80 protein-coding genes (1 of these 80 running past the window's edge) are annotated in these 115,343 nt (G+C 73.8%); 38 read left to right on the top strand and 42 right to left on the bottom strand.

What is annotated here, in order from left to right; translation table 11 throughout:
* Positions 1–1,143 carry the 5' portion of a class I adenylate-forming enzyme family protein gene (locus V6U77_RS06305; RefSeq protein WP_334605242.1) on the bottom strand. 582 nt of this gene lie to the left of the window's left edge, so the window shows 1,143 of its 1,725 coding nt (coding positions 1–1,143); its start codon is at positions 1,141–1,143; the stop codon falls past the left edge of the window.
* Between the two features lie 543 nt (positions 1,144–1,686).
* Between V6U77_RS06305 and V6U77_RS06300 the strand changes: the two genes are divergently transcribed.
* On the top strand, positions 1,687–2,103 hold the full coding sequence (locus tag V6U77_RS06300) for an STAS domain-containing protein (protein WP_334605241.1): 417 nt from the start codon (positions 1,687–1,689) through the stop codon (positions 2,101–2,103).
* A gap of 91 nt (positions 2,104–2,194) precedes the next feature.
* Positions 2,195–3,835 carry a M20/M25/M40 family metallo-hydrolase gene (locus V6U77_RS06295; protein ID WP_334605240.1) on the top strand — a complete coding sequence of 547 codons (1,641 nt, stop codon included), beginning with the start codon at positions 2,195–2,197 and terminating at the stop codon, positions 3,833–3,835.
* Here V6U77_RS06295 and V6U77_RS06290 read toward each other — a convergent pair.
* The gene (locus V6U77_RS06290) at positions 3,741–4,196 is read right to left on the bottom strand and encodes a DUF4383 domain-containing protein (RefSeq protein WP_334605239.1); all 456 of its coding nucleotides are present in this window, start codon (positions 4,194–4,196) and stop codon (positions 3,741–3,743) included. The two genes, V6U77_RS06295 and V6U77_RS06290, sit on opposite strands and share 95 nt — an antisense overlap.
* A gap of 70 nt (positions 4,197–4,266) precedes the next feature.
* A complete protein-coding gene (gene hflX, locus V6U77_RS06285; protein WP_334605238.1) occupies positions 4,267–5,415 on the bottom strand; it encodes a GTPase HflX in 1,149 nt (382 codons plus the stop codon).
* Between the two features lie 720 nt (positions 5,416–6,135).
* On the opposite strand from hflX, the gene V6U77_RS06280 reads away from it, so the two are divergent.
* The 3 genes from V6U77_RS06280 to V6U77_RS06270 all read left to right on the top strand — a co-directional run bounded on the left by V6U77_RS06280 (position 6,136) and on the right by V6U77_RS06270 (position 10,947).
* Positions 6,136–7,929: a thiamine pyrophosphate-requiring protein gene (locus V6U77_RS06280; protein ID WP_334605237.1), complete on the top strand. Its 1,794-nt coding sequence runs from the start codon at positions 6,136–6,138 to the stop codon at positions 7,927–7,929.
* 120 nt (positions 7,930–8,049) lie between these two features.
* Positions 8,050–10,485, top strand: coding sequence for a molybdopterin oxidoreductase family protein (locus V6U77_RS06275; RefSeq protein WP_334605236.1), 2,436 nt, complete (start codon positions 8,050–8,052; stop codon positions 10,483–10,485).
* 3 nt (positions 10,486–10,488) lie between these two features.
* Positions 10,489–10,947, top strand: a complete 459-nt coding sequence (locus tag V6U77_RS06270) for a hypothetical protein (protein ID WP_334605235.1) — start codon at positions 10,489–10,491, stop codon at positions 10,945–10,947.
* A gap of 57 nt (positions 10,948–11,004) precedes the next feature.
* On the opposite strand, the gene V6U77_RS06265 is transcribed toward V6U77_RS06270, so the two are convergent.
* Entirely contained in the window at positions 11,005–12,105 is a 1,101-nt protein-coding gene (locus V6U77_RS06265; protein WP_334605234.1) for an L-dopachrome tautomerase-related protein, read from the bottom strand.
* Positions 12,106–12,562: 457 nt separating this feature from the next.
* Between V6U77_RS06265 and V6U77_RS06260 the strand changes: the two genes are divergently transcribed.
* On the top strand, positions 12,563–13,267 hold the full coding sequence (locus tag V6U77_RS06260; RefSeq protein WP_334605233.1) for a GAF and ANTAR domain-containing protein: 705 nt from the start codon (positions 12,563–12,565) through the stop codon (positions 13,265–13,267).
* A gap of 66 nt (positions 13,268–13,333) precedes the next feature.
* Here V6U77_RS06260 and V6U77_RS06255 read toward each other — a convergent pair whose 3' ends face one another.
* Positions 13,334–14,044: an OBAP family protein gene (locus V6U77_RS06255; protein ID WP_334605232.1), complete on the bottom strand. Its 711-nt coding sequence runs from the start codon at positions 14,042–14,044 to the stop codon at positions 13,334–13,336.
* 185 nt (positions 14,045–14,229) lie between these two features.
* Between V6U77_RS06255 and V6U77_RS06250 the strand changes: the two genes are divergently transcribed.
* On the top strand, positions 14,230–15,528 hold the full coding sequence (locus V6U77_RS06250; protein WP_334605231.1) for an NAD(P)/FAD-dependent oxidoreductase: 1,299 nt from the start codon (positions 14,230–14,232) through the stop codon (positions 15,526–15,528).
* Positions 15,529–15,540: 12 nt separating this feature from the next.
* On the opposite strand, the gene otnK is transcribed toward V6U77_RS06250, so the two are convergent.
* Together otnK and V6U77_RS06240 are read right to left on the bottom strand one after the other, a co-directional pair.
* Positions 15,541–16,842: a 3-oxo-tetronate kinase gene (gene otnK / locus V6U77_RS06245; RefSeq protein WP_334605230.1), complete on the bottom strand. Its 1,302-nt coding sequence runs from the start codon at positions 16,840–16,842 to the stop codon at positions 15,541–15,543.
* Entirely contained in the window at positions 16,839–17,666 is an 828-nt protein-coding gene (locus tag V6U77_RS06240) for a DeoR/GlpR family DNA-binding transcription regulator (protein ID WP_334605229.1), read from the bottom strand. Before V6U77_RS06240 ends, otnK begins: the two co-directional genes overlap by 4 nt.
* 88 nt (positions 17,667–17,754) lie before the next feature.
* On the opposite strand from V6U77_RS06240, the gene V6U77_RS06235 reads away from it, so the two are divergent.
* The 6 genes from V6U77_RS06235 to V6U77_RS06210 all read left to right on the top strand — a co-directional run bounded on the left by V6U77_RS06235 (position 17,755) and on the right by V6U77_RS06210 (position 25,750).
* A complete protein-coding gene (locus V6U77_RS06235; protein WP_334605228.1) occupies positions 17,755–19,308 on the top strand; it encodes an FGGY-family carbohydrate kinase in 1,554 nt (517 codons plus the stop codon).
* Positions 19,305–20,207 carry a hypothetical protein gene (locus V6U77_RS06230; RefSeq protein ID WP_334605227.1) on the top strand — a complete coding sequence of 301 codons (903 nt, stop codon included), beginning with the start codon at positions 19,305–19,307 and terminating at the stop codon, positions 20,205–20,207. The genes V6U77_RS06235 and V6U77_RS06230 overlap by 4 nt, the downstream gene beginning before the upstream one ends.
* On the top strand, positions 20,192–20,881 hold the full coding sequence (locus V6U77_RS06225; protein WP_334605226.1) for an aspartate/glutamate racemase family protein: 690 nt from the start codon (positions 20,192–20,194) through the stop codon (positions 20,879–20,881). The genes V6U77_RS06230 and V6U77_RS06225 overlap by 16 nt, the downstream gene beginning before the upstream one ends.
* A gap of 28 nt (positions 20,882–20,909) precedes the next feature.
* Positions 20,910–22,304 carry a GH1 family beta-glucosidase gene (locus tag V6U77_RS06220; RefSeq protein ID WP_334605225.1) on the top strand — a complete coding sequence of 465 codons (1,395 nt, stop codon included), beginning with the start codon at positions 20,910–20,912 and terminating at the stop codon, positions 22,302–22,304.
* 69 nt (positions 22,305–22,373) lie between these two features.
* Positions 22,374–24,215 carry a hypothetical protein gene (locus V6U77_RS06215; protein WP_334605224.1) on the top strand — a complete coding sequence of 614 codons (1,842 nt, stop codon included), beginning with the start codon at positions 22,374–22,376 and terminating at the stop codon, positions 24,213–24,215.
* Positions 24,212–25,750 (top strand): FAD-dependent oxidoreductase, encoded by a 1,539-nt coding sequence (locus tag V6U77_RS06210; protein WP_334605223.1) that lies wholly within the window; start codon positions 24,212–24,214, stop codon positions 25,748–25,750. Before V6U77_RS06215 ends, V6U77_RS06210 begins: the two co-directional genes overlap by 4 nt.
* On the opposite strand, the gene V6U77_RS06205 is transcribed toward V6U77_RS06210, so the two are convergent.
* On the bottom strand, positions 25,706–27,799 hold the full coding sequence (locus V6U77_RS06205) for a protein O-GlcNAcase (protein ID WP_334605222.1): 2,094 nt from the start codon (positions 27,797–27,799) through the stop codon (positions 25,706–25,708). The genes V6U77_RS06210 and V6U77_RS06205 overlap by 45 nt on opposite strands.
* 103 nt (positions 27,800–27,902) lie before the next feature.
* Here V6U77_RS06205 and V6U77_RS06200 point away from each other — a divergent pair, with 103 nt between their 5' ends.
* The 5 genes from V6U77_RS06200 to V6U77_RS06180 all read left to right on the top strand — a co-directional run bounded on the left by V6U77_RS06200 (position 27,903) and on the right by V6U77_RS06180 (position 35,563).
* The gene (locus tag V6U77_RS06200) at positions 27,903–29,801 is read left to right on the top strand and encodes an MBL fold metallo-hydrolase (RefSeq protein WP_334605221.1); all 1,899 of its coding nucleotides are present in this window, start codon (positions 27,903–27,905) and stop codon (positions 29,799–29,801) included.
* Between the two features lie 22 nt (positions 29,802–29,823).
* The gene (locus V6U77_RS06195; protein WP_334605220.1) at positions 29,824–30,870 is read left to right on the top strand and encodes a LacI family DNA-binding transcriptional regulator; all 1,047 of its coding nucleotides are present in this window, start codon (positions 29,824–29,826) and stop codon (positions 30,868–30,870) included.
* Positions 30,871–31,114: 244 nt separating this feature from the next.
* On the top strand, positions 31,115–32,155 hold the full coding sequence (locus V6U77_RS06190) for an ROK family protein (RefSeq protein ID WP_334605219.1): 1,041 nt from the start codon (positions 31,115–31,117) through the stop codon (positions 32,153–32,155).
* Entirely contained in the window at positions 32,148–32,732 is a 585-nt protein-coding gene (locus V6U77_RS06185) for a D-sedoheptulose-7-phosphate isomerase (RefSeq protein ID WP_334605218.1), read from the top strand. The genes V6U77_RS06190 and V6U77_RS06185 overlap by 8 nt, the downstream gene beginning before the upstream one ends.
* Entirely contained in the window at positions 32,729–35,563 is a 2,835-nt protein-coding gene (locus tag V6U77_RS06180) for an alpha-mannosidase (RefSeq protein WP_334605217.1), read from the top strand. The genes V6U77_RS06185 and V6U77_RS06180 overlap by 4 nt, the downstream gene beginning before the upstream one ends.
* A 63-nt stretch (positions 35,564–35,626) precedes the next feature.
* Here the strand turns inward: V6U77_RS06180 and V6U77_RS06175 are convergent, their stop codons facing one another.
* Positions 35,627–37,591: a hypothetical protein gene (locus V6U77_RS06175; RefSeq protein ID WP_334605216.1), complete on the bottom strand. Its 1,965-nt coding sequence runs from the start codon at positions 37,589–37,591 to the stop codon at positions 35,627–35,629.
* Positions 37,592–37,780: 189 nt separating this feature from the next.
* On the opposite strand from V6U77_RS06175, the gene V6U77_RS06170 reads away from it, so the two are divergent.
* Positions 37,781–40,834, top strand: a complete 3,054-nt coding sequence (locus V6U77_RS06170; RefSeq protein ID WP_334605215.1) for an alpha-mannosidase — start codon at positions 37,781–37,783, stop codon at positions 40,832–40,834.
* A 71-nt stretch (positions 40,835–40,905) separates the two neighbouring features.
* Here V6U77_RS06170 and V6U77_RS06165 read toward each other — a convergent pair whose 3' ends face one another.
* A complete protein-coding gene (locus tag V6U77_RS06165; protein ID WP_334605214.1) occupies positions 40,906–43,404 on the bottom strand; it encodes a hypothetical protein in 2,499 nt (832 codons plus the stop codon).
* A gap of 226 nt (positions 43,405–43,630) precedes the next feature.
* On the opposite strand from V6U77_RS06165, the gene V6U77_RS06160 reads away from it, so the two are divergent.
* The 5 genes from V6U77_RS06160 to V6U77_RS06140 all read left to right on the top strand — a co-directional run bounded on the left by V6U77_RS06160 (position 43,631) and on the right by V6U77_RS06140 (position 52,205).
* On the top strand, positions 43,631–44,995 hold the full coding sequence (locus tag V6U77_RS06160) for an ABC transporter substrate-binding protein (RefSeq protein ID WP_334605213.1): 1,365 nt from the start codon (positions 43,631–43,633) through the stop codon (positions 44,993–44,995).
* Positions 44,996–45,123: 128 nt separating this feature from the next.
* Positions 45,124–46,089 carry a carbohydrate ABC transporter permease gene (locus tag V6U77_RS06155; RefSeq protein WP_334605212.1) on the top strand — a complete coding sequence of 322 codons (966 nt, stop codon included), beginning with the start codon at positions 45,124–45,126 and terminating at the stop codon, positions 46,087–46,089.
* Positions 46,086–47,033: a carbohydrate ABC transporter permease gene (locus V6U77_RS06150; RefSeq protein WP_334605211.1), complete on the top strand. Its 948-nt coding sequence runs from the start codon at positions 46,086–46,088 to the stop codon at positions 47,031–47,033. Before V6U77_RS06155 ends, V6U77_RS06150 begins: the two co-directional genes overlap by 4 nt.
* A 442-nt stretch (positions 47,034–47,475) precedes the next feature.
* Positions 47,476–50,073, top strand: coding sequence for a rifamycin-inactivating phosphotransferase (gene rph / locus V6U77_RS06145; RefSeq protein ID WP_334605210.1), 2,598 nt, complete (start codon positions 47,476–47,478; stop codon positions 50,071–50,073).
* 374 nt (positions 50,074–50,447) lie between these two features.
* A complete protein-coding gene (locus V6U77_RS06140) occupies positions 50,448–52,205 on the top strand; it encodes a vWA domain-containing protein (protein WP_334605209.1) in 1,758 nt (585 codons plus the stop codon).
* A gap of 67 nt (positions 52,206–52,272) precedes the next feature.
* Here the strand turns inward: V6U77_RS06140 and V6U77_RS06135 are convergent, their stop codons facing one another.
* The 8 genes from V6U77_RS06135 to V6U77_RS06100 form a co-directional block, all read right to left on the bottom strand.
* Positions 52,273–53,283, bottom strand: a complete 1,011-nt coding sequence (locus V6U77_RS06135) for a hypothetical protein (RefSeq protein ID WP_334605208.1) — start codon at positions 53,281–53,283, stop codon at positions 52,273–52,275.
* A 209-nt stretch (positions 53,284–53,492) separates the two neighbouring features.
* Positions 53,493–54,272, bottom strand: a complete 780-nt coding sequence (locus V6U77_RS06130) for an SDR family NAD(P)-dependent oxidoreductase (RefSeq protein ID WP_334605207.1) — start codon at positions 54,270–54,272, stop codon at positions 53,493–53,495.
* Between the two features lie 310 nt (positions 54,273–54,582).
* On the bottom strand, positions 54,583–56,490 hold the full coding sequence (locus tag V6U77_RS06125; RefSeq protein ID WP_334605206.1) for a hypothetical protein: 1,908 nt from the start codon (positions 56,488–56,490) through the stop codon (positions 54,583–54,585).
* The gene (locus tag V6U77_RS06120; RefSeq protein WP_334605205.1) at positions 56,487–60,194 is read right to left on the bottom strand and encodes a DUF5682 family protein; all 3,708 of its coding nucleotides are present in this window, start codon (positions 60,192–60,194) and stop codon (positions 56,487–56,489) included. The genes V6U77_RS06125 and V6U77_RS06120 overlap by 4 nt, the downstream gene beginning before the upstream one ends.
* Positions 60,191–61,381 carry an ATP-binding protein gene (locus V6U77_RS06115; protein WP_334605204.1) on the bottom strand — a complete coding sequence of 397 codons (1,191 nt, stop codon included), beginning with the start codon at positions 61,379–61,381 and terminating at the stop codon, positions 60,191–60,193. Before V6U77_RS06115 ends, V6U77_RS06120 begins: the two co-directional genes overlap by 4 nt.
* 107 nt (positions 61,382–61,488) lie before the next feature.
* Positions 61,489–66,546: a hypothetical protein gene (locus V6U77_RS06110; RefSeq protein WP_334605203.1), complete on the bottom strand. Its 5,058-nt coding sequence runs from the start codon at positions 66,544–66,546 to the stop codon at positions 61,489–61,491.
* Positions 66,543–67,400, bottom strand: a complete 858-nt coding sequence (locus V6U77_RS06105; RefSeq protein WP_334605202.1) for a DUF4132 domain-containing protein — start codon at positions 67,398–67,400, stop codon at positions 66,543–66,545. The genes V6U77_RS06110 and V6U77_RS06105 overlap by 4 nt, the downstream gene beginning before the upstream one ends.
* A 335-nt stretch (positions 67,401–67,735) precedes the next feature.
* On the bottom strand, positions 67,736–69,067 hold the full coding sequence (locus V6U77_RS06100) for a GNAT family N-acetyltransferase (RefSeq protein WP_334605201.1): 1,332 nt from the start codon (positions 69,065–69,067) through the stop codon (positions 67,736–67,738).
* Positions 69,068–69,246: 179 nt separating this feature from the next.
* On the opposite strand from V6U77_RS06100, the gene V6U77_RS06095 reads away from it, so the two are divergent.
* Both V6U77_RS06095 and V6U77_RS06090 read left to right on the top strand, forming a co-directional pair.
* Positions 69,247–69,438 carry a helix-turn-helix transcriptional regulator gene (locus tag V6U77_RS06095; RefSeq protein ID WP_334605200.1) on the top strand — a complete coding sequence of 64 codons (192 nt, stop codon included), beginning with the start codon at positions 69,247–69,249 and terminating at the stop codon, positions 69,436–69,438.
* Positions 69,428–69,856 carry a hypothetical protein gene (locus V6U77_RS06090; RefSeq protein WP_334605199.1) on the top strand — a complete coding sequence of 143 codons (429 nt, stop codon included), beginning with the start codon at positions 69,428–69,430 and terminating at the stop codon, positions 69,854–69,856. Before V6U77_RS06095 ends, V6U77_RS06090 begins: the two co-directional genes overlap by 11 nt.
* Positions 69,857–69,974: 118 nt before the next feature.
* Here V6U77_RS06090 and V6U77_RS06085 read toward each other — a convergent pair whose 3' ends face one another.
* Positions 69,975–70,130 (bottom strand): hypothetical protein, encoded by a 156-nt coding sequence (locus V6U77_RS06085; RefSeq protein ID WP_334605198.1) that lies wholly within the window; start codon positions 70,128–70,130, stop codon positions 69,975–69,977.
* A gap of 290 nt (positions 70,131–70,420) precedes the next feature.
* Between V6U77_RS06085 and V6U77_RS06080 the strand changes: the two genes are divergently transcribed.
* Complete coding sequence (locus V6U77_RS06080; protein WP_334605197.1) at positions 70,421–71,473, top strand: hypothetical protein; 1,053 nt, start codon at positions 70,421–70,423, stop codon at positions 71,471–71,473.
* 110 nt (positions 71,474–71,583) lie between these two features.
* Here V6U77_RS06080 and V6U77_RS06075 read toward each other — a convergent pair whose 3' ends face one another.
* The 3 genes from V6U77_RS06075 to V6U77_RS06065 are packed head-to-tail and all read right to left on the bottom strand — an operon-like array spanning position 71,584 to position 74,003.
* Entirely contained in the window at positions 71,584–72,048 is a 465-nt protein-coding gene (locus V6U77_RS06075) for a hypothetical protein (RefSeq protein ID WP_334605195.1), read from the bottom strand.
* Complete coding sequence (locus V6U77_RS06070; RefSeq protein WP_334605193.1) at positions 72,023–72,661, bottom strand: RNA polymerase sigma factor; 639 nt, start codon at positions 72,659–72,661, stop codon at positions 72,023–72,025. The genes V6U77_RS06075 and V6U77_RS06070 overlap by 26 nt, the downstream gene beginning before the upstream one ends.
* Positions 72,662–72,695: 34 nt before the next feature.
* Positions 72,696–74,003 carry a S8 family peptidase gene (locus V6U77_RS06065; RefSeq protein ID WP_334605192.1) on the bottom strand — a complete coding sequence of 436 codons (1,308 nt, stop codon included), beginning with the start codon at positions 74,001–74,003 and terminating at the stop codon, positions 72,696–72,698.
* A gap of 173 nt (positions 74,004–74,176) precedes the next feature.
* On the opposite strand from V6U77_RS06065, the gene V6U77_RS06060 reads away from it, so the two are divergent.
* Together V6U77_RS06060 and V6U77_RS06055 are read left to right on the top strand one after the other, a co-directional pair.
* On the top strand, positions 74,177–76,810 hold the full coding sequence (locus V6U77_RS06060; RefSeq protein ID WP_334605190.1) for a CHAT domain-containing protein: 2,634 nt from the start codon (positions 74,177–74,179) through the stop codon (positions 76,808–76,810).
* Positions 76,811–76,907: 97 nt separating this feature from the next.
* Positions 76,908–77,627, top strand: a complete 720-nt coding sequence (locus tag V6U77_RS06055) for a SanA/YdcF family protein (RefSeq protein ID WP_334605189.1) — start codon at positions 76,908–76,910, stop codon at positions 77,625–77,627.
* A gap of 133 nt (positions 77,628–77,760) precedes the next feature.
* Here V6U77_RS06055 and V6U77_RS06050 read toward each other — a convergent pair whose 3' ends face one another.
* The 3 genes from V6U77_RS06050 to V6U77_RS06040 all read right to left on the bottom strand — a co-directional run bounded on the left by V6U77_RS06050 (position 77,761) and on the right by V6U77_RS06040 (position 81,248).
* Entirely contained in the window at positions 77,761–79,146 is a 1,386-nt protein-coding gene (locus V6U77_RS06050) for an endo-1,4-beta-xylanase (RefSeq protein ID WP_334605188.1), read from the bottom strand.
* Between the two features lie 289 nt (positions 79,147–79,435).
* Positions 79,436–80,302: an ATP-grasp domain-containing protein gene (locus tag V6U77_RS06045; protein WP_334605187.1), complete on the bottom strand. Its 867-nt coding sequence runs from the start codon at positions 80,300–80,302 to the stop codon at positions 79,436–79,438.
* Between the two features lie 82 nt (positions 80,303–80,384).
* Entirely contained in the window at positions 80,385–81,248 is an 864-nt protein-coding gene (locus tag V6U77_RS06040; protein WP_334605186.1) for a hypothetical protein, read from the bottom strand.
* 349 nt (positions 81,249–81,597) lie between these two features.
* Here V6U77_RS06040 and V6U77_RS06035 point away from each other — a divergent pair, with 349 nt between their 5' ends.
* Positions 81,598–83,466 (top strand): adenylyl cyclase, encoded by a 1,869-nt coding sequence (locus V6U77_RS06035; protein ID WP_334605302.1) that lies wholly within the window; start codon positions 81,598–81,600, stop codon positions 83,464–83,466.
* A 57-nt stretch (positions 83,467–83,523) separates the two neighbouring features.
* Here V6U77_RS06035 and V6U77_RS06030 read toward each other — a convergent pair whose 3' ends face one another.
* The 4 genes from V6U77_RS06030 to V6U77_RS06015 all read right to left on the bottom strand — a co-directional run bounded on the left by V6U77_RS06030 (position 83,524) and on the right by V6U77_RS06015 (position 87,698).
* Positions 83,524–83,883 (bottom strand): hypothetical protein, encoded by a 360-nt coding sequence (locus V6U77_RS06030; protein WP_334605184.1) that lies wholly within the window; start codon positions 83,881–83,883, stop codon positions 83,524–83,526.
* Positions 83,884–84,099: 216 nt separating this feature from the next.
* Positions 84,100–85,236, bottom strand: a complete 1,137-nt coding sequence (locus V6U77_RS06025; protein WP_334605183.1) for a CaiB/BaiF CoA transferase family protein — start codon at positions 85,234–85,236, stop codon at positions 84,100–84,102.
* 219 nt (positions 85,237–85,455) lie between these two features.
* Positions 85,456–87,054 carry a glycoside hydrolase family 64 protein gene (locus V6U77_RS06020; protein ID WP_334605182.1) on the bottom strand — a complete coding sequence of 533 codons (1,599 nt, stop codon included), beginning with the start codon at positions 87,052–87,054 and terminating at the stop codon, positions 85,456–85,458.
* Positions 87,055–87,305: 251 nt separating this feature from the next.
* Positions 87,306–87,698 (bottom strand): hypothetical protein, encoded by a 393-nt coding sequence (locus tag V6U77_RS06015; RefSeq protein ID WP_334605181.1) that lies wholly within the window; start codon positions 87,696–87,698, stop codon positions 87,306–87,308.
* Positions 87,699–88,140: 442 nt separating this feature from the next.
* On the opposite strand from V6U77_RS06015, the gene V6U77_RS06010 reads away from it, so the two are divergent.
* Positions 88,141–88,620, top strand: coding sequence for a barstar family protein (locus V6U77_RS06010; RefSeq protein WP_334605179.1), 480 nt, complete (start codon positions 88,141–88,143; stop codon positions 88,618–88,620).
* A gap of 44 nt (positions 88,621–88,664) precedes the next feature.
* Here the strand turns inward: V6U77_RS06010 and V6U77_RS06005 are convergent, their stop codons facing one another.
* From V6U77_RS06005 to V6U77_RS05995, 3 genes are all read right to left on the bottom strand, one after another.
* Positions 88,665–89,234, bottom strand: coding sequence for a hypothetical protein (locus V6U77_RS06005; RefSeq protein ID WP_334605178.1), 570 nt, complete (start codon positions 89,232–89,234; stop codon positions 88,665–88,667).
* A 159-nt stretch (positions 89,235–89,393) separates the two neighbouring features.
* Complete coding sequence (locus tag V6U77_RS06000) at positions 89,394–89,855, bottom strand: DinB family protein (RefSeq protein ID WP_334605177.1); 462 nt, start codon at positions 89,853–89,855, stop codon at positions 89,394–89,396.
* Between the two features lie 223 nt (positions 89,856–90,078).
* Positions 90,079–90,684: a YdeI/OmpD-associated family protein gene (locus V6U77_RS05995; RefSeq protein WP_334605175.1), complete on the bottom strand. Its 606-nt coding sequence runs from the start codon at positions 90,682–90,684 to the stop codon at positions 90,079–90,081.
* Positions 90,685–90,956: 272 nt separating this feature from the next.
* On the opposite strand from V6U77_RS05995, the gene V6U77_RS05990 reads away from it, so the two are divergent.
* Positions 90,957–91,487 (top strand): GNAT family N-acetyltransferase, encoded by a 531-nt coding sequence (locus V6U77_RS05990; RefSeq protein ID WP_334605174.1) that lies wholly within the window; start codon positions 90,957–90,959, stop codon positions 91,485–91,487.
* Positions 91,488–91,538: 51 nt separating this feature from the next.
* Here V6U77_RS05990 and V6U77_RS05985 read toward each other — a convergent pair whose 3' ends face one another.
* Complete coding sequence (locus V6U77_RS05985) at positions 91,539–92,438, bottom strand: phosphotransferase family protein (protein ID WP_334605173.1); 900 nt, start codon at positions 92,436–92,438, stop codon at positions 91,539–91,541.
* A gap of 72 nt (positions 92,439–92,510) precedes the next feature.
* Positions 92,511–92,945, bottom strand: a complete 435-nt coding sequence (locus V6U77_RS05980; RefSeq protein ID WP_334605172.1) for a VOC family protein — start codon at positions 92,943–92,945, stop codon at positions 92,511–92,513.
* A gap of 243 nt (positions 92,946–93,188) precedes the next feature.
* Here V6U77_RS05980 and V6U77_RS05975 point away from each other — a divergent pair, with 243 nt between their 5' ends.
* A complete protein-coding gene (locus V6U77_RS05975; protein ID WP_334605171.1) occupies positions 93,189–94,139 on the top strand; it encodes a tetratricopeptide repeat protein in 951 nt (316 codons plus the stop codon).
* 31 nt (positions 94,140–94,170) lie between these two features.
* On the opposite strand, the gene V6U77_RS05970 is transcribed toward V6U77_RS05975, so the two are convergent.
* The gene (locus V6U77_RS05970; RefSeq protein ID WP_334605170.1) at positions 94,171–94,992 is read right to left on the bottom strand and encodes an SIR2 family NAD-dependent protein deacylase; all 822 of its coding nucleotides are present in this window, start codon (positions 94,990–94,992) and stop codon (positions 94,171–94,173) included.
* Positions 94,993–95,095: 103 nt separating this feature from the next.
* Complete coding sequence (locus tag V6U77_RS05965; RefSeq protein WP_334605168.1) at positions 95,096–95,752, bottom strand: M23 family metallopeptidase; 657 nt, start codon at positions 95,750–95,752, stop codon at positions 95,096–95,098.
* A gap of 169 nt (positions 95,753–95,921) precedes the next feature.
* Here V6U77_RS05965 and V6U77_RS05960 point away from each other — a divergent pair, with 169 nt between their 5' ends.
* Both V6U77_RS05960 and V6U77_RS05955 read left to right on the top strand, forming a co-directional pair.
* Positions 95,922–98,345, top strand: coding sequence for a low temperature requirement protein A (locus V6U77_RS05960; protein ID WP_334605167.1), 2,424 nt, complete (start codon positions 95,922–95,924; stop codon positions 98,343–98,345).
* Between the two features lie 94 nt (positions 98,346–98,439).
* On the top strand, positions 98,440–101,784 hold the full coding sequence (locus V6U77_RS05955) for a hypothetical protein (RefSeq protein WP_442934380.1): 3,345 nt from the start codon (positions 98,440–98,442) through the stop codon (positions 101,782–101,784).
* 72 nt (positions 101,785–101,856) lie between these two features.
* On the opposite strand, the gene V6U77_RS05950 is transcribed toward V6U77_RS05955, so the two are convergent.
* A complete protein-coding gene (locus V6U77_RS05950; protein WP_334605165.1) occupies positions 101,857–104,313 on the bottom strand; it encodes a right-handed parallel beta-helix repeat-containing protein in 2,457 nt (818 codons plus the stop codon).
* A gap of 277 nt (positions 104,314–104,590) precedes the next feature.
* Complete coding sequence (locus V6U77_RS05945; protein WP_334605164.1) at positions 104,591–105,655, bottom strand: golvesin C-terminal-like domain-containing protein; 1,065 nt, start codon at positions 105,653–105,655, stop codon at positions 104,591–104,593.
* Positions 105,656–105,965: 310 nt separating this feature from the next.
* On the opposite strand from V6U77_RS05945, the gene V6U77_RS05940 reads away from it, so the two are divergent.
* A complete protein-coding gene (locus tag V6U77_RS05940) occupies positions 105,966–106,496 on the top strand; it encodes a hypothetical protein (RefSeq protein WP_334605162.1) in 531 nt (176 codons plus the stop codon).
* A 126-nt stretch (positions 106,497–106,622) separates the two neighbouring features.
* Here V6U77_RS05940 and metH read toward each other — a convergent pair whose 3' ends face one another.
* Complete coding sequence (metH, locus tag V6U77_RS05935; protein ID WP_334605161.1) at positions 106,623–110,138, bottom strand: methionine synthase; 3,516 nt, start codon at positions 110,136–110,138, stop codon at positions 106,623–106,625.
* Between the two features lie 261 nt (positions 110,139–110,399).
* On the opposite strand from metH, the gene V6U77_RS05930 reads away from it, so the two are divergent.
* Together V6U77_RS05930 and V6U77_RS05925 are read left to right on the top strand one after the other, a co-directional pair.
* Positions 110,400–111,269: a PAC2 family protein gene (locus V6U77_RS05930; protein WP_101409578.1), complete on the top strand. Its 870-nt coding sequence runs from the start codon at positions 110,400–110,402 to the stop codon at positions 111,267–111,269.
* A gap of 177 nt (positions 111,270–111,446) precedes the next feature.
* Positions 111,447–112,238 carry a GntR family transcriptional regulator gene (locus V6U77_RS05925; protein WP_334605160.1) on the top strand — a complete coding sequence of 264 codons (792 nt, stop codon included), beginning with the start codon at positions 111,447–111,449 and terminating at the stop codon, positions 112,236–112,238.
* A gap of 153 nt (positions 112,239–112,391) precedes the next feature.
* On the opposite strand, the gene mshC is transcribed toward V6U77_RS05925, so the two are convergent.
* From mshC to V6U77_RS05910, 3 genes are all read right to left on the bottom strand, one after another.
* Positions 112,392–113,630 carry a cysteine--1-D-myo-inosityl 2-amino-2-deoxy-alpha-D-glucopyranoside ligase gene (gene mshC, locus V6U77_RS05920; RefSeq protein ID WP_334605159.1) on the bottom strand — a complete coding sequence of 413 codons (1,239 nt, stop codon included), beginning with the start codon at positions 113,628–113,630 and terminating at the stop codon, positions 112,392–112,394.
* 87 nt (positions 113,631–113,717) lie between these two features.
* On the bottom strand, positions 113,718–114,536 hold the full coding sequence (locus tag V6U77_RS05915) for an SCO1664 family protein (RefSeq protein ID WP_334605158.1): 819 nt from the start codon (positions 114,534–114,536) through the stop codon (positions 113,718–113,720).
* Positions 114,533–115,120: a DUF3090 domain-containing protein gene (locus V6U77_RS05910; protein WP_334605157.1), complete on the bottom strand. Its 588-nt coding sequence runs from the start codon at positions 115,118–115,120 to the stop codon at positions 114,533–114,535. The genes V6U77_RS05915 and V6U77_RS05910 overlap by 4 nt, the downstream gene beginning before the upstream one ends.
* Positions 115,121–115,343 lie beyond the last annotated feature (223 nt).

Below are 115,343 nucleotides of genomic sequence, written 5' to 3'. Positions count from 1 at the left end.
CACGACGAAGCGGAAGAACGGCCGGATGCACAGCGCGCCGTTCTCGCTCTGGCTCCACGACTGGACCCAGATCGGGAACCGACGCTTGGTGGCGGCCATGAAGGTGCGGATCGTGCGGGTGTGGATGGCGTCGAACGAGTTGACGTACTCCCGCACGTTGCTGAACAGGCCGGCGGGGTCGCGGGCCAGCGGCTCCCAGGCCAGGTAGATGTTCGGCAGCGCCTCCACCAGCGTCGGCTTGTGCTCGGCCAGCAGCTCCCGGACCCGCGGCGAGAGCGGGTCGGACAGGTAGATCACCCGCGGGCCGACCGCGGCCATCGCCAGCTGCATGGTGGTGAGCCGCTCGTGCGTGTAGGGGTCGCAGAACGCCACCGTGTCGCTGCGCCGCAGCCCGAACCTGGGCCACCGCTCGGTCTCCACGATCGCCATCGCGTAGATGGACTCGGCGGAGTGCATCACCAGCTTGGGAATGCCGGTCGTGCCGGAGGTGTGCGTGATGACCACCGGTTCCTTGAGCTCACGCATGTTCGGCTGGACCGGCGGCGCGTCCTTGAAGTCGTCCAGGCGCAGCACGTCCGGCCGGTCCGCGACCGCGTCGACGCTGATCGTCCGCACGGTCAGCTCCGCCACCACCTCCGGGGTGATGCCGCACTTGTCGAGGTGCTTCTGGTCGGTCAACAGGAACGGCCGTTCCAGCCGCTTGAGCATCGGGATCATCGCCTCCGGCCCGTAGGAGCCGGAGAACATGCACGGAATGGCGCCGATCCGGGCGATGGCGCAGCCGAGGACGACGATGTCCAGGTGGTTCTGCTTGAGGATCGCCACGCGGTCCCACGGGCGTACGCCCGCCTTGTGCAGCCAGGCCGCGGCGCGATCGACCAGTTCCGCCCACTGGGTGTAGGTGCGGACCTCGGCTCCGCCGGGGTCGATGTCCGGCGGGCGATCGACGATGACCAGCTCGTCCGGGGCGGTCTTCGCCGCCACGTGCCAGGTCTCGCCCATCTTGGAGTGCTTCGGCACGCGCGAGAAGGGGCTCAGTCGACGGCGCCACCGAGTGGGCGTGAACTCGGTGAGGAACCGCGGAATGGGCCGCTGCGGCTCGACGTCGTCGCCGGTGACCGTCGAATCGGCGGGTGAGGCCACGAGCGCGTCCTCCTGATCTTGTGGCTCGGGGAGGTCGGCTGACGACGAACGATCATCGGCCGTCCGATTGGCCGGTAACGATATCGACGTTGTCCGGTGCGGGCCAGGTCTGGGTGGCCGGACATCCGACCACGATCGCGCCCGGAGTCTGGACGGTCCGACCAGTGTGGATGGAGCGACGACCGGCCATAATGTCCCGCCGTCGACCGGGCGGCGACATTCCCCCGGGCATCAGGATCCACAGCGGGTGCCGGGCCGGGTGGGACGGCCACGACACCCCCGGTGCGTCGGCTGGTTCCGGGGCTCTGCGCCCCGTCGCCTCGCCCGGCGGAAACCGCGAAACCGGCAGGTGTGGGGCCGGCTGTCGGGGGTAGTGACACGGCACGGGTCAAGACATGCGCCCTCCAGTGCCTTCCGTGGCCGCGCTCGAGCGCCCCGGCGGGCCGCTCGACGGACAGCGGAGGCGTCATGTCAGGAAACGAAGCATCTCGTGCGTACGGCGGCCGCCGCGTCCGGGCGAACGATCGACTCCGTGAGCCGATCATGTCGATGGTCCTGACGAGCGACGGGCCGGCGAAGCTGATCACCATTTCGGGCGAGCTCGACATGAGCAACGCGCACCTGCTCGCGGAGCTGGTGGAGTGCTTCTGCCGCCCTCCGGTGCCGGTGATCACGGTGGACCTCTCCGCGGTGCGGTTCTTCAGCGCGCACGGCGTGAGCGCGCTGCTTCAGGCCCAGCACATCGCGGCCACCGCCGGAGCCGAGATCCTCCTGCGCGACCCCGCGCCGTGCGTCACCTACATCCTCGCCACGGCCGGAGCCCTGGCGGACTTCCCACTCGGCCGGGGCGAGGGACGCCCGCCCCGCCCGCGACCGAGGACCGTTGACCCTGGTGACGCCGTGGCGGCACCGCCCCTGACGGTGGGCGGTCTTCATGGCCTTCGCAGCACTCGCCCGTGACGACGCCGCGACGCGCGCTCCTTGCGCTGACGTCGGCCGGGCAGCGGCTGCGGCACCAGGTACCCGGAACAGAATCCCAGCGGAGGAACGCATGACGTCCGACATCCACGCCCATCTCGAGGCCCACCGCCGCGAGTTGGTCTCCGAACTCGTCGGCTGGGTGCGCATCCGGTCGGTCGCCGGACTCCCGGAACGCGAGGTGGAGGTCGTCCGGTCGGCGAACTGGCTGGCCGGCAGGCTGCGGGACCTCGGCTTCCCGGTGGTGCGGGTGTGGAACCGGGAAGGCGCACCCGCGGTGTACGCCGAGTGGTGCGCCGCCCCGGGCGCGCCCACCGTGCTCGTCTACAGCCACCACGACGTCCGGGCGGCCAAGGACGAGCAGTGGGAGCAGACCCCGCCGTTCGAGCCGGCGGAACGCGACGGGCGGGTCTACGGCCGCGGCACCTCCGACGCGAAGGGACAGGTCCTGGCGCACCTGTGGGGTCTGCGGGCGCACCTGGCCGCCACCGGACGCGACGCACCGGCGGTCAACGTGAAACTGCTCGTCGAGGGCGAGGAGGAGACCGGCTCGGCGCAGCTGTCCGCGCTGCTCGACGAGCACCGGCCCACCGCCGACGTGGTGCTGTTCTCCGACACGCTGCTGTGGCACCACGAGCACCCGGCGGTCTGCATGGGCCTGCGCGGCATGATCAGCGCCCAGATCGAGGTGTACGGGCCGCTGCGCGACGTGCACAGCGGCGCGGTCTCCGGCCCGGCCCCGAACCCGGTGGTCGAGCTGAGCAAGCTCCTCGCCGCCCTGCACGACGACAAGGGCCGCATCACCCTTCCCGGCTTCTACGACGACGTGGCGGAGCCGTCGGAGCGCTTCCGGGCCGAACTCGCCGCGCTGCCGTACCGCGACGAGGACTGGCTGACGCGCTCGGAGACCCGCAGCATCGGCGGCGAGGAGGGCTACACCGTCCTCGAACGGCTCTGGACCCGACCGGCCGCCGAAGTGCTCACCGTCGCCGCGGGCGACATCACCGGGGCCTCCCGCGCGGCGGTGCCCTCGGTCGCCACGGCCAGCCTGAGCATCCGCACGGTGCCGGACCAGCGCGTCGCCGACGTCGCAGAACAGCTACGCCGGTGGGTCGCCGACACCATCAGCGACCGCGTCGACTACCAGCTGACCGTCTCCGAGGAGACCGCGCAGGAGCCGTACCGCACCCCGCCGTCGCGGCGCTCGCCGAAGCGATGCGCGCGGGCTTCAGCCGGCCCGTCGGCCGGATGGCCAACGCCGGCGGCGGCCCCGCCGAACTGCTGGCCCGCGAACTCGACGCACCCGTGCTGTTCTTCGGCACCGGGCTGCCCGAGGACCGCTGGCACGACAGCGACGAGAGCGTCTGCGTGGACGTGCTGCTCGCCGGCGCCGCCACCCTGGCGAACTTCTGGTCCCGCCTCGCCGAGACGGACCTCACCGCACCCCCGGCACCGCCCACGGGCGGCCCGACGTCGTCCTGACCATCGGCCGGCCGGTCTCCCGGCGGTGCGACGCCCTCCGCCCGGCAGCGTCGCACCGCCACCCCCGCCGGCCCGCTCCGGCGGGGACACGAGGCGTACGTGCGGCTGCCGCACCCGACGGGCGCGGTGGACGCGAGTCAGCGACGCTCGGCGGGCCGACGGGTCAGGGCGATCCCGAGGGCGATCATGCCGAGGCCGAGGAAGAGATGCAGCCAGTTGTCGGCGTTGTTGAGCGGCACGAAGTTGGCCGCGCTCTCATGGTCGACGATCAGCCCGTAGAGCCAGAGCACGAGGTAGAGCGCACCACCGCCGACCAGGTAGGTCCGGGCGCCGGAGACGGTGCGGGCCAGGGCGAGCCCGGCCACGCCGAAGGCCAGGTGGACCAGGTTGTGCAGGATCGACACCTGGAACAGCCCCAGCAGCTTGGCCCCGGACTCGTGGCCGGCGAACTGCATGGTGTCGTAGTTGCTGGTGATGCCCGGGATGAAGCCGAGCACGCCGACCAGCAGGAAGACCACACCCACCGCCTGGGCTGCGGTGCGGACCGGGTGCCGGCCGGTGGTCGTACCGCGCGAGCGGGACCTGTTGACCATCGCTACCTCCATCGACGTCAGTACGACCGGCGTCCCCTGACACGTCGTTTCGAAACCCGGATCCGCCAGCTCAGTGCTGACGCAGCCGCCGCGCGATCTCGATACGGAGCCGATCCGTGCCGGCTCCGGTGCGCGCGGAGACCGGGACGGCGTCGGGGTGGACGCGACACAGCGCGTCGACCCATTCCGGGGGCGCAATGTCGATCTTGTTAAGGACCAGGAGTTCGGGAACGTCGCGCGCGCCGATCTCGTGCAGCACGCCGTGCACGGTGGTGATCTGGTCCAGCGCGTCGGGAGCGGAGGCGTCCACCACGTGCAGTGCGAGGTCGCTGCGGGTGACCTCCTCCAGCGTCGAGCGGAACGCGTCGACGAGTTGGTGCGGCAGGTGCCGCACGAAACCGACGGTGTCGGTGACGGTGTAGGTCAGTTCACCGGTGCTGATCCGGCGGACGGTCGGGTCGAGGGTGGCGAACAGGACGTCCTGGACCTGGGCGTCGGCGCCGGTCAGCCGGTTGAGCAGCGCCGACTTGCCGGCATTGGTGTAGCCGGTGATCGACACCGACGGCACCTGGTTGCGGGCCCGTCGACCGCGGGTGCGTTCACGGCGTCGGGCGAGTTCCGAGGCGTTGCGGCGAAGCCGGGTCGCCCGCTGCCGGAGGGTACGGCGCTGGGTCTCCAGCCGCATCTCACCGGGACCGCGGACGCCCATGCCCGCGCCTCCGGCCGTGCGGCCACCGCCGACACGCGACATCGTCCGGCCGGTGCCGCGCAGGCGGGGCAGCTGGTACGCGATCTGCGCCAGCTCCACCTGCACCCGCCCCTCGCTGGTCCTGGCGTGCTCGGCGAAGATGTCGAGGATCAACGCGGTGCGGTCGACCACCCGCACGCCCACCCGCTCCTCCAGGTTGCGCACCTGACCGGGCGTCAGGTCGCCGTCGGCGATCACCAGGTCGGCGTGTGCGCGTTCGGCCAGCGCGGCCAGTTCGTCGACCTTGCCGGAACCGACGTAGGTCGCCGGATCGGGGTGGGGTCGGCTCTGCACCACCTCGTCGGCGACGGTCAGGCCGTCGGTGGCGGCGAGCCGGCGCAGCTCGGTCAACGAGGTCTGCGAGCCCGGCCCGGTGTCGGCCGCGCCGTCGTCGCGTACCGCGACCAGCACCGCCGTCGGCCGCTCCCCCTGCGCACCTGGATTCTGGCCCAGCAACCACGATCCCGCCACGACCTCACCTCACCTGGTCTCCGCTGCGTGTCCACCTACCCCCGCTCGGACCGAGCATGCCCCGCGCTCTGCTTGAGTCGCTGGCATGGGTCGGCGACGGCACGGGGCAGCTGGCGGACCGGCGGCGCACGATCGGCGCGCACCCGCGCTCGGGGGCCGGCCCGCGCGTCGGGGTGGCCGCGCCGACAGGGCGCGACCTTCCCGGTCGGCCCGCGCCCGCCGAGGGCCGCGGCGGCTGGCGCGGCAGGCACGCCTTCCGCACCGCGCGGCAGGCACATTCCGCGCTCCCCCGGTGGCGGAGGTGCGGAAAGGTGAGGTGCGCGGACAGTCCGCGGCCCTCACCGCGAGCCGACCCCACCGCCGCCCTTCCACTCCGGACGGTCCGCGCGGCGGGTCCGACGGGCGTAGCGCCAACCGGTCGACCGCGTGGCCGGCGGGCACCCGCCTGGCTGCTCGGCGAGCGCGGGCGCACGCCTCCGCCGAGACCAGCAACAGCCGACCCGAGTGGGGGCTCCGGACCCGCCGGTCCACAGCCGGGACCCCGGGTTCCACCCACCGCCTTCTCCGCGCCTCTCCCGGGCTCGGGTGGCGGAGAGCCGCACCGCCCGCGGGGGCGGATTCCGCTACGGCTACCCGAAGCGGTGCTCTGGGTCCGGTTCGGCGTGTGGGTCCGGGGTATCGCCACATGCTGAGGGAGCTGGTCCAGGCGAGGAGGCGGCGATGGCGGACGCGACGGTGGCGGATCTGGTGGTGGCCCGGCTGGCGGACTGGGGTGTGCGGCGGGTCTTCGGCTATTCCGGGGACGGCATCGACGGGGTGATGGGCGCGCTGCGGCGCGCCGGCCGGCCCGACTTCGTGCAGGCCCGGCACGAGGAGACGGCGGCGTTCATGGCCTGCGGCCACGCGAAGTACACGGGCGGGTTGGGGGTGTGCCTGTCGACCCAGGGGCCGGGCGCCGTGCACCTGCTCAACGGCCTCTACGACGCCCGGCTGGACTCGCAGCCGGTGCTCGCGATCGTCGGACAGCAGGTGACGTCGGTGCTGGGCAGCGGTTACCAGCAGGAGATCGACCTGGTCCGCCTCTACGGCGACGTGTGCGCCCAGTTCGTGCAGACCGCGTACACGCCCGAGCAGCTGCCGATGCTCCTCGACCGCGCGATCCGCACCGCGCTGGCCACCCGCAGCCCGACCTGCGTGATCCTGCCGCACGACGTGCAGACCGCCCCCGCCCCCGACCTGGGGGCCCACGAACACGGGATCATGGTGACCAACCCCGGGTTGCCGGTGCCCGAGCTGCGCCCCCGCGCGGACGACCTACGCAGCGCCGCCGACCTGCTCGACGCCGGGCAGCGGGTGGCGATCCTCGTGGGCCAGGGCGCCCGCGCCGCCGCCGCCGAGGTGGTCGAGCTGGCCGAGGCGCTCGGCGCGGGGGTGACGGCGTCGCTGCTGGGCAAGCCGGTGCTGGACGAGTCGCTGCCGTTCCACACCGGCGTGATGGGACACCTGGGCAGCACCGCCAGCAGCGCGCTGATGGGCGAGTGCGACACGCTGCTCATCGTCGGCAGCAACGACCCCTGGTCGGAGTTCTACCCGGCGCCGGGGCAGGCGCGGGCGGTGCAGATCGACATCGACGGCCGGCGCCTCGGCATGCGTTATCCGGTGGAGGTGCCGCTGCTCGGCGACGCCGCCGAGACCATCCGGGCCCTGCTGCCGCTGCTCGCGCCCCGACGCGACCGCAGCTGGCGGCAGCGCGTCGAGGGCGAGGTGACCCGGTGGCGCGACATCGCCCGTCGGCGGGCCACCGCCGAGGCCGAGCCGCTCAACCCGCAGTACGTCGTGCACGCCCTCAGCGGCCGGCTGCCCGACGACGCGCAGGTGTCGGTGGACGTCGGCTCGGTGACCTACTGGTACGCGCGGCACCTGCGCCTGCCCGTCGGCGTCGACGCGCACCTGTCGAGCACGCTCGCGTCGATGGGTTCGGCGCTGCCGTACGGGCTGGCGGCGAAGCTCGCCGAGCCGCACCGGCCGGTGGTGGCCCTCGCCGGGGACGGGGCCATGCAGATGAGCGGGCTCGCCGAGCTGCTCACCGTCGCCCACCGGTGGCGCGACTGGGCGGACCCGCGGTTCGTGGTGCTGGTGCTGCACAACCGCGACCTCGCCGAGGTGAGCTGGGAGCAGCGGGAGACGGAGGGCGATCCCCGCTTCGTCGACTCCCAGCGCCTGCCGGACGCCCCGTACGCCCGCTGGGCCGAGCTGCTGGGCCTGCACGGCGTCCGGGTCACCACGCCGGACGAGGTCGACGCCGCCTGGGACCGGGCCCTGTCGGCGGACCGGCCGACGCTGATCGAGGCGATGGTGGACCCGGCGATCCCGCTGCTGCCGCCCGCGCAGCCGTACGAGAAGGTCGCCACCATGTACGAGGCGCTCGGCCGGGAGGACACCGACCTGGGCCGGCGGGCGCTGGCGCACCTGCGCCGCGAACGGGCCACCGAGGGCTTCGACGACCCGCAGTGAGTGCGGGACAGGTGTGACGACCGGTGACCGGGACAGGGCCCGCACGCCCGAGTCGTCGCCGCTGAACGCCGGCCGTGCCGCCGTGGGTGGGGCCCGGACAGTCAAGGGAGGGAGCACGTCGTGGTTGACCGGATCGCCGACCCGTGGGGTGAGCGGACCCCGTACGGGCCGGGGCAGCAGTGGCCGGTGCGGGTGGACCGGTTCCTCGACGGTGACCTGACCGAGGCCGACGTGGACCGGTGGGTGCAGTCGGCGTCGGTGCTGCACTCCAACGGCGACGCCATGGACATCGCGGTCGCCGACGGCCGCATCGTCGGGATGCGGGGCCGGGCGGTGGACCGGATCAACCGGGGCCGGCTCGACCCGAAGGACCTGTACGGGTGGCAGGCCAACCACAGCCCGGACCGGCTGACCCGGCCGCTGGTGCGCGAGGGCGGCAGGCTGGTCGAGACGGACTGGGACACCGCGATGGGCCGGATCGTGGCCCGCTCGAAGGATCTCCTCGACGGTCCGGGCGGGTGGGGGCACTTCGGCTTCTACACCAGCGGCCAACTGTTCCTGGAGGAGTACTACACGCTGGGTGTGATCGGCAAGGCCGGGCTCGGCACGCCGCACATGGACGGCAACACCCGGCTCTGCACGGCCACCGCCGCCGCCGCGATGAAGGCGAGCTTCGGCACCGACGGGCAGCCCGGCTCGTACACCGACGTGGACCACTGCGACGCGATCGCCCTGTGGGGGCACAACGTCGCCGAGACCCAGACGGTGCTGTGGATGCGGATGCTGGACCGGCGGCGCGGGCCGAACCCTCCGGCCATGCTCGCCGTGGACCCCCGCGCCACGCCGGTGGCGCGGGAGGCCGACCTGCACCTCGCCGTGCGCAACGGCACCAACATGGCCCTGATGAACGGCCTGCTCCGCGAGATCATCCGGCGCGGCTGGTACGACCGCGACTACGTCGACGCGCACACCCTCGGCTTCGAGGAGCTGTGCCGCATCGTCGACGGCTACCCGCCCCGCCGGGTCGCCGACATCTGCGACGTGCCGGCCGCCGACGTGGAGCGCGCCGCCGAGCTGCTCGGCACCTCGCGGCGGCTGCTGTCGACCGTGCTGCAGGGCTTCTACCAGTCCAACCAGGCCACCGCCGCCTCGTGCGGCGTCAACAACCTGCACCTCGTCCGGGGCATGCTCGGCCGACCCGGCGCCGGGATCTACCAGATGAACGGCCAGCCCACGGCGCAGAACACCCGGGAGACCGGCGCCGACGGTGACCTGCCGGGCCTGCGCAACTGGGAGAACACCGCGCACATCGCCGAACTGGCCCGGCTCTGGAACGTCGACGTCGACAGCATCCCGCACTGGGCGCCCCCGACGCACGCCATGCAGATCTTCCGCTACGCCGAGCAGGGCTCGATCAAACTGCTGTGGATCAGCGCCACCAACCCGGCGGTGTCCCTGCCCGACCTGTCGCGCGTCCGGCGCGTCCTGGCGAAACCGGAACTGTTCGTGGTGGTGCAGGACCTGTTCCTGACCGAGACCGCCGAGTTGGCCGACGTGGTGCTGCCCGGCGCCACCTGGGGCGAGAAGACCGGCACGTTCACCAGCGTCGACCGCACGGTGCACATCTCCGACAAGGCCGTCGACCCACCGGGCGAGGCTCGCCCGGACCTGGACATCTTCCTCGACTACGCCCGGCGGATGGACTTCCGCGACCGCGACGGGCAGCCGCTGATCCGGTGGACGGGGCCGGAGGAGGCGTTCGAGGCGTGGAAGGAGTGCTCGCGGGGGCGACCGTGCGACTACACCGGCATCACCTACGCCAAGCTGCGCGGCGGCTCCGGCGTCCAGTGGCCCTGCACCGAGGAGCAGCCCGACGGCACCGAGCGCCTCTACACCGACGCGGTGTTCCACACCGACCCCGACTACTGCGAGACGTACGGCCACGACCTCGCCACCGGCGCCGAGTTCACCGAATCCGAGTACCGCGCCAAGGAGCCGAACGGGCGGGCGTTCCTGCACGCCGTCGACTACCAGCCCTCCCCCGAGGTGCCCGACGACGAATACCCGATGCTGCTCACCACCGGTCGCACCGTCTACCAGTTCCACACCCGTACGAAGACCGGCCGCGCCCCGCAGCTCGACCGGGCCGCCCCGGACGTGTGGGTGGAACTCAACCCGGCCGACGCCGCCCGGCTCGGCATCGCCGAGGGCGACCTGGTCGGCGTCGCCTCGGCCCGCGGCGGCATCCAGGCCCCCGCGCGGCTGTGCGGCATCCGCCCCGGCGTGGTGTTCCTGCCGTTCCACTACGGCTACTTCGACCAGGCGCCGCACGAGCGCACGCCCCGCGCCGCCAACGAGCTGACCGTGACCGCCTGGGACCCGGTCTCCAAGCAGCCCCTGTTCAAGGTGACCGCCGTCGCGGTGACGAAGCTCGCCGACGGCCGGGGCGTACCCTCACCGGCGCCGACGATCGGCGGCAGCGAGCCGCCCCCGGACGCCGGCGTGCCGCCGACCGTCGGCGGACCGGCGGCGCAGGCCACCAGCGGGAAGGAGTGAACCGTGCACCTCGCCCACTACCTCGGCCTGCTGCACCGCGCCCAGATCAACCTGGCCGACGCGTTCCGGCAGGTGGCTGACGCGCACGCCGAGGAACCCGACGTCCAGCATCTGTGCCAGCAGCAGGCGCGCCGCTGCGACGCGCACGCCGAACAACTGGGCCCGTTCGCGGCCCGCTACTCCGAGGACGCGCCCGCCGAACCGGACCGGCTGCACTCGCAGCTGTTCTCCGGCACCCGCACCGGCGGCATCGGCCTGCTGCGCGACCTGCAGGATCTCTACCTCATGGCCGCCGAGTGCGACATCGCCTGGACCGTCGTCGGCCAGGGGGCCTACGGCGCGCGCGACGAGGAGCTGCTCGCCGTCGTGCGGCGCTGCGAGGGCGAGACGGCGATCCAGCTCAAGTGGCTGCGCACCCGGATGAAGGCCGCCGCCCCCCAGGCGCTCGTCGTCGCGGACTGACCGACGCCGCCGTGTCCGAGGGCGCCGCCGTCGATGTCGGGCGGCGCCCCGGTCGGCTCAGCGCAGCAGGACCGGGCCGGCGTCGACGCGGGTCCGGAACAGGACGTACGGCTTGCGCCGCAGGTCCTGCCCGCGCTGGTACTTCGCCTGGCGGTGCAGCTGGTTGGCCGTCACGTACAGGTGCCCGTCGACGGCCACGGACATGGTGTCCGGCCACAGCAGCCGCGGATCGTGGACCACGGTCTCGTACCCGCCGTCGGGGCGTCGGCGCAGCACCGCGTCGTGTTCGTAGGAGGTCAGGTAGATCCGGCCGGCGTCGTCGGTCTCCAGGCCGTCCGCGCCGCCGCCCTTGTCGCCCTCGTCGCGTACGGTCGCGGCCACCTCGTCGTCGGAGACCGTACGGTCGGCCAGCGCGTCGGTGGCGACGCTGTACCACCGACGCGACGCCAGGGGACAGTAGTACAGGCGGGAGCCGTCGGCGGCGATGGCGATGCCGTCGCAGCCCATGCTCACCGGCTTCGGGTCGCCGTCGGCGGGGCGCTCGAGGAACGGCCGCCCCTCGACCACCGGACGGAACGTCTCGACCGGCTCCGCCTTCGTCGAGGGATGCTCGTGCAGCCGCCGCCAGGACGCGCCGGTGGCCAGGTCCACGACGATGAGGCCGTTCGGGCCGGAGTCCGAGGAGTCGGTGACGTAGGCGATGCCCGCCTCGCCGCGGCGCAGGTCGAAGCGCACGTCGTTGAGGTACGTGCTGGGCAGCGCCACGTCGGCCGGGAAGGTGATCACCTGGGCGACGGTGTCGGTGTCCAGGTCGACCCGGACGAGTTTCGGCCCGCCGGGCCGGGTCGGCTGGAACATGGGACTGCCGGTGTCGAGCACCCAGAGCCGGTCGGCCGGGTCGACGACGATGCTCTGCACGGAGACGAACGCCTGGACGTCGTCGTCGGCCGACGGGCTGTTCCACCGCTGGTCGGGGAACGGCACCTCCGCGCCGTCGCGCAGCTCGACCACCGTCGCGGGCACCTCGTCGCCCCACTTGGGGAAGTTGACGAAGATCCGTCCCGTGTGCGACACGCTCACGCCGGTCGGCATCGGCCCGGTGAAGGTGTGCACGACCTCCAGCTCCCCGACCGGCTCGTCGCGCGCCGGGGACGTCATCGCGGCGCCCTGAGCGCGACGGCCGGGACCGTGTCGGGGTGGGTGACGGCGTTCGGGGCGGACGCGCCGGCCGCTGCGGCGACGAGGACTGCGCTGCTCGGTGTCATCCCGCCTGCTACCCGCCGCCACGCCGGTGACACCTGGCGGGTGCGGTGCGGCGGGTCGCGGCAGTGGCCCCGACCACGCACGGTCGCCGAATGCCGTTCTGGCCGGTTCGGCTGTCGGCACGGCAGGCAAGTGGGGGACGATCGCGGCGGCAGGAGGAAGTATCCTGGCGGGCCTGTAGCCCACACCCCAGTGACGGATGTGGCGAACCGGCGTCGAGGAAAGCGGCGTGGGTCCCGGCTCCGCCCGACGGTGGGTCGTGCAGCGGCCCGCCAGCGCGGGCTGCCACCCGCGTGCCCACGCCACCCCCGGATCTCGAACGACGGGCGCGCCGATCGTGAGGATCGTTGCGATGACCCACCCGCCCACCGACCCCGCTGACGCCTTCGCCGAACTCGGTCGCATCAAGCTCGGCGAGGTGGGCCTCGACGACGTCCTGCAACGCGTCGCCGAGCTCGCCAAACGCGTCCTGCCCGTCCCGGTGGAGGTGTCGGTCACGCTGGTGCGCGGCGCGACGGGCCGCACGGCGGCGTTCACCAGCGACCTGTCGCGCGGGATGGACGAGCGGCAGTACGCCGAGGGCGGTGGTCCGTGCCTGGACGCCGCCGCCAGCGGCGCCGTCCTGTCCGTGCCCGATCTCGCCGTGGAGGACCGCTGGCCGGACTGGGCCGCACACGGCCGCAAGGCCGGGGTCGGCAGCTCCGTCTCGGTCGGGCTGCCCATCCAGGAGGCCGTCGTCGGAGCGCTCAACGTCTACGCCCACGCCCCGCACGCCTTCGACGAGGACACGGTGGCGGTCCTGGAGACGTTCGCCGCGTACGCCGCGGTCGCCCTGGCCAACGCGCAGCTCTACGACAGCACCGCGACCCTGGCCCGGCAGATGCAGGAGGCCATGGCGAGCCGGGCCGTGATCGAGCAGGCCAAGGGCATCATCATGGCCGAGCGCCGCTGCACCCCGGCCGAGGCGTTCGCGGTCCTGGCGAAGACGTCGCAGGACGCCAACCGCAAGGTCCGCGACGTGGCCCAGGCCCTGGTCGACCGGGCGACGCGGCGATGACGGTGCCCGTTGTCGACCGGGTCGGCGCGACCGCAACGGGCTCACCGCCGGGCGGGCGTCGACCGGCTACCGTCCGGCGGTCCGGTCCACGACGCCCGGGACCGGTGTGCCGTCCGGGAACGCCTCGTCGAGCAGGGCCACGCCGTCCTGCGGGTGTGCGCGCTCGATGAGCCCGGAGCGGGCGTCACGCTTCTCGGCGCGGTCGACACCCATGGCCTGGTTGCGGTGCTGTTCCAGGGCGGGGTCGCACTGGCCGTCACGGTTGAACGACCACATCAGCATCGGCTCGCCCAGCGGCAGCGGATCCCCGGGGCCGGTGTCGAGACGCCCGGTGTGCCAGGTGTGCCAGGTCTTGCCGTAGCTGTTCATCAGCATCGTCATCAGCGCCCGCTCCGCCGGTTCCGGGAGCCCGGGGGCGATCAGCTCACCGCCCAGGATCTCGAAGTTGTGCGGATGCCAGTAGCGGCGCTCCGCCTCCGGCAGTGTCGCGTACAGCCGTTCGGAGACGATGTACTCGACGCCGATGAGGTTCGCCTCGGCGGTGTTGCCGTCGAACAGCACGCACTGCAGGAAGTCGTCGTTGACCTGGCGGCAGTAGTGGTGTGCCTCCATCTGCATCGACGGGTCGTCCTTCGCCGGATGGAAGCCGACCACGTACGCGTCGAAGCCCTTCAGCGGCGTCGCCTCCTGCAACGCCTTGGACCCGAGCGACAGCCCCTGGTGCCACAGGCTCGTCGACTCCCCCGGCGGCCGTACGGGGCTGGGGCGCTTTTCCATGTCCTCGCTCCTCGCTGCTGGTCGTCGGAGACCTCGCTCCGGTCGTCGCGGGTCGGCTGCGTCCCTCGTCTACCCCGCCTCGCGCGACGAAACCGTGACTGCCCGTTCCGGACGTTTCCGTCGGGATCACGGGGTTACTTCCTGGACGGGACGAGGAACGACAGCCAACCGATGAGGGGACCGACATGGCCCGACCCAGGATCGTCATCGTCGGCGCGGGATTCGCCGGCTTCCACGCGGCCCGCCGCCTGGCCCGGGTCGCGCGCGGCGCCGCGGACGTGGTGCTGGTCAACCCGACCGACTACTTCCTGTACCTGCCGCTGCTGCCGGAGGTCTCCGGCGGCGTACTGGACCCACGCCGGGTGACCGTGCCCCTGACCGACACGCTGCCCGGGGTGCAGGTGGTGCTCGGCGAGGTCGACGGCATCGACGTGGACGGCCGCAGCGTCTCCTACGTGGACCCGGAGGGGCGCTCCGGTCGGCTGTCGTACCACCGGCTGGTCCTCGCTGCCGGAAGCGTCAACAAGCTCCTGCCGATCCCCGGGGTCGCCGACCACGCCCACGGCTTCCGGGGCATCCCGGAGGCCGTGCACCTGCGGGAGCGGCTGATCCAGCAGATCGAGATGGCCGACGCCGCCGACGACCCGGCCGAGCGGGAGGCACGCTGCACCTTCGTCGTGGTCGGCGCCGGCTACACCGGCACCGAGGTCGCCGCCCAGGGCCAACTGTTCACCGACGAGATCGCTCGCCGCCACCCGAGACTGGACGGGATCCGCCCGCGCTGGCTGCTGCTGGACACCGCCGACCGGGTCCTGCCCGGCCTCGCCCAGCGGATGTCCCGGGTGGCCGAGCGGGTGCTGCGCCAGCGTGGGATCGAGGTGTGCCTGGGCACGTCTGTCGCCGAGGCCACCGCCGAGGGGGTCCGCCTCTCCGACGACCGGTTCGTGCCGTCGCGCACCCTGGTGTGGTGCGTCGGGGTGCGACCCGACCCGCTCGTCGAGGCCACCGGGCTGCCGACGGACAGGGGTCGGGTCACCGTCGACGAGTACCTGGCCGTGCCCGGTCACCCGGAGATCCTCGCCTGTGGCGACGCCGCCGCGGTGCCCGATCCGGCCCGCCCCGGCGAGATCACCCCGATGACCGCCCAGCACGCGGTCCGTCAGGGCCGGCTGGCCGCCGACAACGTCGCCGCGTCGTACGGGGTCGGTCGGCGCCGCCCGTACCGGCACCGTGACCTGGGCTTCGTGGTGGATCTCGGCGGCTGGCAGGCCACCGCGAACCCGCTGCACGTACCGCTGTCCGGGCCGCTGGCCCGCGTCGTGGCCCGCGGGTACCACCTGCTGTCGCTGCCGGCCAACCGCGCCCGCACCACCGCCGACTGGCTGTTCACCGCGGTCGGCTCCCGACCGAGCGTGCAGCTCGGCCTCGTGCCCGGCGCCGCCGTGCCGCTGGACACCGCCGCCCCGGAGTTGATCCGCCGCTGACCGGCCCGGGCCTCAGGGACAGTGCCGCCAGGCGGTGGTGAACAGGTCCGGGTCGCCGAAGTTCCCCGACTTGAGCAACAGGGCGAGCGCGGGGCCGCCCTCGGGAACCATCCACGGCAGGCCGGGGCCGGCCGCCGGTCCCACCCGCAGCGTGCCGAGGTCGAGCGCCCGGACCACCGCCCCCGACGTCTCGCCGCCGGCCACCAGCAGGCGGCGGACGCCGAGGGTGTCCACCGCGCGGCGGGCGATCCGCGCGGTCGCCGCCTCCAGCAGCGCGGCGGCTCGCCCCGGGCCGAGCCGGGCTTCGCTTGCCGCGACCTGTTCCGGATCGGCCGAGGAGGTGACCAGGACGGGCCCGGTCGTGTCCCGGTACGCCCGGGCCACGGCCGCGACCACGGCGTCGACCGCGCCCGGCGAAGTGGTGTCGAGGTCGACCGGGGACAGGGTGACCCGGGGTCCGGGGAACCCGTCCACCTGTTCGCGGGTCCGTGCGGAGCAGCTGCCGGAGAGGATCAGCTGCCGCCCCGGCGGCACCACGGGTACGGCCCGCGCGGCGACCGCGCCGCCGTCGCCCGGTGAGCGCCGCGCGGCGGTGCCGGACACCCGCGCCAGCGCGGCCCCCAGCCCGGCGGCGCCGCCCACCAGCGGCCTGCCCGGCATGGCCAGCAGCGCCTCGGCCAGCGTGTCCAGGTCGCCGTCGGTGAGGGCGTCGACGATGACGTGCCGGGCGCCGTCGCGGCGGGCCGCCTCGAGCGCGACGGTGACGGCGGCGGGGCCGGCGGTGACCGTGGCCCGGTCGACGAGCGCGACCCCACCCCCGGCCTGGCGGGAGAGCACCCGCACGAGGTCGGGGTCGCGCATCGGGGTGAGGGGGTGGTCCCGCAGCGGTGACTCGGACAGCAGTCGCCGGCCGACGAAGAGGTGTCCCTGGTAGACGGTGCGGCCCACGCGCGGCGTGGCCGGCGTGCCGACGGCGACCGGGTCGGCGCCCCCGAGCAGGTCGACGAGGGCGTCCGCCACCGGTCCGATGTTGCCCTCGTCGGTGGAGTCGAACGTCGAGCAGTACTTCTGGTAGAGCGTCGTGCAGCCGGCGCCGAGCAGCCACCGCGCCGCGGCGAGCGACTCCGCGAGGGCCAGCTCGCGCGGTGCGGTCCGGGACTTCAGTGCCACCACCACGCAGTCGCTGGCGGGCGGCGGCGCCGTGGGCTGGCCGACCACCACCACCGCCGACCCGCCCGCCTCGCTCACCGCGTCCGCGAGGTCGCAGGCCCCCGTGAGGTCGTCGGCCACCGCGCCGAGCCAGGGCCCGGTCACGGGGTCACCGCCTGGGCGACGCCCACCGCTGGCCGGGTCGCCGGGACGGCCGTCCCGTCGTCCAGCGGCGCGACCACCACCTCCCGGCAGGTCGTCCGCAGCAGCGCGAGCTGGTCGTCGTCGGCCCCCGCGTCGACGACGACCGTGTCGACGGCCGCCAGGTCCAGAAACCGCATCGGGGCGTGTGCGGCCAGCTTGCCGTGGTCGAGCAGCAGGACCACCCGGCGGGCGATGCGGGCCATCGCCCGCTTGATCTCGGCGTCCGCGGCGTTGGCGGAGTAGACCCCCGTCGACGCGGCCGCCGTCGCGGACAGCACGACCACGTCCACCGCCAGGTCCGCCAGGCCGCTGCGGGTGAGCGGCCCGGTGAAGGAGCGGGTGGCGCGGTGGTAGACACCGCCGAGGGAGATCAGCTCCAGGTCCTCGCGCCCGGTGCACGCCGTGATCACCGGCACCGAATGGGTGACGACGGTGAGGCCGCCGGGGAGTCGGGCGGCGAGGGCCGCGACCGTGGTGCCGGCGTCGAGGGCCACCACCGCGCCCGCCGGCACGAGCGGTACGGCGGCGCGGGCGACCGCCTCCTTCTCCGCCGTCGCGGCACCCCTGCGCTGCTCGAACGGCACGCCGGACGCGGGCGTGGGTGCGCTCGCGCCACCGGCGACCCGGTTCACCAGTCCCTGGGTGGCCAACTGCCGCAGGTCACGGCGGATGGTCATCTCCGACACGCCCAGCTCGGCGGCGGCATCGGTCGAGGAGACGTAGCCGGTCTCGCTCACCCGGCGCAGGAGTTCGCGGCGCCGCTCGGGGGCCTGCGTGTAGCGCACCGCTCCATCCAAGTGCGGCTCCGCCACTTTGTCAATTACCGAACATTTGGCCTTGACCCGTTCGTTCGAAACCGAACAGAATGGCCCGGTGAACGGCGCCACGCGTCCCCCCGACGCGGCCACGGCCGACGCCCGGAGGACTCCGCGCGGCGGGGCCTGCCTGAGCGTGGGCATCGACGTGGGGACCACCAACACCAAGGTGGCCCTGGTGGCGATCGACGGCCCCGCCGTGCGGGTACGCGCCGTCGCCAGCGCCCCCACGCCCCCGCCCGGCTGCCTGGGAGCCGTGCTGGTCGGCCTGCTCCGCCAGGTGCTGGACGGGTCGCCGGCGCCCGACGCCGTGGGCATCGCCTCGATGGCCGAGACCGGCGTGCCGCTCGACGCGACCGGAGCGCCACTCGGTCCCTGGCTGCGCTGGGACAGCCACCGGGCCGGGACCGAGGCGGACAAGTTGTCCCGCCGGCTCGGCTGGGCGCAGCTCGTGCGGGCCACGGGGGTGCGACCCAGCGCCAAGGTTCCGCTGGCCAACTGGGCGTGGCTGCGGGCCAACCGGCCGGACCAGTGGCGGGCGATGGCATCCTGGGCGGGCGCGGCGGACCTCGTCTGCCTGCTGCTCACCGGCCACCTGGCGACCGACCACACGCTGGCGGGGCGGACCATGGCGTACCGGCTGCCCCGCCCCGGCCAGCCGGCCCCGGAGGCCTTCGACACCGATCTGCTGGCCGAGGTGGGCCTGCGACCGCGACAGCTGCCGCCCGTCGTGGCGCCGGACAGGTTCGCCGCCACCGTCCGGGACCCGGCCTTCACCGGCGCCGGGCTGCGGGCCGGAACACCGGTGGTGGTGGCGGGCCACGACCACGCCGTCGGCGCGTACGCCTGCGGGGTGCGGGAGCCGGGCGACGTCGCGAACTCGCTCGGTACGGCCGAGGCGGTGCTCTCCGTCCTCGCCGGCGACCCCGACCCGGTGGCGGCGGCGCGGGCCGGCATGAGCACGGTCGTCCCCGTGGCCGGCCGGCACCGGGCGCTCCTCGCCGGCTCGTCGAGCGCCGGAGCCACCATCGCCTGGTGGCTGGCCCACGAGTCGGGCGGCATGACGACCGCCGACCTGGCCGCCCAGGTGCTCGGCCGCGGTGACCGGCCCACCGACGTGCTCGTCCTGCCCTACCTGGCCGGGCGGCAGTCCCCCGCACCCGACCCGCGGGCCCGGCTGCGGATCCTCGGGCGGCGCCCCACGCACACCCCGGCCGTGCTGGCCCGCGCGATGTTCGAAGGGCTGTGCCTGCAGACCCGGTGGATGCTGCACGAGCAGGCCCGGCTCGCCGGCGGGCCCGCCGATGCGGCGGTGACCCTGTTCGGCGGGGCCGGCGCGGCCAACCCCGCCTGGGTGCGCGTCAAGGCCCACGTCCTGCCCGCCGAGCTGCGCGTGGTGGCGGCGCCGGAGCCGGTGGCCGCGGGCGCGGCGATCGTCGCCGCCGTCCGGGCGCACCGGACCGGGCCGACCGCCCCCGCACTGGCCTGGGAGCCGGGGCCGGCGGTCGCGGGCGCGGGCCGCGACTACGACGAGCCGTTCGCCAGGTTCGTGACGGCCGCGACCCGTGCCGGGGTGGCCGACGACGATTCGCAAGGAGAAGAGGTCAGATGACGGATTCGGGACCGGCGCCCACGCTGGACGCCATCGCGCGGCCCACGGGTGGGTTCGCGATGGTGGCGATGGACCAGCGGGAGAGCCTGCGCACCATGTTCGCCGAGGCGGGGGCCGGCCGACCGGACCACGACGGGATGGTCGCCTTCAAGACCGCGGTGGCCCGCGCGCTCGGCCCGCTGGCCTCCGGGTTCCTCATCGACCGCACCACCGGCCTGGATCAGGTCCGCCGCGACGGGCTGCTGCCCGCCGGGTGCGGACTGATCCTCGCGGCCGACGCCCTCGATCAGGAGCCCGGCCAGCCGGTCGAGGACACCCGGCTCGACGAGGTGGTCGCCGCGCCGGAGTTCGACCTCAGTGGCGTACGGGCGATCAAGCTGTTGCTGCTCTGGCGCCGCGACGCGCACCGCGAGCACCGCGTCGAACTGGCCCGGCGGTTCATCGCCCTGGCCGCGGAGCGCGACGTGCTCTCGGTGCTGGAGCCGGTGGTCCGGGCCACCCCCGAGGAACTGTCCGCCGGCCGGTGGGACCAGGACGCGGCGATCCTCGAGGCGGCCCGGGAACTCTCCCCGCTGCGTCCCAGCCTCTACAAGGCGCAGGTGCCGCGGCAGGGCCGGGGCACGACCGGCGAACTCCGGCGGGCGTGCGAGGACCTCGGCTCCGCCGTCACCGGCCCCTGGGTGGTGCTGTCCCAGGGCGTGCACCGCGACGACTTCCTCGAAGCGGTACGGGCCGCGTGCCAGGGCGGCGCCAGCGGTTTCCTCGCCGGCCGGGCGCTGTGGAGCGACGTGGTCGGTCGCCCCGACGTGGACCGGGCACTGGCCGAGATCTCCGTGCCCCGCCTCGAACGGCTCGTCGAGGTGGTCGACCGGGAGGCGACGCCGTGGCGGAAGGCATGACCGGCACCGTCGGCCTGCTGCACACCGTGCCCGCGCTGGCCGCGACGTTCGACGACCTGCTGCGCGCCTCGGCCGCCGAGACCCGCCGGATCCACGTCGCCGACGCCTGGCTGCTCGACACCGCACGCCGCGACGGCGTCACCGCGGCCGTCCGGGACACCGTGCTCGCGCACCTGCGCCACCTGGAGTCGGTCGGGGTCGCCGCCGCCCTGGTCACCTGCTCCTCCATCGGCGAGGCGGCGGAGGAAGCGGCCGGACGGGTGGGGATTCCGGTCGTACGGGTGGACGCGGCGATGGCCGACGAGGCGATCGCGGTCGCCGCCGGGCCCGGGGCGCGGGGACGCATCCGCGTGCTCGCCACCCTCGCGTCCACGCTCGGGCCGACCGGGCGGCTCGTCGAGCGGGCGGCCCGCGGCGCCGGCCGACCCGTGGAGGTGACCGCGGAACTGGTGCCCGACGCCGCCGAGGCGCAGGACCGCGGCGACCGGGAGCGCGTGGACAGCCTCGTCGCGGCGGCCGTCGCCCGCGCCGCGGCCGGCGCGGACGTGGTCGTGCTGGCCCAGGCCTCCATGGCCCGCGCCGCGGCGCTCGCCGACGTCGGGGTACCGGTGCTCAGTTCGCCGCGCGGCGGCGTCGCCGCGCTGTTGGGTGTCCTGTCCGACCGGCCGGGCTGATCCGGCAACACCTTCGAGGACGTGACCGATGACGACGCACCGCTTCCCGCCCGGCTTCCTCTGGGGCGCGGCGACCTCGGCGTACCAGATCGAGGGCAGCCTCGACGCCGACGGGCGGGGGCCCTCGGTGTGGGACACCTTCGCCGCGCGGCCGGGCGCCGTCGAGGGCGGCGGCGACGGCTCGCGGGCCTGCGACTCGTACCGGCGGTGGGACCGCGACGTGGAGCTGGTCGCGGGGCTCGGCCTGGGCGCGTACCGGTTCTCGGTCTCCTGGTCGCGGATCCTGCCGGAGGGTCGCGGCCGGGTCGAGCCACGCGGCCTGGACCACTACGAGCGCTTCGTCGACGCGCTGCTCGCCCGCGACGTCACGCCGGTCCTCACGCTCAACCACTGGGACATGCCGCAGGCGCTGATGGCCGACGGCGGCTGGGTGGGCCGCTCCAGCGTGGACGCCTTCGCCGAGTTCGCGGCGGCGGTGGCCGACCGGCTCGGCGACCGGGTGCACTGGTGGATCACCCAGAACGAGCCGTGGATCATCGCGCTGCTGGGCTACCAGCTCGGCCTGCACGCTCCCGGCGTCCGGGACCTGCGCGCGTCGGTCGCGGCCGGTCACCACGTCCTGCTCGGACACGGCGCGGGCGCCGACGTCATCCACGCCCGCGCGCCACGGGCGCGGGTCGGCTGCGCGCTGAGCCTGTTCCCGTGCGACCCGGCCAGCGACGACCCGGCCGACCTCGCCGCCGCGGAGGGCTCGGACGGCTACGTGAACCGGTGGTACCTCGACCCCCTGCTCGGCGACGGCTACCCGGCCGACATGTGGGCGCACTACGAACGGGCCCTGGGCGGCGGCCTCGACGACATCATCCGGCCCGGCGACACCGAGCTGATCGGCGGGCGCAGCGACTTCCTCGGCGTCAACTACTACACCCGCCGGGTCATGGCCGCGGCGCGGCCCGGCCCCGGGCGCCCCTTCCCGTGGCGGGTGGTGGGTCCCTCCGGTGACGTGACCCGCACCGACGAGGGCTGGGAGGTGGCCCCGGACAGCCTGCGCGACCTGCTGATCCGGTTGCACCGCGACCACCCCGGCGTGCCCCTGATGATCACGGAGAACGGGGCCGTGTACGGCGACACCCCCACCCACGACGGGCTGGTGCACGACCAGCGGCGCATCGACTTCCTGCTCGGCCACCTGCGGGCGGTGCACCAGGCCATCGACGCGGGCGCGGAGGTGGTGGGCTACCTGCACTGGTCGCTGCTGGACAACTTCGAGTGGGCGCTCGGCTACCGCCCCCGCTTCGGCCTGGTGCACGTGGACTACCCCTCCGGCCGGCTGACCGTCAAGGACTCCGGCCGGGTGTACGCCCGCATCGCCGCCACCGGCCAGCTTCCCGACACCCGCCCCACCGTGCCGCCGTTCGGCTGACATCGAAGGAGAACTCCCATCAAGCTCACCTCTGGGCCCGGCACCCACACCGTCACGGCTGCCGGTTACGTGTTGCAGGTACGCGGCCCGCAGCGGCTCGCCGTCCTCGCCGACGCGGACGGCCGGATCTGGTCCCGGCTGAGCCTGCTGGCCTCGGTGGACCGGGCCGACCTGGCGGACGAGTCGTACGACTTCGGCGAGCCGGTGGTGACCGTCGGCCGGCGCGACGGCGAGGACGTCGTCGAGGTCGAACTGGCCTGCCGGAGCACCGCGTGGACGGCCAAGTCGGTCCGGCTGCGCTGCTACGCCGACCGGATCGAGACGTCGGTCGCCGTCACCGGCTCCGGCACCCTCGGCGACGTCCGGCTGCTGGGCGGCCGGGCGGTCCTGCCGAACGGAGCCTGCGGCACCTTCCGCTCCTCGACCGACTTCGCCTCGGTGTTCAACCCCACCCCCACCGAGCCGGTGCAGGTGGTCCGGCCGGCCTCCGCCGGCGCCGCCCTCGGGGTCGTCGGCGACGCCTCGGCCGGCCGGCTGCACGCCGTCTTCTCCCCGCCGCCGCTGCTGCTGGCGTTCGGACGGGAACCCGCCCGGCACGCCACGCACGTCCCCGACGGTGGCTGGCTCACCGCGGGAGTCCTGGGCCACGTCGCCGACCTGCGCTTCACCGAGCTGAGGTACGTCCCGCTGGACGGCGGCTTCCTGCTGGAGCTCGACTACGACGGGCACACCACCGTGGACGGGACGTTCGAGAGCCCCACCCTCGTGCTCCGGCCGGCGGCCGACCCGTGGCAGGGGCTGGCGGCGTACCGGGCGGACCTGGTGCAGCGCGGCTTCGCGCCCGCCGCCGCGGCCGCGCCCCGGGCCGGCTGGTGGACCGAGCCGATCTTCTGCGGCTGGGGCGCGCAGTGCGCCGCCGCCCCCATCCCGGGCCAGCCGATGTCGTACCCGTACCACCTGTCGGAGCTCGGGCCGGCCCTCGTGCCGGACGGCCTGCCGGTCGCCTTCGACCTGGCCCGTCAGGACCGCTACGACGGCTGGCTCGGCCGGCTCGCGGAGCACGGCGTCGTCCCGGGCACGGTGGTGATCGACGACCGCTGGCAGTCGGCGTACGGCACCGCCGAGCCGGACCCGGCCCGCTGGCCCGACCTGCGGTCCTGGATCGCCCAGCGGCACGCCGCCGGCCAGCGGGTGCTGCTCTGGTGGAAGGCGTGGGACCCGACCGGCCTGCCAGCGGCGGAGTGCGTGACCGACCCGGGCGGGGTGCCCGTCGCCGTCGACCCCGGCAGTCCCGCGTACCTCGACCGGCTGGCCCGGATCGTGACCGGGCTGCTCGGCCCGGACGGCCTGGACGCGGACGGCTTCAAGATCGACTTCACCCAACGCGCGCCGGCCGGCCGGGGGCTGCGGCGACCGGGAGCCCCGGCCGACGCCCCGTGGGGGATCGCGGCGCTGCACCGGATGCTGGAGACGCTGTACCGGGCGGCGAAGGCGGTCAAGCCGGACGCCCTCGTCGTCACCCACACGCCGCATCCCGGCTTCGGTGACGTCTGCGACATGGTCCGGCTCAACGACATCCTCGAACGCGATCCGGCCGGCGGGGTCGTCCCGGCCGTCGACCAGCTCGCCTTCCGGCACGCCGTGGTCGCGGCGACGATGCCCGGCCACCTCGTCGACACCGACCAGTGGCCGATCGCGGACCGGGCGGAGTGGCGCGCGTACGTCGAGGCGCAGCGCCGGCTGGGCGTGCCGGCGCTCTACTACGCCGAACGCATCGACCGCTCCGACGAGGAGCTGACCGGCGACGACCTCGCCCTGGTGGCCCGCACCTGGCGGGACTACCGCGCCGCACGGGACGCGGCCGGCAGTGAACCGGCGGTGACCGCGCCCCGTCCGGTGGAGGTCGGATGAGCACGACGGCCGAGGTGGTCGTGTACGCCGCCACCTCGGCCGGCGTCTGCGCGGCCGTGGCGGCCGCGGACGCGGGCGCCGACGTCCTGCTCCTCGAACCGGGCCGGCACGTCGGGGGGATGACCTCCGGCGGGCTCGGCTACACCGACGTCGGTGACGTGCGGGTGCTGGGCGGCCCGGCCGCCCGGTTCCGGCGGGACGTCGCGGAGCACTACGGGGTGCCGGTGGGCCGCTACGCGGGCCCCGAGCCGCGGGTCGCCGAGGCGATCTTCGGACGCTGGCTCGAGCACCCGAGGATCCGGCTGGTCACCGACACCGCGGTGCGCTCGGCGCGGCTGCGCGACGGCCGGATCGTCGAGGTGGGCACCGGCGACGGCCGGACGTTCACCGGCGGCGTCTTCGTCGACGCGAGCTACGAGGGCGATCTCCTCGCGCTCGCCGGGGTCCCGTACGCCGTGGGCCGGGAGGACCGCGCGTCGTACGGGGAGCGCTGGGCGGGACGCCAGGAACTGCTGCCCGGCCGGCACACCATGCCGCCGTTCGTCTCCCCCTTCCGAGACGATCCGGCCGGTCAGCGCGAGGGCCCCGTGCTGCCGCAGCTGCGTACCGGCCCGCTGGCCCCGGTCGGCACGGGCGACGGCGGCGTCATGGCGTACGGCTACCGGGTCTGCCTCACCACCGACGCCGACCGGATCCCGTTCTCCCGGCGCGACGGCTACGACGAGGCCCACTGGGAACTCGGCCGCCGCCTGTTCCACCACTGGCGGCGCCAGGGCTTCGAGCCGGCGGCCGGGGCCCTGCTCGGGCTGGAGCCCAACCTGCCGAACGGCAAGTGCGACGGCAACTCGCTCGGGCCCTTCTCGCTCAACGTCCTCGACGGCTCGGCCTGGGAGTATCCCGACGCCGACCCGGTGCGACGGGAGGAGCTGCGGCTGCGCCACCTGCACCACACCCAGGACCTGCTCTGGTTCCTGTCCCACGACCCGGACGTGCCGGCGGGCGTACGGCGGGAGCTGCGGCGCTGGGGTCTGCCGGCCGACGAGTTCCCCGACACCGGGCACCTGCCGCACCAGCTCTACGTCCGGGAGGCGCGCCGGATGCGCGGTGAGTACGTCCTCACCGAGCACGACCTGCTCGGCGCCCCGCCGCAGCACGACGTCGTCGCCCTGGGCTCGTACCACCTGGACGTCCGGGAGGTGCAGCGGACCTGGCGGTGGGTGCCCGAGCATCCCCGGCCGGTGGCCATGGTGTTCACCGAGGGCTACCTGTCGGTCCCGGTGCCGCCGTACCCGATCCCGTACCGGGCGCTCGTGCCCCGCTACGCCGACTGTCTGAACCTCCTCGTCCCGGTCTGCGTCTCGGCCTCGCACGTGGCGTTCTCGTCGATCCGGATGGAGGTGCAGTACCAGATGCTGGGGCACGCCGCCGGGTTGGCCGCCGCGCTGGCGCTGCGCGACGGCCGCCCCGTGCAGTCGGTGGACATCGGACTGCTACAGCGACACCTGCGGGACGCGGGGCAGGTCCTCGGGTTGTGACGTCCCGTCGTGCCGGGTGGCGGCCGGGCCTGTCGCGACCGCGCCCGGGCGCTGCCCGGCGGGCGTGGCACCGCCCGGGACCCCGCAGGCGTCCAGCGCGGCCACGACCAGCGCCCTGCCCTCGGTGGTCATCAGCCACGGCGCCAGGCCGTCCGCGCCCAGGAACACGCCGACCCGCGGCGCGGGCGCGAAGGTGCCGTCCGGCAGTCGGGCGCCGCGGGGGTAGCGGAACAGGGCCGGACGGTTCTCGTCCACGACCAGCGCCACGATCTGCGCGTCCGGCCCGACCTCGGCGACCGTCAGCTTGGCCGGTCCCCGGTAGACCCGGACCACGTCGTCGAGCCCGGCGGCGGCAGGGTCGGTCGGGTCCACGATCCGCACCCGGTCGCGGGCGAGCAGCACCTCGCTGTGCCGGGCCAGCCCGAGCGGGACGAGGCCGTGCCACGCCAGCAGCGGTACGCCGGCGCGGGCGACCGCCTCGATCGCCGGCGCGTCGGCGCCCCGGGTGACGACGACGAGCGACGCCGCCGCGAGCGCGTCGGGGCCCGGCGCGTGCTGTCGGCGCACCGCGTACCCCCGCTCGCCGAGCAGCGCGGCGAGCGCCTCGTCCCCTGCGGTGCGGCGCTCGCCGGTGACCAGCAGCACCATCGGCCGACCGTCGGCGCCAGCGGCCCGGCCGGCCGCGTCCCGCCCCGCCTGTCCGCCCGGCTCCGGTTCCTCCTGACCGATGCGGTCCAGCACCTCCCGCACGAACGGCGGGACGACCGAGCGCAGGACGTCGGCGTAGTGGCTCTCGGCGCGCGCCAGGGCCCGCCGGGTCTCCTCGACCGCGTCGGTGCTCGCGGTGTCCAGCAGGCGGACGGCCGCCAGTCCGGCCGCCGCCATGTCGGCGCCCGCCGCGAGCCACGGGCGCAGGGCCGCCACCAGCGGCTCCGGTTCGGCCGCCGCACCGCAGGCCCGGGCCAACCCGGTGAGCCGCCCGGTCAGCACGTCGACGGCGCCCGGCCGCCCGGCGAGGGTGTCGCCCACCGCCCGGACCAGTTCGGCGTCCGGCTCGGCGCTCGGCGGCCAGGAGCCGCACACCCGGATCAGCGGCGCCAGGTGCTCCGCTCCGGCTCCGGCCACCGTCGCCAGCGCCCGCCCGGCCGACGCGGCCGGGTCGTATCCCGCCGGGTCGCGGGCCCAGTCGGCCACCGACATCAGCGGGATCCGCGACGGCACGGCCTGGATCATCGGGTTGGTGAGCACCCCGACCAGCGGCGCGCCGGCCAGCTCGGTGGTGCGCCCGGTGAGCGGACCGAGGAAGAGCCGGCTCGGCTCGAAGTCGTTGACCGGGAAGTTGTCCCACAGCAGCAGGCGGCGCTGGTAGCTGGCCGAGGCCCTGTCGATGTCCGACCGGCTCACCTCGCCCACCACGATGTCGTGCCCGGTCCAGGCCACCACGACGTCCGCCGGGGCGCTCGCGGCGAACCGCCGGCGGTACGCGGTCTCCTCGACCCCGGCGTAGTCCGTGGGGCACACCAGCAGCGGCTCGGAGATGCCACGGGGCGTGAGGAACTCCGCCACGAACCGGGTGCACGTCTCGCCGTGCGCGGCGCCGGCCGCCCCGGCGCCGGGCCAACGGTCCACCTCCTCGGGCCGGGTCAGTTCGGCCGGTACGTCGTCGAAGAACAGGGCGAACGAGTCCACCCCCACGTCGTGCAACTGGGCGGCCTTCTCGGCGAGCGCCCGGTAGTCCACCTCCTCGGCGAACCGCATCGACAGGCCGGGGCTGATCGCGTACGTGAAGCGGATGCCCAGCGCACGCGCGGTCTCCGCCAGCTCGGCGAGCCGGGCGAGGTCGGGCGCCGGGTACCGGTGCCGCCAGCGGGCCCGGTGGTAGGGGTCGTTCTTCGGGGCGTAGACGTAGGCGTTCAGGCCGACGCGGGCGGAGAACTCCAGATGCGCCAGGCGCTCGGCGTGCGACCAGGGTGGGCCGTAGAAGCCCTCGACGGTGCCGCGCGTCGACAGGGCAGCAGGAGGCGCCGGGGATGAGGTGGGGGCCGACATTCTGGGAACGTTATCAGCAGCCTCTTCCCTTATGGACCAACGCTTGTCCTAGTGGAAATAATGAATCTTCCCCGATGCCCATGGGATCGATACCATCCCGGCTATGACCGAGTCGCGCGTATCGGAGATTGCGCCCGGTGTCTTCCGGGTAAGGGACACCTGCAACGTCTACGTGGTGCGCTCGCCGGAAGGCTCCGAGGGACCGGACGGCGTGACCGGCCAGGGCGGCGCCCCGGCCCCGCGTACCGCCTTCGCCATCGACTTCGGCTCCGGTCTCGCGCTCGATCATCTGGCCGAGATGGGCGTGGACCGGATCACCGACGTCCTGATGACCCACCATCACCGTGACCAGGGGCAGGGCCTGCCGCTGGCGGTGGCCGCGGGCATCCGCATCCACGTGCCGCCGGTCGAGCGGGACCTGTTCGCCGACGTGGAGGGGATGTGGCAGGCGCGCACCCTCTACAACGACTACAACCTGCGCCAGGACAGGTTCTCGCTCCTGGAGTCGGTGCCGGTGCACGACGTGGTGCCCGAGTACCGGCGTCGCACGTACGCCGGGACCACCGTCGAGGTGGCGCCCACGCCCGGCCACACCACCGGATCGGTGACCTACCTCGTCGAGCGCGACGGCCGGCACCTCGCGTTCACCGGCGACCTGATCCACTCCCCCGGGAAGGTCTGGTCGCTGGCCGCCACGCAGTGGTCGTACACCGACAACGAGGGCCCGGCGATGACGGTGCTGAGCTGCTACCAGCTCATGGAGCGCGACCTCGACCTCCTGCTGCCCTCGCACGGCGAGCCGATGGACGAGCCGGCGGTGGCCCTGGGCCTGCTCGCCACCCGGATGGGCCAGTACGTCGACTCGCGCCGTCCGTACCCCTGGGACCTGCGCGACCGGCTGGACAACCCGTTCACCGCGCTCACCGCGCACCTGTTGTTGAACCGGAGCAGCAACTCGTGCAGCTACGTCCTGCTCTCCGAGACGGGCGCGGCCCTCGTGATCGACTACGGCTACGACATGACCACCGGCCTGCCCTCGGGCACCGACCGGGCGTCGCGCCGCCCGTGGCTGGCCTCCCTGCCGGCGCTGCGGCGCAACCACGGCGTCACGTCGATCGAGGTGGCCCTGCCGACCCACTACCACGACGACCACGTGGCCGGGATGAACCTGCTGCGGGACGTGGCGGGCACCGAGATCTGGGCGCCGGAGAACGTGGCCGGGATCCTCGAGGCGCCCATGGTCCAGGACCTGCCCTGCGTCTGGTACGACCCGATCCCCGTGGACCGGCGGCTCCCGCTGGGCGAGAGCTTCACCTGGCACGAGTACGAGATCATGGTCCACGAACTGCCCGGGCACACCCTCTACGCGGCGGCGTACGAGTTCGTGGTGGACGGGGTGACCGTGCTGGTCACCAGCGACCAGCAGGTCGGCTCGGGGGTGCCGGGCGGCCCTCGCGAGGTGCTGAACTACCAGTACCGCAACCGCTTCCGCATCGGCGACTACCAGGCGAGCGCCGCCCTGTTCCGCCGGGTCGCCCCGGGGCTGATGGTCTCCGGGCACTGGGCGCCACGGTGGGTCACCGACGGCTATCTGGAGCTGTTGACCGAGGCGGGCGACGAACTCGTCCGGGTCCACCAGGACCTGCTGCCGCTGGACGAGGGCGAGGTCGTCGCGGACGGCGTGCTCGCCCGAATTGCGCCGTACTACTCGCGGGCGCAGACTGGCACCGTCGCCCGCTTCGTCGTCAGCGTGAGCAACCCACGACCCTCCGTCGAGAAAGCCGTGGTATGTCTTGTGCTACCGGTAGGCTGGGTCGCTGTGCCGGACGTCGCGACGATCTCGTTGCCCCCGCTCGGGCGGGGAGAGATAGAGGTCGAGGTGACGATGGCAGGACCGGCGCGACGGCGGGCCCGGATGGCCGCCGATGTGAGCATCGGCGGACTCCACCTGGGTCAGCACGCGGAGGCACTGGTGGACGTGGCAGAAGCTGGGTCGACGTGACGAAGGCTGGACAGGTGGCCGAATGAAGAGTGGGCTGACAGTGCCCGACGGGTTCCCTCCGGCACGTCGGCCTACCATCAGGGAGGTCGCCGAGACGGCAGGGGTGTCCCGGTCGACCGCCTCCCGGGCGTTGACCGGTCGCGGTTACGTCGCACCGGCGGTGCGGGACCGGGTCCGGGACGTCGCCCGCAGGCTCGGCTACGTGCCCGACGCCACCGCCCGGCACCTGCGGCAGCAGGCCAGCCAGTCGATCGGCGTGCTGGTGTCGGACCTGAACAACCCGTTCTACGCCGGGCTCGCGGCGGGCATCAGCCAGCAGGCCCGCAAGCGGCAGTACACGATGATGCTGGCCGACGACGGCGGCTCCCCCGAGGTCGAGGCGGAGGCGGCCGAGGCGTTCGTGGCCCTGCGGGTGGCCGGCGTCATCGTCACCCCCGTGTCCGCGCAGATCAGCACCTACCTGGCGCAACACCGGATCCCGGTGGTGGAGGTGGACCGTCAGTTCTCGGTGGGCGCCTGCGACGCCGTCATGGTCGACAACGGCAGTGCCGCCCGGCAGGTGACCTCGCAACTGCTGGAGCTCGGCCACCGGCGCATCGCGATGGTGATCGACGAGATGCACTGGACCACCGGCCGCGACCGGCTCGCCGGCTACCGGGCCGCGTTCTCGGCAGCCGGCCTACCGCTCGACGACTCGCTGGTGGTCGGCGCCGGCTGGGACGTGGACGCCGCCCGGATCGAGGCACACAAGCTGCTGAGCCGCCCGGAGCCGCCGACGGCCGTGTTCGCCGCCAACAACGTCCTGGCCGAGGCCGTGTGGCGGGCCGCCACCGAGCTCAACCTCACGATCCCCGACCAGCTCAGCCTGGTGTCGTTCGACGACGTCTCGTGGATGAGCCTGGTCCAACCCGGGGTGACCGCCGTGGCGCAGGATCCGGTGGCCCTCGGCGAGGCGGCCATCTCCCAACTCTTCGAGCGCATCCAGTCGCCGCAGGCGCCGGTGCGCACGGTGCTGCTCTCGGCCACGGTCACCTCCCGCGGCTCGACGGCCCCGCCCCGGACGCGCTGACCCGGCGACCCGCCGGCCCGGCCGCGCCGCCCCTGTCACCCGGCACTGGTGGCGAACACGTGCCGCCGCGTCCCGCCCACGCGCCGTAGCACCACCCGGCTGCCCTCCCTTGACGATGTCCGGGCGCCCTCATAGGCTCTCTCTGGGATCGATCCCATAGACCGCCGGCCTTCCGACGGCCGCCCCGGGGGACCCCGCGGGCATCCCGCTGCACCAGCCCCCGGGGCCGACCGAGAGGACTCCCATGACCGACCCTGACCCGTTCGCCCTGCCGCCCGCCGGCAGCCCGGGGCCGGTTCTGGCCCTCGACATCGGCGGCACGAAGCTGGCCGTCGGTGTGGTGACGGCCGACGGCTCCAGCCACGGCCTGGTGGTGGAGCCCACCCGCCGGGAGGACGGCTGGCGCGTCGTGACACGACGGCTCTTCGAGATGGGCCGCCGCGCCGTCGAACGCGCCGACGTCGGCCCCGTCCGGGCGGTGGGCATCGCCTGCGGCGGGCCGCTGGACGGGCCGTCCGGCAGGCTGCTGTCCCCACCGCACCTTCCCGGCTGGACCGACGTGCCCATCGGGCCGCTCGCGGCGGACGCGTTCGGGGTGCCGTTCGCGCTGCAGAACGACGCGACCGTCGGGGCCATCGCCGAGTACCGCTTCGGCGCCGGCCGCGGCACCACCACCATGCTCTATTTGACCGTCTCGACCGGTGTCGGCGGCGGCGCCGTCGTCAACGGCACCCTGCACCGCGGCGCCGCGGGCAACGGCGGGGAGTTCGGCCACCTCACCGTGCACCGGGGTGGCCGCCGGTGCGGCTGCGGGCGACACGGCTGCATCGAGGCGTACGCCTCGGGCACGTCGATCGCCCAGCGCGCCCGCGAGGCGCTGGCCGGCGGCGCGGCCTCGTCGATGGCGGCGCTGCCCACGTTGACCGCCGCGGACGTCGCGGCGGCGGCCGCCGCCGGTGACCCGCTCGCCGTACAGGTGTGGGCCGAGACCGTCGACCTGCTCGGCGCGGCGGTCACCGACCTGGTGAACGTGTTCGAACCCGATCTGGTGGTGCTGGGCGGCGGGGTCACCCGGGCCGGCGCCATGCTGATCGACCCGATCCGCGCCCTCGTGGCGCGCGAGGCCATGGCGCCGGCCGCCCGCGCCGCGCGCATCACCCTGGCCGAACTCGGCGACCTGGTCTGCGTGGTGGGCGCCGGAGCCATCGGCCACGACCTGCTCGACGAGGCCGACCCGGCCGGCGGGCTGAACCGGAACCTGCGAGTGGAGCGAGCCCATGTCTGACTGGTTGACGACCCAACTGGACGAGCACGTCGCCGTCGCCGAGGCGACCGCCACCACGCTGGCCGACGACATCCGCACGGTGGGCCGCCTCGTCTGCGACCGGCTCGCCCGCGGCGGCGTCGTCTACACCTTCGGCAACGGGGGCAGCGCCGCGGACGCGCAGCACCTCGCCGGTGAACTCATCGGCCACTACAAGCGCGACCGCAGGCCGCTGCCCGCGGTGACGCTGAGCACCGACGCCAGCGTGATGACCTGCATCGCCAACGACTACTCGTACGAGGACGTCTTCTCCCGCCAGGTGCGCGCGCTCGCCCGCCCGGACGACGTGGTCATCGCCTTCACCACCTCGGGGCGGTCCCCCAACGTCGTGGCGGCCCTCGCCGCCGGGCAGGCCGGCGGCGCCACGACGGTGCTGTTCGCCGGCGGCGACGGCGGCCCGGCCCGGGTCCACGCCGATCACGCCCTGCTCGTGCCCAGCAAGAGCACCCAGCGGATCCAGGAGATGCACACCCTGATGTTGCACGTGATCAGCGAGATCGTCGACGCGTGGGCCGCCGGCGAGGAGCCCACGGCGTGACCGAGCCCGACCACCGCGACGACACCGGCACCGCCACCGGTGCACCGCGACCCCCGACGGACCCGACGGTGCAACCGCCCCGGCAGCGCACGACGGCACGGGTCGACAGCGGGCACCCGACGGCGCCGGTCGCCAACGCCCCCTCCGGCGACCAGCCGGCCGACCTGCACCCCGCGCCACGCCCGCCGGCGACGCCGCAACGCACCCTGCACATGATCGGCAACGCCCACCTCGATCCGGTCTGGCTGTGGCCGTGGCAGGAGGGCTACCAGGAGGCCCGCGCCACCTTCTGGTCGGCGATCCACCGGATGGAGGAGTATCCGGACTTCGTGTTCACCTGCAACCAGGTGGTGCTGCTGAGCTGGGTAGAGGAGTCCGACCCCGAACTGTTCGCCCGGATCAGGGAGCGGGTCGCCGAGGGCCGCTGGCAGATGGTCGGCGGCTGGTGGGTGGAACCGGACTGCAACATGCCCTCGGGCGAGTCCTTCGTCCGGCAGGGGCTGTACGGCCAGCGCTACCTCAAGGAGAAGTTCGGGGTCACCGCCACGGTCGGCATGAACGTCGACCCGTTCGGGCACCACGGCATGCTGCCGCAGATCCTGCGCGGGCAGGGGATGCACGCGTACTGCTTCCTGCGGCCCGGCCCGCACGAGTCCAGTCTCACCGGCACCGCCTTCTGGTGGGAGTCGCCCGACGGCTCCCGCGTGCTCGCCTACCGGATCCCGTTCGAGTACTGCAGCCCGCCCGGCGACGTGGCGGGGCAGACCGACAAGTCGCTCGGCGTGCTCGACCACGGCCTGGGCGACATGATGATCTACTTCGGCGTCGGCAACCACGGCGGCGGGCCCACCCGGGCCAACATCGAGTCGATCCACCGCTACGACCGGATGGGCTCCTTCGGCCGGATGGTCATCTCCTCGCCGGCCCGCTACTTCGACGAGTTCGCCAAGAACCAGGGCGAAGAGGGGCTGGCGAAGCTGCCGGTCTGGCGCGACGACCTGCAGATGCACGCCCCGGGCTGCTACTCGGCGCATTCCGGGATCAAGCTCTGGCAGCGCCGCGCGCAGGCCGCGATCCTGTCCGCGGAGCGGTGGGCGGTGCTCGGCTCCACGCTGTTCGGGCTGGACTACCCGACCGACGACCTCGGCCGGGCCTGGCGGCAGATCCTGTTCAACCAGTTCCACGACGTGCTGCCCGGATCCGCCATCGAGAGCGCGTACGACGACGCCCGCGACCAGCTCGGCGAGGCGGTGGCGGTCGCCAAGCGGATCATCACGCGTACGCACAACGTGATCGCCCGGCACGTCGACATCCCCCTGGCCGAGGGCACCCAGCCCGTCCTGGTCTTCAATCCCCACCCGTGGCCGGTGACGGCGCAGGTGGAACTCCAGTACGGCGCCCAGCCCACCGGGGTGCACGTGGTGGACGCCGACGACCGCGTCACGGTCGCCCAGCGGACCCAGTCCGTGGCCACCACGGACGACAAGGGACGCGGGGCGACGGTGTTCGAGGCGGTCCTGCCGCCGCTGGGCTACCGGCTCTACCGGCTGCGTTCCGGCGTCGCGCCGGCGGACGCGCGGGTCAGCGAGCGCCCCCCGGGCGACCTGCGGGCCACCGACACGGTCCTGGAGAACGACCTGCTCCGGGTGGAGATCGACCCGGAGACCGGATGGCTGCGCGGGCTGCTGGACAAACGCACCGGGGTGGACCTGGTGGCCGGCGCCCGGGGCGAACACACCCAGATCTGCCAGGACCCGACGGACACCTGGGGCCACCGGGTCGTCTCGTACCGGTGGCCCGGGGCGGCCATGCGGACCACCCGCGTCACCCTGCGCGAGGCGGGGCCGCTGCGCGCCCGGCTGCGGGTGGAGCGGGCGTGGAACCGCTCCACCCTGGTGGAGGAGTTCATCCTCGGGCACCGCGACGACCACGTCGAGGTGCGGGTCACCCTCGACTGGCGGGAGCAGGCCCACCTGCTCAAGCTCTGCTTCCCGACGGCGGTGAGCGACCCGGTCGCCACGTACGAGATCCCGTTCGGATCCATCGCGCAGCCGGTCGACGGCGGGGAGAACCCCGCGCAGTCGTGGGTGGACGTCGCCGGCACGGTCGACGGCCGGCCCGCCGGGCTCGCGGTGGTCAACAACGCCAAGCACGGGTACGACGTCTCGCCCGGCGCCCCCGACGGGGACAGCCCGAGCATCGGCGTCACCGCCGTCCGCAGTCCCGTCTACTCCTGGCACGACCCGCGCCAGCTCGACCCGGACGGCTTCTACTCCTACCAGGACCAGGGCATCCAGTCCTTCCGCTACCTGCTCGTGCCGCACGGCGGCGACTGGCGGCAGGCCGGCCTGGCCCGGCGGGCGGCCGAGCTGGGCGCGCCGGTACGGGCCATGTTGGAGAGCTTCCACCGGGGTCCGTTGCCCGCCGCGCAGAGCTACCTGTCCGACGGCGGTGACCAGGTGATGGTGACCGCGGTGAAGGGCCACGAGGACGGCGGCGCAACCCCGGGCCTGATCGTCCGGGCGGTGGAGACCACCGGCCGGCCCGCCCGGGCCCGGATCGACCTGCCGGTGCTCGGGCGGGTCGTCGAGGCCGACTTCGGTCCCAGCCAGCTGCGCACCTTCCTGGTGCCGGTCGACGGGAGCGCCGTCCGGGAGGTCGACCTCGTCGAGTGGGACCTCGCCGAGGCGTCGCCCGGGTCGGTCACGGAGTCGGCGATCCCGGCGGCGCCGGGCGGGCGGCGCAGCACCGAGCCCGACCACGAGTCCTCCGACGCGACGATGCCGGCCGAGCGGCTGGCACCGAACCAGCGCCGCCGCGAGGGCGGCTGAGCCCCGACGCGCGGGACCGCTCCCCCGCTGACCCCGCCCCCGCGCTGCGCGTCCGGGGCGGGGTCAGCGGGGCGGGACCTGGAGGGTGGGGTCGGCCAGCGCCTGCTCGCAGCCGAGCAGCAGCACCCCCACGCTCCACGCGTGCGACAGCGTCAGCAGCATGCCCTTCGGCTGGAAGCAGGCGGTCTGGTAGTACCGCTCGCTCACCATCCCCCGGTACGCGTTGAAGTCGCCGTCGAAGCGCGCGACGAACTGGCGGAAGCAGGCCAGCGCCTCGCGGGCACGCTCGACGTAGTGCGGGTCGCCGCAGGCAGCGGAGAGCTCCGCGAACTCCGCCGTGCAGATCAGCCCGTACGCGTGCAGGTGCTGGTTGGAGGGCGAGGCGTTGTCGGCCCCCCGGGTGGCGAACCGGTAGGTGTGCAGCAGCGTGCCGGCCGGGAACGCGGTGTTGTACGTGTAGCGGAAGGTCAGCGTCCAGTCGGCGGCGCGGCGGGCCAGGTCCAGCCAGCGCCGCCCGCCGGTGCGGCGGTACAGCGCCAGGTATGCCATCACGGCGACGTAGCCGTCCTCGGAGGTGGGGGCGAGGTCCACGTCCTCCGGCGCGCCGTGCAGGAACTCGCTCTCCACGAACGGCGCGTAGTACTCCCCGGCCCGGACGGCGGCGGCCAGGTACCCGCCCGCGGCCCCGTCGGGGCCATCCCAGCGGGCGGCCTCGGCCAGCGCGCCCACCCAGGCCAGTCCCGCGCAGCCGGCCCAGGAGAGCACCTCGCCGGTCAGCGCGTGGTGGGTCGAGCCGAGGTTGCCGTCCGGCCGCTGCCGGGCGATCACCGCGTCGAGGTTGGAGCGGACCGCGTGGACCCACGCCGGCCGCGAGCCGCCCGGGTCACCGTCGAGTTCCATGGCCCGGACGAGGAACTGCGTCGCCTCGGCGAGGGTGCGCGAGTGCAGCGTGTGCGGCACCGGTGACCAGCTCTGCGACCAGCCCCGGTGGCGGTACCAGACGCCCCAGAAGGTGCCGGACGGAGACAGCTCGGCGCAGCAGAAGTCGATGACCCGTTCCGCGGCCGTGACGTCGGCCGGCGCGCCGACCCGCCGGCCGTGGGCCAGCAGGGCGTACGCCCACGGGATGCCGCTGACCCAGCCCACGTGCATGGCCTGCCGGTCCACGGGCAGCCCGTCCTGGCCGCTGATGCCCCGGTCGAACGCGACCGTCTCCAGCAGGACGCCGGGCTCGGCGTAGTGCCACCGGCGCAACCCCTCGGCGGCCAGCACGGCGGCCTGCGTGACGTCGACCCAGGGGCGCAGCGGGGCGGCCGCGGCCAGGCGGGCGTGCTCCTCGCGCAGCACCGCCGCGTAGCCGTGCCGGTCGCGGTCCAGCGCGTAGACGGCGAAGTGCAGTTCCACGCGCTCGCCCGGGTGCCAGGTGTGCGTGCTGACCTCGGCGCTCCGCGGGACCGCCGATCCGTCGTAGCTGACCGGGGCCTCCCGGAACGGAAACGTCAGGTGCAGGTGTCCGCGGCCCCGGTCGGCGTCGTGGCCGAACCCCAACCCGGTCATGCCGAGGGCGGTGGTCTCGTCGGCGACCAGGGCGACGCCGCCCTCGCCGGCCCAGCCGAACACCGCCGGGGTGGCCGCCCGGTCGGCCCGGAACTCCCAGTGGTCGCTGACCATGCCGGCGGGCTCGGCGCCGCCGACCGCGAAGCGCGGATAGACCCGCAGGCAGTCCGCCGGCCGGTTCTCGCCGTAGAACGCGCCGGGCAGCAACCAGAACGGCGGGTCGGGGTCGGCGGCGAGGTCGACCCGGTACCGGATTCCGGCGTCCACCACCGCGTCGCCCCGGTACTCGACGGTCAGCCGGACGTCCCGCCGCCCGCTGGCCGACGGCGCCGCCCAGTCGAGGGTGGCGGTGAACGGCCCGTCGGTGGCCGGTTCGGCACGGCCGTCGGCCCAGACGACGTCGACCGTCCCGGGCGCCGGGCCGACCGTCTCACGCAGTGGCGTGAGGGCTGCTGGCAGGGGACCGGTCACGTTGGCGCGCACATCCTTCTGGCTCTGGGATCGATACCACTATTGAGCCGCCAAGATAGCGGAATTAGGGCCCCTAAGACCAGGGCCCGGACGGCCGGAACGCATTGACACGGGCAAAAAGCGTGTGGTTGCGTCTGTGGGTTCGTTCCCACAAGCGGCCCGGCCGCTCACTCCCCCGGGAGCTTCCCGATGCATCGCTCTCTCTCCAACCTGACCCAGCGGATCGACCGGGTGCTGCTCGAACGGTTGATCCCCGCGATCTACCGCGACGTCGAACCCGTCACCGTCGAGGCGGCCCACCTGCCCGGCGAGCCGGTGCCCGCCGACGTCGGGCTGGCGTTGCCCTACGCGCCGTTCGCCATGGGCCAGTTCTGGGGCCGCGCCTGGAGCACCACCTGGTTCCGGTTCACCGGCGAGGTGCCCGAGCGGATGCGCGGCGGGCGGGTGGAACTGATCGTCGACCTCGGGTTCGAACGGGCCGGGCCCGGCTTCCGCTCGGAGGGCCTCGCGTACACGGCGGACGGCACGCCGATCAAGGGCATCGAGCCACGCACGGCGTACGTGCCGGTGGCGCGCGAGGCGGCCGGCGGCGAGCGCGTCGAGGTGTACGTCGAGGCCGCGGCGAACCCTCGCTTCGACGGCACCGTCACGCAGCTCGGTGACCGGGAGACCGCCCCCGACACGCCGCTCTACCGGCTCGACCGGGCGGAGCTGGCGGTGCGGGACGAGGAGGTGTACGCGCTCGTCCTGGACGTGCAGGTGCTGCACCAGCTCGCCCTGGAGCTGGCCGTGACCGACCCGCGCCACCACGAGATCCGTCGCGCCCTGGAGCTGATGCTCGACGAGCTGGACCTCGCCGACCTCACCGGCAGCGCGCCCGCCGCCCGCAAGCGGCTGGCCGGCGTCCTCGCCTCCCCGGCGGCGCCGAGCGCCCACCGGGTCACCGCCGTCGGCCACGCGCACATCGACTCGGCCTGGCTCTGGCCGGTACGCGAGACGATCCGCAAGTGCTCGCGCACCTTCTCGAACGTCGTGGCGCTCGCCGACGAGTACCCCGAACTCGTCTTCGCCTGTTCCTCCGCCCAGCAGTACGCCTGGCTGCGCGAGCACCACCCGCAGGTGTACCGCCGGGTGGCGGAGAAGGTCGCCGGCGGGCAGTTCCTGCCGGTCGGCGGCATGTGGGTGGAGTGCGACACCAACATGCCGGGCGGCGAGGCCCTGGTGCGCCAGTTCACCCAGGGCAAGCGGTTCTTCGCCGCCGAGTTCGGGATCGAACCACGCGAGGTCTGGCTGCCGGACTCGTTCGGCTACTCCGGGTCCCTTCCGCAGCTCGCCCGCCTCGCCGGATTCCGCTGGTTCCTCAGCCAGAAGATGTCCTGGAACCAGACCAACCGCTTCCCGCACCACACCTTCTGGTGGGAGGGCATCGACGGAAGCCGGGTCTTCACCCACTTCCCGCCGGCCGAGACGTACAGCTCGGAGCTGAGCGGGCGTGAGCTGGCGTTCGGGGTGGCCAACTTCACCGAGCACGGGCGCTCCACCGTGTCGCTGCTGCCGTTCGGCTACGGCAACGGCGGCGGCGGGCCGACCCGGGAGATGCTGGAGATCGCCCGCCGGGTCGCCGACCTCGAAGGCTCGCCCCGGCTGGCCATCCGCACCCCGGCCGAGTTCTTCGCCGAGGCGGAGCACGAGTATCCGGACGCGCCCGTGTGGAACGGCGAGATGTACCTCGAATACCACCGGGGCACGTACACCAGCCAGTCGGCGATGAAGCGCGGCAACCGGCACACCGAGCACCTGCTGCGCGAGGCCGAGCTGTGGTGCGCCACGGCGGCGGCGCGGACCGGCCACGAGTACCCGTACGACGAGCTGGACGCGATCTGGCAGGAGACCCTGCTGCTGCAGTTCCACGACATCCTGCCCGGCAGCTCGATCGCCTGGGTGCACCGCGAGGCCCGCCAGACGTACGCGGGACTGGCCGACCGCCTGGAGACGCTGATCGACGCGGCGCTCGCGGCGCTCACCGGCCCGGGGTCGGTGCCGCTGGTCGCCAACGCCGCGCCGCACGCGCGGCCCGGCGTGCCGGCGCTCGGGATCGCGACGGCCCGCGCGGACGGCACCGGACCCGACGCCGGCGCCCCGGAGGTCTCGGTGCGGACGGGGCCGGACGGCACCGTGCTGGACAACGGCCTGCTCCGGGTGCGCATCGCCGCGGACGGGACCGTCGCGGCGATCCGCGACCTGGTGGCCGACCGGGAGGTGCTGCCGCCCGGTGCCCCGGCCAACGTCCTGCAACTGCACCCGGACCTGCCGAACAAGTTCGACGCGTGGGACGTCGACGAGTTCTACCGCAACCGGCGCCACGACCTCACCGAGGTCACCGAGCTGACGGTCCAGGCCGACGATCCCCGGTGCGTGCGCGTGCGGATCAGCCGCGCCGACCGCGATTCCGCGTACGTGCAGACGGTCTCGCTCGCCGCCGGGGAGCGGGTGCTGCGGTTCGAGACCGAGGTGGACTGGCACGAGCGGGAGACCTTCCTCAAGGTGGCCTTCCCCGTCGACGTGCAGGCCCCGCACTCCAGCTCGGAGATCCAGTTCGGGCACCTGCAGCGGCCCACCCACACCAACACGTCCTGGGACGCGGCGCGCTTCGAGATCTGCGCGCACCGGTGGCTGCACGTCGGCGAACCGGGATACGGCGTGGCGCTGGTCAACGACGGCACGTACGGCCACGACGTGACGCGCCGGCCGCCCGGCGACGCGCAGGGCGCGCAGCCGACCACCGTACGGCTGTCCCTGCTGCGCGGCCCCCGCTACCCCGACCCGGACACCGACCGGGGCGCGCACCGCTTCGGCTACGCGCTGGTCTGCGGGGCGGAGATCGAGGACGCGGTACGCGAGGGCTACCGGGCCAACCTGCCGGTCCGCCGCCGCACCGGCGGGCACCCGGTGGACCCGCTGGTCGAGGTCAGCGACCCGGCCGTCGTGGTGGAGGCGGTGAAGCTGGCCGACGACCGCTCCGGCGACGTGATCGTCCGGCTGTACGAGTCGCTCGGCGGCCGCGCCCGCGCCCGCCTGCGCGCCTCGTTCGCCCTCGCCGGGGCCCGGGTCGTCGACCTGCTGGAGCGGGTGGACGAATCGGTCGCCGCGCTGGCCCCGGTCACGGTCGAGGGCGAGGCCGTCGACCTCGCCCTGACGCCGTTCCAGGTGGTGACGCTCCGGCTCACGCCGGCGCGGGCCTGACAGAGCGTGGTGACACCCGGGCGTGATCTTCGCTGACCGAGTCAGCGGGGATCACGCCCGGGTCGCCGGGGTCAGGACGGCGGGGCGGCGCGGCGCAGGGTCACGTCGGCGACCCCGTGGCCGGCGACGGTCACCGGCCCACCGCCGGTCACCTCCGGGCCGGCCCAGTCGACCGTGGCCGCCACCGGTTCGGCGCCGACGTTGCGCAGCCGCACCCGCACCGCCTGATCGCCGACCGGCCGGACCTCGGCGAGCAGGCGGTCCGCCGGTTCCACCCGCAGCCCGCTGCCGCCCGCCGCGCCGACCGGGCCCGCGTACCGCCGCGCCTGCAGGGGTTCCAGCAGGTTCCGGCCGTACACCCGGACCTGCTCGCGGGTCACCGGGCCGGAGCGCGCGGCGAAGCGGTACCGGTAGCGCCGGGTGCCGTCCTGGCTGGCCTGGAAGTTGGTGAAGTGCAGGTTGTTCATCAGCCAGCTGTTCACCTGCCCACCGGCCACCGCGAGGGTCCGCGCCCACCGCCCGGTGTGGAAGCCGCCCACCTGCACGAGCGGCGCGTCGAAGCTGCCCCACAGGATGCCGTGCTCACCGTTGGTCACGCCGACCGCGTGCTGGACCGAGTGCCAGTCCCTGCTGGTGTCCGGGAGCTGCTCGGTCCCGGCCGCGTACACCGCGCCGGCGGTCTCCAGCAGGAACTCCGGGTCGGGCACCGCGAACGGGAACGCCACGAAGATGCTCTCCGGTTCCAGCCGCGCGGGCTTGACCAGGTGCACGTCGAGGTCCACGACGTCGACGTCGCGGTAGAGGGTGAGCGCCACGGTGGCCGCCGGGAGGTCCGCCGGGGCGACCCGCCACGTGATGGTGGCCAGCTCGGCCGACTCGGTGATCGTCGGTTCGTCCTCGCCCCGGGCGACCAGCCGCTCGAAGTCCGGTCCCGGGTGGTCCGGATGGAAGTCCTTGGGCGAGCGCACCACCATCGGGTGGTCGCAGCCCGCGGGGATCCTCTCGACCACGACGGCACCCAGCCCGTGCGCCACGGCGGGGTCCACCAGCTCCCGGCCGTCGCGCCGGTCGACCAGGGACACCACACCGCCGCGTGCCGGATCGACCACCACCCGGTACGGCCCCTTGGCGACCTCCCGGCCGGGCCGCGCCGTCGACGCTGCGGAGGTCGGCAGCAGTGCCACGCCGAAGGCCGGCGCCCGGGCGACCAGCCGCGCCCGGCGGGTGGTGTCCAGCTCGACCTCGACGGGCTCGGTCCGGTCCCGCTCGGTCGGGTTGACCACGAGGATCCCGTCGCCCGCGGCCGGCACGGACGCCGCGTCGGCCGGGCCCGCGCCGCTCGCCGCGAGCCGGAACATCCCCTCGACGGCCAGGTCACGCGCGAGGTCGTACGCCTGGTACGCGAACCCGGCCTTGGCGTTCCAGTGGGAGTGGCTGAAGGTGGAGTTCGGCTTCGAGTACGTCTCCCAGGAGCCCCAGGTGTGCTCGCCGAACAGCAGCAGGTCCTCGTCCACCCTGGCCAGGTCGGCGACCACCTCGTGTTCGTCGCGCAGCCGCGTCGGCCCGCGCCGGTAGCCGAGGACGTGGGCGAGGGCCGGCTCGCCGTCGCCCCGGAGCAGGGTCAGCCCGAGACTCGTCTGGGCCGCCCGGGCGAACGACCGGGCCTCCCGGTAGACGGCCACCTCCCGGGCCGTGGAGCCGTGGCCGTGCGACCACCAGTCCGACCACTCGCCGCGGACGACCGGCACGTCCGCCCGGCTGGCCTGCGGTTCCAGCAGGTCGAGGGCCTCGTCGATGGTCGCGGTGCGCATCGGCGGGTTGCCCGGCACGGCGTTCCAGTGCCGCACCACGTCGAGGAACAACGGCGTCGGCCAGCGGTTGTCGTTCGCCGCGTGGACCACCGCGACGTCGTACGGGTAGTCCGGGCGCGCCGCCAGCCGCTCGACGAAGGCCGCGATGTGGCGTTGCGCGGCGAGCACGTCGCCGTCGACGATCCCCCACTCCTCGCCGATGCCGTAGTGGGTGGACAGCCACACGAACACCCGGTCGCCGCTGGGCCCCTCCCACCAGAACCCGGTCGGCTGCTCGTACGGCGCCCGGCCGTGGTCGGGGTTGAGCGCCATCACGAGCCGGGACATCCCCGCCCGACGCATCGCCTCGACGGTGCCCCAGGCGATGCCGTTGACGTCGCCGTGCTGCTCGGTGCGCACCGGCAGCCCGGCGTCCCGAAACACCTGGAGCGCGTCGTACGCCGCCCCGAACTCCACGTCGGACGGCAACTGGGTCATGTTGAGGTAGCCGCCCGTCACGGCGACCCGGCCCTCGCGCACGAGCCGACGCAGCCGCGCCGCCCCCGCCTCGCCGGTCTCGGCGAGGTGGCGCAGCACCGGCCGGGCCACCTCGAACGTCCAGCGGAACTGGTCCGGGCCCGGCTCCGGGTACGCCTCGCAGAGGCGCAGCACCTCGGCGACGACGCGCCGGTGCTGATCGTCCAGCAGTCGCGGGCTGTTGGTGTAGCCCACGTCGTGATGGGTATGTCCGACGAGCAGGATCTGGCTGATGGTCGACACTCAGGCCCCCGATTGTGGCATCGTTGTCACACCGGATCCAACTCCACTTTGGCCGTTGTGGCAACCCCTGCTTCGCCTCTGACCTGGGCCGATACCAAATGGAAACATTCCGCGCTTGTGTCCGGTCTCACGTTCGGATACGGTCCCGCCTGGTACGGATTCCATGCTGACTTCAGCCTCTTGAGGGCCGGTCCGGCCGGCCCCGCACGCCGTCGAAGGGACCCAGATGAGGAAAAGGCGAGCTGCCTTCATAGCCGCAGGCGTCGCCGCCGCACTTGTCGCGACTGCCGCCTGCGGATCGTCCGAAGGCGACAACGGCGGCGAGGCCGCGAACTTCGACGCCAAGCCCACCGGGACGTTGAGCGCCTGGGGCTTCAACAACGCCGACGACGTCGGCAAGGCCCGGCTCGAGTACGCGGCCAAGCAGCTCGACGGCGTCAAGATCGAGATGGACCAGACGGGCTTCGACGCGCAGAAGTTCACCACCCGCCAGGCCAGCGGCAACGTCCCCGACGTGGTGCAGATGGACCGGGAGCTGGTGCTCACCTACGCCGCCCAGGGCCTCATCCAGCCGCTGGACAAGTGCCTGGAGGTCAACAAGGTCACCAAGGACCGCTGGTACCCGTCGGTGGCCAACGACGTCATGTACAAGGGCCAGATGTGGGCGGTGCCGCAGTTCTACCAGCCGGCGGCGATCATCCTGAACAAGAAGGCCATGGACGCCGCGGGCGTGCAGGACGCCGACATCGACACGTCGAACCCCGACAAGCTGCTCGCCGCCGTCGCGAAGATTTACAAGGCCAACGGTGGCGTGCCGACGACGCTCGGCTTCAACCCGCAGGCGACCGGCCAGATCAACCTCTGGCTCGTCGGCATGGGCGGCAAGCTCGCCGACGCCGACGGCAAGCCCACCCTGGACGACCCGAACAACGTGGCCGCGCTCGAACTGCTCAAGAAGATCGTGGACGCGCAGGGCGGGTTCGCCAAGTACAAGAGCTTCACCGACTCGTTCGACATGTTCGGCGAGAAGAACCAGTTCGTCCAGAACCAGGTCGGCGCGGAGGTGGACGCGCAGTGGTACCCCAACGTCCTCTCGCCGTACAAGGACAAGATCAAGCTGGGCGCCGTGCCGTTCAAGGGCAAGGACGGTAACCCGGTCACCCAGGCCGGCGGCACCTCGTTCGTGATCCCCGCCCAGGCCAAGAACCCCTCGGCCGCCTGCAAGTGGGCGCTCGCGCTGACCGAGGAGGGCTCCTGGAACGCCGCCGCCGAGGCTCGGGCCAAGACGGTGCAGGAGAAGAAGTCCATCAACACGGGCCTGTTCACCGGCTCGCCGGTGTCCGACAAGGCCATCCGGGAGAAGTACGTCAAGCCCAGCGGTGACGCCGGCTTCGACCAGGTGATCAGCACGTACTACGAGGTCGCGGGCGCGGGCAAGAGCGTGGGCGCGTCGCCGGCCGGCCAGCAGATCAAGCAGGAACTGCTGAACGCCGTCACCGCGGCGCTGCTCGGCAGCAAGCCCGCCCAGCAGGCGCTCGCCGACGCCCAGGCGGCATCGATGACCGCGTACAAGACCGTTACCGGCGGCTGACCGCCAGCAACGTTCCTCGTGGGCGTGGCGGGTCCTCGCACGGCGCGGGGGCCCGCCACGCCCCATTGTGGAGATCTTGCGATCCGCCCGGGATCCTCCGGCACCCGGCACACCCATGGAGGCGTTGGATGACAAGTACCACCGTCGCATCCTCCGGCGACGGCACTCGCGACAGCAGCAGGAAGCGCCGGGGAAGGAAGTACAACCGCAGGGAAGCGCTGGCCGGCTACCTCTTCATCTCGCCGTGGATCATCGGCTTCCTCGTCTTCACCGCCGGATCGATGATCTACAGCCTGGTCATCTCGTTCAGCAGGTACAACCTGGCGACCAACGTCATCCGACCGACCGGGACCAGCAACTACGAGGCGCTGCTGGAGAACCCGAAGGTCGCCAAGTCGCTGGCGAACACCCTCTTCTACGCCGTGCTGGCCGTACCCCTGGAGATCTGCTTCGCGTTGCTGCTGGCGGTGCTGCTCAACCGGGTGGGCCGCGGCGCGGGGTTCTTCCGCACGGTCTACTACCTGCCGAAGATGACCCCGGCGGTGGCCACGGCATCGATCTTCTTCCTGCTGCTGAACGGCAACACCGGCGCCATCAACCAGGGCCTGCGCTTCATCGGCGTCGAGGGCCCGCAGTGGCTGGTCGACCCGACGTGGGTCAAGCCGTCGATCGTGCTCATGGCCCTCTGGACGGTCAGCGGCACGATGGTCATCTTCCTGGCCGCGCTGAAGAACGTGCCGCGCGACCTGTACGAGGTCGCCGCGCTCGACGGGGCGGGCCCCGTGCGCCAGTTCTTCTCCATCACCCTGCCGATGATCTCCGGGGCGCTGTTCTTCAACGTCATCATCCTGACCATCGCGGCGTTCCAGATCTTCGACCAGGCTTACCTGCTGTTCTGGCGGGACCAGAACAACCCGGCGCCGGAGGCGTCGCTGTTCTACGCGGTCTACCTGTTCCAGGAGGCGTTCCGGCAGTTCAACTTCGGCTTCGCCGCGGCGATGGCCTGGCTGCTCTTCGTCATCCTGATGATCCTGACCTTCATCCAGGTCAAGGTCGGCAACCGCTTCGTGTACTACGAGGGAGAGCGGTCGTGACGACAATCGGCCCCAGCACCGCACCCACCGCGGCCCCCGTCCTGGCCCAGGCCGTGGACGCCGCGCCCTCCGGAGGGCCACGGGAGCCCGGGCGCCGGCCCACGAGATGGACCGTCGGGCGGGTACTGCTCACCCTCCTGCTCGTCGGCTTCGCCGCGTTGTTCCTGTATCCCCTGGTCTGGCTGATCTCGGCCAGCCTCAAGCCGGCCAGCCAGGTGTTCGACAACTCGTTGATCCCCAAGACCTGGCGGTGGGACAACTACGTCCAGGTCTGGAGCGAGCTGCCGCTGCTGCACTGGGTCTTCAACAGCGTGTCGATCGCCCTGCTCGCCGCGGTAACGGTCGCCATCTCCAGCTCGATGGTGGCCTTCGGGTTCGCCTACTTCCGCTTCCCCGGCCGCAACCTCCTGTTCGGGCTGGTCCTGGGCACGATGATGCTGCCCGGCGCGGTCACGATGATCCCGATGTACCTGATCTGGAAGGAGACGGGTCTCCTCGGCACCTGGGTGCCGCTGTTCGGCGCCAACCTGTTCGGCTCGGCGTTCTACATCTTCCTGCAACGGCAGTTCTACCTGAGCCTGCCCCGGGAACTGTTCGAGGCGGCCCGGATCGACGGGGCCAACTACTGGCAGCTGTTCTGGAAGATCGCCATGCCGCTGTCGATCCCGTCGTTCGTCATCGTCTTCCTGTTCGAGTTCCAGGCGGCGTGGAACAACTTCCAGGGCGCGCTGATCTATCTCAACGGGGAGTCGATGGAGGACTTCACCGCTCCCCTCGGCATCGCGTACGCCATGACGAAGTACAGCCCGACGGCGGGCGGGCAGGGCGACTACCAGTACGTCATGGTCGCCTCGCTGCTCGTCACGCTGCCCATGCTGCTGCTGTTCAGCTTCGGCCAGCGGTACTTCATCGAGGGCGTCGCCACCCAGGGTCGTAAGGGCTGATCTCCGGTACGCGGCCTCGGGCCCGGCTGCACGCCGGCCCGGGGCCGCGTCTTCACGTCCCGGGGTCGGCAGACGCGTCCCGGACGCCGACGACCGGCTGACTGGACAGGGGCGCGAGCGGCGTCGGCGTCGCTGTGCGCGCCACGACCCGCGAGGGCCATTCGATCCGCGAGAAGCGCTTCTCTTCAGGAGAGACATCTCGGTCCCGGAAGGTGCTTCGATCCGCGAGGACCATTTCTGTCGCGGCGGAAACACGCGCGAATGGGTCCCAATTCAACGTATATCGCACCGGGGGGCTTGCCGCAAGGCCCGGGTCCTGTCGCAGAATCGTCGGCCGGACCCGAAACGGACGAGGAAGCGGAGCACGACGCGCGTGTGGTGTCGCCGGTGGTCCGCCGGCCCGTGGACTGCGACCGTCGGTCGCCATCTCGGAGGAGTCGCGATGACCGAACAGTACGTGCGGGATCTCCAGGAGGTCGACGAAGCGCACGTCGCGGTCGTCGGCGGCAAGGGCGCGCACCTCGGGGCGTTGTCGCGCATCGACGGCATCCGTGTGCCCGCCGGCTTCTGCGTGACGACGGACGCCTTCCGGCGGGTCATGGCCGCAGCGCCGTCGATCGACGACCGGCTCGACCACCTGTCGCGCCTGGACCCGGACGACCGGGCGGCCGTCCGCACCCTCGCCGCGAAGATCCGCCGGGCCATCGAGGCGGTCGCCCTCCCCCACGAGGTGGCGGCGGCGATCACGCGCGCGCTCACCCCGCTCGGTGCGGGAGCGGCCTACGCCGTCCGATCCAGCGCGACGGCGGAGGACCTGCCGACGGCCTCCTTCGCGGGCCAGCACGACACGTACCTGAACGTCACGGGGCCGGCGGCGGTCCTGCGGGACGTCGGTCGGTGCTGGGCCTCGCTCTTCACCGAGCGCGCCGTGACCTACCGCCAGCGCAACGGCGTCGACCACCGTACGGTCCAGATGGCCGTCGTCGTGCAGAGGATGGTCTTCCCGCAGGTGTCCGGCGTCCTGTTCACGGCCGACCCCGTCACGGCCAACCGGAAGGTCGCCTCGGTGGAGGCCGGCTTCGGCCTCGGCGAGGCGCTGGTCTCCGGGCTGGTGAACATGGACGCCTACAAGGTGCGCGACGGCGACATCGTCGACAGGGCGATCGCCACCAAGCGGCTTGCCGTGCGCGCCCTGCCGGCCGGCGGCACCGAGGAACAGGCGGTCGCCCCGGAGCGACAGGCGCAGCCGGCGCTGACGGATGCGCAGGTCGTGCGGCTGGTGCGGCTGGGCCGGCGGATCGAAGCCCACTTCGGCCACCCCCAGGACATCGAATGGTGCCTCGTCGACGACGACTTCCACGTCGTGCAGAGCCGGCCGGTCACCACGCTGTTCCCCGTCCCCGCGGCCCGCGACGCGGAGAACCACGTCTACGTCTCCGTCGGTCACCAGCAGATGATGACCGACGCCATGAAGCCACTGGGGCTCTCGATGTGGCAGCTGACGGCCATGGCGCCGATGCACGAGGCCGGCGGGAGGCTGTTCGTCGACGTCACCCGGCACCTGGCGTCGCCCGCGAGCCGCGCGGGCTTCCTGGAGATGGTGGGACGGGCGGACCCGCTGACCAGGGACGCGCTGGAGACCGTCCTCGCCCGCCCCGACTTCGTCCCGACGCTGCCGGACGGCGGTCCCGGCGGGCCGCCGGCCGGCGACGCGGCCGCCCCGATCGAGACGGATCCGGCCATCGTCACCGCGCTGGTCGAGCGCAGCCAGGCGGCCATCGCCACCCTGCGGCGCGACATCCGGACGAAGAGCGGACCGGCGCTGTTCGACTTCCTGCTGGAGGCCTTCGAGGAGCACAAGCGCGTCCTCGGCGACCCCTTGAGCATGCGGGCGATCATGGCGGGCATGGACGCCACCTGGTGGCTCAACGAGCGGCTGCAGGCGTGGCTGGGCGAGAGGAACGCGGCCGACACCCTCACGCTGTCCGCCTCCGGCAACGTCACGTCGGAGATGGGGCTGGCGCTCCTCGACGTCGCCGACGTCATCCGCCCGCACCCGCAGGTGGTGGCCTTCCTCCGGGAGGTCGGGGACGAGGACTTCCTGGACGAGCTGGCCGTGCTCCCGGGCGGCCGGGAGGCGCGGGACGCCATCCGCGCCTACCTCGACAGGTACGGCATGCGTTGCGTCGGCGAGATCGACATCACGAGGCCGCGCTGGAGCGAACGCCCCGGCACGCTCCTGCCCGTCCTCCTCGACAACGTCAGGAACTTCGAGCCGGGCGCCGGCGGGCGGCGCTTCGCGCAGGGACGCCGGGAGGCGGCCAGGAAGGAACAGGACGTCCTCCGGCGCTTGCGGGACCTGCCGGACGGGGAGCGCAAAGCCGAGGAGACCAAGCGGATGATCGACCGCGTCCGGGCCTTCATCGGGTACCGGGAGTATCCGAAGTACGCCATCGTCTGCCGTTACCTCGTCTACAAGCAGGCCCTGCTCGAGGAGGCCGAGCGTCTCGTGCGGCCCGGGGTCGTCCGGGAGAAGGAGGACATCTTCCACCTCACGTTCCAGGAGCTGCACGACGTCGTACGCACGAACCAGGTGGATGATCAGCTCATCCGCCGACGGAAGGACGCGTTCAGGTCGTACGAGAAGCTCACCCCGCCCCGGGTGCTCACGTCGGAGGGTGAGGGCATCAGCGGCGCGTACCGACGCGACGACGTGCCGGCCGGCGCGCTGGTCGGCACGCCGGTCTCCGGCGGGGTCGTCGAGGGGCGGGCCCGCGTCATCCTGGACCTGGCCAGGGCCGCCCTCGAACCGGGTGACATCCTGGTCACCGCCTACACCGACCCGAGCTGGTCACCTGTGTTCGTCGGGATCGAGGCGCTGGTGACGGAGGTGGGTGGCCTGATGACCCACGGGGCGGTCATCGCCCGGGAGTACGGCCTGCCCGCAGTCGTCGGCGTGGAGCAGGCGACCAGACTGATCCGCGACGGACAGCGGATCCGCGTGCACGCGACCGGCGGGTACGTCGAGATCCTGCCCTGACCGCCGACCGGCGGAGGCTGTTCGCGCCTCCGCCGATGGTCGGACGTCCGCAGCGTCCGAGGACTCTCCACCGGAGCCCGGGATCCACGTCGCCTCGCGGCGCTGGTCTCGACGGCACCTGGCCAACGGCGCCGAACCACAGGCCACCACCCTGCCCCGGTCCGCCCTGACGGCAGGGCGCAGTCCTTCGTCGGCACGGAGACCGCCGTCGAGGCGGCACGCGCAAGGGAGACGACACGCCGGGAGGCGAGGGGCTTTCGCGCCGGCGAGACCGTGGCACGATGCCTCTGTCGTGCGTCGCGTCGGCGCGGCTCGTCAAGGGTTTCGATGGAGTCGAGGAACGGGATCGGCGCGAACACCCTGGAGGGACCCCGATGGTTTCAGGTCGACCGACCGCCCGGCCGTGGGTGCCGTACACCGCGGCCGTCGTGGCCGGATTCGCGGTGATCACGGCGGCCTACCTGATCGTCCGGCCGGCGGACGTCGGGTGCACGCCACTGGAGGTCAGCTCGTCGATCGAGAAGGACGTGCTGCTCGGCGAACTGGCGCACCGCTACAACGAGAGCGGTCGGCGGGTCGACGGCCGGTGTGCCGTGGTGACCGTGCACGGCCTCGCCTCCGGTGCGGCGACCGACGCGCTGGCCGGCGACTGGGCGGTCAAGCAGCCCCACCTGCCACGACCCCAGGTGTGGTTGCCGACGTCGAGCCTGTGGACCGGGCAGTTGAAGTTGCTGGACGAGGCCGCCGGGCGGCCGGCGCAGACCCCCGGCCGGCATCCGTCGATCGCGAACAGCCCGCTGGTCATCGCCATGCCGCAGCCCAAGGGGAAGCTGCTCCAGCAGCGGGGTCCCCTCGGCTGGGGTGAGGTCCTGGGCTCGTCCGGGCGCACGGGCTGGGCCGCCTTCGGTCGCCCCGACTGGGGGCGGTTCAGCTTCGGCAAGGTCAATCCGAACCTGTCCACCTCCGGGCTGGCGGCCACGATCGCCTCGTACTACGCGGCCGTCAACCGGGCCAGCGACCTGACCGAGAGCGACCTCGCGAATCCCGCGGTGACCCAGTTCGTGCGCCGCATCGAGGCCAACGTGTCCCACTACAGCGACGACATCGTGGACCTGTTGAAGGACCGCGCCGAGGCCGACCTGTCGGGCACCGGCACGGCGGCCCCGACGGACATGAGCGCGGTGGTGACGCAGGAGGAACTCGTCTACCAGTACAACGAGGGGGAACTGAGCCCGACCCGGGGCGAGAAGCCGAGGGTCCCGCTGGTCGCGATCCATCCGAAGGAGGGCACCTTCAACCTCGACCATCCGTACGTGGTCCTCCCCTCGGCCAGCCCCGAGCAACGTGACGCCGCCGCCGATTTCCTGGCGTTCCTGCAGGAGCCGCCCCAGCAGCGGAGCTTCGGCCGGCACGGGTTCCGCGACCATCAGCGCAACGCGTCCGGCCCGCTGATCGCCGCCGTCGGCGGGCGCGGGGCCGAGGAACTGACGTACTTCGACCCGCCGGATCCCACCGTGGTCAAGGCGATCCTCACCGGCTGGGGCACGCTGCGCAAGAAGGCCAACATCCTCGTGGCCGTCGACACGTCCGGTTCGATGAAGGCGAAGATCGGTGACCACAGCAGGTTCCAGGTGGCGACCAGGGCCGCCGCCAAGGGCTTCGGTCTCCTGAACGCCGAGGACCAGGTCGCCCTCTGGTCGTTCTCGTCGGAGACGAGGCAGCGGCCGAGGTCGCCGTACAGCGAGGAGGTCCGGCTGTCGGCGTTCGACCGGAAGTCGCTCACCGACGAGATCGGCAATCTCCACGTCGAGGGCGGCACCGCCCTGTACGCCACCGTGCGGGCGGCACACCGGCACATGCTGGATCACTACGACCAGTCCCGGATCAACGCGGTGGTCGTACTGACCGACGGCAAGAACGAGTACCACAAGGACAACGATCTCGCCCGACTGCTCAAGGACGTCGCGTTGGACCCGGACCGACCGATCAAGATCTTCTGCATCGCCTTCGACGAGCAGTCCGACTTCGCGACGCTCGACCGGATCGCCAAGGCGTCGGCGGGAAAGGCGTTCGACGCCCGCGACCCGGCGAAGATCGACGACGCCTTCGTCAAACTCCTGAGCAGCTTCTAGCCCCGCCGCCGGGGCTCCTCGCGGGCGCGCACCGCCAGACCGGGGCGGGGGCATCGCCGCGCAGTGCTCACGACACCGCGCGGGCCACGCAGATCCTGGCGTCCAGGCGGGGCCCGGCCTCGTAGAGCATGTACTCCACGCCGCCGTCGGTGCCGAACGTCGGCGACGCCACCCGGCCGTTGTCCGACGCGATCGGCCGGTGGAACACCCCGAGGTGGACCTCGCGGTCGAAGTTGTTGCCGACCTCGGTCAGGTACATGTTGCCGCTGCTGCCGTGGTAGGCGACGTAGACGGTGCCGTTGCGCTTCAACAGGTGCGGCGCGGAGATGTCGGTGAGTCCGTCGCCCGACGGCGACACCAGCGGGTTCGGGGAGAACTGCCAGCCGCTCCAGCCGTTCGGCGACCAGCCCCAGAAGATCTTCCGGGTGCCCGGACGGATCGTGTGGGCGCCCATGAACACCATCACGTAGCGGTTCCCCTTGCCCGCCACCGGGTGCGCGAAGACCCGCGCGTACGAGGTCTCGGTCGTGTTGGGCACCAGGTTCGTCGACAGGATCGGCGTCTCGTCGGTGAAGCGGACGCCGTCGGTCGAGCGCGCGACCCGGGTCGTGTGGTTCTCGCCGTGGAAGTACAGGAAGAACTGCCGCGTCGGCGCGTCCCACACGACGTGCGGCGACGACACGTGGCTCACCGTCGTGGTCGGCAACACCCGGTCGACGACGGGGTTGCCGGCGTACTCGGTGTAGGGGCCCTCGAGCCGGTTGGCGTAGGCGAGGCAGATCCCGCCCGGCGCGTCGTGCGGCGCGTAGTAGAGGTAGTAGCGGCCGAGATAGCCGCTGATCTTGTCGTAGACCCCGCGCACGCACGGGAAGATGAACTCGCCGGTCGGGTTGTAGCGCAACGGCCGGTCGAACGCGTCGCGCACGTACCGATAGTTGGGAAAGCCGGCCGGAGCGGCGAGCGCCGGCGTGGACGTCGTGGCCAGGCCGGCGCCGGTGGTCGCGGTCGCGACACCGGCGACCGCCGCGCCGCGCAGCAGCGCCCGGCGGGAGAAGGAGCCGTCAGGGGTACGCGTCATCGCGTTCCCTCCGTTCAGGGGGGGTCGACGGGGGCGGGGAGAGCGGGCCGGCCGTGACGGACCAGACGTCACGCGACCACGCTGAGCAGCCGGACGAGGGGGGACGCCCGACGCGGAACAGGTGCGTTGGCCGATGAGTCTGCGCGCGCCGTCTCCGCGGCGTCAAGATGCTAATACGAATTAGCACGCGGCCCGACGGCCTCGCTCCGTCACCTGACGGGAGAGCCGCCGTCAACCGGGATGGTGTGGCCGTGGATGAAGGAGGCGTCGTCGCTCGCGAGGAAACAGACCGCCCGGGCCACCTCGTGGGGTTCGCCGTACCGGCCCGCGGGGGCTTGCATCGTCAGGTCGTAGAACGGGAAGTCGCTGGTGATCTCCGCGCCCTCGAATGCCGCCGTCTTGATGACGCCGGGCCCGATGCCCACGGCGCGAATGCCTCGGTGACCGTAGTCGTAGGCGATCTGCTTCGTCAGCCCGATGACGCCGTGCTTGGCCGTGGTGTATTCGGCCCCGACTTCGCTCGCCACCAGACCGGACGCCGAGGAAACGTTTATCACGACGCCGCTCCCGCGCTCCAGCATGTGGGGAAGCGTCGCCTTCGTCGCGAGGAAGACGCCCTTCAGGTCGACCTCCATGACGCGCTCCCACTGGCTGGTCTCGATCTCGAGCAGCGGGAGGTAGGCGCCGAACACGCCGGCGTTGTTGACCAGCACGTCGACGTGGCCGTACGCGTCGAGAGCGGCGCTCACCATGGCGTCGACCGAAGCCTCGTCGGTGACGTCCGCTGCCACCCCGATCGCGTCTCCCCCGGCGTCACGGATCCGCGTGACCGTCGCGTCGGCGCGTTCCGAGGAGAGGTCGGAAACGACGACCTTCGCTCCCTCTCTGGCGAGTTCCACGCACATGGACTGGCCGAGGCCGGAACCGACCTGATCGGGGCTGTATCCGCCCCCCGTGACGAGCACGACCTTGTCTGTCAGCCCACGCACGTTGCATCTCCCGTCTCGTGGAAACTGTCCTGGTCGATCCGCTCGACAACTGTCGGACCGGTCGGATGACGACGCCAGAACCGCCGGTCCAGGCTAACTGCCCAGGCGGTCCGGGATGGCCGGAATCGTCCGACGCGCGCTCCCGCGGGGGCGGTGACTTCCCGCTTGTGCACGTCGGCGCCCGAGGGCCGGCCCCGACACCCGCCCCGGGGTCGGACGGGTGCCGGGGCGCAGTTGGACGCCTCGCTTCTGCGATCGCTGGCCCGCTGGCCACCGACCCCCAGTTCTCCACCCCCGGGGTGCGGGCGGGTCAGCCGAGCGGCGCGGCGGTCCAGGAGGACCGGATCAGCTCCCGCTCGGTCGCGGCGAGGTGGGTGGCAGCGGCGAGCCAGGCCCACGCGTAGCGGTCCGGGTCGGGATCGGTGCGCCGGCCGAACGTGTCCCGGCCCTGCCGGTCGGACTCGTCCGCCAGCGCGGTGGTGAGCGCCGCGGCGGTGGTGAAGCCGGCGCGACGCAGCGGACCGGCCAGGCCGGTGCCGCGGGCCGCCTCGGCGACGGCGCGCCGACCGCCGGAGACGGCCAGCTCCACCAGCCGGCGGACCTGCCACAGCGGGGACTCCGCGACCGCGTCGGCGCCGACGGCGCTGACGACCCCGGCCGCGGCGGCCGGGTCGCGCGGCGGCAGGTGCCCGCCCTGGATGTCGTCGTAGCCCAGGTCCGCCCGGCCGTGCCAGTCCGCCGGCAGCCGCAGCGTGGCGGCGGCACCGGGCACCGCGCCGACCGCGAGCGGGCGCAGCGTGCTGGCCCGGTCCGGGTCCAGCCGGCCGACCACCCGGATCCGCAGGCCGGGCCGGGAGGCGAGCCGCCGTAGGTTGGCCACGTGCGCCAGTACCGGGTGCGAGTCGACCGCCACCAGCCGGATCACGGGCCCGTCGGGCATTGGCGCGCGCTCCGCTCCCGCGTCGGTGGCGGGAGCCAGCTCGCGGGCCAGCACCTGGTCGCCGACGGCACCCACCACCACCAGGTCACCGCCGACCAGCGCGCTTCCCGCCCGGGCCGGGTCCTCCGGGTCGTCGGTGGCCAGTTGCGCGGCCACCACCTCGGCGAGCGGTCGGTCGAACAGGTGCGCCAGCGGCCCGGTGGACCAGTCGCCTCCGGTGAGCGGAGTGGCCCGGACGCCCTTGCCGGCACCGAGACGACCGTCCGGGGAGACGGTGGTGCCGGTGATCCGCAGGCCGCCGCGGGCCAGCACCGCGTGGTTGACCGCGACCGCGCCCATCTCGGTGACCGCCCGGGCACAGTCGCGCGCCCGCTCCGGGCCGCCCGGTTTCACGTCGCCGAAGGAGAGCTGGCGACCGTCGGCGGAGAGCAGGTGGGTGACCACCCCGGCGTACCCGGTCGCGCTGATCACCGGTTCCCGGCAGACGCCGTACACCTCCAGCGTGCCGTCCGGCTGGTAGGCCCGCCGAAGCACGCCGACCAGCGCCGGGTCGGGGTCGCCGGCGGCCAGCCGGCCGGCGACGAACAGCAGGTCGTGCAGCACGTCGACCAGCTCGGCCAGGCGGTGGCCGTTCTGCCGCCCCCGGTGTGCGCGCAGCCCCCGTACCGCGCGCAGCGCCGCGCTCTCGGCCCTCGGCAGGCCGGCCAGCCGGGCGCCGTGGGCGGCCCGCAGCAGTTCGGCCTGGGGCACCGCTCCGGCGGCCGGCACGCCGGCCGCGAGAACCGCGGCGCCCGCCCGCCACAGCGCGTCGGCGGCGGCCCGTTGCGCCTTCGTCGGGGTCGCGCCGCTGCCACGTCCGGCCGCGCCGGCCGCCTTACCGGTACGCCCGGATGGCGCGCCGGTGCGGTCCGGGGTCGACGCGGTGGCGGTGCTGGCCGCCGGGCCGGGGTGGGCTGCCGGGTCGGCGACCGGACAGGCGAGAAGGACCGCGGTGCGGTGCAGGCAGCGGGGCGTCAACAGGCAGCTGCACCGCGCCTGCCCCGGGTCGCTGACCGCGCCGGTCGGTCCGGGCGTCAGGGTGACCAGCGCCTCCGGGCCACAGTCGATTGACACGCCCCCGTCGACCGGGCCGACGGGTGCGCCGGCCAGCCGTGCGACGGTGGCGTCCAGCCGCCTGTGCAGCCGGGGTGGCAGGGCCGCCACCGCCGCGGCGGCGACCGCCGGCAGCACCGGCGGCAACCGGTCGGTGTCCACGGCGGTGGCTGTACGGTCCGTCAACGTGATCCTCCGCGGATGCGGTCGCCCACCCAGCGGGCGAGTTCGAGGGGGCTGAGAGCGGCGACCGGCATCCCGGCCGCGACGAGCTGCTCGGCGACGGGCACCGAGTAGCAGGGCGCTCCCCTGTCGTTCAGCGCGGCGCAGCCGAGCAGATGCACGCCGGAGCCGACCAGCGTGCGGACCTCACCGAGGAGCCCGGCCAGCGGATAGCCCTCCTCGAAGTCGCTGACCACCGCGACGATGGTGCGGCTCGGCACGGTCACCAGCGAGCGGGCGGCGGCCAGCCCGGCGGCGATGTGCGTACCGCCGCCGACGCGCACCTCCAGCAGCAGCGACAGCGGGTCGTCGACCCGGTCGGTCAGGTCGACCACCTCGGTGGAGAAGGCGAGGAAGTGGGTGGACAGGGCGGGCACCCCGGCCAGCACGGCGGCGGTCAACGCCGACCACACCACCGACGCCTCCATCGAGCCGGACACGTCGACCACCAGCACCAGCCGCCAGTCGGCCTCCCTGCGGGTGCGGGTGTTGAAGACGGGGCGTTGCGGCACCACCACCGTCCGGCCGTCGCCGAGGCGCTGGGTGTGCGCGAGGTTGGCCCGCAGAGTACGGGCGAGGTTGATCCGGCCGCCGGGACGGCTGGTCGGACGCGGGTTGCTCAGCCCGGTCAGCGCCGGACGCACCTGGGTGGCCAGTTGCTTCGTCAGCTCCTCGACCAGCCGCCGCACCAGTGGCCGCAGCTTGGCCAGTCGCCCCTCGGGCAGGCCACCGGCCAGCGACAGCACCGAGGTCAGCAGCTCCATCGAGGGACGTACGTTCGCGGGGTCGAGTTCGGTGAGCACGTCGGTACGGCCGTTCTCGGCCGCCCGGGCGATGACCTCCTCGCGTACCGCGGTGCCGAACAGCGCCTCCAGTTCGTCGACCCACTCGCGGGCGGTGGGGAAGGAGGCTTCCTGGCCCCCGCCGGCCGCCTGACCGAGGTCGGTGGCGCCCTCGCCCTGGCCCGCCCCGTACAGCTCGTCGAGTGCGCGGGCGTAGCGGCGGGCGCCCGCCGGCAGCCGGTCGGGTTGGCGCCCGAGCAGCAGCCGCCACCGGTCGGTGGGGGTGAGCCCGGCGTCCGGCGCGTCCGGCGCCGGTGCGGTGCCGGTGCCCGCGTCGGTGGGGGCGTCGCCGGGGCTTGGCGGCGTGCCCGGGATCGGGATGCCGCGGGCGAGCAGGACGGCCCGCCCGGCCGCGTCGGCGGCGGCCCAGCGGGCCAGCAGCTCGGGCGGGGCGGTCAGGCTCAGGTCGAGCCGGTCGCCCAGCCGCTCGGTGACGGTCTGCAGCAGCCGGTCGCGGGCCGCCGGGGTGAGCACGTCGAATCCGCCGCGCAGCGCGGGAAGCCGGTCCAGGAAGTGGGCGTCGGGGAGCCGCTCGATCCGTTCCAGCAGCGGGTCCAGCGCGGCCGGGGCGGACTGCAGCAGCGGATGCGCCCCGGTGAGCAGGCCGCCGAGCAGCCGCTGCAGGTGCCGGCGGGCGTCCGGTCCGGTGGCCGCGTCGATCCAGCCGGCCACCCGGGTGCCCAGCGTGTCCAGATCGGTCAGATCGAGCAGCACCCGGGCGGCCAGGGCGGCGCCCTGGACCAGAGGCGAGCCGGCGCGGACCAGGTGGTCGAGGGCCTCGTCCAGGCGCAGGCCGATCCGGTCCTCACCGGCCCGGACCGCGAGGTCGACCAGCGCGGTGGCGTCGGCCGGGGCGTCGCTGCCGGCGAGGCCGGGCAGGCCGCGTACCGCCGCGTCGAGCAGCACGACGGCCAGCTCGGCCGCCCGCGCCCGGCCGTCGGCGGTGGTGCCGGGCAGGTGTTCGCGGCGCAGCGCCTCCAGCAGGTCCAACGCGGCCAGCAGCTCGGGCAGCGTGCCGGTGCCCGGCAGCACCTCGGCGGCCAGCTCGAGGCGGTCGGTGACCAGCTCCGGCAGGTCGCAGCGGGCGGCGTCACGCAGCCCGGTGAGCAGCTGGGCGGCGGTGGGGCCACCGTCGGCGGCCTCCCGGCGGAACCGCTCCCGCAGGGTGCCGGCCGCGGCCAGCGCGGCGGTCACCCCGCGTACGCCGACCAGGTCCAGCCGGGCCGCCACGGACGGCGTCCAGGCCAGTTGCCAGCGGGTGGTCAGGGCGGCACCGTCGCCGGTGCCGGAGACCGCGATCGCCTCGCCGTAGCCGACGCCGCAGACCTGGAGGCGTTGCAGCAGGATCTCCCGACGCCCGTCCAGTCCGGCGCGCAACGGGTCGAGGCGGACCTCGCGAGACTTCGGGCTGTCCGGGTTGGGCAGCCGCAGCGCGGTGAGTTCCGCCTCGACCGCCGGGCCGAGCCCGGAGCGTGGCGTGCCGGGGGCGACGCGCCCCCGGTCGGCGCCGACCAGGACGGTCTCCAGCGCCTTGGCCAGCGCTCGGCCGCGGCCGAGCAGTTCACCCTGGCCCAGCACGGTGGTCACCGCCTCCAGCACCTCGCCGCGCCCGGGGGCGGGCAGGTCCCGCAGCCGGGCCAGGTCGTCGGCCAGCCGTACGGCCTCGGCGGCCTCGCCGGTGCCGGCGGTGTGGCCGGCCGCGCGCAGTTCCCGGCACAGGTCGGTGACCGCCCGGGCGGCGGCGGCCCGGATCCGCTCCGGGTCGCCGGCGGCGGTGAAGACGGACTGCTGCCAGCGGGGGTCGCGGATTCCGGCGGGGTAGCCGGACCGGGAGTCGAGCAGGTCGAACGCGTACGGCACCAGCGAGGTGACAGCCGTGCCGGCGGCGCCGGTGGCGGCCGGCGCGGGCGGGGTCGTCACGGACCGGAGCGGATCGGTCGCGTCGGCGGCGGGGTGGGCGGACGCCGCGACGCCGGCGGTCGGCGCGGCGGTGAGCAGGGCCGGAGCGTGGAAGGCGCCGACGACGGCGGCGACGCGTCGGCCGTCGGCGCCCGCTTCGGCCAGCACCCGGCGCATGTGCCGCTCGCGGGCCAGGTCCCGGCCCGGTACGCCGTCGCGGTTCGCGCTGTCGGTGCGCATCGCCCAGCCGACGCCGAGTGCGGCCCGGCGCAGCGCCTCGGGCTGGCTGCCCGGGGCACGCACCTCGACCACCCGGTCCCACAGGTCGTCGCCGTCGCGCCCGGTACCGCTGGCGCTGAGCGCGGCGGCGTAGGACCGGCGCAGGCCGGGCACCGGCTCCCCCGCGTCGGGGTCGGGACCGCCACCGGGGGCCGGCTCGTCACCGGCGGTCGGGCCCGGGTCGGCAGTCGGGTCGGTGGTGTCGGCGGTCCAGCCGGGGTCGGCCAGCGGCAGGTCGCAGCAGAGCACCTCGACGCCGCGCTGCCGGGCCCAGCGGATCGCGGCCAGCTCCGGGGAGAAGTCGGCGAACGGGTAGAAGCCCATCGGTGCGTCCGTGCCGTGGCTGCCGACCAGGGCCAGCGGGGCCCGGGCGGCCGGATCGGACAGGTGGGGCAGCCAGCGCTGGAAGTCGGCCGGCAGCTCGACGCAGACCACCTCGGCCCCGGCGGCGTCCAGCAGTGCCGGGACCACCGCCGCCAACGCCGGGCTGTGATGCCGCACCCCGATCAGGTACGGGCGGGCCGAACCGGCGAGCGCGTCGACCACGGCGCGCGGGTCGGCCGACGTCGGATCGACCGTCGACGGGCCGGCCGCCACCGGGTCGGCGGCCGGCGGGGCCGCGCCGGGCGTACGGGAGAGGATCGTCACCGCAGGTTCTCCCGCAGGTCCCAGAGCCGGCGCCACATCGCCGAGCCGTCCTCGGCGCGGCGGCGCACCGGGCCGTCCCAGTAGCCGAGCAGCCGGGCGTGGTCGTTCTGGTCGTCCTTGCGGACCACGCCGAGCAGGTGCCCGGGCACCAGGTCGAGCGCGTCGCCGTCGGGCAGGTACGCGGTGGCCAGGCCGAGCGACACCGCCACCTGCACCGCCTCGGCGGTCGACATCACCGTGCCGGGCCGCTCCACGTCCCAGCCCTCGCCCGACCGGCCGGAACGCAGGTCACGGAAGACGGTGACCAGGGCGTCCAGCACCGCGTCGTCCACCGTGTACGCCGCGCCGGCACGCTGCACGGCGGCGGTGGCCTGCCGGCGGACCAGGTCGGTCTCGACGTCGGCGTCCGAGATCGGGTGGATCGTCTCGAAGTTGAACCGCCGCTTGAGGGCCGACGACATCTCCGACACGCCCCGGTCCCGCAGGTTGGCGGTGGCGATCACGGTGAACCCGGGCGCCGCCCGGATCAGGCCGTCCTCGCTGCCGGACAGCTCCGGCACGTTCATCCGCCGGTCGGACAGGATCGACACCAGCGCGTCCTGCACCTCGGGCAGGCAGCGGGTGACCTCCTCGATGCGGACCACCCGGCCGGTGCGCATCGCGGTCAGCACCGGCGAGTCGACCAGCGCCTGCGGGGTCGGGCCCTGGGCGAGCAGCAGGGCGTAGTTCCAGCCGTACCGGAAGGCGTCCTCGGTGGTGCCGGCGGTGCCCTGCACGGTCAGCGCGCTGGTGCCGCAGACGGCGGCGGCCAACAGCTCGGACAGCATGGACTTGGCGGTACCGGGCTCGCCGACCAGCAGCAGGCCGCGCTCACCGGCCAGGGTGACCACGCACCGCTCGACCAGGCTCCGCTCGCCGACGAACTTCGCCGGGATGCTCATGCTGGCCGGCAGCGCGGCGCCGTCCGCGCCGGTACGCCGGTCGGCGGGCAGCTTCAACGCCTCGCCGTCGCTGCCCTGGATGAACGTGACCACGGCACGCGGGGTCAGCGCCCAGCCCGGTGGCCGGGCCCCGTCGTCGTACGCGGCCAGGAAGGCCAGCTCGTCGGCGTACCGCTGCTCGGCGGAGAGGACCTGGGCGGCGGTCTCCGACGCCACGGTGGGGCGGACGTGTTCCGTCACGGTCACGGGTGTTCCTCGATCTTCCTCTTGAGGGGGTGTTTCGGGACAGGGGTCGGCAGCGCCGCGACGTCCGGGCAGGTCGTCGCGGAGACCGCCGCCCTTTCGGGTACGGGTCAGCGGGGGGCGCCGCGGCCGGGCAGGTCGGCGAGGCGGGGCCGGTCGCCGTCGCGGAGGCGTCGCCAGGCCCGCCGGTAGAGTTCCGCGGCCGGTTCGAACGGCACGGTCACCCCGAGCGCGGCCGTGCCGTCGGGGGCGAGGTCGAACAGGGCCAACTTCCAGCCCTCGATCGGCACCTGCCCGGCGCCGCGCTCCAGCCACGGGCCGGGCAGGAACAGCGACCGGCCGGCCCGGGACCGGCTGGCCTCGACGACCAGGTCGGTGCCGGCCAGTTCGGCGCGGGCCGCCTTCAGCCGGGTCGGCTTCCAACCGGTCCACTTCGTCGTGTTGCGGTCGGTCGGGTCCGGCATGGCCAGCAGCATCAGGTACACCGCCGCCGCGTCGGCGCCCAGGGCATGCTCCCCGGCGACCTCGGCGACCAGGTCGGGCACCGACCGCGTCGGGTCCTGCGGCCACCAGGTCCCGTCCGCCGCCCGCTCGCCACCGTCGGGCTCCCCCGCGTCGGCGAGCAGCGCCGCGAAGCGCGGGTCGCGCACCAGCCGCAGCGCCACCTCCACCGGGTACGGCTTGGCCACGTCCCTGCGCAGCGCCGGCAGGTACGGGTCCGTGCCATCGGCGTCGAGCAGCTCCGGCCGCAGCGCGGGCGACGGTCGGCTGTCGTGGGTGGACAGCACGATGGCGCCGTAGCGTTCCCAGCCCGGGCCCGTCTCCGACGGGGTGCCCGCCACCTGCCGGAACTCGGGCAGGTAGACGTACTGCTCCAGGTCGAGCATGAGGTCGGGGTTGGCCAGCCGGTCCCGGATCGCGGCGAGCGCGGCCGGCAGCGCGGCCCGGCACGGGTCACCGGCCGGCGTGTGGTGGGCGACCCAGGCCGCCAGTGCGACCGTGGAGCGCAGCACGTGGCCGGTGAAGCCCGCCGTGCGGTTGTCGACCGGCCGCACCCGGTCGCCTCTGAACTCGAAGGTCAGGTCGGTGCTCAGCTCGGCCGAGCGCGCCGGGTCGAGCAGCGCCGGCAGCGCCCGCGCCGGTTCCCAGCCGGTGCGCACGGCACGCGTCGCCTCGGCGAGCAACTGCTCGGGCACCACCACCCGACGCCCCAGGGCGGCGTTCCACACCGCCGCGGCGGCGGCCACGTCCGGGCCGTCGGTCCACAGCCGGGCCGGGTCCTGCGGCAGCAGCGCCGAGACCACGGCCCGCCGCAGTGTCGGCCTGGCCTCCCGCAGCACCCCGAAGGCCAGCTTGACCTCCCCGGCCTGCCTGATGGCGAGCGCCTTACGCAGTTCGGTCGGCACGGTGCCGGCCGAGTCCGCGTACGGCAGGCCGGCCAGCACCAGCTTGGCGGCGGTGGGGGTGACACCGGTCAGCTCGGCGAACTGCTCGGCCGCCTCCGGCCGCCAGGGCAGCGGGCCGCGCGCGGCCCACTCGGTGAGGAAACCGGCCAGCCAGCCGACCGGCCGTGCGTCACCAACCGGCTCCGAGGAGTGCACCGTGTACGGCTCGGGTACGGCGAACCCACCGGCCGGGTCGTGGTGCAGCGCGTCCACGTAGTAGCCGGTGGCCGTGCCCCTGGAGTTGAAGACGGCGATGAACGCCCCGTCGGGCAACGGCAGGAGACCCGGCTTCGGGTACCGGCGCGAGCCGTCGGGGTTCTGCAGGGCGTCGACGGTCAGGTGCAGCCTGCACCGACGCCACCGTCCCGGCTCTGCCGCCGCGCTCAGGTCGAGCCCGTCCAGCTCCTCGAGCAGGGCACGCAGGGTCTCCCGGTGCGCCTGCGGGGTGACCGCCGCGGCGGCCCGGTAGGCCACGGCGGCGACACCACCGAGCAGGGACCACCAGTCCAGCGTGGACGGCAGCGGCGGCCCGTCGAGGTGCAGCCGTACGCCGGGATCACCCCCGCCGGTGGCGGACCGCTGGATGCCGATCGCCCGGAACTGGGTGAAGGCCTGGGGCGTGGTGCCCGCCCCGTGCACGGAGCCGCGCAGCCCGTCCAGCGCCTCGTTGAGCTGCCTGTCGGTGGGCCCGGCCGCGACGGCCACCGGCGCCACCGCGACGGGGGCGGACAACGACCTGGTGAGCCGCTCGGTCACCGCGTCCAGGTCGGTGCGCACCCGGGCGGCCAGCCGCAGCGCCCCGGCCACCCCGGCCAGCACGGCGTCATGGCTGACCGCCGGCATCGCCGAGCGGACCAGCTCGACCAGCGCGTCGGTGCCGTCCCCGCCGGCGGTGGCGGAGCCCCCGACCGTCGACGTCGGGACGGTGACGGGCGCACCGGTGGCGGCCCGCGTGGCCGCGGTCGGCCCGGATGGCGTCGCCGCGCGGGCGGCGGCCCGCGCGGCCTCCTCGGCGAGGACGGCGCGGCGCTCGTCGACAGCGACCTTGAGCAGCGCGGCGGCGGTCTCCCGGTCCGTGTGCCGCAGGGCGGTGGAGCCGGCCGGGTCCCGGGGCAGCAGGTTGCCGAGGAACTTCTGTCCGGGCAGCGGGACCGCGTCGGGGTTGTAGTCCCGGGCGGACGGCGGACCGGCGGCGGCCGACACCACCCCGTCCGGGTCGACCAGGACGGGACCGCTGAGCACGGCCCGCGGCCGGTCGTCGCCGGGCAGCACCAGCGCCGCGAGCGGTTCCTGCCCGGCGGCGACGGTGACGGTACGCCCGGCCAGGTCGTCGCCGCGTACCGAGCCGTCCGGCAGCGTGACCACCCGCCAGCCGAGCAGACCGTCCACCGGCACGGCGGCCGGGGTGACCCGGTCGGACAGGGCCGGCCGCAGCCAGCTGGCCGCCTCCCGCAGCTGGCTGCCCTCGACCGGGAGATCCGCCAGGAACCGGGGCAGGCTGCGCCGACCGTGGGTGTTGCCGACCGGGTCGTACTCCCGCCAGGCGTGGGTGTCGTCGTCCTCGCTGCGCCGGAGCACCCAGTGGGACGTGCCGTCGGTGATGACCGGCAGTTCGGACGGGACAGCGGTGTCACCGGGGTGCAGCACGCCGTCGCCGGTGGTCCGCCCGCCGCCGGCCAGGGGCAGGGTGACCTCCTTCCGGCGTGGCTGCCTGCCGTAGTGGTCGCCGACGATGGGCTGCAGGTCGCCGGGCGACGAGTGCCAGTAGCCGCGCAGGTCGTAGTCGAGCGCCTTGGAACGCCAGTAGACGAGCAGGTGGCCGTCGACGTAGTGGTAGCCGGCCTGACCCCACATGTCGCCGGCGGGGACGCGCAGGTCGTGGCGCAGCACGATGCCCTCGGCACCGAGCACCCGCACCGTGTTCGGTCCGCCCAGGATCAGGTACGGCCAGGACTCCTGCCGGGTCACCTCGACCCGGCGGTCGCCGTCGGTCACCTCGTGCCAGGCGAGCTCCCAGTCCGGCCAGCCCAGCTCGTCGAGGATCCCGCCGCGCAGGCTGCGGGCGACGCGTTCGGCGAGGTCGACGTCGAGGACCTGCCCGAGGGCGTCGCCGGCACCGGAGCGGTCGGTGTCGTCGCCGACGAGGCGCAGCGCCTCGACGGGGATCCTGCCCAGCCAGTCCACCGACGCCGGCAGGTACGGCAGTCCGGCGGCGAAGCGGTCGCGGATCCGGGCCCGCAGCCAGTCGGTGAGCACCGGCCGGACGCCCGGCGTCTCGACCATCCGGCGCAGGGCCTCCGGCTGGTCGTCGAGCTGGGCGAGGCCCCGGCGCAGGGCACCGGCGAACCGGTCGTCGGCGGCGACGGCGAGCAGGTCCCGCTCTCCCCCGCCCTTGGCCCAGTCCGCCAGGTTCAGGGCCTCGCGCTCCTTGGGCGGGTCCACCGGCACGTCGAGCGCGAGCAGCAGGTCGAGCAGCTCGAGGTCCCCGTCGACGCCGAGGCTCTCGCCGCTGTCGGCCAGTTCGACGCGCAGCCGGTCGGCCATCCGCTCCACCAGCGGGTAGAGCTGCCGCAGCCGACGGCGGTGGCGGACGTGGCCGGAGTTGACCCGCCCCAGGAGGCGGCGCAGCCAGCCGACGGACCCGTCGCGCGGGCGGGCGGCGTCCGGGGTGTCCGCGTCGGACAGTCCGGCGAGCGCACCGGTGTCGGTCAGCAGCGCGAGCCACGTGACCAGGTCGTCGCGGTCCGTGGGCATCAGGTCGAGCAGGCTGCCGCGGATCGCCGGGTCGCGGCCGGCCAGCGCCGTCACCGCCGGCAGGTGCGCCTTCCACCAGCCGGCCGGCGCCTCGGCGGCAACCGGCAACCGGAGCAGCTCGGTCAGGTAGGCCGCCTCACGGTCGGCGACGGCGTCCTTGCCGGCGGCCTTGGTGGCGGTCCGGACCAGCCGGTTCACCGCCGTGGCCGACTGGGTGGACGGCACCACGCCGGCGACCGCGGCCCGCAGCGCCAGCCGGCAGAACCGCTCCAGCGCCTCGTCGGCCGGCAACTGGGCGGACAGCTCCTTCGCGTAGCCGGCCAACGCGGTCGCGGACACCACCTTGGCCGAGGCGAACTCCACATAGACCTCGTCCAGTCGGTGCAGGTCGACCGGCAGGCCGTGCTGCGCCTCCGCCTTGCGTGCCTTGTTGAACAGCTGCGTCGCGTAGGCGTCCTGCCCGGCGGCCAGGAACACGCGGGCCGCCTGCTCGAAGAACGTCGGCAGGAAGTGCGGCAGCGTGCGGGCGAACCGGTCGGCGACGCCCTGGTACGCGTCCAGGGCGGCCTTCGGGCGCGACCGGACCTGCTTGGCCAGCTTCTGCAGCTCCGGCACCACCGCCAGGGCGTGCCGGCCGTCCGCCGGGTGGTGCACCAGCACCCACTCCGGGAAGGCCAGCGGGCGGCGGGGGCCCAGCCCGACGACGGCCGGCTCGGCGCCCGGCGTCAGGCCGAGGAAGCCGACGGCCATGTCCTCGCCCTCGCCGAGGGCGGCGTCGACCAGGCGGACCACCGGCCGGTCGTCGAGGGCCGGATGCCGGTAGGTGCGGGCGGTGAGGGGCACCGCCCGCTCGCCTGCCCCGACGGTGTCGGTCGGCAGCACCGCGCCGGCGGTCAGCAGACTCTCGGCCGGGTGGTCGCCGGCCGTCGTCGTCGCCGGGTGGTCGCCGGCAGTCGTCGTCGCGGTCACGCCTTGTTCCCCGTTCCGGTCACGGCGCCGGACAGGGCCGTCGCCATTCGCATTCCTTCCGACCAGGCCACCGGCCCGACCTCGGTCAACCGCAGCGTCGGCCCGTCCACGACTGACCAGGCCAGGGTGCCCAGGGTGGCCTCGGAGTCCCAGTAGTCCTCGTCGAACCGCAGGGCGGCCTCGATCGTGCGGCCGGCCTCCCAGACCCGGCAGGTGACCTGCGAGCCGGAGACCCGGAAGCCGAGGGCGGCGGCCCGGGTGGCCACCCGGTTGGGGACCGTGGTGCCGCGGAAGTCGGTGACCGTGGTGTCCCGCTGCCTCAGGTCGTCGGGCCTGCCCCAGGTGCCCCGGTGCAGTTGCTCGACCCGTTGGGTGACGTCCAGCTCTTCGGCGAACTCGCGCAGGTCGCGCAGGTCGGGCAGGTGCACCGGGTGCGGCAGTGTGGCGCTGACCGGCGAGAGCCGGACGGTGTCTCCGTCGAGGTTCACCACGCGCAGGTCGCCGGTGTCGGTGACGTCGCGCAGGAGGCCCGGCTCGGCCGGGTCGTCCCCGAGCACCACGAGATCGCGCAGCGCGTCCTGCCAGGCCGGGTCCGGCCAGACCCGGGCCAGCAGCCCGGTCGGCACCGGCAGCGAGGACACCACCCAGGCGTCGACCCTGGCCAGGCATTCGGCGGCGTGCCGGTCGAGCCACTGGGCGAGCTGACGCAGCCGTTCCACCTCGGGGTCGTCCCGCAGCGCCTTCGGCAGCGTCTTCAGGGGACGGCCACCGGCGCGCGGGCCGGTGGAACGGGCCGCCACCTTTCCGTCCACGAGAGAGATCTCGTACGAGTCCCCCACCGGTAGCCAACCCATCAGGAATACCCTCCGCAGTGGCAGAACAGCCAGATTTCGTGAGGAATCGGCCGTGATCGACAACGAGGGCACGCTAACAGTAGTGACCGACACGACTGCGACCCATCGGCCGAGCAGCCGGGCCGGGATGACCGGGACGGCGAAGACGGGACCTGCGCAAACCGCAGGTCCGGTCAGCCGGAACGCCCGGTGGAGGGGTCGGGCGGCGCCTGGGCCGCCAGCCGGAGCGATGACCTAGGTCACACAGACGCGGTCGGCGGTCACGCACGCCGTGCCGGGTCAGGGGGTCGGCGCACCCCGCGGCCGGGACCTCGCCGCGCTGGCGGCACGCCTGGTCAGTTGCGTGGCCAGACCCGGACCGGCACACGGCGGAACGCCACCGACAGGAAGTGCTCGGTGAGACGGTCCCGCAGGACGCAGTCCGGCCAGGCGTCGAGCACCTCGGGCAGGGTGCGGTTGCCGAGGGCGAGCTGGAGCAGAGCGCCCGGCGGGACGGCGGCGTGAACATGCGGGTCGGTGGTCGGGCCGACCGTCCCGCGCGACGGCGTCACCGCCGTCAGCTCGCCGTCGGTGAACGTCAGCCGGGCGGCACGGCCGTACAAGTCGACTGTCAACGTCGGTTCGTGCCATCGCAGGCCGGCCGCCTGCCAGCGGGCCCGCAGCAGCGGGACCAGTCGGGCGAGCAGGTCGACCGGATCGCCGGTTCGGACATACCAGCCTCGGGGCCGCCTCGGCACGCCCGACGTACCGAGGCGCGCCAGCGGATGGCCGTGGTCGAGGAGCGGGCAGACCGCGACGAACGGGCGACCCTGCGACGCCTCATACCCACGACCGACGCGGGCCAGGTGCGCGTGCATGACCGCGGCGGCCTGCGGCCAGTCGGCCGGCTGGTCGCAGGCCGCCGCGAACACGGTCAGCTCGCCGGCGGCGGAGAGCCGGGCACCGTGGACCAGGTATCCCCGGATCTCGGCGCCCCGCACCACGACGGCGACGATCCGCCGGGCGAGGCTCGCCTCACGGCGCCCGGTGATCTCGTACCGCCACACCGCCGCGTCTCTCGGACAGACCAGGGCCTCGCCGTCGGCGCGCCGGTCGATCCCGGCGAGGGCGTCCGCGTCGGCGACGGTCGCGGGGCGCACCGTCAGGGCGCCGGCGGAGTCGTCCGGCCGGGCCTGACCGGTGGCCGGCAGCGCGGCGGCGGGCACCGCCGGGGCACCGCCGCTGGCGAGGGCGTAGTCGTAGCCGAACCGCCGGTAGAAGTAGGGGATTCCCTCGATGACCTGGATCGGCACGCCGCTGGCCGCGTACCGCTCGTGCAGCGAGGCGAACAGCCGCTCGGTGAGCCGGCGCCCACGGTGCTCCGGCGCCGTCGCGACCAACTCGACCTGGGCCACCGGCAGGCGTACGCCAGCCAGGCTCCAGTCCTGCCGCAGACCTACGAGGCTCGCCACCGGGCGGCCGGTGGCCAGGTCCACGGCGACCAGGAAGTCGTCGGGCACGACGGAGGGGTGACCGGTCAGCAGGTCCTCGACCCAGGCGGCGATGCCGGGGTGCGGCTTCCCACCGGTCACCCACTGAAGTTGCACCGACGCGTGCAGAGCGGCGAGCTCCGGTGCGTCGGAGGTCCGGCCCGGCCGAATCACGTAATGTTCGCCGCCCTTTGCCATACCTTACTTTCTAGCAGCGGCGCGCCCGGGCGGTCAGCCTGAGCCGCACCTGGACGGACGGGCAGCGGCCGACGCGGCGGGCCCGCCGGCAGCGATCGCCAGGACAAGCAGACTTGACACACCCCGGAGGCGTCAAGCACGCTTGCCATGACAAGGTCGCTTGACATCAGGGGGTGTTCATGAGGAACGACCTCTGCGAGCTCCGGCTGGCCGCCGGGCTGTCCCAGCGCGAGCTGGCCCAGACGCTGGGCGTCTCCCGGCAGACGATCAACTCGATCGAGAACGGCCGCTACGACCCCTCCCTGCCGCTGGCCATCGCCATCGCGCGCCACTTCCACCGCACCGTCGAGGAGATCTTCCATGTCGACTGACCGGCACACCGGCAGGCGCCGCGCGCTGGCCCTCGCCATCAGCCTGGCCGTGGTGGCACTGCTGATCGCCGTGGGTCTGCTGCTGCGCAGGTACGCGCCCGGGAACATGGGGGCGGGCTTCCTCCTGGGAGCGGCAGCCGGGCTGTTCGGCGTCGCGGTGATGGCATGGCGACTCGGGAAGCGACCGGATCGCACCACGACCTTCGAGCGGGCGTGGTCCCAGACCGGCGACGAACGCGACGACGCCGTCCTCACCCGGTCCCTGGCCGTGCTGGGGCTGCTCGCGTTGCCGCTCACCGGCACGGCGGGGATCGCGATCGGGCTCGGCGCCACGGTGGAGATGGTGCTGACGTTGCTGCTCGTGGCGGAGATCCTGGTCGGGGCGACCGCCTTCACGATCATCGACCGGCGCAGTTGAGCGCCGCCCGGACCGCGACGGGCGGCCCGGGCACGAACCACCCTCGCCGTCCCCGCCGGCCGCGATCCCACCTTCGCAGGTCGGCAGCGATCCCACCGGCCACGGGCGCGGCCGACGGTCAGGCGGCCGCTTCGACGTACGACGCCAGGTTGGCCGGCGAGGAGGCACGCCCGGCCTCGTGGTCCGCCTGGTCGATGCCGGGCGGCACGTCCGTGGCGGTGACGCTCACCTCGGTCCCGGCACCGGCGGCGGCGAGGCTCCAGGTCATGGTCATGGCGCCGGCGTACGACGGGCCGCGTCGGAGGTCTTGCCGGGGCTGCCGGTCGGGCCGAGGTGGGTCAGGACCATCCGGAAGCCGCCTCCGGGGCGCGGATCCCACCGGCTCCCTCCCCCTCGGCCGGGGCATCCACGCGCTTTCGCCGACTTGATGCCAAGTTCCGTCATCTGACATCAGCGGCCGGGAGCAGATGTATTTATTCCCGTCGATCGGGCTCCCTAAGGACGTCCACCCGCCGACGCCACCGCCCCGGGGCGCGCGGCGACTGCCCATCATCGGGAGGAAATGTGTCTACCACTCTCGCAGGAAGAGCGCGCCGTTCGACGCTCGCCCTGCTCACCGGCGCGGCGCTGGCGACGCTGTTGTCCGTCACCGCGGCCGGTGCCGCACCACTGGCCGGCCCGGCGGACAGCCGCGGCGACGTCGGCACCGCCGCCGCGGTCGACGTGTACATGCGGGACACGGCCGCCGACGTGGGGCTCGAACCGCACGCGCTCAACCCGCTGTGGCAGAGCGCGGACATCAAGGTCTGCCACACCGCCGTCGAGTGCTCGACCAGCCAGAATCCGATCGTCGGGCAGCGGAACTACATCTTCATCAAGCTGCGCAACCCCGGCCCGTACGGCGACAGCGTCATGGAGGAGGGCACGATCTGGGTCTACCGGACCACGCCCGGCGGCGGGGCGGCCTGGCCCGGCGCGTGGACGCAGATCGGGGCGATGGCGGTGCCGGTCTACCCGGGCGTCACCTCGGTGACCATCCCGTGGGACAACGTGCCCGGCCCGGGTCACTTCTGCCTGCTGGCCCGCTGGGTCTCCCCGAACGACCCGATGACGTTCGAGGGACCGGACATCGGCGTCAACACCCGGCACAACAACAACATCGCCTGGCGCAACGTCGACTCGGTGGCGCTGATCGCCGGCGGCCTGGCGCAGACCCGGCCGTTCGCCATCGGCAACACGCTGACGCGGCCGGCTCGCAGCAGCGTGGTGTTCGGCCAGACCGGGGCGCCCTTCCAGGCCGCCGGCGGCCGCCTCGTCGCCGACCTCGGGCCCACCCTCTTCGAGCGCTGGGTCAGGGGTGGCAAGGCCGGCAAGGGAGTCCGCGAGGTCGGTCGCAACCAGGTGGAGATCGTCGACATCGGCCAGGCCAGCCTGGACAACCTGGAGCTCGCTCCCGGTGAGCGGCTCGCCTTCTCGCTCTCCTTCACGGCCGCCGTACCGACCCGGGAGCAGACCGCCGTCAACGTGACCCAGATCGGCCCGGACACCACCGGCGCCGCCAGGGCCGACCTGGGCGGCGTGCGCTACGACATCACGGTGGGCCAGCGGGCCAGGTAGCCGCCCCGAGGGGCAGGGACGGAGGTCGCGGACGGGGCCCGCGACCTCCGATCCACGGCCGGATCGGTCCGCCCTCCGGCGCGACGAAACACCCCGCCCCGGTGTGTCGATCAGCGCAGGCTGACCCAGGCGGTCGCCACCGCGTACTCGGTGGTGCGGGCGCAGAGCTGGACCGGGCCGGCGGGCGGCGCCGTCATGGAGAAGTAGCCCACGGCGTCCACCGGCACCTCCTCGTACGGGCCGGCGGAGGTCCGCGCGGTGACCCGCCCGCCCCGCGCGGGTGAGAGCTGCCCGACGACCCCGCTCGGCGTCACCTCGACCTCGACCACGACCGCGCCCGCACGGAACGTCAGCGTACGGGCCGACCCGGTGGACCGGGTGAGACCGGCCGGCTCCGGGTCGCAGGCCGAGTCGAAGGTCAGCTCGGCGAGGGCCAGCTCGGCGTCGACGCTCCGCCAGCCGAACGCGGCCCTCGCCGCGGCCAGGAACTCCTCGGGCACCGGGTCACAGCCCTGCCGGGCGGCCCTCAGCTCGGCCAGCAGAGCGTCGTCAGCGGCTGGCGGCCACGGCTGCATCCCGGTCACCTCCGCTGTCCTCGCCGGTCGGGCGTGCCCTGACGAAAGGGGCGAGCGCCGGGCAGTTGCGCAGCTTGTGCAGGCACCGGGCCTGGGTCGGGCCGACGCTGCCCACCGGGATGCCCAGCCGCGCGCCGGCCTCGCGGTAGCTGACCGGCGGATCGGCCGTCAGCAGGGCGAGCAGCTCCCGGCAGCGCGGCGGCAGCTGCGCGAACGCCTCCCGCAGCGCCTGCTGCCGCTCGGCGCGCAGCAGATCCTCGTCCGGGGTGACCGGATCCACGAGCAGGCGGGCGCCGACGTGCCCGCCGGCCGAGTCGTCGTACGGGTCGAACGGCTGGATCCGCCGGCCGAGGCGCAGCAGCCGGTAGCACTCGCGTCGGGTGGTGGTGATCAGCCAGGCCGGCAGGGCGTTCGACTCCCGCAGCCGGCCCAGGTGCTCCACCGCGCGGAGCCAGACGGTCTGGTTGACGTCCGCCGCGTCGGCCCGGTCGAGCCCGTGGGAACGGATCACCGAGAGCACCAGCGGGGTGTAGCGGCGGACCAGCTCGTCCCACGCCCGTTCGTCCCCGCGGGAGGCGGCGGCGACCAGCCCGACCGTGCTGCGCTCGCTCATCGGGACACCACCCGGCGCGCCGATGCCGGTGGCCTCACGCGACGAGCACCCCGTAGTCGGGATGCCAGCGGGGGCTGGCGACCAGCGCGGCCTGGGCCGCCTCGGCGCCGAGCCCGGCGCCGGTCATCAGCGCCGCCAGCCGGCCGGCGACGTGGCCGGTGGCGAACGAGGTGCCGGCCCAGGCGGCGAAGCCGTCGAAGTGCCGGGTCGGCTGGCCCGGCAGCTCGAGCCGGCCCCGGACGTAGGTGCTGGTCCGGTCCCCCAGGGCGCAGGCGTCCACCCACTCCCCGTGGTTGCTGTACGACGCCGGCACCGGGCCGGTGGACCCGGCGCTCACCGCGCCCACTGCCAGGACCCGCTCCAGGGCGGCCGGCCAGGCCCGCCGGCTGGTGCCGGCGTTGCCCGCCGACGCCACCACGGCTCGGCCGGGCAGCGCGGCCAGCGCGTTGACCAGCGGCAGCGGAGGCTGATCGTCCTGGGTGAAGTAGCCCAGCGAGAGGTTGACCACGGACACCTGCGGACCGAGCCGGCCGAGGGCGGCGACCAGCATCTCCTCGTCTCCGACGCCGGTGGCGTTCAGCGCGGCCTCGGGATCGAGACGTACGCCCGGCGCGGCCTGCCGGACCAGCCCGGCGACGAAGGTGCCGTGACCGCCCTGCAGCGCCAGCACGTCGGCGCCGACGTAGACCGCGTCCTCGTCGTCGACCTCGGCCAGATAGCTGCCGCCCAGCCACAACGGATGCCGGGAGCCGGCCTGCCGCCAGATGCCGGTGTCACAGATCCCCACCGTCACTCCGGCCCCCTCGCCGGCGCGCGCCGGATCCGGCGCCGGCAGGGCGGCGGCGACCCGGGGTGGCCCGCCGGGGTTGCCCATGATGTTGCCGAAGCCGACCAGGACGTGGTGCGGCTGGACCAGTGGAACCGGCTGACCGGGCCACTGCTGCGGGTCGCGGAGCCTGGTCACCAGCGCCGGAATGTCGGTCTCGGCGGCGAAGCGGAGCCGGGCGACGCCGCCAAAGCCGACGCCCTCGGTGACCGGATGGCCGTAGCTGCGCAGCCGGCTCATCACCCGGGACACGTCCGGGCGGGCCACCAGCAGCTGCCGGGGCCGGTAGAGGAACTCGCGGCCGGTCAGGTCGTGGCGGCGCAGGTCGGGGTCGGCGGTCAGGGTCTCCAGGAAGACCCGCTGGTAGGTGGCGTCGGGCGACTCGCCGGCGACGGCCGTCGTGCCTCTCCCGACGAGGCCGAGCGGTGCCGCGGCGGCGAGGGCGGACCAGGTCATCACCTGCCGGCGGGACAACCCGGCCGGCGGGGGCGACGCGTACGGGTCGTCAGGCGGCACCGGTCCTCCAGGCGGTCGAAGATGCGTGGTCGGCGACGGGCCGCGGCAACTACGGAATCGCTGTGCGAGGTACCCGGCGATTATCTCAGAGCATAGTCGGCTGTCAATTGATGGCCGGTCAGGCGACATTCCCTCGATTGACCGGGGAGCGTGACTGCGGGATTCTTCCTGGTATGGCCGACAGCGCCGCTCCCGGTGCCGTCCCGGCCCAGGCCGCACTCGACGCCGTGCAGCGCTACCCCCGTGAGGCGATCGCGATCGGCCGCCGGATCCTCGCGGCCGGCCACGCCGACGCCGACGAGCGGTCCACCGCCGAACGCGCCATCGGGCTGGCCCTACGGGAGCTCAACGACCTGCCGGGGGCCCTGCGGCACCTCCGCCGGGCGGTGCGCGTCACCGACTCGCCCCGGGTGCGGGCACTGGCCCGGATGAGCCTCGGTTACGTCCTGGCCAACGCCGGGCGCACCGGCGCGGCGCTGCGCGCCGTGACCCTGGCGCTTCCCCGGCTGACCGGCGCCGACGCCGGCCGCGCCCGGATGCAGCGGGGCGTCGTGCTGCACTACCGCGGGCGGTTCGACGAGGCGGTGCGGGACTACGGCATCGCCGTGGAGATCGCCCAGCGCGAGGGCGACCTGCTGCTGGAGGCGCGGGCCCGCAACAACCGCGGGCTGCTCAACGCCCACCGGGGCACCGGCGGCAACGCCGACGACGACCTGTTCCGCTCGGCGGCCATCTTCCGCCGGCTCGGGCTCGACCTGGCCGCCGCCGACGCCGGCTGGAACATCGGCATCGCCGCCGGTCAGCGCGGCGACGTCGCGGGCGCGCTGCGCAGCTTCGCCACCGTCGACGACGAGTACCGCCGGCTGTCGGTGCCCAGGCCGGCGCTGCTGTTGGACCGCTTCGAACTGCTGCTCTCGGTACCGCTGGTCGACGAGGCGGTCGAGGTCGCCACCTCCGCCGTGACGGAGCTGCGCCGCCGCGGCATGGCCTCGGATCTCGCCGAGGCACTGCTGGCGCGGGCCCGGGCGGCGCTGCTCGCCGGTGACCTGGACACCGCCGCCACCGCCGCCGCCTCGGCGCGGGCCCGCTTCCGTCGCCAGGGACGCCGCATCTGGGCCGCCTTCGCCCGACACGTCGAGCTGCGCGCCGAGTTCGCCCTGGGCACCCGGTCGGCGGCCCTGCTCACCGCCATGGTGCGCACCGCGACGCAGCTCGACGCCACCGGCTGGCCCTCGCCGGCCCTGACCACCCGCATCGAGGCCGCCCGGCTGGCCGAGGCGCTGGGCCGGCCCGCCCGGGCGGCCGAGCTGCTGGCGGTGGCGGCCCGGGCCCACCGCCGGGGCACCGCGCCCCACCGGGCCCAGGGTTGGTACGCGCTCGCCCTGCGCCGCCGACTCGACGGTGACCTGCCCGGCGCGGCCCGGGCCCTGCGCCGGGGGCTGGCGGTGCTCGACGGCCACCGGGCTTCCCTCGGCGCCACGGAGCTACGCGCGCACAGCGGGGCGTACGGGCGCGAACTGGCCGCCGAGGGGCTGGACATCGCCGTGCGCACCGGCACGCCCGCCCAGGTGCTGGCCTGGACGGAACGCTGGCGGGCCAACGCCCTGCGCATGCGCGCGGCGCAGCCACCGCAGGACCCCGAGCTGGCCACGGCCCTCGCCGAACTGCGGATGGTGAGCACCGCACTGGAGGACGCGTTGCTCGCCGGCCAACCGGTGCACGCCCTGCGACGCAGTCAGGGCCGGCTCGAACAGCGCATCCGGGAGCTGGCCCGGGGAGCCGACGGCGGAACCGGGACGGTCGGCGACGCCGGTCTGGTGGCACCGCCCACGGTGCGCGTCCTCGCCGCCGCGCTCGGGGACGCCGTGCTGCTGGAACTGGTCGCGCACGGGCCCCGGCTACGGGCGGTACTGCTCCGCGACGGCCGGACCAGCCTGCACGACCTCGGCCCGCTCGACGAGGCGCTGCGTCGGGCCCGCCTGCACCGCTTCGGGCTGCGCCGGCTGGTCACCACCGGCGACTCGGCCAGCGCCTGGGCCGGCGTCGAGTTCGCCACCACCGCGCTGGACCAGCAGCTCTTCGACCCGGTGCGCCGGCTCCTGGGCGACCGGCCTCTGGTGATCGTCCCGATCGGCGCACTGCACGCCGTACCGTGGTCGAGCTTGCCGACCTGCGCCGGCCGGCCGGTGACGGTGGCGCCCTCGGCGACGGCCTGGTTGCGCGCCGTCGGCCGGATCGTCCCGGCCGGCCCACCGGTGCTGGTGGCCGGGCCCCGGCTGCCTGCCGCCGAGACCGAGGTACGCCAGCTCGGCGCGGCCCTGCCCGACGCCCGTCACCTGACCGGCCGCGCCGCCACCGCCGGCGCGGTCACCGACGCGCTGAACGGAACCGGGCTCGCGCACATCGCCGCACACGGCGCCTTCCGCGCCGACAACCCGCTCTTCTCCACCCTCGAACTGGCCGACGGGCCGTTGACCGCGTACGAGTTGGAGCGGCTGACCCGCCCACCGGGCTGCGTGGTGCTCTCGGCCTGCGACTCGGGCCTCTCCGGCGTCCGACCCGGCGACGAGATCATGGGCTTCACCGCCGTACTGCTGGCCCTCGGTGCCCGCAGCCTGGTCGCCACCGTGTTGCCGGTCCCGGCCGAACCGACCACCGCGCTGATGCTGGACCTGCACCGACGGATGCGTGCCGGCGCCGCCCCGGCGGTGGCCCTCGCCGACGCCCAACGCGCGTTCGCCACCGCCGGCGGTGACGGCGCCGCCCATGCCACCGCCGCCGCCTTCGTCTGCTTCGGCGCCGGCTGAGCGGCGGGGAGTCTTTGCGGGCGGCACCGGGCAGGCCGCCCGGAGCGGCCCCGTTGCCGCAAGATCGGTCGTCCCCCGGCCCTGGGATACTCGTCCCATGCGGATTCGACGCCCCCGTCCGGCCCGAGGACCCCGCCCGGCCGACGGCAGGCGGGTGCGCTGGCTGCGGCGCGCCGTCGTCGCGGCCGTCGTCGGCGCCACGCTGCTGACCGGTGCGACCGCGGCCAGTGTCCGATGGATCCGCGACGGCGCGCAGGGCCACATCTTCGCCGAACAGGACGTTCCCGAGGCCCCGGTCGCCCTGGTGCTGGGCACCAAGGTCTACCCCGACGGAACCCCCTCGCCGTTCCTCGCCGCCCGGCTGGAGATCGCCCGGCGCCTGCTCACCGCCGGCAAGGTGCGCGCGATCCTGCTCTCCGGCGACAACATGAACCCGGACTACGACGAGCCGGGCGCGATGCGGCGTTGGCTGGTCGACAACGGCGTGCCCGCCGCGCGGGTGGTGCTGGACCACGCCGGCTTCGACACGTACGACTCGTGCGCCCGCGCGAAGCGGGTCTTCGGGGTGGACCGGGCGACGGTGGTGACCCAGTCCTTCCACCTGCCCCGGGCCGTGACGGTGTGCCGGCGGCTCGGCGTGGACGCCAGCGGAGTCGGCGACGAGACCGTCCGCCGGTACGACCGGACATGGCGGATCAGCTCCACCCGCGAGTACGGCGCCTGCGTGAAGGCCGCCGTGGACCTCCTCTCCGGCCGCGACCCGGTCCATCTCGGCCGCCGCGAGACCGGGGTGCAGGACGCGCTACGCGGCGCGTGAGGCCTGTCCCCTCCGGCTCCGCCGGCCCCCCGGCCTGTCGCGGCAGGCCCGCAGCCCACGTCAGGTGGACGAGCGCGGCCGTACGGGGTGGACGGCCCGGCGCGGGCTGACCCGCGCCGGGCCGCGACACGGGTCAGCCCGCGGTGCAGGCGGGAGTGCCGCTCGGGCCGGTGCCGGTGCCCTGGAAGCCGAACTCGGTGGCCGTCCCGGCGGAGAGCCGGCCGTTGTAGTCGACGTTGCGGAACGTCACGGCGCCGCTGGTGCCGGTGGCGCGCGCGTTCCACGTGTTGGTGACCGTCGCGCCGCCCGGCAGGGTGAGGGCGACCGCCCAGCCGTCGATCGCCGTGGCGCCGGCGGTGACGCGTACGGTGGCGACGAAACCGCCGTTCCACGAGTTCAGCGACACCGTCGCGGCGCAGCCGTCGGACGGCGGCGGGGTGCTCGGCGGCGCGGTGGTGGGCGGCGGGGTGGCGCCGCCGTTCAGGGCCTCGAGGGTGGCGAAGTACGCCGGCTTCTTGTTGCCGCTGCCGTCGAAGAGCAGCGGGGTGCCGCTGGCCCGCCAGGAGTCGGTGTCCCGGATGCCCCACACGGTGATGCCGGTGCAGCGGGCCACGGCGAGGCAGTCGTCGACCACGTTGCGGTAGGCGGTGGCCTGGCTGCTGCCGGAGCCCTCGATGTCCAGCTCGGTGATCTGGACGTCGACGCCGAGCGCGGCGAAGCTCGACAGGGTGGTGCGGTAGTTGCCCGGGTAGGGCGAGGCGCTGTTGAAGTGCGACTGGAGGCCGACGCAGTCGATCGGCACGCCCCGGGCCTTGAAGTCGCGGACCATGTCGTAGACGGCCCGGGTCTTGGCGTGCGACCAGTCGTCGGTGTTGTAGTCGTTGTAGCAGAGCTTCGCGCCGGGGTCGGCGGCGCGCGCGGCGCGGAACGCCACCTCGATCCAGTCGTTGCCGGTGCGTTGCAGGTTCGAGTCGCGGCGGGCCCCGCTGCCGCCGTCGGCGAACGCCTCGTTCACCACGTCCCAGGAGTGGATCTTGCCTCGATAGTAGGTCGCCACCTGGGTGACGTGGTTGACCATCGCCTGGCGTAGCGCGCTGCCGGTGAGGTTCTGCGCCCACCCCGGCTGCTGGGAGTGCCAGGCCAGGGCGTGGCCGCGCACCTGCATCCCGTTGGCGCGGGCGTGGTTGACGATCCGGTCGGCGTTGGCGAAGTTGAACTGCCCCTGGGTCGGCTCGGTGGCGTCCCACTTCATCTCGTTCTCGGGGGTGACCGAGGTGAACTCCCGGTTCAGGATCCCGACGTACGTGGCGTCGGAGAGCTTGTGGGCGGCCACCGCGGCGCCGAAGTAGCGCCCCTTCTCGGCGGCGGACGCCCCCAGGGTCGTACCGGCGTTGGCGCTGGACGCCACCGCCACCGTCGCGGCGACGACGGAGAGACCGACCACGGCCGACGCCAGCGCGACGCGTGGCCGCCGACGGGCGACCGGGCGCCCGTCGGCGGGAATGGGATTGTTGTCCATGGCAGAGCCTTTCGATGGACCGGACGGATGAGCAAGGCCGCCTCGTCAACCGCCCGCCACGGTGCGGGGCCGGCGCAGTGGTCGCCCGGAGACCACGCCGGCGTCAGCATCCTCGACACCGTGAGTTGATCGAAGCCCTTCCATCGGACCGTATCGGAAAGGGTCCGGAAGCTCAACGTCCGGTTATCGGGTTCTTCCGGGAATCACTCCCCGGACCGACCCGCCCGCAGCGGTCACACCCTGGTCACCGCCGCTTCGGAGTGGCCGGCAGGACCGAAAGTTTCGAACGTCAGCTCCTACCGCACAGGACTCCCACCAGCGCGGCCGGCTCCATGGTGGAGGGCCGGTCGCTGACCTGGCCGTCGCCGAGTTCGACGATCCGCCAGACGCCGTCGGCGCGTGGGGCAAGGTCCACCGTCACGAACGGCAGCCCCAGCGCCGCCACCGGCCCGCTCACCGTACGCGGGTCGAACGCCTCGGGCGGCGCGTCGTACGGGGTGTCGGGATGGGCGCCGACCAGGACGCAGACGCCGTCCACCCACCACGTACGGACCTCGGCGCCGGTGAACCGCTCGAACCGGCGCAGGACCAGGCCGCCGACGAGGTCGTTCCCGCGCAACTCGAGGAAGCGGCTCGCGACCCGCCACGCGGCCTCGCCGTCGTCGAGATCCGGAATGAACGCCGCCTCGTGCCAGTGGTGCTTCATCGACTTGGTGAAGTCGCGCAGCACCGCCGGCCCACCGCCGAGCGCGCGCCGCGCCCGGTCGAACTCGGCCCGCTGCGCCCCGGCCGTCCACGCCGAGCGGGGCGTCAGCTCGGCCAGCCCCGGATACCAGCCCGGCAGCTCGTGCGCGCGCCGGTACTGCTCACCGGTCGTACGCAGGGTGACACCCCGGCTGGCCAACGCGTCGGCGAGGGCGGCGTACCGCTCGCTGCGCAGCATCCAGCCGCGGTAGACCGCGTCGCCCTCGACCGTCACCCGCGCCACCGCGCGCCGCACGTCGTCACCCCGGGCCAACGCGTCGTGGTCGACGACGGCGACGTCGACGCCGACATCCTGGGCGGCGCACGCCTCCGGGGCGAAGTGGGCGTCCGGGCGACGCGGCCGTAGCGGGTCCGCGGGAACGATCAACAGCACGGTGGGATGCTCCCTCATCGGCGCTGACATGGCGAGGGCCGCCGGGGGCACGGCGAAGCGCGCGCGCTGTTCCCGGTGACGGGCGCCCCCGAGAGCGGGTTCAGGACCTTGCCGCCGGTGTGACCCGTGCCCCTCGCGGCGAGGCGGTCAGGCCCGCCACGAGCAGCAGGTACGCGAGCAACTCCACCGCTGCCGTGAGCGCCGCGACGGGCTGCGGCATCGACGGCGTGGGCGTGATGGCGTACCAGGCGAACAGGGCGGTGCGGTCACCTGCGCCCAGCGGCAGCGACAGCACGCCGACGCTGGCGTCCAGCTGCGGCAGCGCGACCAGTGCCAGCAGCACCGCGCCGGCCGAGGCGAGCCGCCGACCGTGACCGGCCAGCACCGCGGCGAGCACCAGCGCGGCCAGCCCGAGCGCCACCGGCGGCAGCACGGACAGGATCACCGCGGTCACCACGTCGCCGACGTCGATCGCGTACCACCGGCCTTCGGCGCGTACGGCGAGCCAGACGTCGACGACCCGGATCACGGCATATCCCGTGATCAGCACAGCGGCCACCGACGCGGCGGCCAACGGGCGCGGCCGCCAGCCGCCGGATCGCCACACCACGAGCAGCAGCACGACCGCCGCCAACGACGCCCACGACGCGGACAGAGCAAACTCCACACCGGACGACACGTCGATGCCGTCGCCTGGCCGCGACACCTTCCACCCGTAGCCGTCGCGGTCCGGCTCGGCCGGCATCGTCCGGACCGCGTCCACGAGCAGCACCGCGAGAGCGGCCGGCAGCGCCCGACCGGGGGCACGTGGGCCGCCGAGCACGGCGCAGGCCAGCAGCAAGGCGACAGCCAGCACCTCGGCGTAGCGCCACACCGGACGGGCGGTCAGGATGCCGGCGACGTGCACCGCGGCGCAGGCCGCAGCCGCGGTCGTGAGGAGGGGGGCAGGGCGCACGGGCCGCATCCTGTCACGGGCCGCCGCCGATCGCTGCCCCCGGCGGCGACGCCGGAACGCGAGGGTTCGAAGGTGCCGTACGCACACCTTTCCTGATCGCGGCGGCGCAGCGGTAGCGCCCGACGGATCGACAGGGTAGAAACATGCCAACCCTTCTTTCACGACGTAATGCATGTCGCGACGGCGAGAGAGCGCTCTCACGGTGGCGCTGTCCCACCGCCGCCGCCCCAGCGGGCAGGTCGACGACGACCGCCGCGAGCGGCAACCGGCGCAGCCACCCGCGCCGCGCCGCGCACCTCCCCACCACGTCGCCGAGCCCGGCACCCGTCCCGGCCGGCGGAGAGGACCAACGATGAGGATGCAGTCCCCCGACGCGCGACGGCGGCTCCGCCGGGCGCTCGCCCTCGGCGTGGCGCTGACGGCGATCGCCGCAACCACCGGCACGGCCGCCACCGCAGGACCGGCCCGCCACGGCACCCCGGACTTCGGCCCCAACGTGACGATCTTCGATCCCGACACACCGGTCGCCGAGATCCAGGCGACCCTGGACGCGGCGCACGCCCGGCAGGTCGACGCCGAGATGGGCACCGCGCGGCACGCGTACCTCTTCAAGCCCGGCAGCTACGGCACGGCCACGCAGCCCCTGCAGGTGAAGGTCGGCTACTACACCGAGGTCTCCGGCCTGGGCGCCTCCCCCACCGACGTCACCGTCAACGGCAAGATCGAGACCTACAACCGCTGCCTCGAAGGCGGCGGGACCGGTAACTGCATCGCGCTGGTCAACTTCTGGCGCACCCTGTCCAACCTGTCGCTGTCGATCAACGCCACCGGCCAGGACGGCTGCCGCTCCTCGGCGAACTTCTGGGCCGTGTCCCAGGCGGTGTCCATGCGCCGCCTCGACGTCAGCGGCGGCGGCCTGTCCCTGATGGACTACTGCACGGCCGGCCCGCAGTACGCCAGCGGCGGCTTCATCGCCGACTCCCGGCTGCCCGCCACCACCAACGGCTCGCAGCAGCAGTGGCTGACCCGCAACAGCGAGGTCGAAAGCTGGTCCAACGCGGTGTGGAACCAGGTCTTCGCGGGCACCGTGGGCGCGCCCGACGACGCCGGCTTTCCCGACCCGCCGTACACCACGCTGGACACCACGCCCCTGAGCAGGGAGAAGCCCTACCTGTTCGTCGACGACCGCGGCCGGTACCAGGTCCGCGTCCCCGCCGCCCGGCGCGACGCCCGGGGCGTCTCCTGGGGCGACGGCGTGACGCCGGGCCGCACCATCGGCATCCGGGACTTCTTCATCGCCAGGCCGTCCGACCCGGTACACGTGATCAACAGCCAGCTCGCCCGCGGCAAGCACCTGCTGCTCACCCCGGGCGTGTACGACATCGCCCGCAGCATCGAGGTCAAGCGGCCCGACACCGTGGTCCTCGGCATCGGCCACGCCACGCTGACGGCCGTGGGCGGCGCCGTTCCGCTCGACGTCGCCGGCGTGCCCGGTGTGGTCGTCGCCGGGGTGACCGTCGACGCCGGCCCCACGGAGTCGCCCGTGCTGCTGCGGGTCGGTCGCAAGCACGGCCGCAACGCCAGCACCCCGCGCAACCCGATCACGCTCTCCGACGTGTACTTCCGCGTCGGCGGGCCGCACGTCGGCCGCACGCACACCGCGCTGGAGGTCAACGCCGACCACGTCCTGATCGACCACACCTGGGTGTGGCGCGCCGACCACGGCGTCGAGGGCTTCACCGAGGGCGTCAACGGCGACACCGATCGCTGGCGGACGAACACCGGCCGCTACGGCGCCGTCGTCAACGGCGACCACGTGACGGCCACCGGCCTGTTCGTCGAGCACTTCCAGCGACACAACACGGTCTGGAACGGCGAGCACGGCACGACGGTGCTCTACCAGAACGAGCTGCCGTACGACCCGCCGACGCAGGCCGACTGGATGAACGGCGAAGTCGAGGGCTGGGCCGGATACAAGGTCGGCGACCGGGTGCGGCACCACACGCTGCACGGCGGCGGGGTGTACGTGTTCAACCAGAACAATCCGTCGATCCGCACCGAGAACGGCTTCGAGGTCCCCGTCACCCCGGGCGTCAGGCTGCACCACGTCATGACCGTCAACCTGAGCGCCGGCACGATCGACCACGTGGTCAACGGCGTGGGCGCGGCGGCCGACATGACGCGGGTCGGCGAACCGGTCTACGTCACGCGGTATCCCGCCCCGTAGCCCCCGCGCGGCACCGGGTCGGACGGGGCGCGCACCCCGCCCCGCCCGACCCGGTCGTCAGCCGGCGCAGTTGTTGTTGCGCGCGGGCTGGGTCAGCTTCTCCTGGGTGCCGAACTTCGCGTAGACCCGCAGGTAGCACGGCAGGTCGACGTCGCCGTAGTAGCTCTGCACCTCGTTGTCGTAGTGCGTGGTGCCGCTCTGCGCGACCTGCCAGCCGCCGGCGTCGCCGGACTGGATCTCCCAGTAGACGTCGCCCGAGCAGCCCTGCAGGCCCTGCGACCAGGCGATGATGTTGGCCCCGTTGTAGATCTCGGACTGCACCAGGGTGCAGCTCGCCGCCTGCGCCGGGGCGCCGCCCGCGAGCAGCCCCACGGTCAGCATCGCTGCGGCTCCGATCGCCGACATCACTTTGCGCATGCTCGATCTCCTCCACGATGGACGGCAGGTGGTCCATCGGAGGGTATCCCGATCCGAAGATTGTCTCCATGGCCACGGTCGATGTCGGCGAAAACTTTTACCGGTTCGCCCGGGGGCGCTCGCGCGGCCGCCCGCCGGCTCCGACCGCACCATGGCACCGGAGACCACGTACGTGACCGGCGGAGGGCCCGCGCGGCGGCGGCGCCGCCTGCGCGCTCAGCCGGACAGCCAGTCGCGGATCTCGTCGCCGTGCTCGTCGAGACCCGGCGGCGGCAGGTCGTAGCGCGGCGGGGTGGCGGTGAGGCCGATGGGGTTGCGGATGCCGGGCACGCCACCGGTGGTGACCACCGGGTCCAGCCCGAGTGCCCGGGCCAGGTCGACACCGCCGGCGACGGTGTTGATCGGGGCGCACGGCACGCCTGCCGCGCGCAGGTCCCGGAACCACTCGTCGCGGGTCCGCTCGACCAGCCGCGCGACCAGGAGGGGCCGCAGGGCCTCCCGGTTGACCGTGCGGTCCTGGTTGCGCCCGAACCGCGGGTCGTCGGGCAGGCCCGGCAGGCCGAGCACCTGGCACAGCTTGCGGAACTGCCCGTCGTTGCCGGCGATGACGACGAGGTCACCGTCGGCGGTGGGCAGCGGTTCGTACGGGAACAGGCTCGGATGGCCGTTGCCCATCCGGAACGGTGTCGCGCCGCCGGCGACGTGGCCGCTGGTCTGGTTGACCAGGCCGGAGAGCGCGGAGGAGAGCAGGTCCACCTGCACGTGCTGGCCGGTGCCGCTGTGGTCGCGGTGGCGCAGGGCGGCGAGGATGCCGACGGTCGCGTGCAGGCCCGCGATCACGTCGAACACGGCGACCCCGGCCTTGTAGGGCGGGCCGTCCGGCTCGCCGGTGAGGCTCATCAGACCGGACGCGGCCTGGACCACGAGGTCGTAGCCGGGCAGGTCGGCGCCGCCACCGGCGCCGAATCCGCTGATCGAGGCGTAGACGATCCGCTCGTTGACGGCCGCGACGGCCTCGTAGTCGAGGCCGAAGCGTCGCAGCCCGCCGGGCCGGAAGTTCTGGATCATGACGTCGGCGCGGCGGGCGAGTTCCCGGGCGACGCCCAGGTCGTCGGGCTCGGCGAGGTCGAGGGCGATGGACCGCTTGTTGCGGTTCACGCCGAGGTAGTAGGTGGAGGTGCCCTCCCGCACGGGCGGCGTCCAGGCCCGGGTGTCGTCCCCGCCGGGCCCTTCCACCTTGATCACCTCGGCGCCGAGGTCGGCCAGGAGCATCGTCGCGTACGGGCCGGCGAGGATGCGCGAGAAGTCGGCGACGAGGACGCCGCCGAGGGGCCCGGACCGTTGCTCCCCCATCGCCGCTCCCCCTCCCGTCGACGCCACGGCCGGCGCGGCGGGCCTCGTGGCACCTGCCGGGTGCCCGGCGCCCGACGCGGCCGGACAGCAGGACCACCATGGCACAGCGGGCGCGACGGACGTCGGTCGCCCTCGTCGGCACCGTCCGCGGTGCGCGACGAGGACGACGGTGCGGGCCGGGGCGGACGGCGGCGGGATCGCCGCCGTCCGCCGAGCGGGTCAGCCCTTGCGCCACTTCTGGTTGGCGGTGCCCGCGCAGTCCCAGAGCTGGAGCTTCGCGCCGTCGGCGCTGTTCCACTCTCGGATGTCGACGCACCTGCCGGCCTGGACGTTGACCAGGTCGCCGGCCGCGGTCAGGGTGAACCGCTGCGCGCCCGTGCCGTTGCACGTGTAGAGCTGGACGACCGCGCCGTTGCCGGTCGCGCCGCCGTCGACGTCCATGCACTTGTTGTTCTGGCTGCGCAGGGTGTCGCCGGTGAACGTCCACTTCTGCGCGTCGGTGCCGTTGCAGTTCCACATCTGCAACTGCGCGCGGTCGACGAAGTTCGCGTTCGGCACGTCGATGCACTTGTTGTTCCAGTTGCTCAGCACGGGTACCGCACCGCCGGGGTTCCCCGGTCCGCTGCCGCCCGCGCCGAAGGGGCTCAGGACGATCCCGGCCGCGCGGGGGTCGCCGTCGTGGACCAGGGACTCGAACGCGCCGACGTCGTCGAAGGCGAAGGCGTACGCCTTGCCGTCGGTCATGTTGGCGTGGATGACGCGGGCGTAGTGGTTGGTCGGGTTGTTGCGGTAGAACTCGGCGGCGTTGGTGCTGGGCTGGGTGTCGACGGTGCCGAGCGTGCCCCGGTTCAGCGCGGCGCAGAGCGTGCGGGAGATCGGACCGACGACCGGGTCGTTGGGTGCGGGCAGGTCGCCGTCGCAGCCCCAGACGCTCGCCGACGAGGGCCGGTTGAAGGAGGCGACCACCTGACCGGCGCTGTTGGTGAAGGTCATGACGTTGCCGGACGTCCGGCCGAAGTAGCGGATGTTCGGCTGGTCGGCGAACGGCACCACGGTCAGCGTCCTGGTCGTGTACGCGTTCCACGCCGACGCGATGTAGGAGTCCAGGTAGGTGGCGCTGAACAGGCCGGCGCCGGCCGCCTTGCCGGGCGCGAGCACCCGCAGCACCGTCCCGTCGGAGCGGGTGTGAACCGTGTTGGCCCAGCCCGGCTGCGACCGGATCCCCTCGATGATCGCGTTGCGGCCGCCCGCGACGACGTCGCCCGTGCGCTTGGTGACACCGGTGGCGCCGGTCACCGTGACCGCGTGCGGCACCGCGAACATGTCGACCTGCGAGCTGTTGAGCCACAGTCCGGCGTCGTTGTAGGTGAACTCACTCCAGTCGAACAGGATGTCGCGGTTGGCGTCGCCGGCCGCCCACGGCGCGGGCTGGACGAGGCCGTCCGGGGTGAGGAAGAACTTGAGCTTCTCACCGAAGGAGAAGTAGACGCGGCCGGAGAAGCCACGCGGGAAACGGATGGTCGCGCTGCCGCCGTTGCCGGGGCCCGGGATCGAGGCGTCCGGCGCGGGCGACGGCGGGAGCTGCCCGCCCGACCACGGGACGAAGGTGCCGGCCTGGTCGACGTAGCCGAGGCGGCCGCTGGAGAGCTGCACGCCGATCACGTACAGGTGCACGGCCTCGCCCCGGCCGGTGCTGTTGGTGACCGTGACGGGAAGCAGCGCCGGGCCGACGGCCTGGGCGGGGGACGCGGCGAGGGTCACCGGGACGGCGGCGACCAGCGCGGACACGGCGGCGAGCAGCCTTCTTCGGAACTTCACGAACTCCTCCTCGGGGACGGTGGAAAGTGAAGAGAGCGCTCTCTCAGCGTCGGTCGGAAGCGGTGCCCCTGTCAATAGACGTACGTAAATGACCGTCGTCGACACCCCCGCGACCCGGCCCTCCGTCGCGCCGCCGTCAGGTCACTTGCCCCTGCCCCCGGGGGCCAAGGCCCGGGTCAGCCCCGGGGAGTTGGCGCGGACGTGTAGCGAGCCCCGCCGGCGACGCGCGCTCCGCGGCGATGTGCGAGCACTCACCGGCCGGCGGTGGCGAGGTCCTCGCCGCTGATCACGCAGCACCCGAACATGTCGCCGAGGACGGCTCGTTGGTGCTCCGTGAGCGGGTTCACGAACACCGCGACACCGGCCGCCGCGGCCCGGCACGCCTGCGCGATCTCGCGCGCCCTGCCCGGGCTGAGCAGTGTTCGCCGCGAGAACGGCAGAGCCATCTTGGCCGCACCGCCACTCGAGACACCCCGCCGCTGGACGTGCCGGCTCACCACCCGCCCGCCGCGGGCCTGCACGGAGGCCGCCAGCACGTCGAGCTTCGTGCTGAACTCCTTGTCCTTCGCCGAGAACAGGCCCACGAGCGCCACGTCGGCGCCCGCCAGCACGAAGACCGGTGACTCAATCGGGTATCGCCGCACCGGGCCATGGTGTCAGGCGCCGCCGGGCACCGCTCATCGGCACGACCGCGTGCTGGGCACGCGTCGAATCGTCGTCGCCCTCCGGCCATTCGACCACGGGCAGGCCGGGCAGCCCGAGCAGTGGCGAGACGGTCTCGTTCGCTTCCCCCATCCACGTCGTCGCCCAGACCAACGGGCAGCCAGGACTCGCAGCCGGCGACCATCGTTCGGATCGAGCCGATCGAGCAGGGGGTTACCGGGACCGTCCAGCGGCGGCGTGACCGCACCCCCCCGGGGACGCCTGCGGTCGACCGGCCGGGCCCTGAACGGGATCAGCGTTCCGTCCACGTCGAGGAAGATCAAGGGACAGCTGGCAGGACCGGGCAGCACGGATCGCACCGTATCGTGGGCAGAGCAGAGCTGGGCGGATGCCCGCCGACTACGTCGACCGTGGCGGGGATGGATGACAGACGACTGGTGGCACCGCTCCGCTGATCAGCTCGCAGTCTGCTCGCGCAGCGCCGTGGTGGAACTGACAGCGGTGCTGCCGGCAACCGGCAGATTCGTTGTCGTCCATCTCGACGCGACGAGGATGAGCGATGCGGACCACGCCTTCCACGAGTTCTCGGACGCGCTGCTCTTTCCTAGCTACTTCGGCTGGAACTGGGCAGCGTTGTCCGAATGCCTCCGCGACCTGAACTGGTTACCTGCGGACGGCTATCTGATCGTTGTCGACAACGCTCCCCGGTTGCTGTCGGACGGTGCCAGGGATCGGGACACCCTGTTCCAGATCCTCTCTCAGGCCGTCCACTACTGGGCCAGCCCGCTCGGCCGGCCCAACGGCAATGGAGTCCCGTTCAAGGTGCTGCTGCTGTGTGACCTCGACGAGGAGGCAGCACTGCTGCGGCAGGAGATCGCTTCGGCGGTCCACAACCTGCGGTAATCGTCGAGGCCCGCAACCGCCGCCGGGCGCGGGGGTACCAGGAATCAGCTGACAGCGAGATTGCGGCATACCCACTGGTTCACCTGGCGACGACCACGCAGTCGGACCACCGCAACCTCCTCGTCGCGCCGGTCGAGCAGTGCGGCGATCCGCCTGCCCGGGCCGCCGTGCGCACGCCACGCCCACCGGATGACATGCTCGGGATCGGTGAACACCGTGCGGAGCGCTGGCTCGACGTTGCCGTTCCACAGCTGTTCGCGCCGAACCCTACGGGCGACCGTACGCACGATGACCTGCCGCATCACCAGGCGGCGCGGATGGTCGAGCCAGAGGACCAGGTCGGCCTTGCTCTGGAGGATGTCCCCGAGTTTGGCGGTGTACTGCCACTCGGTCACCCACCGCGGCTGTGCCACGAACTGTTCGACCTCGTGCCTGAACGTCGGGCGCGGCACCCAGTTCTCTCCGTGATGCAACGCGTCGAGCTCGACCCGGGGAAGCCGCCAGGACTGGGCGATCAGCGTGGCCAGGCTCGTCTTGCCCGCGCCGGACGTGCCTGCGACCAAGACGCGGCGCGGCCTCCAGGGCAGCGGGTCGTTCCAGCGCAGCAGCGGCACCCGCACACAGTAGATCAGCCGCCGCGGGAGCTGGCCCCGTCGGCTGCACCGTACTCGTGGTCCGACCAACCCACCCGTCGGAGCAGGTCCGGGTCCGGTCCCACCGGGTGCCTGACGGCCCGCCGCCTGTCGTCGTGCGCGATGGGCGGCGTCCCCGCACTACTCGTTGACGAGCTGCTCTCGAAGGATGTCGGCGTGCCCACAGTGCTGGGCGAGCTCGCGCAGCACGTGCAGATACACCCACCGCAGCGGAAGTGGGCCCCGCCGGTGCCCGTGCAGGATGTCGTCCAGACCCAGGCGTGACGTCGCTCGGCGTGACGCTTCGCAGGCCTCGCGGTGCGCGTGCTGGACGGTGGCGATCGTGTCGTCGTCGTCGAGGATGAACGACTCCTCCGACGCCGCGGGGATGCCGATCTCCGCGCGCGACCTGCACGTGACGGCCTCGTCGAACCAGACCTTCTCGACGAAGGTCGCGTGCTTCACCAGACCCAGCAGCGTGGTCCGGGAGGCCACCAACGATCGGCGCGCCTGTTCCTCCGTCAGCCCGTCCAGGCAGCCGTTGAGCGCGCCACGGTGCTCGTCGAGGAACGCCTCGAACTGGGCACGGAAGGGCTGTGCCACGACCTCATCGGCAAAGGTGGGCGGGTAGGAAGGCATGGGCGAAGCATCCCAGACGACACTCAGGCACAGCCAGCGGACATCGGCACGAGCGGTCGGCTGGCGTGTCGGCATCGCAGGCGCGGCCCCTGACGCCCGCTCGGCGGGAGATCCGTCTGCGCAACGCAGCGTCGAGCTTCCTGCCGGACCTCGATCACGGTCGGAAACCCATGATCATGAAGACCGATCACGGCGAGTTCTGAGGCTTGGCCTTCTGCGGGTAGATCGTCTCGTGACGGGCCAGCATGGCGACGAACTCGCCGATCTTCCGCTCTCGGGTCTGCGCCCGTTTGACGGCATTGACGCGGTGGATGAGAGCGAAGCGGTTGGTCTTGGTGAGTACGTCGAACATGGCCTGGGCAGCGGGGTCGGCAGCGACGGCGGCGAGCAGGTCGGCCGGCACCTCGGCTTCCGACGGCGGGGCGTAGGCGGCCGCCCACCGCCCGTCCGCCTTCGCGGCTTCCACGGCGGCGCGGCCCGAGGGCAGCATCCGCCCCTGCGCCTCCAGCCGGGCCACGTGCGCGACGTTGCGTTGTGACCAGGAGCTGCGGGGCCTGCGCGGGGTGAACCGGATCCAGGAACTTTGCTCGTCCCGTTTCCGGGCCTGCCCGTCGATCCAGCCGAAACACAGGGCCTCGTCGACCGCCTGCTGCCAGGTCAAGGTCGTGACCGTGCCGCCCTTTCTGGTCAGGGCGAGCCACACGCCGGGTGACGTGGCGTGGTTGGCCGACAACCACGCACGCAGCGCGTCGGCGTCCGCGACGATCAACTCATCCAGTTCGGCACTCGCCATGCCGGCAGGCTATCGCTACGCCGTGACCGCAGCCTCTTCCCGTTGGACCGCCCGGCTCGTCGGGCGACCGGCGCGCCGGTCGTTCGGCGGACCGTCAGGGGCAGGACCTCGACGCTCGGGACGGTCCCGACGTCGGGCCGGCATGCCGGGCTCCTCGGGCACGTGCCGGTCGCGGCGGGCGTCGTCGGACGGTGGCGGCGATCCGTGACGCGCGGCCGGCGGCAGATGCGTGCGAGGGAAAACGCTGCTCGGCGCTGGCTAGATTGGCTCGCATGCGCACCATCGCGAGCGACCACCTCCTGCTGCGCCCCTGGCGCGACGAGGACGCCGACTTCCTTCTGGATCTCGAGTCGCGCTGGGAGGTCGTGCGGTTCCTGGGCGCACAGCCCAGGATCATGAACAACCGCGAGGACGCCCTCGCCTCGATCGCACGCCGACGCGCCATCGACGATCCGATCCACGGGATCTGGGCCATCACCACGGCGGCGGACGGCCGACTGGTGGGAAACCTCCTGCTCAAGCCGATTCCCCTGTCGGCCGGGGAACCGGCCGGCGGGCCGACCGACGTCGAGATCGGCTGGCACCTGCATCCGGACGCCTGGGGGCACGGCTACGCCACCGAGGCGGCGGCGGCGGTCCTGGAAGACGCGTTCGGCCGGGGCCTGACGAGGGTCGTCGCGGTCACGGATCCGGACAACCGTGCCTCCCAGGCCGTCTGCCGGCGGCTCGGGATGACGCACCTCGGCCGGACGACGAGGTACTACGACACGCCGAACGAACTCTTCGAGAAGCTGGCCGGCTGACCGGCAAGGACCGTGCCCGGGTCGAGCATCGGGCGGGATCCGGTCGGGTCGTCAGTGAGTTCGTAGGACCTGCTCGAGGCGCTGTTCGAGCCGGCTGCGGGCGAGGTCGTCGCTGACGTCCAGCCCGGAGTCGCGCCATGGCTGGACGACCTTCGCCGGGTCCGGCAGGTAGCCGACGATGTCCATGACGTTCCAGTACCGGAACTCGTCCTCGTCGTGGCGGCCCCCGGCCCGGCGCCGGTACACGTTCGTGAATCTGACCCCGGCCTCGACGCCGTGCAACATGGCCAGATGGGTGGCGGCGTGCGCGACGTCCAGGCTCGCCGGTCCCCACGACGTCTCGACCCAGTCCACCACGCCGCTGACCCGCCCCTGCGACCACAGCAGGTTCCCCAGGTGGAAGTCCCGGTGCAGGAACGTGCCGGCATAGGCCGGCGCGGGTTGCTCCAGCAGTGCGAACGCCTGACTCCACAGCTGTCGCCGCTGCGCCCACGGCGGCATGATGCGTTTGCCCGGCGTCGCCCACGACTGGTACTCCCGTGGCCTGTCCGGCCCGGGATCGAACTGGTGAATGTCCACGAGCACCTGTGCCAGTGCCGCCAGGACGTCGTCCGCGGCAGAATTCAGGCACAGCCGCCCGGGCAGCCAGGACATGAGGTGTGCCGGTGCCCCGGCGGTGTCTCCGGACAGATCGAGGGCGATACTGCGGGGCACCGGGATCGACGACCGTCGCAGTTGCCGCTGGACAGCCACCTCTCGGGAGAGCAGCCCGGCGGCGTGTCGGCGCCACGGCTCCCTCGTCATCAGCCGGAGTACCGCCTGCTCGCCGTCGTGTCCGGTCAGGCCCAGCATGGTCGACGTCCAGCCACCGGTGAGAGGCCGCACCATGGTCGTCCGACGCCGCCACGTCGACTCGGCCCAGCGGATGCCCACCTCGGTCGCACTTCCCACACGCACCACTCCGTCATCGACGGGCGAACTACTACCCAGTCGACTTCGCGAAGGTGCCACGTTCGCGGCCGCTCAGTCGAGACAGAACTCGTTGCCCTCGACGTCCTGCATCACGAGGCACGACTCGTTGACGCCATCGGCGCGCAGCAGTCGCACGCGTACCGCGCCGAGCGCGACCAGTCGCGCGCATTCGGCCTCGAGTGCGGCCAGGCGCTCCTCGCCCACGAGCCCGGTGCCGGCCCGCACGTCGAGATGCACCCGGTTCTTGACGACCTTGCCTTCGGGAACACGCTGGAAGAACAGTCGCGGCCCCACACCCGAGGGATCGACGCAGGCGAACGCCGAACCCTGCCGCTCAGGCGGCAGCGCGCGATCGAAGTCGTCCCAGGTGGCGAACCCCTCCGGCGGCGGCGGCACGACGTACCCCAACACCTCGCACCAGAAACGGGCGACGCGCTCGGGTTCCGCGCAGTCGAAGGTGACCTGGAACTGCTTGACCGATGCCATCGCTCCACCATAGAGCCGGGGCCTCGCGTCGGCTCCCACCGGCCCGCCCCCGCCAGGTCGTGTCGCGTGCGGCCGGCCCTGGACCACGGGTGCCACCTCGACCCGTGGGATGACGATCGCCTCCGTCGGGCACCGGCACGTGGACCGGGCGAACTCGCCGCCACTGGCGCGAGCGTGGCCGGTCACGCCCGTCGGGACGCGTACCGCGAAGGTGGGGCGGGACGACGACCGTAGGGTGGCGGCGTGACCTTGACTCCTGCCACCGCCCCGTCCGCCCCCGGCGACGCGTTGCTCGCCGAGACCGAGCGGGCGGCGGCCGCCGACCCGCTCGACCCCGCGTACGTCGAAGGGCTGTGCCGTGAGATCGACGGCCGGATCGTGCGCGGCGACGTGATGATCGGCATCCTGCCGGTCCGGGCGTACGAGGTGCTCGTCCGCGGCTACCTGACCGCCGCGCGGGCCGGCCGCAGCGACGCGTGGGTGGTCCTGGGACGCCGGCTGCTCAGCCTGCCGGTCGGGCAGCCGCCGGCATGGCCGTCACCGCACCCGTTCCCCACGAGCGGGAACGACGTGCTGGACGCGGCCCTGCGCTGCTTCGCCGAGGCCGCCGGGCACGGCAACCGCGAGGGCGCGTACCTGTTCGCCGCCGTCGGCCGGGAGGCCGTGGGCCGCGTCGGGCGGTACGCGCTGACGCTGCTCGAGCCGCTGCGCGCCGACGACCCCACCGGGGAGGCACGCTACTGGTCGGGCATCCTGCACTACCTGCTGGGCGAGGGCGAGGCGGCGGTCGCCTACCACCAGCGGGCCGCCGAGGCCGGCAACGCCGACGCGATGTTCGAGTTGCACGTCCTGCACGACACCGGGGACGCGGTGGCGCGCGACGAGGCGGTGGCCAGGCAGTGGCTGCTGCGCGCCGCCGACCTGGAGCACCCCCGTGCCCTCTACAACGTCGCCGCCGGGCACGCCAGCGGGCGCGGTTTCCCCCGCGACGAGGCCGTCGCCGCCGGCTGGTACGAGCGGGCGGCGAACGCCGGGAACGCCCGGGCCGCGGCCACGCTGGGCGTGATGTGCCTGCTCGGCTCCGGGGTGCCCACCGACACCTCCCGCGCCGCCCAGTGGTTCGACCGGGCCGAGGAGCAGGGATTCGACGTCGACGGCTGGCTGGAGCAGCTGGGCATGAGCCGACCCTCCTGACCCGGCGGTGCCCGGCCCCGGCCGGGCACCGTCACACCTGGTCGGCGGCGGGACCGGTCACCTCCGGGTCGAGGCCGTGCGTCCCGCCGTCGCCCCAGGCGGCCCGCGCGAGGGCGGGAAGCACCTGGGCGGCCGGGCCGCGCAGGTTCACCCCCGCCACGGCGTCCAGGGGTGTCTCCTGCGGGTTGACCTGCAGCACCGTGGCGCCGCAGCGGGCTGCCACCCGGGGGATCTCGGCGGCGGGATACACCAGGCCCGAGGTGCCCACGGTCAGCAGAAGCTCGCAGGTGGACGCCGCCTCCACGGCGGCCTCCAACGCGGCGCTCGGCAACGCCTCACCGAACCACACCACCCCGGGCCGGACGAGCCCCCCGCAGCTCGCGCACCCGGGCGGGGCGAGGCGGCGGCCGTCGCTTGGTTCCCGCGGCACCTCGACCGACGTCGGCGCGGGCCGGTCACAGGCCGAGCAGCGGGGCGCGAACAGGCTGCCGTGCAGGTGGATCGGCGCGACGGAGCCGGCCCGCTCGTGCAGGTCGTCGACGTTCTGCGTGACGACGACCGCGCCGGGGACGCGTGCCTCGATCGCGGCCACGGCCACGTGGGCGGCGTTCGGGCGGGCCCGCCCCACGATGGCGCGTCGCCACTCGTACCAGCCCCAGACCAGGGCGGGATCGTCGCGGAAGGCCGCCGGCGTGGCGAGCCGCTGTGCGTCGAAGCTGTGCCACAGGCCCGTGAGGGCGTCGCGGAAGGTCGGCACACCGCTCTCCGCCGAGACGCCCGCGCCGGTGAAGACCACGACCCGCCGCGCCTGCGCCAACAGCGCCGCGGCCTCTGTCACCGAACGCTTCCCCATCTGGCCCGCTCCCTTCGCCACGACACGCGCCAGGGCACATCGTCGCGCGTTCCGTCACCGCCCGGCGGGCGGACGTCCACGCCACGGACGCGACCTGCGGCGATCAGCCGCCGGCGCAGTTGTTGCTCTTGCGCCTGACCGTGTACTCGCGGTCGTCGTGGGTGATGCCCGACGGCACGCCGTCGAAGTACGCCTCGACCTTCTCCCAGCCCCGGCGCTGCTCGTAGTGCAGGTGCGGCGCACCGGAGTTGCCGGTGCTGCCCACCCGGCCGATCTGCTCGCCCTGCGCGACCCGCTGACCGACGCGCACCAGCGGCGGCTCCAGCAGGTGCAGATACTGCGTCTCCCACTTGCCGCCGTGGTCGATCTTCACCCAGTAGCCGCCGCCGCGGCCACGCGGCCCGTCCGGGTCCTCGGGCGTACGGCCGCCCAGCGACCCGTTGATCCCCGCCACCGTGACCTTCCCCGCGTAGGACGCGAGCACGGGGCGCCCCCACGCCCTGCCCTCGGTCGGGAACAGGTCGACGTCGTAGTCGTCGTGGCCGGGGTAGGTGCCCAGCTGCCACGTCTCCCCGCACGCGACGGGAAGCTGGAACAGCGGCCGTGGCCCCGCCGGCCGCACCAGCGGCACGACCACCGTGACGACGAGGACGACGACGGCGAGAAGCAGCGCGACCGCGCCGGAGATCAGCACGATCCGGATGCGGCGGCTGCGGACGCGGCGGTGGGTGCGGGGACTGGTGGGGCGGCCGGTCGTCACCGGCCCGAGCATGGCAGACGCCGCCAAGTCGCCGGCCTCCGGCACCGGCGGTCGGCGGCACCCGGGGGGGCCTTCGGCGGTACGACCGGCGGCGCCCGCCGTCGCGCGGGCGGGCTTCGGCGATCCCGCGTGGCGCCCGCCCGCCGGTTGGGACAGTGGTCGGGTGGCGATGAGCGCGTCGGGGGGCGGGCGGATCCGCGTCGGCATGTCCGGGCGGATCCAGCTCGGCCCCGGCGAGGTGACGCGCCCGGAACTGTTCCTCGACCTGCTCTTCGTCTACGCGTTCTTCAACGTCACCGAGCTGATGTCGGCGAACTTCCACCCCGTCGGGCTGCTGCAGGGGTTCCTGCTCGTCGCGCTGCTGTGGCGGTGCTGGGCGTCGTACGCCTGGCTCGGCAACACGGTGCGCTTCGACCGGGGCGTCATGCCGCTGGCCGTCTTCGCGGCGGCGGCCGGCATCTTCGTGGTCGGTGTGGCCCTGCCGTCGGCGTTCACGGACCGGCCGGGCGGCCTGTGGGGTCCCCTGGTCTTCGCCGTCGCGTTCGTCCTGGTACGCCTGGGTCCGCTGGCCCTCGCCCCCCTGGCCGGGCGGCGAACCGGTGACCGGCCCCTGTTCGCACGGCGCGCCTGGCTGCCCCTGTGTGTCACCTCGCCGCTGCTGCTGGCCACCGCGTGCCTGCCGGCGCTGCTGCCGGACCGGCCGTCGGTGCGCCTCGCACAGGTGGTGCTGTTCACCGTGGCCACCGCGGTCGACTACGCCGGCCTGGTGGCGCTCGGCTCGGCCGACTGGAAGCTCGCCTCCGTCGGCCACTGGGCGGAGCGGCACAGCCTGATCGTGCTCGTCGCCCTGGGCGAGACGATCATCTCGATCGGCACCAGCCGGGGGTTCGTGGGCGACGCGCCGGTCACCTGGTCGGTGATCGGCGGGTCGGTCCTCGGCGTCGTCGTGGTGGTCGTGCTGTGGTGGACCTACTTCGACCTGGCCCGGTTCGCCGCCGAGCGGTCGCTGCGGCGGCTGCCCGCCGGCGTCACGTCACTGGTCGGCCGCGACGCCTACGCGCTGCTGCACCTACCCATGGTCGGTGGCCTCATCCTGCTCGCCCTCGGCCTCAAGCACGCCCTGAGCGCGACGGAGGTGAGCACCGCCGAGCGCTGGGGCACGGGCAGCGCGCTCGCCCTGCACGGCGGGGCGCTGCTCTATCTGACCGGGCTGCTGGCCTTCGAGAAACGCGCCTTCGACCTGGTGGGGCGCAGCGTGACGCTCGGCATCGTGCTGCTGCTCGCCGCCGCGCCGGTGGCCCTGAACGTGTCGGCGCTGGGATCGCTGGCGATCCTCGCCGCGTGCATGGGCGTCGTCGTGCTCGCCGACCGTACCGCCTTCGGCGTCCGGCACCGGCGGCTGCACGACGCCGTCGCCGCCACGGTGCGGCAGGTGACGGTGGTCCGCCCGCACGAGCTCTTCCTCGACCTGATCGTCGTGTACGCGTTCCTGCAGATCACCGTCCTGGTCGCCCGCCAGCCGTCCCCGGCGGGGGTGGCGCAGGGCCTCGGCGTGCTGATCCTGCTGTGGTGGTCGTGGTGCCTGTACGCCTGGTTGGCAAGCGTCGTGTCCGCCGTGACCACGCCGGTACGGGCGGCGGTACTGACGGCGGCCGCACTGACCCTCGTCCTCGGTACCGCCATCCCGCAGGCCTTCAACCGCGTGCCCGGCGGGCTTCCCGGTCCGCTGATCGTGGTGACCTGCTACGTGGCGCTGCGGGTGCTGCACCTCGCCACGCTCCTGTGGGCCGCGAGGGGTGATCCGGCGCTGCGGGCCCAGGCCTACCGGGCAGCCGTGCCCGCCGTGGCGGCGTCGGCGCTCCTGGTGGGCGCCACGCTGAGCTTCCCCCCGATCGGGCGGGCCGTCCCACCCGCCGCCGCGGTCTGCTGGACGGCCGGGTTGGCGGTGGACCTGGTCGGCGGCTACCTCACCCGCGCCCGCAACTGGCGGGTCCACTCGCTCGGGTACTGGACGCAGCGGTACAACCTCATCGTGCTCATCGCCGTCGGGGAGGGGTTCATCTCCACCGGCGTCGCGCTGGCCGACACGTCGATCTCGCTGGCTGCGGTGTTCACCGTCGCGCTGATCGTCACCCTGCTCGCCGCCCTGTGGTGGACGTACGTCGGCACCGACCGCGTCCTCGACCGGCGCCTGGCCGAGCTGTCGGACGATCCGCGCGCGGCGGCTCTGGCCCGCGACGCCTACACCTACCTGCACCTGCTCGTCGTCGCCGGGCTGATCCTGCTCGCCCTCGGCCTGACGACGACGCTGGCGCAGGCGGCGCAGCGGCCGGGCGTGCCGTTGGCGTCGCTGGGCCACGCCGCCCTCCACGGCGGCGTGGTCGTCTTCCTCGTCGGCGACCAGCTGATCTGGAGACGCGCGGCGGGCCGGTTCTGCCGGCGACGGCTACTCGCACTGTTGGTGGTGGCGCTCGCCACGCCGATGACGGCCGCGTTGCCCAGCCTCGCGACGCTGGTGCTGCTGGCGGCGACCGGTGTCGCGGTCGCCACGACCACCCCGCTGCATGCCGTCGCGCCCCGCGACGGCCGGTGAACACCACCTCGCCACGTGGTCGCCGGCCGGCCCCCTGGACGCCGGGTGAAAAACGGGTCTGCGCCGCGAGGCCATCACCGACACAATGAGCGGCGTGCGGAGATCGACACGACGGCTGCTCGGCGAACTGGACGCGCTGGCCCACCGGGAGCGGACGGCGACACTGGCACGCCGGGTCCGCGAGCTGGCCGCCACGGGCGAGCTGCCGGAGGTCCTGGCGGACCTGCGCGGCGGGGCGTCGTCGTACCACCGGTTCCTGGCCCTCACCGCCGCCGACGTCGTCGGCGACCACGCGGCGGTGCGGGCGGCGCTGGGCGATCCGCACGCCACGATCCGGGCGGTCGCCGTGAAGGCGGGCCTGCGCGCGGGCTGGCTCGCCGGCGACGACCTGCGCGCACTCGTGCGCGACGCGCCGGCCGACCTGCGGCACCTGGTCTACCGGTCGCTGCGGCACCTGCGCCGGCCGGCGGCCGCCGACGACCTGGTCGACGGCGTGCTGGGGCGCTTCGGCGCCGTCGAGGCGGTCGCCCTGCTGCCCGCCTGCGGGGCGCAGACCGTCCGCCGGCTGCTGCCCGTCGTCGAACACGCGTTGCCGCGCTCAACCTGCCTGGCCCGTCGCCACGGCGACGTGACGCTCGACCACGCGGAGTCGACGCTGCCCCACCTGCGCCCCGCCGAACGGGACCGCTGGTGGACGACGCACGGCAAGAGGGTCCTGGTCGCCGGCCGGTGCCGCCCGCAGCGTGCGCTGACGCTGCTGGAACGGTACGCGCCCGCCGAGTACCTCCCCGGCGACCTCGCGGCCTACGGGCCGCTCGCCGCGTACGCGCCGCAGCGGGTGCTGGCCCTGCTGACCTCGGCCGCCCGCGCGGAGTGGGTGGCCTACGAATGGCTGCCCCGGGCGCTGCTGCGTCGGCTCGTCCGGCTGCCGCAGCCGGACCTGGTCGCACTGGGCCGACGGGTACGCGGCCGCAACAACTCACTGGACCGGCTGTTGGGGGCGCTGCCGCCGGCGCGTCGGGGCGACCTGTACGACGCCGTGTTCGCCGACGTCGACCCGGCCACCCGGATCCCCGACGCGCCGCTGATGGAGGTGCTGCCGCACGCCTGGCGGGAGCGGGAGGCCCGCCGGGTGCTCACCCTCGACGAGGTCCGCCACGACGAGGCGCAGGTGCGCTCGTGGAGCGCCCTGCTGCCCTGGCCTGCGGCGTCGGCGGCGCTCACCCCCGCCCTGCGCTCCGCCGACGCGCACGAGCGGGCCGTGGCGCACCAACTGCTCCTGGCCGCCGCGCGGCGCAGCCGCAACCCCGCGGCGGCCGCCGAGGCCCTCACCGGGCTGGACCGGCTGCGCAACGAGCAGGACCCGGTGCGGGCCGTGGCGCTGGCGGAGCTGGCGGAGCTGGTCCCGTTGCTGCGCGCGGACGCCGTCGAGGTGCTGACCCGGATCACCGTCGACGCCACGACCACCCGCGACGCGTCGACGCGCACCCTCGCCGCGCTCGGCACCCTCGCCGCCCGGGTGCTCGGTCGGCACGTCGACGAGCCGGCCCTGCTGCGGTGGGCGCTGGACACCCTCGACCGGCTCTTCGGCGGGCACCGGCTGCCGCCGCTGGCACGGTTCGACGAGACGCTGCGCCGCGGTCAGGAGGAGCTGGTCTTCGCCCGGCTGCGCGGATGGATCGAGGCCGGCATGGCCCGGGGCCGGTTCACCGCCCTGTTCGCGGTGACCGGTGCCCTCGGGCGGCGGGCCTGGCGGCTGCCCGAGCTGCAGGAGCTGCTGCGCCGGGCGACGACCCGGGGCACCGTCGCCCCCGTGGTGCGGGAGGCGGTCGAACTGTGGCTGGCCGACCCGAGGACCCGGGCGCAGCGGGTGGCGTGCGTGCTGCACTCCGACTCCTCGACGATCACCTTCCCCACGGTGTGGCGGACCGTCAGCGCCCGACGTACCGACCTGCTCGACCGGGTGCTGCACCGCCCGCCGAAGGGGGCGTTCCTCACCGCCGGCACGCGCTGGGTCCCGGGCCGGCCGGTGCACGCCGAGCGGTGGCTACCCCACCAGCAGGAGGCGTTCGTACGGCTGCAGGCACGCCTGGCCGCCGACGCCGGCACCCCGCTGCACCAGCGGGCCGACGCCGTACGGGCCGCCGCGCGGGTGCCGGATGCCGGGCGTGAGCTGGTGCTGCGCCACGTCGACTCGGCGAACGTGACCCTGGCCGAGGCGGCCCTGGAGGCGCTGCCGTGGACCGACCGGCCCGACGAGGCGCTGCCGCTGCTGCTCTCGCACGCCGACGACGAGCGGGCCAGGGTGGCCCTGTACGCGGCCGGCCGTGCCGCCCGCTTCACCCGCCCGGCCGACCTGGTGGCCCCGCTGGCCGGCGTCGCCCTGGGGCGGGGCAAGGTGACCAGCCGCAAGCAGGCGGTCCGGCTGCTCGGCCGCTTCGGCCCGCCGGAGGCGACGGCGGTGCTGGTGTCCGCGTGGCAGCAGCCCGACCAGCACCGCGACGTGCGGGCCGCGATCGTCGCCGCCGCCCGGCAGCGACTGCACGCGCCGGAGAGCTGGCCGATCCTCGAACAGGCCGTCGCCGGCGGCCGGGAGGCGTCGCTGGCCGTGCTGGCGACCCCGCCCGACGGAATCGCCGCACCGGATCGTCCCCGCTACGCCGCCCTCGTCGCCCGGGCCTGCGCGAGCCCCGACCGGGAGGCCAGCCGGCTCGCCTGGCCCCGCCTCGTGCACTGGCTGCCCTGGGCGCCCGATCTCACCGACCTCGTCACGGCGGCGCTCACCGACCTGCGCGGACGCTACGACTGGGAGTGGGTGCGCCCGATCCTGACCGCGGTGCTCAGTCACCCGGACCGCCCCGAACGGGAGGTGCCCGTCACCGCGCTGCGCGCCCTCGTGCGGGCCGACGGCGCCGACGCGGAGCCCGGTGGCCCCGCCGGGGACCGCCCCGCCCGACGGCGGATCGCCAGCGTCGTGGCCACGCTGTCCTGGGCGCGCGGACCACTGACCGACCCCGCGCCGGTCCACCAGGCGGCGCAGGAGTTGGGCCGGCACCGTGCGTACGTGGCCCAGGCGGGCATCCTGCTGACCAGTGCCCTGCCGACCAGGGACACCACGTCGGAGCAGCTCACCGCCGAGATTCTCAGGATCGCGGAGCTGGTCGCGGATCGGCCGGCGCTCGCCGTCCGGCTCGCCCACCTCCTCGGCCAACGCATCGCCTCCCCGACGACCCTCGACACCGAGGCGGTCCTCGGCGCCGCCCGGACGCTCGCGTCCCGGGGCGAGGCCACCACGGGGCTGTTCGCGGTGGCGCTGGCCGGCGGCGGGAGGGCGTACGGCTGGTCCGCGCCCTGGCGGGACCTGCTGCACCTGCTGCGCGAACACCCGGTCGCCGACGTCCGCGACGCCGCCTTCGACGTCTCGATGCAGGCGACGTGACCTCCGGCGTGCCGACCGCCGCCCCAGGCGCTCTCCGGCCACCCTGCTCCGGCGACGGTGCCCCGGGCGCGCTCAGTCGCCGGCGGCGGGGATGTCCTGCGGCAGCAGGGTCCGCAGTTGCTCCGCGGTCGGCGCCGCTACGTCCGCGAGCCGGCCGGCCTGCCGTTCGATCATGGCGTTGAACAGCTTCCGGGCGCCCCGGCCGTTGCCGAACACCGGGTCGCGGGCGGCCTCGACGAGCCGGTCCAGCAGGGCATCGGCGGTCGGCGCGGTCAGGTCGTAGCCGTGTCGCCCGGCCAGCGCGGAGATGATGGCGAGCAGTTCGTCGGGGGCGTAGTCGACGAACTCGATGGTCTTGGTGAACCGTGAGGCGAGGCCGGGGTTCGTGGCCAGGAACCGCACCATCTCCTCGGAGTAGCCGGCGACGATGACGACCGTCTCGTCGCGGTGGTCCTCCATGAGCTTCACCAGCGTGTCGATCGCCTCCAGCCCGAAGTCCGAGTTCGTGCCGAACGTGCGGGCCAGCGCGTACGCCTCGTCGACGAAGAGCACACCGCCGAGGGCCCGCTCGAAGGCCGCGGCGGTCTTCAGCGAGGTGCTGCCCAGGTACTCGCCCACCAGGTCGACGCGCGCCACCTCGACGACCTGCCCCTTGGCGAGGACACCGAGTTGCGCGAGCAGCCGCCCGTAGATCCGCGCGACGGTCGTCTTTCCCGTGCCCGGTGACCCGGCGAAGACGAGGTGCCGGCTCACCGGCGGAACCGGCAGGTTGGCCCTGCGGCGCTGCTCGCCGACGCGGATGAGCTGGACGAGCGTGCGCACGTCGCGCTTCACCGCGGCCAGACCGATCATGCCGTCCAGCTCCGCCAGCACGGCGTCGACGTCGACGTTGCGCGGGGCCGCACCGGCGGCCGGGCCCGCCTCGGCGCCGGAACGCGCCCGCTCCCCGGGAGCCGCACCGACCGCGGGCTCCGGCCGCTGCGCGGCGATCACCGAGACCTGCGCACGGTCACCACCGCGTACGGCCGCACCGGCGACGTCGACGAACTCGCACCCCTCGACCAGCACCGGGGCGTCGGTCTCCACCTGCACCCCGTCGCCGCCGCAGTCGCGCAGCGTGCTGTTGCGCAGGACCAGCCGGGACTGCTCCCGCAGCAGCACCCCGGAGCCGGTGGTCCCGGTGACCGTGCCGCCCGTGAGGTGCAGGGCGGCCCGGCCCGCCCCCGTCACGCCGACGGTGCCGCCGGAGAACACCGCGCCGGTGAGGGTGACGGAGATCGTGTCGGCCCCGACCAGCCCCACCGGCGCGTCCTGCACGTGCACGTCCGAGGCGGTGAGCCGGCCCGGCCCGCCGGCGGCGATCCCGCACCTCGTCGCGCCCCGGATGGTCGCGCCCTCGATCCGTACGTCCGCCTCGACGGTGCCGTCGAGCACGACCCCCGCCTCGCCGCCGCCGGTCGTCAGGTCCGCCAGGACCGGGTCGCCGCCCTGCACGATCACCCCGTAGCGGCCCGCGTCCTCGATCCGCACGCCGGTGTACCGGCCGGCGGCGGCCCGGACGAGCAGCGCGTCCTCCCGCGCCCCGCGCAGGACGCCGCCGCGCACCAGCGGGGCCGCCCCGTCGACCACGGCGATCGCGGGCAACCGGCTCGCCGTCACGTCGCAGTCGGAGAACGTCCCACGGGCACCGCTGACCCAGATGCCGTTGCGGCCGACGCCCTCGACGCGGCAGCGACGCACGTCGGGCTCGGCACCGCCGGAGACCTCGATGCCGCAACCCTCCAGGTCCGTCAGCTCGCACTCCTCGACCAGCCCACCGGCGGACCCGCCGAACACCAGGCCGCTGCCGCGGCCGCCGGTGACCCGGCACCGGCGCACCGTCGGCCGCGACCGTCCGCCCGCGGTGACGGCCCCGACGCGTACACCGGTGAAGTGGCAGTCCTCGACGGTGCCGCCACCGCCCTCGAAGGCGTCGAAGCCCCGGTCGGTGTCGCGGACGTGGCAGTGCCGCACGGTGGGCCGGCTGTCGCGCTTGGACAGCACGGCGTACTCGTCGAGGTCCCACAGCCGGCAGTTCTCGACCGTCCCGCCGGCATCGACGAACGCCACGCCCCGGCGCATCCCGCTGACGTCGCACATCCGCAGGTGGGCGGTGCCCCGCTCACAGAGCACCGCGTTGACGGCCTGCCCGGTGACGACGCAGGACTCGACCGTCAGGGCGGCGCGGAGTGCCGACACCGTCGCCGGCGAGTCCGCGCTCCACGTGCGCAGCGTCAGCCCCTGAAGGACGACCTGAGCGTCCTCGCAGTACACGGCGGGTGCGGCGGCGCCGTTCTCCACCACCACGGGTGGCCCGCCCGGTACGGCCGCGCGGATCGTGACCGCCTTCGCCCGTACGACGACCTGCTCGTCGTAGCGGCCCGGCTCCACCACGATCACCGCGCCGTGCGGAGCCGCCGCCACCGCGGCCCCGATCCCCCGGTAGGCGTTCGCTCTGCTCAGCGAGACCAGCAGCGTCGGTGCACCCACTTGACCCCGTCCCCCCGCCCACCCGCGCCACGGACGCGGCGAGGCACCAGGAGCATAGATCGACCCGGCCGCCCGCCCGCGACCACAGGGCCCGCTCCGGAGGAGACGGCCGCGCGGCCCGCCCGGCCCCGTCCTGAGAAGTCGTCGTCGAAGCCGGCGGCCGGGTGACACCCCCGGTCGCGAGCCGCCGCGGGCGTGGGTGCCCGCCCTCGATGGCTCGACCCACGGACGGCGGGCGGATCGGGATCGCGATCCCGATCCGCCCGCGGCGTCCCGGCTAGACCCGGGTGACCCGGACGGCGTCGGCCACCACGTAGCCGGCGGCGCTGGTCCAGCGGCTCACCGCGACCAGGTTGCGGTCGCCGGCCGCCAACGGGAAGGTGCCCAGCGAACGCCAGACCCCGCCGCTGGCGCGCTGGTCCACGCTGACCGTGCGGTTGCCTGCGGCGGTGACGACGACGTGCGGGGCCGAGGCGCTGTAGCCGGGGTCCGCCGGGTGCCGCACCTCGACCCGGTAGTCGCCGGCCGCCGGGACGTTCACCTTGAACCAGGCGGCGTCGCTGGCCGGGGTGGGGGTGGCGAAGCGGTAGTCGGCCCCGTAGCGCTGGGCGGAGTACGAGGAGGTGCCCCAGGCGGTGCTCGCCGTGAACCGCCCCGCCGTGGCGTTGTCCACGATGGTGCTGAACGTGGGCGGGTTGGGCGCGCTCAGACCGAGGTAGGTCGCGATGCCCTCCGCGTGCCCACGGGCGACGGCGGTGATGAAGTCCGCCCGCTTGAGCAGGTTCGAGTCGGCGACGCTGTCGATGAAGAGGTTCTCGGTGAGCACCGCGGGCATGGCCGCCTCGCGCAGCATGTGGAAGTTCGCCGTCTTCAGTCCCCGGTCGGTGACCCCGCCGATCGTCCGCATGGCGCCGATCACCCTCGGGTGCAGCGCGTTGTGCAGATTGACGGTGGCCGCGCTCGCCGACGGGTACCGGTAGCTCTCGAAGCCGGTGCCGCCGCCGGAGTTGATGTGCACGCTCACGAGCAGGTTGGCGCCCCACGCGTTGGCGTCGTCGGTGCGGTACGCAAGGCTGCGGGTGATGTCGCTCGTGCGGGACATGCGCACGTCGACGCCCCAGTTGGCCAGCAGGATGCTACGTAGTTGCAGGGAGATGTCGAGCGTCAGGGCCTTCTCCTGCAGCCCGTTGCCGACCGCCCCGGGGTCGGTGCCGCCGTGGCCCGGGTCGATGTAGACCTTCGGCAACGCGGCCCACGCGGGACCGGCGACGATCGGGACGGCCGCGGCGCCGGCGACGGCCGCCAGGAGGGTACGCCGCCGCAGCGTCGGGTTGTCGAACATGTGCACCTCGTCATCAGCAGAGATCGACAGTGCCCGCAATATAGTGGAACTTCGATCCTCGATGAAAGATGTCTACGGCCTTTGATCTGAATACCGAAGGTTTTCTCCTTCCCGTCACCGCCTCAGGCCAGCACCCCCTCCCGGAACGGGACGACGCCGTCACCTGGCGTTGAACTGCCGCCGCCTCATCGGCATGGCCGGCAGAGGACGTCGCTTCGGCCTCCGAGCTCCCGCAGCCCCACCATGAACCCTCGGGCACGTGTCGGGCGTGCCCACGCCGCGCGGCGGGGAAGGCCCTAGAGTGGCCGGCGTGCGGATCAAAGCCGTTGCCGTGGCCGTCACGCTGGCGTTCCTCCTGACCCACGCGGTCGGCTGTGCGCCTTCGGCCCCGCCACCGCGGCCCACGAACGCTGACCTGACAGGAACCTGGTGCGGATCCTCCGGCGACCGGATCGAGCTGCGCCAGGACGGGTCGTCACGGTTGAACTTGATTTCCGACGTCTACCTCTCGCACCTCCTTGAGGACCTACGGGACACGTGGAGCGACCAGTACATCTGGCGCACCTACTTCGACGGCCGCCGACCCGCTTCCGCCCAGGGCACGTGGCTGCTCAGTGAGTACGAGAACGACGACGACGAGGACGAGGACGACGAACGATGGGTGCGACTCGACTTCGGGGAACGCGAGGCCGCACCGACGCGCGACCATGAATCCCCGCAGCGCTACAGATTCCACGACGCGTTGCTGGTCAGCCACGACGGCAACAGCTTCGAGCTGTTGGCCTTTGACGGAATGCCGGACGAGGAATGGTCGAGTCGGTTCACCCCCTGCGTCGACTGAGCGGGGGAATCTGGCGTCGCGGTCCTTCGCCGGCGGCCCGCGCACCCTGGGGCGCCCGGAGACGGCATGATCATGGAAGCCGGGGCCGTCCCGAGCGCTCCGCCGCAGGTCAGGAGCCTGCGGTAATCACTTGGCGTTGAAGTAGCTCGCCTCCGGGTGGTGCACCACGATCGCGTCGGTCGCCTGCTCCGGCATCAGCTGGAACTCCTCCGACAACTGCACGCCGATCCGCTCCGCGCCCAGCAGCTCCACGATCTTCGCCCGGTCCTCCAGGTCCGGACAGGCCGGGTAGCCGAACGCGTACCGGCAGCCCCGGTAGTCGGTGCGCAGCAGACCCGCCAGGTCCGCCGGATCGTCGTCGGCCACCGTACGGCCGCCCGGCAGGGTCAGCTCGGCGCGGATCCGCCGGTGCCAGTACTCCGCCAGGGCCTCGGTGAGCTGCACCGACAGCCCGTGCACCTCCAGGTAGTCGCGGTACTCGTTGCGGGCGAACATCTTCGCCGTGTACTCGCTGATCGGCTGCCCCACCGTGACCAGCTGCAGCGCCACCACGTCCAGCTCGTCGCCGCGCGGGCGGAAGAAGTCGGCCAGGCAGAGCCGCCGCTCCTGCCGCTGCCGCGGGAAGGAGAACCGCGCCCGCTCCGAGTGCCCGTTCTCGTCCAGCACCACCAGGTCGTTGCCCTCGGCGTACGCGGGGAAGTAGCCGTACACCACGGCAGCCTCGAGCACCTGGTCGGCGATCAGCCGGTCCAGCCAGTAGCGCAGCCGGGGCCGGCCCTCGGTCTCCACCAGCTCCTCGTAGGACGGGCCCTGCCCGCTGCGGGCGCCCCGCAGGCCCCACTGCCCGAGGAACGTGGCCCGCTCGTCGAGCAGCGACGCGTAGTCGGCCAGCGGCACGCCCTTGACCACCCGGGTGCCCAGGAACGGCGGGGCGGGCACCTCCACGTCCGTCGCCACGTCGGAGCGGACCGACGCGTCGTCCAGCTCCGGCAACGACTCGCTGACGATCGCCCGCTGCCGCTCGCGGCGTGCCCGGCGGGCCGCCAGCGCCGCCTCCCGCTCCGCGTCGATCACCGGCGCCCCGCCGCGCTTCGCCGTCATCACCCGGTCCATCAGCGACAGCCCCTCGAAGGCGTCGCGGGCGTAGTGCACCTGGCCGGGGAACATCGACCGCAGGTCGTCCTCGACGTACGCCCGGGTCAGCGCCGCCCCGCCCAGCAGGACCGGCCAACGCTCCGCGACCCCGCGCGACGCCATCTCCGCGAGGTTCTCCTTCATGATCACCGTGCTCTTGACCAGCAGGCCCGACATGCCGATCGCGTCGGCCCGGTGCTGCTCGGCGGCCTCCAGGATCGCGTTGATCGGCTGCTTGATGCCGATGTTCACGACCTCGTAGCCGTTGTTGGACAGGATGATGTCGACCAGGTTCTTGCCGATGTCGTGCACGTCCCCGCGCACCGTGGCCAGCACGATGCGGCCCTTGCCGCCGTCCTCGGCGGTCTCCATGTGCGGCTCCAGGTACGCCACCGCGGTCTTCATCACCTCGGCGGACTGGAGCACGAACGGCAGCTGCATCTGACCCGAGCCGAACAGCTCACCGACGACCTTCATCCCGTCGAGCAGGATGTCGTTGATGATGGACAGCGGGCTGCGCCCCCGCGCCATCGCCGTGTCCAGGTCGGCCTCCAGGCCGTTGCGCTCGCCGTCGATGATGCGCCGCTTCAGCCGCTCCTCCAGCGGCAGCGCGGCCAACTCCTCCGCCCGCCCGGCCCGCGCCGAGGCGGCGTCCACGCCCTCGAAGATCTCGATGAACCTCTGCACCGGGTCGTAGCCCTCGCGCCGCCGGTCGTAGATGAGATCCAGCGCCACCTCCCGCTGCGCGTCGGGGATCTTGTTGAACGGCAGGATCTTGCTGGCGTGCACGATGGCGCTGGTCAGCCCGGCCTCGCGGCACTCGTGCAGGAAGACCGAGTTGAGCACCTGCCGGGCGGCCGGGTTGAGCCCGAAGGAGACGTTGGAGATGCCGAGGGTGAAGTTGACGCCCGGGTAACGGCGGCTGATCTCCCGGATCGCCTCGATCGTCTCGATGCCGTCGCGCCGGGTCTCCTCCTGGCCGGTGGCGATCGGGAACGTCAGCGCGTCGATCAGGATGTCCGCGCGGTCCATCCCCCACCGCCCGGTGAGGTCGTCGATCAGCCGACCAGCGACCCGCACCTTCCAGTCGGCGGTGCGCGCCTGCCCCTCCTCGTCGATGAGCAGCGCCACCACCGCGGCACCGTGCTCCCTGACGATGGGCATCACCCGGGCGTACCGGGACCCCGGACCGTCGCCGTCCTCGAAGTTGACCGAGTTGACGACGCACCGGCCGCCGAGCATCTCCAGGCCCGCCTCGACCACCGCCGGCTCGGTCGAGTCCAGCATTATCGGCAGGGTGGAGGCGGTGGCGAAGCGGCCGGCGAGTTCGCGCATGTCCCGGGTGCCGTCGCGGCCGACGTAGTCGACGCACAGGTCCAGCAGGTGCGAACCGTCGCGGGCCTGACTGCGGGCGATCTCCACGCAGGCCCGCCAGTCGCCGGCCAGCATGGCCTCCCGGAACGCCTTGGACCCGTTGGCGTTGGTCCGCTCCCCCACCATCAGCAGGGAGGCGTCCTGGGCGAACGGCACGGGGTGGTAGACCGACGAGACGCCGGCCTCGTGCCGCGGCTCGCGGGGCGCGGGGCGCGTGCCGTGCAGCCGCTCGGCCAGGACCCGGATGTGCTCGGGGGTGGTGCCGCAGCAGCCGCCGACCAGCGAGACGCCGTACTCGCTGACGAACCGCTGCATGGCGTCGGCCAGCTCCACCGGGGTCAGCGGGAAGTACGCGCCGTCGGCGGTCAGCACCGGCAGGCCCGCGTTCGGCATCACCGACAGGGGGATGCGGGAGTGTCGGGAGAGGTAGCGCAGGTGCTCGCCCATCTCGGCCGGCCCGGTCGAGCAGTTCAGGCCGATCAGGTCGACGCCCAACGGCTCGATGGCCGCCAGCGCCGCCCCGATCTCGCTGCCCACCAGCATGGTGCCGGTGGTCTCCACGGCGACGTGGCAGATGATCGGGACCGGCCGGCCGAGCCGGGCCATGGCCCGCTTCGAACCGACCACCGCCGCCTTGACCTGGAGCAGGTCCTGGCAGGTCTCCACGATCAGCGCGTCCGAACCGCCCTCGATCAGGCCCTCGGCGTTCTCCTGGTACGCGTCGCGCAGCGTCGCGTAGTCGGCGTGCCCGAGGGTGGGCAGCTTCGTGCCCGGCCCGATCGAGCCCAGCACGAAGCGGGGCCGCTGCGGGGTGGCGTACGCGTCGGCGGCCTCCCGGGCGAGGCGGGCCCCGGCCTCGGAGAGCTCGCGGATGCGGTGCTGGATGCCGTACTCGCCGAGGTTGGCGAGGTTGGCCCCGAAGGTGTTGGTCTCGACGCAGTCCGCGCCGGCCGCCAGGTACGCCTCGTGCACCCCGCGCACGACGTCGGGTCGGGTCACGTTGAGGACCTCGTTGCAGCCCTCATGGCCCTCGAAGTCGTCGAGGGTGAGGTCGGCCGCCTGCAACATCGTGCCCATGGCGCCGTCGGCGACGAGGATCCGGTCTGCCAGTACGTCGAGCAATGAGGTCCGCACGACATCAGGTTAGTGCCGCCTGCGATCCCGCCGATCCCCCGCACGTGCCTTCCCACATTGTGTCAGCGGAATCACCCCGTCCGGTTCGTCGTGGTATGCCCGTCCGTCCCGGGGCTCGACCGGCGCGGCCGACGGGCCGCATCCCGCCCCGACACGTAGGCTGACGGACGTGAAGGACTACAGCGACACCACCACGCCCGGCGGGCGGACGACCGGGTCCGGTCCCGGCGCCGCCCCCGACGAGCAGGGTGAGGTGACGGCGTGACCGAGTTCGACGGACTGCCGGTGCTGCGGTCCCCCGTGGCGATCGCCGCGTTCGAGGGCTGGAACGACGCCGCCGACGCGTCCACCGCCGCGGTCGAGCACCTGGAGCAGGTGTGGCAGGCCCGGCAGGTCACGGAACTGGACCCGGAGGACTTCTACGACTTCCAGGTCAGCCGCCCCACCATCACCATGGCCGAGGGCGAGACCCGCCGGGTGGAGTGGCCGACGACACGCTTCATGGTGGCCAGCCCGGAGGGCACCGAACGGGACGTCGTGCTGATCCGGGGCATCGAGCCGAGCATGCGCTGGCGCACCTTCTGCGAGCAGGTGCTGGAGATCTGCCACAGCCTGGAGGTCGAGCGGGTGGTCGTGCTCGGCGCGCTGCTGGCCGACGTGCCCTACACCAGGCCGCTGCCGATCAGCGGCAGCGCCTCCGACGCGGAGGCCGCCCAGCGCTACCAGCTCACCCCCACCCGCTACGACGGGCCGACGGGGATCGTCGGTGTGCTGCACGACGCCTGCAACAAGGCCGAGGTCGACGCCGTCTCGTTCTGGGTGCACGTGCCGCACTACGCCAACAACCCGCCCTGCCCGAAGGCCACCCTCGCCCTGCTGCACCGCGTCGAGGAGGTGCTCGACCTGCCGGTCCCCATGGCCGACCTGGCCGAGGAGGCCGCCGAGTGGGAGCAGCGGGTGCGCAGCGCCGCCGAGCAGGACGCCGAGCTCGGCGAGTACGTGCGCGAACTGGAGGAACGCGTCGGCGACGCGGGCATCACCCCGCTGACCGGCGACGAGATCGCCCAGGAGTTCGAGAAGTACCTGCGTCGCCGGGGCGGCTCCGCCGGCCCCACCGCCGGCTCCTGGTAACGCCCTCCCCGCTTCACCGGGCCCCGGACGCGTGTCGTCCGGGGCCCGTGTGCTTCCCGCGTCGAGGCCGCGTCCCGTCGCCGGAGCCGAAGAGTTCCTCGGCCTCGCGTGTCCGGGGTGGCGCCGTCACACCCTCTAAGGCATCCTAGGAACCTAGCTGTGATCGAGGAGGCGGGCATGCAGATCAATCCGGGGGCTGCGGAGTTCCCGCACCGACAGATCGCCGCGCAGCTCAAGAACCAGATCCGGCGCGGCGACTGGGGCCCGGGCGAGCGGCTGCCGTCCATCCCGGCCATCGCCGAGATGTTCGGCGTGGCGAAGCAGACCGTGCAGCGCGCCGTGGACCAGCTGCGGGTCGAGGGCATCCTGATCACCAAGCCCGGCTCCGGGACGTACGTGCGAGGCACCCGGCGGCGGCTCAACCGGCTCTCCCGGGGCCGCTACGGCGGCTTCCGCGGCTACCACACCGACCTGGCGGCGCGGTACCGGCAGCAGCTCGTCTCGGTCGGGCGGTCCCCCGCCCCGCCGGAGGTGGCCGACGCCTTCGGGGTCGCCGACGGCACCGACCTGCTCTGCCGCCGGCACCTCGTGCGCACCGAGGACTCGCCCGTCGAGGTGGGCGCCTCGTGGTTCCTGCCCGCCGACACCGCCGGCACCTCGCTGGAGCGCGCCGAGGCGTTCGGCCGGCCGCTCTACCAGGAGGCCGAGGAGGCCACCGGCCGGCGCTACGTCTCGGCCACCGACACGATCAGCGCCCGCCAGCCGAGCCGGGAGGAGGCCGAGATCCTCCAGATCCGCCCCGACACCCCGGTACTGCACCTGCTGCACGTCGCCTACGACGGCCACCGCAAGCCGATCGAGGTCGCCCAGGCCACCTGGCCCGGCCCGGTCACCACGCTGACCGAGGAGTACAAGATCCCCGCCCCACCCCCCGACCCGACCCCGGACCCGGACCTCGTCCTCGGCTAACCCCCTCCCCGCCCCCATCCCGTCGATCATGCACTTCTGGTGGGCGGTCACCGCCGGTTCGCACCTTTTGCGGGCACCACAACTGCATGATCGACGCGCGCGCAGGGGGTGGGCGGCGCGGGAGCGCGTGGGGTGGGGGGTGGGTGGGGTGGGTCAGAGGCGGATGCCGAGCAGGGCGTCCAGGGTGGTGGCGTAGAGGGCGGGGGCCGTCGGGTCGGCGGCGTTGCCGGCGAGGGTCGCCTCGGCCCAGGCGTCGGCCAGCGCCAGGGCACCCGGCGAGTCCAGGTCGTCGGCGAGGCGGGCGCGTACGCCGGCCAGGAACTCCTCGCCCGACGCACCGGCGGGCGCGGCGGCGGCCCGCCGCCAGCGGGCCAGCCGCTCAAGCGAGGTCGCGAGCAACTCGTCGGTCCAGGCGCGGTCGGCGCGGTAGTGCCCGGAGAGCAGGGCCAGCCGGACCGCCATCGGGTCGACCCGGTCGGCGCGCAGCCGGGAGACGAAGACCAGGTTGCCCCGGGACTTCGACATCTTCTCGCCGTCGAGGCCGATCATGCCGGCGTGCACGTAGTGGTCCGCGAAGGGCGCGACGCCGGTGAGCCGCTCGGCGTGCGCGGCGGAGCACTCGTGGTGGGGGAAGATCAGGTCGTTGCCGCCGCCCTGCACGTCGATGCGCTCGCCGAGCAGGTTGAGCGCGATGACCGTGCACTCTATGTGCCAGCCGGGACGGCCGGCGCCCAGCTCGCCGCCCGGCCAGGACGGCTCGCCCTCGCGGGCGCCCCGCCACAGCAACGGATCGAGCGGGTCGCGCTTGCCGGCCCGGTCCGGGTCGCCCCCGCGCTCGGGGAAGATCTCCAGCATCTGCTCACGGGTCAGGTTGGACTCGTAACCGAAGCGGGGGGAGGCCGCGACGTCGAAGTAGACGTCGCCGGTGCCGTCCTCCAGGCGGTACGCGGCGCCGTCCTTGAGCAGCAGGAGGACCTTGTCGGCGATGTCGGGGATGGACTCCACCGCGCCGACGTAGCGCGCCGGCGGGATGATGCGCAGCGCCTCCATGTCCTCCCGGAACAGCGCGGTCTCGCGCATCGCCAGGACCTTCCAGTCCTCGCCGTCGCGCTCGGCGCGCTCCAGCAGCGGGTCGTCGATGTCGGTGACGTTCTGCACGTAGCGCACGTCCCGGCCGGCGTCGCGCCACACCCGCTGCACCAGGTCGAACGCGATCATGGTGGCGGCGTGGCCCAGGTGGGTGGCGTCGTACGGGGTGATGCCGCAGACATACATGGTCGCGGTGCCGCTCGGGTCGCTCGGGTGGGCGCCCTGCCGCGCGGAGTCGAACAACGACAGCGGCTGGCCCCTGCCCGGCAGCCGCGGCACCTCATGTCCCGCCCAAGAGTCCATGACCGTCAGCCTAACGAGCCGACACGGCGCGGCAGGACCGGGCCGCAGTGACCAACATGACAGCGTCGCGGGACGAACGGCCGGGGCTCACATGGGGGGCCAGGGCACCGCCGGCCAGTCCTGTGACGGCTGCGGGAACAGGCCGGTGTGCCGCAGCCGGTCGACCCGGGCCGCCAGCTCCGCGACCTCGCGGAGGGTCAGGTGTTCGGCCAGCTCGGCGCCGAGCGCGCCGGGCAGTTGGCCGGCGAGCCCGTCGAGCATCTCCACGGCGTCCGCCGGCAGCCGCCGGCCGGCCCAGCCCCAGAGCACCGTGCGCAGCTTCTCCTCGACGTGGAAGCTCACCCCGTGGTCGACGCCGTAGATGCGGTCGTCCGGGCCGAGGAGCACGTGCCCGCCCTTGCGGTCCGCGTTGTTGATCACCGCGTCGAGCACCGCGAGCCGGGCCAGCCTCGGATCGTCGGCGTGCGCCAGCGCGTAGGGCGTGCCGTCGTCGTCGCGGGCCGCGGCGATCGGGAACCAGCGGGGCGGCAGCGCGTCGGCCGGCACGAACCCGACCAGCGGCTCGGCCTCCTCCGGCTCGTCGATCCAGAGCTGGCACGATCCCGGCCCGAACGGGCCGTCGCGCAGCACCGTCGGCGGCACCAGGTCCCAGCCGGTGGCCCGGGAGACCACGTAGGCCGAGACCTCCCGACCGGCCAGCGTGCCGTCGGGGAAGTCCCACAGCGGGCGCTCGCCGCGCACCGGCTTGTAGACGCAACGGGCCGTCACCCCGTCGAGGGTCAGGATGCCGCGCAGGGTGGTGTTGGAGGCGTCGACGAGCCGCCCCTCCAGGTCGAGCCGGCCGTCGCGGAGCAACCGGAGCGCGGCCTCACCGTCCTGTCGGGGCTGCAGGTCCGACGACGTCACCGGTGGTAACCGTTGTGGCGCGGGCAGAGGTGACCGGCGGGATCGAGGGGCTGGCCGCAGAGCGGGCAGGGCGGACGGCCGGCGTTGACCACCCGCCGGGCCCGCTCGATGAACTGGCGGGTCGCCTCGGGGGTCAGCCGCACCCGGAGCCGGTCGAGGTCGTCGTCCGGTTCCTCGTCGTCGTCCTCGGCGTCCTCGTCATCGTCGTCGGGTTCACCGAGGTCGACCTCGGCCTCGCCCTCCCCCACGGCGATGGCCTCGATCACCACGGTCGCGGTGTCGACGTCGAACGCCAGCCCGAGCGTGCCGACCCGGAACTCCTCGTCGACCGGTGTGTCCAGGGGTTCGTTGTCACCGACGACGGCCACCGGCTCGGGCAGCTCCACACCGAAGCGGCGCTGCGCCTCGGCGAGCAGTTCCTCGAGCTTCTCGGCCAGCAACGACATCTGGACCTTCTCCAGCGCGACGCTGACCAGCCGGCCACCGCCGCGCGCCTGCAGGAAGAACGTCCGCTCCCCCGGCGGCCCGACCGTCCCGGCGACGAACCGCTCCGGCGGCTCGAAGGCGTGCACCTGGTGGGTCATACCCACGACCCTATCCGGCGCGCCACGACGCCGCGCACCCCACCGACGCGAATCACCGCGCGCCCGCCGCGCCCGGCGCACCGCCCGCCGCACCCGGGCGTGGCGGGCGGTGGGACCTCCGCCGCGGGCCGTCGGCGCCCCGCCGGACACCGAGCCGCGCCGGGGCACCGTGGGCCCGGGCGCCGCCCGCCGGTCACCGGCCCGCTCCCGCGCCGCCACCGAC

Source organism: Micromonospora sp. CPCC 205546 (assembly GCF_036902715.1).
Classification (GTDB): domain Bacteria; phylum Actinomycetota; class Actinomycetes; order Mycobacteriales; family Micromonosporaceae; genus Micromonospora.
Note: the sequence above shows the minus strand (reverse complement) of the source record. Positions and strands in the feature narration are given on the sequence as shown.

Bases quoted from the DNA above. Each gene is read 5' to 3' on its own strand.
- V6U77_RS06300 (WP_334605241.1), top strand. From the start codon at position 1,687: ATGTCGATGGTCCTGACGAGCGACGGGCCGGCGAAGCTGATCACCATT.
- V6U77_RS06295 (WP_334605240.1), top strand. From the start codon at position 2,195: ATGACGTCCGACATCCACGCCCATCTCGAGGCCCACCGCCGCGAGTTG.
- V6U77_RS06290 (WP_334605239.1), bottom strand. From the start codon at position 4,196: ATGGTCAACAGGTCCCGCTCGCGCGGTACGACCACCGGCCGGCACCCG.
- V6U77_RS06280 (WP_334605237.1), top strand. From the start codon at position 6,136: ATGGCGGACGCGACGGTGGCGGATCTGGTGGTGGCCCGGCTGGCGGAC.
- V6U77_RS06265 (WP_334605234.1), bottom strand. From the start codon at position 12,105: ATGACGTCCCCGGCGCGCGACGAGCCGGTCGGGGAGCTGGAGGTCGTG.
- V6U77_RS06260 (WP_334605233.1), top strand. From the start codon at position 12,563: ATGACCCACCCGCCCACCGACCCCGCTGACGCCTTCGCCGAACTCGGT.
- V6U77_RS06255 (WP_334605232.1), bottom strand. From the start codon at position 14,044: ATGGAAAAGCGCCCCAGCCCCGTACGGCCGCCGGGGGAGTCGACGAGC.
- V6U77_RS06250 (WP_334605231.1), top strand. From the start codon at position 14,230: ATGGCCCGACCCAGGATCGTCATCGTCGGCGCGGGATTCGCCGGCTTC.
- V6U77_RS06230 (WP_334605227.1), top strand. From the start codon at position 19,305: ATGACGGATTCGGGACCGGCGCCCACGCTGGACGCCATCGCGCGGCCC.
- V6U77_RS06220 (WP_334605225.1), top strand. From the start codon at position 20,910: ATGACGACGCACCGCTTCCCGCCCGGCTTCCTCTGGGGCGCGGCGACC.
- V6U77_RS06210 (WP_334605223.1), top strand. From the start codon at position 24,212: ATGAGCACGACGGCCGAGGTGGTCGTGTACGCCGCCACCTCGGCCGGC.
- V6U77_RS06205 (WP_334605222.1), bottom strand. From the start codon at position 27,799: ATGTCGGCCCCCACCTCATCCCCGGCGCCTCCTGCTGCCCTGTCGACG.
- V6U77_RS06200 (WP_334605221.1), top strand. From the start codon at position 27,903: ATGACCGAGTCGCGCGTATCGGAGATTGCGCCCGGTGTCTTCCGGGTA.
- V6U77_RS06195 (WP_334605220.1), top strand. From the start codon at position 29,824: ATGAAGAGTGGGCTGACAGTGCCCGACGGGTTCCCTCCGGCACGTCGG.
- V6U77_RS06190 (WP_334605219.1), top strand. From the start codon at position 31,115: ATGACCGACCCTGACCCGTTCGCCCTGCCGCCCGCCGGCAGCCCGGGG.
- V6U77_RS06185 (WP_334605218.1), top strand. From the start codon at position 32,148: ATGTCTGACTGGTTGACGACCCAACTGGACGAGCACGTCGCCGTCGCC.
- V6U77_RS06170 (WP_334605215.1), top strand. From the start codon at position 37,781: ATGCATCGCTCTCTCTCCAACCTGACCCAGCGGATCGACCGGGTGCTG.
- V6U77_RS06160 (WP_334605213.1), top strand. From the start codon at position 43,631: ATGAGGAAAAGGCGAGCTGCCTTCATAGCCGCAGGCGTCGCCGCCGCA.
- V6U77_RS06155 (WP_334605212.1), top strand. From the start codon at position 45,124: ATGACAAGTACCACCGTCGCATCCTCCGGCGACGGCACTCGCGACAGC.
- rph (WP_334605210.1), top strand. From the start codon at position 47,476: ATGACCGAACAGTACGTGCGGGATCTCCAGGAGGTCGACGAAGCGCAC.
- V6U77_RS06140 (WP_334605209.1), top strand. From the start codon at position 50,448: ATGGTTTCAGGTCGACCGACCGCCCGGCCGTGGGTGCCGTACACCGCG.
- V6U77_RS06135 (WP_334605208.1), bottom strand. From the start codon at position 53,283: ATGACGCGTACCCCTGACGGCTCCTTCTCCCGCCGGGCGCTGCTGCGC.
- V6U77_RS06105 (WP_334605202.1), bottom strand. From the start codon at position 67,400: ATGGGTTGGCTACCGGTGGGGGACTCGTACGAGATCTCTCTCGTGGAC.
- V6U77_RS06100 (WP_334605201.1), bottom strand. From the start codon at position 69,067: ATGGCAAAGGGCGGCGAACATTACGTGATTCGGCCGGGCCGGACCTCC.
- V6U77_RS06095 (WP_334605200.1), top strand. From the start codon at position 69,247: ATGAGGAACGACCTCTGCGAGCTCCGGCTGGCCGCCGGGCTGTCCCAG.
- V6U77_RS06090 (WP_334605199.1), top strand. From the start codon at position 69,428: ATGTCGACTGACCGGCACACCGGCAGGCGCCGCGCGCTGGCCCTCGCC.
- V6U77_RS06085 (WP_334605198.1), bottom strand. From the start codon at position 70,130: ATGACCATGACCTGGAGCCTCGCCGCCGCCGGTGCCGGGACCGAGGTG.
- V6U77_RS06075 (WP_334605195.1), bottom strand. From the start codon at position 72,048: ATGCAGCCGTGGCCGCCAGCCGCTGACGACGCTCTGCTGGCCGAGCTG.
- V6U77_RS06070 (WP_334605193.1), bottom strand. From the start codon at position 72,661: ATGAGCGAGCGCAGCACGGTCGGGCTGGTCGCCGCCGCCTCCCGCGGG.
- V6U77_RS06060 (WP_334605190.1), top strand. From the start codon at position 74,177: ATGGCCGACAGCGCCGCTCCCGGTGCCGTCCCGGCCCAGGCCGCACTC.
- V6U77_RS06055 (WP_334605189.1), top strand. From the start codon at position 76,908: ATGCGGATTCGACGCCCCCGTCCGGCCCGAGGACCCCGCCCGGCCGAC.
- V6U77_RS06050 (WP_334605188.1), bottom strand. From the start codon at position 79,146: ATGGACAACAATCCCATTCCCGCCGACGGGCGCCCGGTCGCCCGTCGG.
- V6U77_RS06045 (WP_334605187.1), bottom strand. From the start codon at position 80,302: ATGAGGGAGCATCCCACCGTGCTGTTGATCGTTCCCGCGGACCCGCTA.
- V6U77_RS06040 (WP_334605186.1), bottom strand. From the start codon at position 81,248: ATGCGGCCCGTGCGCCCTGCCCCCCTCCTCACGACCGCGGCTGCGGCC.
- V6U77_RS06035 (WP_334605302.1), top strand. From the start codon at position 81,598: ATGCAGTCCCCCGACGCGCGACGGCGGCTCCGCCGGGCGCTCGCCCTC.
- V6U77_RS06030 (WP_334605184.1), bottom strand. From the start codon at position 83,883: ATGCGCAAAGTGATGTCGGCGATCGGAGCCGCAGCGATGCTGACCGTG.
- V6U77_RS06025 (WP_334605183.1), bottom strand. From the start codon at position 85,236: ATGGGGGAGCAACGGTCCGGGCCCCTCGGCGGCGTCCTCGTCGCCGAC.
- V6U77_RS06010 (WP_334605179.1), top strand. From the start codon at position 88,141: ATGACAGACGACTGGTGGCACCGCTCCGCTGATCAGCTCGCAGTCTGC.
- V6U77_RS05995 (WP_334605175.1), bottom strand. From the start codon at position 90,684: ATGGCGAGTGCCGAACTGGATGAGTTGATCGTCGCGGACGCCGACGCG.
- V6U77_RS05990 (WP_334605174.1), top strand. From the start codon at position 90,957: ATGCGCACCATCGCGAGCGACCACCTCCTGCTGCGCCCCTGGCGCGAC.
- V6U77_RS05980 (WP_334605172.1), bottom strand. From the start codon at position 92,945: ATGGCATCGGTCAAGCAGTTCCAGGTCACCTTCGACTGCGCGGAACCC.
- V6U77_RS05970 (WP_334605170.1), bottom strand. From the start codon at position 94,992: ATGGGGAAGCGTTCGGTGACAGAGGCCGCGGCGCTGTTGGCGCAGGCG.
- V6U77_RS05960 (WP_334605167.1), top strand. From the start codon at position 95,922: ATGAGCGCGTCGGGGGGCGGGCGGATCCGCGTCGGCATGTCCGGGCGG.
- V6U77_RS05945 (WP_334605164.1), bottom strand. From the start codon at position 105,655: ATGTTCGACAACCCGACGCTGCGGCGGCGTACCCTCCTGGCGGCCGTC.
- V6U77_RS05925 (WP_334605160.1), top strand. From the start codon at position 111,447: ATGCAGATCAATCCGGGGGCTGCGGAGTTCCCGCACCGACAGATCGCC.
- mshC (WP_334605159.1), bottom strand. From the start codon at position 113,630: ATGGACTCTTGGGCGGGACATGAGGTGCCGCGGCTGCCGGGCAGGGGC.
- V6U77_RS05910 (WP_334605157.1), bottom strand. From the start codon at position 115,120: ATGACCCACCAGGTGCACGCCTTCGAGCCGCCGGAGCGGTTCGTCGCC.